The organism is Streptomyces sp. NPDC050509 (assembly GCF_044457965.1).
In the GTDB taxonomy this organism is placed as follows: domain Bacteria; phylum Actinomycetota; class Actinomycetes; order Streptomycetales; family Streptomycetaceae; genus Streptomyces.
Genome location: NZ_JBITHL010000006.1, coordinates 172,324 through 287,666 on the forward strand (window position 1 = coordinate 172,324; position 115,343 = coordinate 287,666).

A 115,343-nucleotide genomic window follows, 5' to 3' on the forward strand; every position below is an offset into this window, starting at 1 on the left:
GGACCACCGGGATCACCGGGATCACCGGGATCACCGCAACCATCCGGATCACCGCAACCATCCGGATCACCGCAACCATCCGGGCCGCCGCAGGCGTCGTACACACGTCCACATACATACTCCTGGAGGGCGCGTGTTCGGATTCGACGGCGGCGGGGCGCGCAGGGTCCTGCTGCACTGTCTGGCGACCCTGACCGCCACCGGTGCCCTCGTGGTGGGTGCCCCGGGGGCGCCGGGCGCCGAGGCGGCGTCCGTCTGCTCGGGGCGGCCGGAGAAGACCGTGCCCTTCGCCACCGGTGAACTGCGCGTCTACAAGGCGCGCGGCTACGCCTGCGCGATCACCGTCGCCAAGAACCCGGGCAAGAAGCGCGCCATGTCGGTCAGTCTCCAGCCGCGCGGCGGAAACCCGTTGGTGGACAAGGGGAGTTACACGCGCCAGGCGGGGCCGGTCACGGTGCACGCGCTGAACCGCTGCGTACGGGCCTCCGGCGTGGTCTCCGGGAAGAAGGGCTCCACGGGCTGGATCCTCTGCTGAACGGGGGTGCGGGTCCGGCGGGTCGGGTGCGGGTCTGGCGGGTGCGGGTCTGGCGGGTCGGGTGCGGATCCGGCTAAATTCACGGCGTCTGTCATGAACACAGGGAGCGTGAATGCGCAAGGCGCTGAGATGGGTGTTGTCGCTCGTACTGGTCATAGGCACCGTGACCACGGCAAGCGCGGCCACGGCGGGAGCGGCCACCGCCGCCACCCCCACAGGTACCGCTGATGCCACTGGTGCCACCGGTGTCGCCGATACCGCCGACATCAAGGACCGTATCCTCGCGATCCCGGGGATGAGTCTGATCCAGGAGAAGCCGTACGAGGGGTACCGCTACTTCGTTCTCAACTACACCCAGCCGGTCGACCACCGGAATCCGTCCAAGGGCACCTTCCAGCAGCGCCTCACGCTGCTGCACAAGGACACCAGCCGCCCCACGGTCTTCTACACCAGCGGCTACAACGTCTCCACCAACCCGAGCCGCAGCGAGCCGACCCGGATCGTCGACGGCAACCAGGTCTCGCTGGAGTACCGGTTCTTCACCCCGTCCCGGCCGCAGCCGGCCGACTGGTCGAAGCTGACGATCTGGCAGGCGGCCAGTGACCAGCACCGGATCTTCACCGCACTGAAGAAGATCTACGCCAAGAAGTGGCTCGCCACGGGCGGTTCCAAGGGCGGCATGACCGCCACGTACTACGAGCGCTTCTACCCGCGCGACATGGACGGCGTCGTCGCGTACGTCGCGCCCAACGACGTGGTGAACAAGGAGGACTCGGCGTACGACCGGTTCTTCGAGCGCGTCGGCACCAAGGAGTGCCGCGACCGGCTCAACGCCGTGCAGCGCGAGGCGCTCGTCCGGCGCGCGCCGCTGGAGAAGCGGTACCAGGAGTGGGCGCAGGCCGAGGGCGCGACCTTCACGACGGTCGGCTCGCTCGACAAGGCGTACGAAGCCGTGGTCCTCGACTTCGTCTGGGCGTTCTGGCAGTACAGCGCGGAGTCCGACTGCGCGTACATCCCGGAGGCCACCGCCTCCGACCAGGAGATCTACGACGTCATCGACTCGATCTCCGGGTTCTCCTTCTACACGGACCAGGGCCTTGAGCCGTACACGCCGTACTACTACCAGGCGGGCACCGAGCTGGGCTCGCCCTCCATCAAGCTGCCGCACCTGGGCAAGCTGAGCCGGTACGGCTACCAGGCGCCGCGGAACTTCGTACCGCGCTCCATCCCCATGAGGTTCAACCCGCTGGCGATGCCCGTCGTCGACGGTTGGGTCCGCCACCACGCACAGCAGATGCTGTTCGTGTACGGACAGAACGACCCGTGGGGCGCCGAGCCCTTCCGCCTCGGGAAGGGCGCGCGCGACAGCTACGTGTACGTCGCGCCGGGCGCCAACCACGGCGCCAATGTCGCCGGTCTCGTGCCCGACCAGCAGGCGAAGGCCACGGCCAGGATCCTGGAGTGGGCGGGCGTCGCCCCCGCCGCGGTCCAGGCGGACGCGGCGAAGGCGAAGCCGCTGGCGCCGTACAACAGCAAGCTCGACCAGCAGAAGATGCAGCGGGAGCACGCGCTGCGCCCGTAACTCCTGAAGGGTGGGGTGGGGAGTCGCCGGCCGGTGACTCCCCACCTCGCTTTTCCGGCTCAGTAGCTCAGTAGAGCCCGTAGCCCGTAGCTCAGTGACTTTCGTAACGTCAGCTCAGTGACTTCCGTAACGTCCTAGCTCCGTAGCTCCGTAGCTCCGTAGCTCAGGCCGTGGCCGACCGGGTACAGCACGCGGGCCGGATCGTCCGCGCGCTGTACGGGAACGGGGAGCAGCCCCCTGGGCCGGACCCGCCCCGCGATCACCCGTGCCGCGGCGCGCAGCTCGACATCCGTCCAGGAGTACGTGGCGAGGGAGGCTGCGACGCCGGACAGCCGTGCGATGTCGTACGGGTTGCGGATCGCGACGGTCACGACCGGCACCCCGGTCGCGGCCAGCGCGCTGACCAGCGTGCGCTGCGAGCTGGTGGCCGAGACGTTGTACGTGGCGACGACGACCGCGTCCTTGCCCCGCGCGGCCGTCACCGCCTCCTCGATCCTGGCGGCGGTCGGCGCCGTACCCGTGGACAGGGCGGTGGCGCTGAACCCCAGTTCGTTCAGGGCGGTGGCGAGGACGGTGGTCGGCGGCCCGGTCGTTCCGGAGGGCGAGGCCGGATCGGCGCCGACGACCAGCAGGTTCCGCTCCCGGCGGCGGCTCAGCGGGAGCAGCCCGCGCGCGTTGGCCAGCAGGGTGGTCGTCGAGTCGGCGATCCGGTCGGCGGCGGCGAGATGGGCGCGGGTGCCGACCGTACGGTCCACATCGCGGCCGGTGACGTACGGATCGCGGAACAGCCCGAGCCGCTCCTTGAGTTCGAGGATCCGCAGAACCGATTCCTCGATGCGCCGTACGGTCAGCTCGCCGTCCTTGACCGCCGTCAGGACCGCGTTCCAGGCGAGTTTGAGGTCCGGCGGGTTGAGCAACTGGTCCACGCCCGCCTTGAGCGCGAGGACCGGGACGCGGGCGTCGCCGTACTTCTGCCGGACGCCCTCCATTCCGAGCGCGTCCGTGACCACCACGCCCCGGTAGCCGAGTTGTTCGCGCAGGATGCCGGTGACGATGGGGTGCGAGAGGGTCGCCGGGTCCTCGCTCGGGTCCAGGGCCGGGACGACGATGTGCGCGGTCATGATCGAGGTGACACCGGCGGCGATCGCCGCGCGGAAGGGCGGAGCGTCCAGTTCTGCCCACTGCTCGCGCGTGTGGTGGATCGTGGGGAGGGAGGTGTGGCTGTCGTCGGTCGTGTCACCGTGCCCGGGGAAGTGCTTGGCCGCGGTGGCGATCCCGGCGCTCTGATATCCCGTCACCTGGGCGGCGACCATCCCCGCCACCGCCCCCGGATCGGCACCGAAGGACCGTACGCCGATGACCGGGTTGGCCGGATTGACGTTGACGTCCGCGTCCGGCGCGTAGTTCTGGTTGATGCCCATCGCGGCCAGCTCGGCCCCGGCGATCCGGGCGGCCTCGCGGGCACCCGAGTGCGAACGGGACGCGCCGAGCGCCATCGCCCCCGGCAGCAGCGTGGCGGGCTTGCCGACCCGGGCGACGATGCCGTGCTCCTGGTCGGTGGCGACCAGAAGGGGCAGGGGGGTGCGCTGGGCCAGCCCGGCCCGCTGGATGCCGTTGGAGAGCCCGGCGATCTGGTGCGGATCGCGGGTGTTGTGCGCCCAGGCGAAGTAGATGATCCCGCCGACGTGGTACGTGGAGATCAGCTCGGCGGCGTTGCGGACGCCGATCTCGGCCAGGTTGGCGTTGACGTCGGCCTGATCGGGGTCGGTGGCGGAGTGCCCGTACACCCGCATGACGAAGAGCTGGCCGACCTTCTCCTCCAGGCTCATCCGGGCGACGAGACGGCGGAGCCGGTCGCGGAGGGCGACGGGGGTCCGGTCGGAGGCGGGGGAAGCGGCGGCGGTCGAGGTGGTAACGGCAGCCGCCGCTACGGCGGTTGCGGTGAGGAGAGCGCGTCTGGAGATGGTCCGGTCGTGCACGGGTGCTCCTTCCGGCCGTGTGCTGCGAGGGAAGTGAAGGAAACTTCCAGGGGTTCACGGTTATCCGGAAAGTAACTGCCGGTCAAGAGATCTGCCACCCAAGGCGGTCGGCCGCGTCGGCCGGGGCTGTGGTCGTGGCCGCGGCTGTGGCGACCTTCGGCCAGTGGCGGCGCAGGGTGTCCACCGCCGCCGTGACGGCCGGGCGCCGGGCCGCACCGGTGCGCCACAGGGCGTAGAGCCGGCGTATCGGCACCGGTTCCAGGGCGACCGCCCGTACCTCCTCGGGCAGCGGTCCGCGCCCCAGCCGGGGGATCATGGCGATGCCGAGGCCCGCCGCCACCAGCGCGACCTGGGTGTGGTTCTCCTCCGCCTGGTGCGCGAGATCCGGCTCGCAGCCCGCCGCGCGCAACGTACGGACCAGCCAGTCGTGGCAGACGGTGCCCGGCGGCTGGCAGATCCAGCGCTCACCCGCCAGATCCTCCCTGCGGACGGAGGGGCGGTCGGCCAGTGGATGCGAGACGTGGACGAGTACGTCGCACAGGTCGTCCCCGATGACCGCCTGCTCCACGCCCTCGGGGGCGGGCAGCGGGGCGATGTCCCAGTCGTGGGCGACGGCGAGGTCGAGGGCGCCGCGGGCGACCAGATCGATGGACAGATGCGGGTCGATCTCGCGCAGCCGGACATCGAGGGTGGGGTGGAGTTCGGCCAGCTCCGCCAGCACGCCGGGGAGCAGCCCGCGCGCCGAGGACGCGAACGCGCCGACGACGAGCTGCCCGGTCGGCTGCCCCCTGCGCTCCTCCAGCGTGGTCTCGGCGCGCTCGACGAGGGCGAGCAACTCCTCGGCGGTGGAGGCGAGATGCCGGGCCTCGTCCGTGAGCGCGACCCCGCGCCCGCGCCGCTCCAGCAGGGTCGTACGGGTCTCCCGCTCCAACTTGGTGATCTGCTGCGACACCGCCGAGGGGGTGTAGCCGAGGGCGGAGGCGGCCGCCGCCACGGAGCCGTGCACGGAGACGGCGTGCAGCGCGCGCAGCCGGGCCAGATCGAGCATGGTCGCCCCCTGGGAAGCGGATTCGCGGAATCACGGAACTGATGGAAATGACGGAACTGACGGAACTGACGGAATTGATGGATCACAGAATCACGGAATCGTAAGCAACGCTCAATTCAACCATGAAGAAATGTTCGCTGGTGCTACATGGTCAGGGTCGGTGATCCTCTCCGTATGCGTACTGCACACAAAGCCCTCGCCGTCCTGGTGGCCGCCGTCTGGGGGGTCAACTTCGTCGTCATCGAGGTCGGCCTCGGCCACTTCCCGCCGCTGCTCTTCTCCGCCCTGCGCTTCCTGGTCGCCGCGCTCCCCGCCGTCTTCTTCGTGGGCCGGCCGAAGGTCGCGTGGAGGTGGGTGATCGGGGTCGGTCTGGTGCTGGGCGTGGCCAAGTTCGGGCTGCTCTTCGTGGGGATGAGCCGGGGTATGCCGGCCGGCCTCTCGTCCCTCGTCGTCCAGGTCCAGGCGGTCTTCACCCTGCTGTTCGCCGCGGTGGCCCTCGGCGAGCGGCCGGGGCGGGTGCGGCTGCTGGGGATGGGGATCGCGCTCGGCGGGATCGCGGTCGCGGCGGCCGATGAGGGAACCTCGGGGCCGGTGCTCGCCTTCGTGCTGGTCATCGCCGCCGCGGCCTGCTGGGGCGTCTCCAACGTGCTCACGCGCCAGGCGTCCCCGCCGGACGCCCTGAACTTCATGGTGTGGGTGTCCGTCGTCCCCGTCCTGCCGCTGCTCGGGCTCTCCCTGCTCTTCGAGGGCCCGGACGCGGACCTGGCCGCGCTGCGGGCGCTGGACTGGTCCGGCGCCGGCACCGTCCTCTACGTGGCCTGGGTCACGACCGTCTTCGGCTTCGGCGCCTGGGGCTATCTGCTGCGCCGCTACCCGGCCTCGTCCGTCGCTCCTTTCTCGCTGCTCGTGCCCGTCTTCGGGATGTCCTCGGCGGCCGTACTGCTCCACGAGTCCGTCAGCCTGCTGCGCTGGTGCGCGGCGGCCCTGCTGGTCGGGGGAGTGGCGCTGGCGTCGCTGTCGCGGGGCGGCTCCGGGAGCCGCACGGGGAAGGCCGACGACCAGGGCGTCCCGGACAGCCCTCCGGTCAGCCTTCCGGTCACCGTGCCGCGCCCGCCGACCCCGGTCCGGCGGATGGCCGCCGAGCCCGGGAGCGGCGCTCCGCCGGAGACGTTGACCAGGTGAACGGGGCGGGACCCCCGCTCCCTCAGCGGTGCTCGCGTATCAGCCCCTCCAGATACGCCCGCCCCGGCGCCAGCAGCTCGGGGAGGTCCGCCGCCTGCGGGTACCAGCGCTTCTCGTACTCCCAGCAGACCCAGGCGTCGTCATCCAACAGCGCCAGGCACTCGCCCAGCGGCAGCACCCCCGCTCCCAGCGGCAGCGGCGTGGTGTCCTCGGCCGAGGCGATGTCCTTCACCTGGACGTAGCCCAGGTGCGGGGCGAGGATGCCGTGGGTGGTGATCGGGGACTCACCGCCGAGCCAGGTGTGCATCACGTCCCAGAGCGCCCCCACCTGCTGATGTCCGACCGGTCCCAGCACGCGGGCCGCGTCCTTGCCCGTGCGGTGCGAGTCGTGGGTCTCCAGAAGGATGCGTACCCCGTAGTCCGTGGCCGTCTCCGCGGCGGCGGCCAGCCGCCGCGCCGCGAGCGTGTCCGCCTCGTCGGCGGGCTGGTCGCCGCCGCCGGGGAAGACGCGGACGAACGGAGCGCCGAGATCCCGCGCCAGGGAGAGCAGTTCCTCCAGCTCCTGGCGCAACTGGTCCTCGTCCACATCCGCCTTGGCCACCCGGGCGTACCCGGCCAGCCCCACTATCTCGACGCCGGCCCGTTCGAACTCCTCGACCACCAGGGCGCGGTCACGGCGGCCCATGCCCCGGTGCACCGGCTCCTCCGGGTGCGTGCGCAGCTCGACTCCCTGGTAGCCGGCCGCGGAGGCGAGGGAGACGACCTCGGGGATGGGCAGGCCGGGGACTCCGAGGGTGGAGAAAGCGAACTTCACTGTGGTGTTCCTTTCTGGCGTGCGGCGGCCCCTTCCTTGAGAAGAAGCCGCCAGTCCTGGCCTATCAGGTCCGCCCCGTACGAGTGGTGCGGTTGCTCGGCCACGAGGGTGAATCCGGCACGCTGATAGAGAACGCGGGCGGCGGAGAGTGTGTCATTGGTCCAGAGCGTCACCTCCTCATACCCCGCCTCGCGGGCGAAATCCACCACCGCGCCGACCAGGCGTTCACCCACACCGTGGCCCCGGGCCTCGGGTTCGACCAGGAGAAGGCGGAGTCTGGCGGTCACCGGTCCGCCGTCGTCGCCCCGTACGCCCGGCTCGTCGTCCCTCACGCACATGATCGAGCCCACCGGTGTGCCGTCCATCTCGGCGATCCACACCCGCTCCAGCCGGGGGTCGTGGTCCTGGGCGTAGTCCGCGACGATCCGGGCGACGAGCCCTTCGAACTCCGTGTTGAACCCGTACTCCGCCGCGTACACCGCGGCGTGGCGCTGCACGATCCAGCCCAGCTCGCCCGGTGCCGGTTCGCGCAGGACGGGTGTGCCCCGCCCGCCGCGTGCCACGGCTCCGTCCGTACCGAGGATGCTCCGCACCGTCCGCAACGCGTCCGCGAGTTCGGGACGGCGCTGCGGCTCGACCCGGTCGAGCAGCGAGACCACGGCCTCCCGCGACCGCTCGTCCAGCAGCGTCGCCGCCTCGCGCCCCTGCGAGGTGAGGGTGATCCGCTGCCGCCGCGCGTCCTCCTCGGAGGGCGCGCGGCCGACCAGGCCGTCCCGCTCGAACTTGGTCAGCAGACGGCTCAGATATCCGGCGTCGAGCGACAACTCGGCGCGCAGATCGGCCGCGTCGGTCCGCGGCGCGTGGGCCAGCTCGTACAGCACCCGCGACTCGGTGAGGGTGTACGGCGTGTAGAGATGCTTGCCGTAGTCCAGCGCGCCGATCAGATTCGTGTAAAAGCGGTTGAACGCACGCATTTCCTGCACAGCCATGGTCCACCTCCGGACGCTCGCCAGGACCTACCTTTGACTGAGTCAACGGTATGCCGGGTCGCTGATCCCCGGCAAGGCCTCTCGGCGCTTTGGCGTCCACTCGCCAACCAGCCCCGCCCGGGCGGTGTCATCGGCCCCGCCGCCCCGTGACTCGCCGCCCGCCCCGTCCCCGCGACTCCGCGCCCGCCCCGTCCCCGCGAGTCCGGCACCCGCCCGCCGGTGCCCCTCAGCCCGACCGGGGCGGCGCCGTGGATGCCCGCGCCATCAGCTCCGCCGCGATCGTCGCGATCCCGCCCGGCGGCGGCGTCTCCATCCCCATCGCCAGCCGGCCCGCCCGCGCCCCCGCCTCGTGCAGCGGCAGCCGTACGGTCGTCAGTGCCGGGGTCGCGTCCACCGAGAACGGCAGGTCGTCGAAGCCCGCCACCGAGATGTCCTCCGGGATCCGCAGCCCCCGCTCGCGCACCGCCGCGCACGCGCCCAGCGCCACCGTGTCGTTCGCCGCGACCACCGCCGTCAGATCCGGCGCGCGCCGCAGCAGCTCCAGCGTCGCCTCGTACCCCGACCTGCGGGTGTACGGACCGTGCACCGTCAGCGGATCCTGCCGTCCACCCCCGTTGTCGCCGGCCCCCGCGGCCTCCAGCGCTGCCCGGTGCCCCTCCAGCCGGTGCCTGGTCGTCGTCCGTTCCATCGGTCCCGCGACATAGCCGATCCTGCGGTGCCCGAGCGCCAGCAGATGTTCCGTCAGCCTCCGTCCGCCGCCCCGGTTGTCGAAGGCCAGCGAGGCGACGGCCGAGTCGCTGCCCGGCAGGGGTGGCCGTCCGCACAGCACCACCCGGGTCCCCGCGTCCGCGAGTTTCGCCAGCTTGGTGGCCATCGCCGCGATGTGTTCGGGGTCCTCAAGCGCCCCGCCGGTGAGGACGACCGCCGCGGCGCGCTGGCGCTGGAGCAGGGTCAGATACGTCAGTTCGCGCTCGGGGGATCCGCCGGTGTTGCAGACGACGGCCAGCTTCTCGCCGCCCGCGCGCCCGGTCCCCTCCTGCCCGCCGATCTCGGTCTGCGCCGCCCCGGCCATGATCCCGAAGAACGGGTCCGCGATGTCGTTGACGAGGATGCCCACCAGGTCGGAGGTGGCGGCGGCGAGCGAGCTGGCGGGGCCGTTCAGTACGTAGTCCAGGTCGTCCACCGCCCGCAGCACCCGCTCCCTGGTGGCGGCGGCGACCGGGTAGTTGCCGTTCAGCACGCGCGAGACGGTGGCGGGTGACACCCGGGCGCGGGCCGCCACATCCGCCAGGGTGACTGTCATCGCTTTCCTCCGAGGGGTACGGGTGAGTTCGGGCGGTGATCGGGGCCGGGCTCTTGTCCGGACCGCTGTCGCAGGCTAGCTTCTTACCTCATAGAAAGCGCTTGCTACGGCCATACGGCCATATCGCTCGCCACGGCTGCCACGGCCCTATGGAGGAACTTCGTGACACGCAGGACAGTGCGGATCGCCATGAACGGCGTCACCGGGCGGATGGGATACCGACAGCACCTGCTGCGCTCCATCCTCGCCATCCGCGAACAGGGCGGACTCGACCTCGGGGGCGGCGAGACGCTCTGGCCCGAGCCCGTCCTCATCGGCCGCAGGGAACACGCCCTCAAGGAGATCGCCGAACAGCACGGCCTCACGGAGTGGTCGACCGATCTCGACGCCGTCCTGGCGGACGAGACGATCGACATCTACTTCGACGCCCAGGTCACCTCCGCCCGCGTGGAGGCCATCAAGAAGGCGATCGACGCGGGCAAGCACATCTACACCGAGAAGCCGACCGCCACGGATCTCGAAGGCGCCCTGGAACTGGCCAGGCTGGCCCGCACCGCCGGGATCAAGCACGGCGTCGTCCAGGACAAGATCTTCCTGCCGGGGCTGCTCAAGCTCAAGCGCCTCATCGACGGCGGCTTCTTCGGCGAGATCCTCTCCATCAGGGGAGAGTTCGGCTACTGGGTCTTCGAAGGTGACTGGCAGGACGCCCAGCGGCCCTCCTGGAACTACCGTGCCGAGGACGGCGGCGGCATCACCGTCGACATGTTCCCCCACTGGGAGTACGTCCTGCACGAGCTCTTCGGGCGCGTCGCCAGCGTCCAGGCGCACATCACCACCCACATCCCGCAGCGCTGGGACGAGCACGGCAAGCCGTACGCCGCGACGGCCGACGACGCGGCGTACGGCATCTTCGAACTGGACAGCGGCGCCGTCGCCCAGATCAACTCCTCCTGGGCCGTCCGCGTCAACCGCGACGAACTCGTCGAGTTCCAGGTCGACGGTACCCACGGCTCGGCCGTCGCCGGGCTGCGCCGCTGCCGGGTCCAGCACCGCAGCGCCACGCCCAAGCCGGTCTGGAACCCGGACCTCCCCGCCACCGAGTCCTTCCGCGACCAGTGGCAGGAGGTCCCCGACAACGCGGAGTTCGACAACGGGTTCAAGGCGCAGTGGGAGCTGTTCCTGCGCCATGTCGTCCTCGACGAGCCCTACCAGTGGGACCTCCTCGCGGGCGCGCGCGGTGTGCAGCTCGCCGAGCTGGGGCTCCGCTCCTCGGCCGAGGGCCGCCGCTTCGACGTACCGGAGCTGACGCTGTGACCACTCTCCGGCTTCCTTCCCCGGGCGGTGGATCGCGTGCCTATACGCCACGCTCGGAACCGGCCGCCTTCGTAGTGGCCGGTAGCGAGGGCGGGGCCGCCCTCGCCTCCCGCAGGGTCTTCTCCGCCGCCCATGTCGTCGCCGACCCGTACGCCGACATCAGCCCCGACGAGCCCGCCGCCGTCGACTGGGACGCCACGCTCGCCTTCCGCCGCCACCTCTGGTCGCACGGACTCGGGGTCGCCGAGGCCATGGACACCGCGCAGCGCGGCATGGGCCTGGACTGGGCGGGCGCGGCCGAGCTGATCCGCCGCTCCGCCGCCGAGGCGAAGTCGGTCGGCGGCATGATCGCCTGCGGCGTGGGCACCGACCAGCTCGCGCCGGGGCCTCATTCCCTGGACGAGGTCCGTGCCGCGTACGAGGAGCAGTTGACGCTCGTCGAGGAGACCGGCTCGCAGGCCATCCTGATGGCGTCCCGCGCCCTCGCCGCCGCCGCGACCACCCCCGACGACTACCTGGACCTCTACGCCCACCTGCTGCGCCAGGCGTCGGAACCGGTCGTACTGCACTGGCTCGGGCCGATGTTCGACCCCGCGCTGGACGGGTACTGGGGCAGCGCCGATCTCGACGCGGCCACCGAGACCTTCCTCCAGGTCATCTCCGAACACCCCGACAAGGTCGACGGCATCAAGATCTCGCTGCTGGACGCCCAGCGGGAGATCGAGCTGCGCCGCCGGCTGCCGAAGGGCGTGCGCTGCTACACGGGCGACGACTTCAACTACCCCGAGCTGATCGCGGGCGACGAGCAGGGTTTCAGCCACGCGCTGCTCGGTATCTTCGACCCGCTGGGGCCGCTCGCGGCGACGGCCGTACGGGTCCTGGACACCGGTGACACGAAGGGCTTCCGGGAACTCCTCGACCCCACCGTCGAGCTGTCCCGCCACCTTTTCCGGACACCGACCCGCTTCTACAAGACCGGCGTGGTCTTCCTCGCCTGGCTGGCCGGCCACCAGGACCACTTCACGATGGTCGGCGGCCTCCAGTCGGCCCGTTCGCTGCCACATCTCGCGCGGGCGTACGAACTGGCCGACGGGATCGGGCTCTTCCCCGATCCCGCGGTGGCCGCGGCCAGAATGAAATCCCTGCTCGACGTGGGCGGAGTGGAACAGTGAGCGGACCGGTGGGCGGACAGACGGACGGATCGGCGACGGAGCCGCAGGGCGACCTGACGCGCTTCAGCATCAACCAGATGACGGTCAAGCAGCTCGCCCTGCCCGAGCTGACCGAGGCCTGCGTACGCCTCGGGGTGCCGGGCGTCGGACTGTGGCGCGAGCCCGTCCAGTCGTACGGGGTCGAGGCCGCGGCCAAGCTCGTACGGGACGCCGGGCTCGCGGTCACCACGCTCTGCCGGGGCGGCTTCCTCACCGCGGTCGACCCGGCACGGCGGGCCGAAGCGCTGGCCGACAACCGCGCCGCCATCGACGAGGCGGCGACGCTGGGCACGGACACCCTGGTGCTGGTCTCCGGCGGCCTCCCCGAGGGCGGCAAGGACCTCCACGCGGCGCGTGAACGCATCGCGGACGCCCTGGGCGAGCTGGCGCCGTACGGGGCGGAGCGCAGGGTCAGGCTGGCGATCGAGCCGCTGCACCCGATGTTCGCGTCCGACCGCTGTGTCGTCTCCACCCTCGACCAGGCGCTCGACCTGGCGGAACGGTTCCCCGCCGACCAGGTCGGGGTGGCCGTGGACACGTACCACATCTGGTGGGACGACCGGGCCCCCGCGGCGGTCGCCCGCGCGGCCGAGCGGATCTTCACCTTCCAGCTCGCCGACTGGACGACACCGCTCCCGGCCGGCGTGCTGAACGGGCGCGGCCAGCTCGGCGACGGCGCGATCGACCTGCGGGCCTGGCGCGAACGGGTCGACGCGGCGGGTTACTCCGGCCCGATCGAGGTGGAGCTGTTCAACGACGACCTCTGGCAGCGGGACGGCGTCGAACTCCTCACGGAGACCGCGGAACGGTACGTGCGGCACGCGCTGGAGAAAAAATAACTCTGCGGAACCGTGCAACCCTTCCGGGGTGACGTGAGTCGTATACGTCAACAGGGCTTTCGGGGGGTTGATCCGGGGGGATTGAAAGCCCTGTCGGAGGGGGAGCGCGTGGGGCCCGGTCCGTCGGACCGGGCCCCTTGTAGTGCTCGTGTAGTGCTCGGGAGCCGTGCACGGGGGTACGCGTCGGCGCGTTCACCGTGGCGTGCGGCGCGGCGCCAGTTGTCCACAGGGCGGCCGCGCTGTCGGAGGCTGGCGGTAGCGTCGGATCATGTCCCAACCCGCAGTGCTCGAAGCCGTGCTCGAACGGATCACGTACGCGAACGAGGAGAACGGCTATACGGTCGCCCGCGTCGACACCGGCCGCGGCGGCGATCTCCTCACCGTGGTCGGTTCGCTGCTCGGCGCCCAGCCCGGCGAGTCGCTGCGGATGGAGGGCCGCTGGGCCTCGCACCCCCAGTACGGCAAGCAGTTCATGTGCGAGAACTACACGACGATCCTGCCGGCCACGATCCAGGGCATCCGCCGCTATCTCGGCTCTGGCCTCATCAAGGGGATCGGCCCCGTGTTCGCCGACCGGATCGTCGAACACTTCGGGCTGGAGACGCTGGACATCATCGAGACGGAGCCCAAGCGGCTCGTCGAGGTCCCGGGCCTCGGCCCCAAGCGGACGAAGTCGATCGCGGCGGCCTGGGAGGAGCAGAAGGCCATCAAGGAGGTCATGGTCTTCCTCCAGGGGGTGGGCGTCTCGACCTCCATCGCCGTCCGCATCTACAAGAAGTACGCGGACGCGTCGATCTCGGTCGTCAGGAACGAGCCGTACCGCCTGGCGGCCGACGTGTGGGGGATCGGCTTCCTCACCGCCGACCGGATCGCCCAGGCCGTCGGTATCCCGCACGACAGCCCCGAGCGCGTCAAGGCGGGCATCCAGTACGCGCTGTCGCAATCCACCGACCAGGGGCACTGCTTCCTGCCCGAGGACCAGCTCATCTCCGACGCGGTGAAGCTGCTGACGGTCGACACGGGCCTGGTCATCGAATGCCTCGCCGAGCTGGCCGCCGAGGACGAGGGGGTCGTACGGGAGCGGGTGCCGGGGCCGGAGGGCGGGGAGGAGCAGATCAGCGCGGTCTATCTGGTGCCCTTCCACCGGGCGGAGCTGTCCCTGTCCGCCCAGTTGCTGCGGCTCCTGCGGACGGACAAGGACCGGATGCCGGCCTTCCGGGACGTGGCGTGGGACAAGGCGCTGACCTGGCTGGCCGGGCGTACGGGCGCGGAGCTGGCGCCCGAGCAGCAGCAGGCGGTGCGGCTCGCGCTCACGGAGAAGGTCGCGGTCCTGACCGGCGGTCCCGGCTGCGGGAAGTCGTTCACGGTCCGCTCGATCGTGGAGCTGGCGCGGGCGAAGAAGGCCAAGGTGGTGCTGGCCGCGCCCACCGGGCGGGCGGCCAAGCGGCTGGCCGAGCTGACCGGGGCCGAGGCGTCCACGGTCCACCGGCTGCTGGAGCTGCGGCCGGGCGGGGACGCGGCGTACGACAGGGACCGGCCGCTGGACGCCGATCTGGTGGTGGTCGACGAGGCGTCGATGCTGGACCTGCTGCTCGCCAACAAGCTGGTCAAGGCGGTGGCGCCGGGGGCGCATCTGCTGCTGGTCGGGGACGTGGACCAGTTGCCGTCGGTCGGCGCCGGCGAGGTCCTGCGCGATCTGCTCGCCGAGAGCGGCCCCGTACCGAGCGTCAGGCTCACCCGGATCTTCCGGCAGGCCCAGCAGTCGGGGGTGGTCACCAACGCCCACCGGATCAACTCGGGGGTGCATCCCCTCACGGAGGGGCTGTCCGACTTCTTCCTCTTCGTGGAGGAGGAGACGGAGGACGCGGGGCGGGTGACGGTCGACGTGGCGGCACGCCGGATTCCCGCGAAGTTCGGGCTCGATCCGCGGCGCGACATCCAGGTCCTGGCGCCGATGCACCGCGGTCCGGCCGGCGCGGGCGCGCTGAACGGACTGCTCCAGCAGGCCATCACCCCTGGCAGGCCCGATCTGCCGGAGAAGCGGCTGGGCGGCCGGGTCTTCCGCGTCGGCGACAAGGTCACCCAGATCCGCAACAACTACGAGAAGGGCGAGAACGGGGTCTTCAACGGCACGGTCGGCGTGGTCACCTCGCTCAACCAGGAGGAACAGCGGCTGACGGTGCTGACGGATGAGGACGAGGAGGTGCCGTACGACTTCGACGAGCTGGACGAGCTGGCGCACGCGTACGCGGTGACGATCCACCGCTCGCAGGGCAGCGAGTATCCGGCCGTGGTCATTCCGGTCACCACGGGTGCCTGGATGATGCTGCAGCGCAACCTCCTGTACACGGCGGTGACCCGGGCCAAGAAGCTGGTCGTCCTGGTCGGCTCGCGCAAGGCCATAGGTCAGGCGGTACGCACGGTCTCCGCGGGCAGGCGCTTCACCGCCCTCGGCCACCGGTTGTCGGTACGGGGCTGAGCGTGCGGCGGACGCGGGGGTCACGGGCTTTCGAAACCGGGGCCAAGGGGGCAGGATGAGTAGGTTGGCGGCACTGAGTGCCGCCAATAGGCCCAATGGTCGACCCCGAGTGCACTCTCCTGAGCCAAATGGGGGATGGTAGAGACAGTCAGGGCACCTCGAAGAAGAGGCACTACGTCGGTGAGGGATGACGTGAGCGAGAAACGCGACAACGCGGTAGTACTGCGGTACGGCGACGGCGAGTACACCTACCCGGTGATCGACAGCACCGTCGGTGATACGGGCTTCGACATCGGGAAGCTTCGGTCTCAGACCGGTCTGGTGACCCTGGACAGCGGCTACGGCAACACCGCCGCCTACAAGTCCGCGATCACCTATCTCGACGGTGAACAGGGCATTCTGCGGTATCGGGGTTACCCGATCGAGCAGTTGGCGGAGCGCTCCAGCTTTGTCGAGGTGGCGTATCTGCTGATCAACGGCGAGCTGCCGACGGTCGACGAGCTGGCCTCGTTCAAGAACGAGATCACCCAGCACACGCTGCTGCACGAGGACGTCAAGCGGTTCTACGACGGTTTCCCGCGTGACGCCCACCCGATGGCGATGCTGTCCTCCGTGGTCAGCGCGCTGTCGACGTTCTACCAGGACAGCCACAACCCGTTCGACGAGAAGCAGCGCCACCTCTCCACGATCCGCCTGCTCGCCAAGCTGCCGACCATCGCGGCGTACGCGTACAAGAAGTCGATCGGGCACCCGTTCGTCTACCCGCGCAACGACCTCGGGTACGTCGAGAACTTCCTGCGGATGACCTTCTCGGTCCCGGCGCAGGAGTACGAGCCCGACCCCGTCGTGGTCGCCGCGCTCGACAAGCTGCTCATCCTGCACGCGGACCACGAGCAGAACTGTTCGACCTCCACCGTGCGACTGGTCGGCTCCTCGCAGGCGAACATGTTCGCCTCGATCTCCGCCGGCATCAGCGCCCTCTGGGGCCCGCTGCACGGTGGCGCCAACCAGTCGGTGCTGGAGATGCTCGAAGGCATCCAGGCGTCCGGCGGCGACGTCGACACCTTCATCCGCAAGGTGAAGAACAAGGAAGACGGCGTGAAGCTCATGGGCTTCGGGCACCGCGTCTACAAGAACTTCGACCCCCGGGCGAAGATCATCAAGGCGGCGGCGCACGATGTCCTCTCGGCGCTCGGCAAGTCCGACGAGCTGCTGGACATCGCGCTCAAGCTGGAGGAGCACGCGCTGGCCGACGAGTACTTCGTCGAGCGCAAGCTCTACCCGAACGTGGACTTCTACACGGGTCTGATCTACCGGGCCATGGGCTTCCCGACCGAGATGTTCACCGTGCTCTTCGCGCTCGGCCGGCTTCCCGGCTGGATCGCCCAGTGGCACGAGATGATCAAGGAGCCCGGTTCGCGCATCGGCCGTCCGCGGCAGATCTACACCGGAGAGGTCCTGCGCGACTTCGTCCCGGTCGAAGGCCGCTGACACCGGAACTCCCGCACACGCCGCGCGCCTGCCGCGCGGCGTCGGCGCCGTACAGCGCCGGATGTGTACCACGCCGGATTCGTACAGCGCCGGACAGAGCGAAAAGCGCCCCGCCGCCGATCCCCCCACGGGTCGGCGAACGGGGCGCTTTCCATATCCCCGGTGCGGATTCCCCCCACGGGATCCGGGCCGGGCGTCTGACGTAACCATCAGTGGCTACTCGGGCGGTCGGACCGGGGTACGTACGGGAGGGCCGCTCAAAGCTCCCCGGTGCACGTGCCCCGGCCAATCGCTTGCACGAGACGTCCCCCAAGACATCCCATGCGATCCCATCGAACGTCCCCCAAGACGTTCTTCTGGCATCGTCCTCTTAGACTCGCGAGCAGGCCCGATGGTTACCCCATAATCTATGTGATCTAGATCTCTTTGTGAAGGTCCTGTGGTTCCTGTGAAGGACCTTGGGTGCAAAGAGCTCGCGACCACATAAATGGAGGGTACGCCCAGGTCGGGTTCGGTGTGTGGCCGGATCAGACCTGACTGGTCAGTTCATAACCTGCCTCGTCGACGGCGGCGCGTACGGCGGCCTCGTCCAGCGGGGCCAGTGACACCACGGTGACCTGTCCCGTGGCGGCCGTGGCCTGGGCCGAGACGACGCCCTCGATCCCGGAGATCTCGCCGGCGACGGCGCCCTCGCAGTGTCCGCAGGTCATGCCGGTGACCTGGTAGACGGTGGTGACCTGGCTCTTCGTCTCGGCGGTCATGACGTTCTCCTCTTCGAGGGCTCGGGTGTGGCGGTCCATGGCGGGCCGGGGCGCGTGGGCACCACGGCTCCCTGACCCGTCCCTGAACTGTACCCCTAGGGGGTATGAAAGCGAACCCTTGGCGGGGTCGGGGTGCTCAGTCGGCCGATGCCGGCTCGGTCACTCGGCAGGGAAGCCCGCTGTCCTCGATGAGCGGTTGCAGGTAGCGGAGGAGGACCCTCTTCAGCTCGGTCGTGTACGCGTCCCGTTCGCCGGGCTCGGCGGCCAGGATCAGGGCCAGGCCCGCCTTGAACACGGTGAAGAGCATCTCCGCGATCCGGGCGGTGTCGGCCTTCGGTGTACCGGGGAGATAGTCGCCGAGGATGTCCTCGACGCGGGCGAGCATCGAGGAGTGCAGCGCGTCGTGCTCCCGGGTGACCTGGCCGGGGACGTCGGAGCCGTGCATCAGGACCGCGAAGGCCGGGTTCTCGCGGTTGAACTGGATCAGCGGATCGATCACCGCGTCCATCAGCCGGTCGAGCGGCAGACCGAGGTGGTCCGGCATCAGGGCCTGGCCGTAGGTCTCGCGCCAGCGCGTCAGGAGCTGGTCGCCCAGCTCGACGGCGATGGCCTCCTTGTTCGGGAAGAACTGGTAGAGCGTGCCGGGCGACACGCCCGCCTCCCGGGCGATGGAGTTGGTGCTCGCCGCGGTGTAGCCGGTGGCGCAGAAGACGCGGGCCGCCGCGTCGAGAAGCTGGGCGACGCGGCGCTCCCCGCGGGCCTGGCGGCGGCGCGGTCTGTCCGGCCCGGGGTTCGGGCCCGGGGTCGGCTCCGGCATGGCAATCCACAGCCTTCCTGGATCGTTTGACAAACACGAGTGGTGACTCGCATTCTTGGTCAATGCGAGCGATGACTCGTGTTTGCCAATTCTATGGCAACGGCGGACCCGTGCCTCGGGTCACGGTGAAGGGGACACCGCACCATGTCCGAAGTCAACATTGGCCCGCGTCCGGGCGGCTGGACCCGGTTCGTCACCGCGCGACCACGGCTCTCGCTGCTGGTCGCGCTGGTGATCACGGCCCTGGCGGTGTTCGCCGGCAGCGGGGTCGCCGACCGGTTGGGCAACGGGGGCTGGGAGGACCCGAACGCGGAGTCCACCTACGCGACCAAGGCGTTGGAGCGGGAGTTCCCTGCCTCCCAGCCCAATCTCCTGCTCCTGGTCGACAGCGGGAGCCGCAGCGTGGACGACCCCGCCGTCGCCGCGGAGGCCAAGCGGCTCACCGACCGCCTCGAAGCCGAGAAGGGAATCGTCGGGGTCGGCTCCTACTGGCGGACCGGATCGCCCACGCTGCGCGCCGAGGACAGCCGGGAAGGGCTGATCGCGGCGAGGATCGAGGGCGACGAGACGGCCGCCTTCAAGACCCTGGACCGGATCGCACCGGAGTTCCGCGGTGAGCAGGGGGCGCTGAAGGTCTCCATCGGCGGGCCCGTCGCCGTGCGGAGCGAGATGCAGAGCACCATCCAGGAGGACCTGCTGCGGGCCGAGCTGATCGCCCTGCCGGTGACGCTCGTCCTGCTGGTCATGGTCTTCGGCAGCGCGGTCGCCGCCCTGCTGCCAATGGGCCTGGGCATCGTCGCCATCCTGGGGACGAACGCGGTGCTGCGCGGCCTCACCGAACTCACCGACGTCTCGGTCTTCGCCCAGAACCTCACCACCGCACTCGGGCTCGGACTGGCCATCGACTACGCCCTGTTCATCGTCCGCAGATTCCGCGAGGAGCTGGCGGACGGCGCCGCGGTACGGGACGCCGTGGGCACCACGCTGCGCACCGCCGGACGTACGGTGCTGTTCTCGGCGCTGACCGTGGCCGTGTCCCTGGCCGCCATGATGGTCTTCCCCCAGTACTTCCTGCGCTCCTTCGCCTACGCGGGCATCGCGGTCGTCCTGCTGGCCGCAGCCGCCGCCCTCATCCTGCTGCCCGCCGCCCTGATGCTGCTGGGCCACCGGGTCAACGCGCTCGACCTGCGGAAGGCGCTGCGCCGCGGACGCGCCGGGAAGCCGGAGGAGAAGAGCGAGGAGCCAGGGGCCGGCTGGGCGCGGACGGCCGCGCTGGTGATGCGGCGGGCCCCGTTCTTCGCCATCGCCACGGCCGCGGGGCTGATCCTGCTCGGCGCGCCCTTCCTGGGAGTCAAGCTCGGCACCGCCGACCACCGTCAGTTGCCGCCGGGCGCCGACTCCCGTGTGGTCCAGGAGGAGATACAGAACGGCTTCCCCGGCAGCCCCGGCGGTGGCCTGGAGGTACTGACGGAGGGCGCCGCCACCCCCGCCGAGTACGCGGACTACCGCACCCGGATCGCGGCCCTGCCGGGCGTGACGCGGGTCGACGGGCCGGTCCCGTCCCCCTCCGGCGAACACGCGTACTTCGCCGTGACGCCCAAGGGGGAAGCGGTGGGGGAGGGGGCCCAGCGCCTCGTGAAGGACATCCGTGCCGAGCCGGCCGCGTTCGACACCTCGGTGACCGGTACCGCCGCCGTCCTGGTCGACTCCAAGGCCGCCATAGCCGACCGGCTGCCCTGGGCCCTGGCCGTCATCGTGCTGGTGCCCCTGCTCCTGGTCTTCCTGCTCACCGGCAGTGTGCTGATACCGATCCAGGCGGTCGTGCTCAACGCCCTCAGCCTCACGGCGATGTTCGGGGCCACGGTCTGGATCTTCCAGGACGGTCATCTGTCAGGACCGCTCGGCTTCACCGCCACCGGGGACATCGAGACGAGCCTGCCCGTCCTGATGTTCTGTGTCGCCTTCGGGCTCTCCATGGACTACGGAGTCTTCCTGCTCTCCCGGATCAAGGAGGAGTACGACCGCAGCGGGGACCACGAGCACGCGGTGGCGTTCGGCCTGCGCCGTACCGGAGGACTGATCACCGCCGCCGCCGTGATCCTCGCGGTGGTCATGGTGGCGATAGGCACCTCGCGGGTCACCAACACCAAGATGCTGGGCCTCGGTCTCGCGCTCGCCGTACTGATGGACGCGATGGTGGTGCGCAGCCTGCTGGTGCCCGCGGTGATGAAGCTGACGGGGAAGGCCACCTGGTGGGCCCCGGGACCGCTGCGCCGTTTCCACGACCGGTTCGGCCTGAGCGAGGGGGAGTCGAGGCCGGCCACGGTCGAAGGGCCGGCGGAGCCGCCCGTCCGTGACCGGGACACGGCAGGCGTCTGAGGGGGCGGGGCGCCGCTCCCGGTTCCGGCCGGGAGCGGCACCCGGGCCCCACCCTCGGGCCGTCGAGCGATCGCGTCGAGCAGTCGCGTCGGACCGCCAGGCAGTCGCGCCGAGCAGTCGTGTCGGACCGTCGGACCTTCGGGCCGTGCGGGTGGGCCGGGTCAGGCGCCGCAGCTCCTGAGGAACCGGCGCGTGCGCGTGGCGATCGGCAGCGGTTTGTCGGGCGGGCACGGATACATGTCCTGCTCGACGATGGCGAAGAGCTCGACGTCCAGCCGCTGGGCCGCCGCCAGGACCGGCTCCAGCGCGGGCACCCCGGCCGGCGGTTCGCACATCACGCCGCGCCCGACGGCCGGTCCGAACGGCACCTCGTTCGCGACGACATCCGCGAGGATCTCCGGATCCACCTGCTTGAGATGGAGGTAGCCGATCCGCTCGCCGTACGTCTCGATCAGCTTGACGCTGTCGCCGCCGCAGTACGCGTAGTGCCCGGTGTCCAGACAGAGCGACACCAGCGCGGGGTCGGTCGCGTCGAGGAAACGGCTCACGTTCTCCTCGCTGTCGATGTGTGTGTCGGCGTGCGGGTGGACGACGATCTTCAGGCCGTAGCGGTCCTGGACCTCGCGGCCGAGCCGCTCGGTCTGGGCCGTCAGATCGCGCCACTGCTGCGGCGTGAGGGTCCGGTCCTCCAGTACCTCGCCGGTCTTGTCGTCCCGCCAGAACGACGGGATGACCACGAGATGGTCCGCGCCCATCGCCTGGGTGAGCGCGGCGATGTCGGCGACATGTGCCCAGGTCTTCTCCCAGACCGCCGGGCCGTGGTGCAGCCCGGTGAAGACGGTCCCGGCCGAGACCTTCAGGCCGCGCCGCGCGGTCTCCTCGCTCAGCCGGTCGGGATCGGACGGGAGGTATCCGTACGGGCCCAGCTCGATCCATTCGTAGCCGGCCTCGGCCACCTCATCGAGAAAACGCCGCCAGGGCACCTGCTGCGGGTCGTCGGGAAACCACACCCCCCAGGAGTCGGGGGCGGACCCGACTCGGATGCGGCTCAACGTGGGTACGGAGGAGGTCATACCGGTCAGCTTTCAGCCCGTAAGGAAAGAGTGTCAAGCCCTTGGTCCGAATGTAAAGACAAAACGTTGACAGGGTCCCGGAGGACCGTTAGACCTTGGTGTGACCGCCTCCGGCGCGGACGCCCGCCTCGCTTTGGCAGGAGCGAGGCGCGGGCGAAAGCTCCCCGCTCGTCACGGCCCCGTGCCGGAGGTTCCGGTCGCCTCGCCGTGCCGTGCCCTGTATGACTTCACTGTGACCGATGCCCGACCGCCGCTGCACGGAGCCTGGGAGGACGCCCGATGAGCAGCCGTACGACCGGCCGTACGAGCGGTCGCGCCCGCAGCCGTACGGGCACCGCCGCCCGTACCCGCAGACGCACCGTCGCCCAGGCGCTGATCGGCTTCCTGGCCCGGCAGTACACCGAGCGGGACGGCCAGCGGCGACGTCTGATCGGCGCCACATGGGGCATCTTCGGGCACGGCAACGTGGCGGGCATCGGACAGGCCCTCGTCGAGTCCTCCGAGGACATGCGGTACTTGCAGGGGCGCAACGAACAGGCCATGGTCCACGCGGCCGTGGGATACGCGCGCCAGAGCAACCGCCTCTCCGCCCAGGCCGTGACCACCTCCATCGGCCCCGGCGCCACCAACCTCGTCACCGGCGCGGCGCTCGCCACCGTCAACCGCCTCCCCGTGCTGCTGCTCCCCGGCGACACCTTCGCCACCCGCCCCGCCGACCCCGTACTCCAGCAGCTCGAAGTCCCCTCCGCCGGGGACGTCTCCGTCAACGACGCGCTGCGTCCCGTCTCCGTCTACTTCGACCGGATCACCCGCCCCGAAGCGCTCGTCCCGGCCGCGCTCGCCGCGATGCGGGTGCTCAGCGACCCGGCCGGGACCGGCGCCGTCACTCTCGCGCTGCCCCAGGACGTACAGGCGGAGGCGTACGACTGGCCGGAGGAGTTCTTCGCCGAGCGCGTCTGGCGGGTCCGCCGTCAGGGGCCCGACCCCGACGAACTCGCCGACGCGGTACGGCTCCTACGGGAATCCCGCCGCCCCCTGCTCGTCGCCGGCGGCGGCGTCCACCACAGCGCGGCCGAAGAGGCGCTGGAGGAGTTCGCCGACGCGACCGGCATCCCCGTCGCCTCCACCCAGGCCGGCAAGGGCTCCCTCCACCACGACCACCCCTGCGATGTCGGCGGAATCGGCCACACGGGCACCGCCACCGCCGACGAACTGGCGGCTGCGGCCGACCTGGTGATCGGTGTCGGCACCCGCTGGACCGACTTCTCCACCGCCTCCGCCACGCTCTTCCAGAACCCCGACGTCCGCTTCCTCAACCTCAACGTCACCGGCTTCGACGCCCACAAGCTCGCCGCCCACCCGCTGGTCGCGGACGCCCGTACCGCCGTGCGGCTGCTCACCGCGGAATTGGCCGGCCACCGGGTCGAACCCGCCTACGCCACCGAGTACAGCGGGGCCAAGAAGCGCTGGGAGCGGCGCGTCGAGGCCGCGTTCACCACCGCGGAGGACGGCGGGCGCCCCACTCAGGCCCAGGTCCTCGGGGTCCTCGACTCCCTCGTCACGGACGAGGACATCGTCATCAACGCGGCGGGATCGCTCCCCGGCGACCTCCACAAGCTGTGGCGGGCCCGCTCCCGCGACCAGTACCACGTCGAATACGGCTACTCCTGCATGGGATACGAGATCCCCGCGGCCATCGGCGTCCAACTCGCCGCGCCGGGACGGCCGGTCTGGGCGATGGTCGGCGACGGCACCTATCTGATGAGCCCCACCGAAATGGTCACGGCGGTCCAGGAAGGGCTGCCCATCAAGGTCGTGATCCTCCAGAACCACGGCTACGCCTCCATCGGCGGCCTCTCCGAGACGGTCGGTGCGGAGCGCTTCGGCACCGCCTACCGCTTCCGGGCCGCCGACGCCACGTACACCGGCGCCCCGCTGCCCCTGGACCTCGCGGCCAACGCGGCCTCCCTCGGCATGCGGCTGATCCGCGCCGGGACCGTGGGTGACCTGCGCGAGGCCCTGGCCGAGGCGCGCGCCGCCGACGGCCCCACCTGTGTCTACGTGGAGACCGAAACGGCGGACACCGCGGCGGGTGTGCCCCCGGCCCAGGCGTGGTGGGATGTTCCGGTGGCCGAGACCGCGACCCGTATCGCCGCGGTCGAGGCCCGTGAGGAGTACGACCGCCGCGCAGCGACCCGCCGCCGCCATCTGTGAAGGAGCGGAACACATGAAGACCGTCAGCCATTGGATCGGTGGCAAGAGCGTCGAGGGCGCGTCCGGCAACTGGGGCCCGGTCACGGACCCGGCGACCGGCGCCGTCACCACACAGGTCGCCCTCGCCTCCGTCGAGGAGGTCGACACCGCGGTCGCCGCCGCCAAGGCCGCGTACGCCACCTGGGGAACCTCCTCCCTCGCCCAGCGCACGTCGATCCTCTTCCGCTACCGCGCGCTCCTCGACGCTCGCCGCGACGACATCGCCGCGCTGATCACCGCCGAGCACGGCAAGGTCCACTCGGACGCGCTCGGCGAGGTGGCGCGCGGGCTGGAGATCGTCGAGCTGGCCTGCGGGATCACCACCCAGCTCAAGGGCGAACTCTCCACCCAGGTCTCCAGCCGGGTCGATGTCGCCGCCATCCGCCAGCCGCTAGGCGTCGTCGCGGGCATCACCCCCTTCAACTTCCCGGCGATGGTGCCGATGTGGATGTTCCCGCTCGCGATCGCCTGCGGGAACGCCTTCGTCCTCAAGCCCAGCGAGAAGGATCCGTCGGCCGCCGTCCTCCTGGCGGAGCTGGCGGCGGAGGCGGGGCTGCCCGACGGCGTGCTGAACGTCGTGCACGGCGACAAGGTCGCGGTGGACGCCCTGCTCGCGCACCCGGACGTCGCGGCGGTCTCCTTCGTCGGCTCCACCCCGATCGCCCGCTACATCCACACCACGGCCTCCGCCCACGGCAAGCGCGTCCAGGCGCTCGGCGGCGCCAAGAACCACATGCTGGTCCTGCCCGACGCCGACCTGGACGCCGCCGCGGACGCGGCCGTCTCCGCGGCGTACGGCTCGGCCGGTGAGCGCTGCATGGCGATCTCGGCGGTCGTCGCGGTCGGCGCGATCGGCGACGAACTGGTCGCCAAGATCCGCGAGCGCGCCGAGAAGATCGTCATCGGCCCCGGCACCGACCCGGCCTCCGAGATGGGCCCCCTCATCACCAAGGCCCACCGCGACAAGGTCGCCGGCTATGTGACGGGAGCCGCGGCCCAGGGCGCCGACGTCGTCCTGGACGGCACGGGACACACGGTGGAGGGGTACGAGGACGGGCACTGGATCGGCCTGTCCCTGCTGGACAAGGTCTCCACCGACGCGGACGCCTACCGCGACGAGATCTTCGGCCCGGTCCTCGTCGTGCTCCGTACGGAGACGTACGAGGAGGGCGTCGCCCTGATCAACAGCTCGCCGTTCGGCAACGGCACGGCCATCTTCACCCGCGACGGCGGCGCCGCCCGCCGCTTCCAGTTGGAGATCGAGGCCGGCATGGTCGGGGTGAACGTGCCGATCCCGGTGCCCGTCGGATACCACTCCTTCGGAGGGTGGAAGGACTCGCTCTTCGGCGACCACCACATCTACGGCAACGACGGCGTGCACTTCTACACACGCGGCAAGGTGGTCACGACACGCTGGCCCGACCCGGCCGACGCCCCGACCGGCGTGGACCTGGGCTTCCCTCGTAACCACTGATCCGTAACCACTGATCCGTGCCCACCGATCCGTAACCACCGATCCGTGCCCACCGATCCACGCCCACTTATCCGTGGCGGCGGGCCGTAACCCGCCGGCGCGCGGCTTCGTTGGATGACTGCGGCCCGTACGGCGTTCCTCGCCGTACGGGCCGCAGTCGCTTTTCACGGTTCGCGGAGCAGGAGGACACACCCATGTGTGGCATCACCGGCTGGGTCTCCTTCGACCGCGATCCGGTCGGCGCGTCCGACACCCTGGACGCGATGACGGAGACGATGTCCTGCCGGGGCCCCGACGACCGCGGCACCTGGATCGAAGGCCCCGCCGCCCTCGGCCACCGCCGGCTCGCCGTCATCGACCTGCCCGGCGGGCGGCAGCCGATGACGCTGACGACACCGCGGGGCACGATCGCCCTCGTCTACTCCGGCGAGACGTACAACTACACCGAGCTGCGCGCGGAACTGACCGGCCGCGGCCACCGGTTCACCACCGACTCCGACACCGAGGTCGTGCTGCACGGCTACCTGGAGTGGGGCGAGGCGATGGCCGAACGCCTCAACGGCATGTACGCCTTCGCCATCTGGGACGGCCGGCGGCGCAGGCTCGTGATGATCCGCGACCGTATGGGCATCAAGCCCTTCTACTACGCCCCCACCCCCGACGGCGTGCTCTTCGGCTCCGAGCCCAAGGCGATCCTCGCCCACCCGCTCGCCCGCCCCCGCGTCGGTCTCGACGGACTGCGCGAACTCTTCGCCTTCGTCAAGACACCTGGTCACGCGATGTGGGACGGGATGTACGAGGTGGCGCCCGGCACCGTGGTGACCGTGGACGCGAGCGGGCTGCGCCGCCACGCCTACTGGTCCCTGGAGACCCGTCCCCACACCGACGACCGCGACACGTCGGTGGCGCGCGTACGGACGCTCCTCGACGACATCGTGCGCCGCCAGCTCGTCGCCGACGTACCGCGCTGCACCCTCCTGTCCGGCGGGCTCGACTCCTCCGCCATGACGGCGATCGCCGCGCGTCAGCTCGGTGAGACCGGGGAGGCCGTACGCAGCTTCTCCGTCGACTTCACGGGCCGTACGGAGAACTTCGTGGCCGACGCGTTCCGCACCACGCCCGACACGCCGTTCGTCCACGACGTCGTACGCGAGGCGCGCACGGAGCACCAGGACATCGTCCTCGACTCGCTCGCCCTGGCCGACCCGGCGGTACGGGCCCGGATGATCAGGGCCAGGGACCTGCCCATGGGCTTCGGCGACATGGACTCCTCCCTCTACCTCCTCTTCAAGGCGATCCGGGAGCGCTCGACGGTCGCGCTCTCCGGAGAGTCGGCCGACGAGGTCTTCGGCGGCTACCCCCAGTTCTTCGACGAGGAGGCCAGGAAGGCCGACATGTTCCCGTGGCTGGTGCGCTTCGGCGAACACTTCGGGGAGGACACCGGCGTGCTGCGCCCGGAGGTCAACGCGGCGCTCGGGCTGCCGTCGTTCACCCGGGACAGTTACGCCACGGCCGTGGCCGGCATCGAACGCGCCGACGGGGAGAGCGACTTCGAGTACCGGATGCGGAAGATCTGCCATCTGCATCTGACGCGCTTCGTACAGATCCTGCTGGACCGCAAGGACCGCGCGAGCATGGCGGTCGGCCTGGAGGTCAGGGTGCCGTTCTGCGACCACCGGCTCGTCGAGTACGTGTACAACGCGCCGTGGTCGCTGAAGTCCTTCGACGGGCGGGAGAAGAGCCTGCTGCGGGAGGCGACCGCCGACGTACTGCCGAGGTCGGTGTACGACCGGGAGAAGAGCCCGTACCCCAGCACCCAGGACCCCCGGTACGGCGTGGCCCTCCAGGACCAGGCCAAGGATCTGCTGGCCGATCCGTCGCACCGGGTCTTCGACCTGGTGGACAGGGAGCGGGTACGGCGCACCGCGGAGCGGGAGACGCCGCAGGTCACCACGGCGAGTCGGCGGGGTCTGGAACGGACGCTGGATCTGGCGCTGTGGCTGGACCTCTACAACCCGGAGGTCACACTCTCCTGATATGGCTGAATGAAAAGGATAATAACGATAGAAAGGGTGATATACAGGCTAATCCAGAGAGCTCAGGACCTCACATGCCCCGATACTTCGCCGACTCCCCGGAGTCGCTCGTCCCCGACGCGCTCAAGGGGTTCGCCGCCGCCCACGCCGACCTGGTCGAGCACCACCCCGAGCACGGCTACTTCCGTACCCGCCGCACCGCCACCCCGACCCCCACGACGGCCATCCCGGCCGCCGCGGGCCGCCGCGTCGGCCTGGTCTCCGGCGGCGGCTCCGGCCACGAACCGCTGCACGCCGGGTTCCTCGGCGCCGGTCTGCTCGACGCCGTATGCCCGGGACAGATCTTCGCCTCCCCGCACAACCGGCAGATCTTCGAGGCCAGCCGCGCCGTCGCGGGCAGCGACGGCGTTCTGCACATCGTCAAGAACTACACGGGCGACCGGATCAACTTCGGGATCGCCGCCGAACGCCTCGCCCACGAGAACATCCGCTGCGCCCGCGTCCTCGTGGACGACGACCTCGCGACCGACTCCGCGGACATCGCCGTCGGACGCCGCGGCACCGGCGCCACCCTGATCGTCGAGAAGATCCTCGGCGCCGCCGCCGACGAGAGCCGCGGACTCGACGACCTGGCCGCCCTGGGCGCCGATCTGTCCCGACGTACGCGCAGCCTCGCCGTCGCCACCGCCGCGCACACCGCACCGGGAACCGGCGCCCCCGCGTTCGAACTGCCCCGGGACGTCCTGGAGTTCGGCGTCGGCATCCATGGCGAACGGGCCGGCGGAACCACCCCGCACCCGCCGCTCACCGAACTCGTCGCCACCATGACCGACCGGCTGCTGGCCGCGCTGCCCCACGGAACGCCGGGCCGCCGCCGCGTACTGGCCCTCGTCAACGGGCTCGGCGGGGTCACCTCGCTGGAGCTGTACGGCATCCGGCACGCGCTCGGCGTGGCGCTGAAGAACCGGGGGGTCACCCTGGACCGCTCACTGACCGGCACATTCGTCAGCGCGCTGGACATGCGCGGCTTCTCGCTCTCCCTGCTCGCGACCGACGACGAGACGCTACGGCTCTGGGACGCCCCGGCCAGAACCGCGTCCTGGCCGCGCTGACCGCCGCGTACCTCTTTCCCCCGCCGACCAGAAGCAGGAGCCTTCTCCGCGATGTCATCCCAGAACCTGACCCCCGCCGCAGTCCCCTCCGCCCCCACCCCGAAAAGCCTCACCTACGAGGACACCATCGGCTGGCTCCGCCGCTTCGGCGCCGCCGCCCGGGCCGTCGAGGGCGAGCTGACGGAACTGGACCAGCGGGCCGGGGACGGCGACTTCGGCGCCAACCTCGTCTCCGGCATGGACGGCGTACGCGACGCGCTCGCCGCGCCGACGAGCGGGCCCCGCACCCCGGCGGCGCCGCTCGCCACCGCCGCGCGGGTCTTCCTCGACCACGTCGGCGGCACGAGCGGCCCGTTGTTCGGCCTGCTCTTCCAGGAACTGGCCGCCGCGGTGGCCGCCGCCGACGGCGCCCCCGGCACCGCCGAACTCGCGGCGGGTACGGCGGCGGGAGCGGCGGCCGTCCAGCGCGTCGGCGAGGCGGAGGTGGGGGACAAGACGATGGTCGACGCGCTGGTCCCCGCGGCCGAGGCGCTCACCCGGGCGCTGCTGGCGGACCCCACGGGCGGCGATCCGGTACGCGCGCTCCACGCCGCGGCGGTGGCCGCGCACCACGGTGCCCGCGCGACCAGCGGCCTGCGCGCCCGCCGCGGACGCGCCAGCTACACGGGCGACCACTCCCGCGGCGTCCCGGACCCGGGAGCCCTGGCCGTGGCCCTGCTCTTCGCCTCGGCATCGAGCCAGCCGACCGCACTGGACCAGCTCCCCGACGCCTGAGCCGACGGGCCGTCGGAGGGCCGCCGACGGCCCTCCGACGGCCCCTCCCGTTCCGTTCCGCCCCCGTTCGCGGCGGTGTGCGGTACCGCGTCCGCTGTACGGCGCCGCCGCCGCGTACTACCCGAGGAGGTCTCCGGGTTCCGACCCGTGTCAGCGTGGACGGCCCCAGGGGCCGTTTAGGGTTCAAGGATGGAGACCCGAACCCCCCGCCGGTCCCGGCTGCGTGCCCGCTGGCTCGCGGGCCTGGCCGCCGCCGCCGTGCTCGTCGGAGCCGGTACCTGGACCGCCGTCGCCTCGGACGGCGCCCCGGCCGTGCACCGCGAGGACCAGGTGCTGGACATGCCGGGCGCCCGGATCGACACCTCGTACTTCACCGCCGGCAGCGGTCGCAGACCGGCGGTGCTCGTCGGGCACGGCTTCGGCGGCAGCAAGAACGACGTACGCGCCCAGGCCGAGAAGCTCGCCCGCGACGGCTACGCGGTGCTGACCTGGTCGGCCCGCGGCTTCGGGAAGTCCACCGGTGACATCGGGCTCAACGACCCCGACCACGAGGTCAAGGACGTCTCCCGGATGATCGACTGGCTCGCCGGGCGCCCCGAGGTCGAACTCGACGCGAAGGGCGACCCCCGGGTCGGCGTGACCGGGGCCTCGTACGGCGGGGCCATCTCGCTGCTCGCCGCCGGGTACGACAAGCGTGTCGACGCGATCGCCCCGCAGATCACCTACTGGAACCTCGCCGACGCCCTCTTCCCCGACGGCGTCTTCAAGAAGCTCTGGGCCGGGATCTTCATCTCCAACGGCGGCGGCTGCGCCGGCTTCCAGAAGGAGCTGTGCGAGATGTACGAGCGGGTCGCCGTCGCCGGGAAGCCGGACGACGCCGCCCGCGAACTGCTGGCGAAGCGCAGTCCCTCCGCCGTCGGGGACCGGATCGACGTACCCGCGCTGATCGTGCAGGGCCAGACCGACTCCCTCTTCCCGCTCGGCCACGCCGACGCCATGGCGAAGCGGATCAGCGCGAACGGCGCGCCCGTCGACGTCGACTGGATGGCCGGCGGACACGACGGCGGCAACCCGGAGGCCGAGCGGGTCCAGGGCCGCGTCTCCGCCTGGTTCGACCGCTACCTCAAGGACGACAAGGGAGCGGACACCGGGCCCGCCTTCCGCGTCAGCCGGACCGGCGGCGTGGACTCCGCCAACGGTCAGGTCAGCCTGCGCGGCGCGACCGGCGACCGCTACCCGGGCCTGGCCAACGACACCACGTCCGTCCCGCTGACCGGTGGCGCGCAGACCTTCGCCAACCCGGCCGGCGGCAGCCCGCCCGCCATCTCCGCCGTGCCGGGACTGGGCGCCGGTCTCTCCCAGCTCTCCTCGTTCGGCGTCGGACTCGCCCTCGACTTCCCCGGCCAGCACGCCCGCTTCGACTCGGCGCCGCTCGACCGCTCGCTGCGGATCACCGGCGCGCCGACCGTCAAGGCCACCGTCACCTCCTCCAGCGGCGACGCGGTCCTCTTCGCCAAGGTGTACGACGTGGGCCCCGACGGCACCAGTCAGGTGCTGCCCTCGCAACTCGTCGCGCCCGTACGGGTCGAGGACGCCGCCAAGGGCCGGACGGTGGAGCTGAAGCTGCCCGCCGTGGACCATCAGATCGTCCCCGGACACCGGCTGCGGGTCGTGGTCGCCGCCACCGACCTCGGCTACGCCTCACCCGTCGCCCCGGCCACGTACAAGGTCGCCGTGGACGGCCCGCTGACCGTGCCGACCGTGCCCGGTCTCACCGCGGGGTCCACCGCCCTGCCGTGGTGGACGTGGGGGCTCCCGGCCATCGGCGTACTGATCGCGGGCGCGCTGCTGCTCACGGCACGCCGCCGCACCAGCGCGCCGGAGCCTGACCCCGCGCTCGCCGAGGTGCCGCTCCAGATCACCGACCTGTCGAAGCGGTACTCCAAGTCCAGTGACCGTTACGCGGTCCGTGATCTCTCCTTCGGGGTCGAGAAGGGCCAGGTCCTCGGTCTGCTCGGGCCGAACGGCGCCGGCAAGACCACCACGCTGCGCATGCTGATGGGGCTGATCTCGCCGGACGCCGGGGAGATCCGGGTCTTCGGGCACGCGATCCGGCCGGGCGCCCCGGTGCTCTCCCGGGTCGGCGCGTTCGTCGAGGGCGCGGGCTTCCTGCCGCACCTGTCGGGGCGCGAGAACCTGGAGCTGTACTGGCGGGCCACCGGCCGCCCCACCGAGGACTCCCGGATGGAGGAGGCCCTGGAGATCGCCGGGCTCGGGGACGCGCTCGCCCGTGCCGTACGCACCTACTCGCAGGGCATGCGGCAGCGCCTCGCCATCGCCCAGGCCATGCTCGGTATGCCGGATCTGCTGATCCTGGACGAGCCGACCAACGGGCTCGACCCGCCCCAGATCCGCGAGATGCGCGACGTGATGATCCGGTACGCGGCCGGTGGCAGGACCGTCATCGTCTCCAGCCATCTCCTCTCCGAGGTCGAACAGTCCTGCACCCATCTCGTGGTCATGCACCGGGGGCAGCTCGTCCAGGCCGGGGCCGTCGCCGAGATCACCGGTGCGGGGGACGACCTGCTCGTCACCACCGCCGAGCCGGTCCCGGAACCGGTCGTCGACAAGATCGCCGCGCTGGCGGGCGTCGGCTCCGCCGTCCGCACGGACGACGGGCTGCTCGTACGGCTCGACGGCGCGTCCACGCAGGCGCTGATCACCGAGCTGGTCCGGCTGGACGTCCCGCTGACGGGCGTCGGGCCGCACCGCCGCCTGGAGGACGCGTTCCTCACCCTGATCTCAGGAGGCTCCGCATGAGCGCGCTGATCGAAACGGCCCCCGGCTACCGGGCCGGGCGCACCCTGCCCCTGCGGGTCGAGGCGCTGCGGCAGCTCAAGCGCCGGCGCACGCTGGCCATGGGTCTCATCCTGGGGCTCCTTCCCTTTGTGCTGATCGTGGCCTTCGCGGTCGGGGGGACTCCGGACGGCGGGCGGGACGGCCGGGTGACCCTGATGGACACCGCGACCGCCTCCGGCGCCAACTTCGCGGCGACCTGTCTCTTTGTCTCGGCGGGTTTTCTGCTGGTCGTACCGGTCGCGCTGTTCCACGGGGACACCGTGGCGTCCGAGGCGAGCTGGTCGTCGCTGCGCTATCTGCTCGCGGCGCCCGTGCCACGGTCGCGCCTGCTGTGGAGCAAGCTGACCGTGGCGCTCGGGATGAGCGCCGCGGCGATGCTGCTGCTGCCGCTGGTCGCCCTGGCGGCGGGTACGGCGGCGTACGGCTGGGGCCCGCTCCAACTGCCGACGGGCGGCTCCCTGTCCACGACCGAGATGCTGCCGAGGCTGGCCGTGGTCATCGGGTTCATCTTCGTCTCCCAACTGGTCACGGCGGGGCTCGCCTTCTGGCTGTCGACCAAGACCGACGCCCCGCTGGGCGCGGTCGGGGGCGCGGTCGGTCTGACGATCGTCGGCAATGTGCTGGATGCCGTGACGGCGCTCGGGTCCTGGCGGGAGTTCCTGCCGGCGCACTGGCAGTTCGCGTGGGCGGACGCGATCCAGCCGCAGTTGGAGTGGGGCGGTATGGCGAAGGGTGCGGCGGTCTCGTTCACCTATGCCGTGGTGCTGTTCGCGCTGGCCTTCCGGACCTTCTCCCGTAAGGACATCGTGTCGTAGAGGTCGTAGCAACCGCCGTTCAGATCCACCCCCTTCGAGCCGCTTCCGCGCCTGCCCGGAAGCGGCTCGTCGTGCCGAGGGCGGCGAGCAGGTCGCCCACCCGGCGGCTGTACGTCCGGCTCGACATGCCGAGGCGCGTCGCCGCCGTCTCGTCCGTCATCCCGGCGACCAGGGCCTCCAGCACCGGGCGTAACGACCCCGGCAGGCCCCCGGGGGTGGGGAGCGCCTCCGCGGGCAGCTCCTCGCCCGTCTCCCACCAGATCTCGTGCGTACGCACCAGGGCCTGGACGACCACCGGATCCCGGATCAGCAGCAGCCCGTGGTAGTGGAGTTGGAGATCGAGGGGGACCGCCGCGACCCTGCGGTCCACCAGGATCATCGTGAACGGGATGGAGTCCGTCTGTCTCGCCTCGCCGGGAAGCTGGTGGAGCAGGGGGTACGGCAGCCCCACCAGCCCGTGCCGGGGAACGATCCGGCGGACCCCGACCGGCGGGCGGCGGCCCCGGCCTCTGCGGCCGGGGGTGCCCTCCGGCCAGCTCCGGTCACCCGCCGCGTGGAGGCAGGCGCCCGCGAATTCGAGGAAATCCTCCGGAACGCACTGGCCCAGACAGCTCCCGGGGTCGTCGAAGATGAGCAGCTCACGACGGGCCGAGCGGACCAGGGCGGTGAGGGCGGCCGTCACCTCCCGCACGCCACGGATCGGCCGGCCGGGCGGGTGCGGTGCGTCGTCCGATTCCTCCCGCATCGCACCCACCGACAGCGTCGACCTGTTGAGCACGGAACCAGAAACATCCGACACGGCTGACCACCCCCGCCATCCCCTCGGAGCCGTACGCCACTCCATGTACGCACATCATTGCGCACCGTGACAAGTGCAGTTCAGAGAGTGGCGAATCCATGCCAGAGGTTCAAAAGGCATCGACTTTTTCCGCAGTCGGTGATCGGGGCCGTGCCGGTCAGCCGAACTTCGCCACGTAACGGCGCTGCCAGGGAGTCTCGACCGCGTGCCGGGAGTAGTGCTGCCGTACGTACGCGACCGCCTCGCCCGGCGGTACCCCGTCGAGCACGGCGAGACAGGCGAGCGCCGTGCCCGTCCGTCCCCTGCCGCCGCCGCAGGCGATCTCCACGCGCTCGGCGCCGGACCGGTCCAGCGCCTCCCCGAGCGCTTCCGCGGCGGCCTCCCGGTCGGTGGGCAGCCGGAAGTCGGGCCAGCGCAGCCAGCGGTTCTCCCAGGCCACGCTGGGCGGTCTGCGCCCCAGCAGATAGAGCGCGAACGTCGGGGGCGGGCCCTCCGGCATCGGACGGCGCAGCCCCCGGCCGCGGACGAGCCGTCCCGAGGGAAGACACAGGATTCCGGAGGCTGTTGACTCCCAGGGTTTGTACGGTGTCGTGGTCACGCGGGTCAGGGTAGCCCCGTACCACCGCACGGTGAGAGCCCCGGACGGGGGTGCCGTCCGGGGCCTCGGCGCGTCCGTCGGCCGCGGTTACTTCGGCATCAGCACGGTGTCGATGAGGTACACCGTGGCGTTCGCCGTCCTGATGTTCCCGCAGACGATCTTCGCCGTGCCGTTGACCTTGAAGTTCCTGCCGGAGCCCGAGGTCGTGAGCGGGGCGCCCTCCAGCGTCCGGAACGTTCCGTGCGGGAGCTGACGGGGGGTGATCCTGCGGTTCACCACGTGGTACTTGAGGACCTTTTCGAGCTGGGCCCGGTCGTTGAGCAGCCGGTCGCGCTGCGGCTTGGGGATCTTGGCGAACGCCTCGTTCGTCGGCGCGAACAGGGTGAGACGCTGGCCGTTGTTCAGTGTTCGGATCAGACCGGCCTTCCGTGCCGCGTTGACCAGCACGGACAGGTCCGGGTTGTGCGACGCGGCGATGGCCAGCCGCTCCCTCGCCATGGCGCGGAGGCTGCCCTCGCCCCGCCTCGGCAGCGAGGAGCACGCCGGCCCGAAGGGCAGGAGCACCCCGGGTGCCGTCCTCGGCCTGCTCGGCGACGGCGAGGTGGAGGTGGAGGTGGAGGTGGAGGTGGAGGGGGATGTGCTCGGCGAGGTGGAGGGGGATGTACTCGGGGAGGCCGAAGGCGAGGCCGACATCGACGGCGAGGAGGACGTGGGCGCGGACGGTGACGTGGACTCGGCCGCCGATGTCGAGGTGTCCGGCGACGGGGTGACGGCGAGGGCCTGGGGCGCCTGTAGTCCCAGGGTGACGGGGAGGGCCGCCGCGAGGGCGGCGGCCACAACCGTGGCGCGTCTGCGGGTGCGCTTCATGTTCGATTTCTCTTCCTGTGGGAGGAGTCCTCGGCTCATGGGTGACCGGTCATGGGTGACCGGGCTAAAGCGTAGCCATGACCTGCCGCGTTCGGCATCTTGAGCCGTTCAGACCGGTTCCGTCCCGGATTCTTAGCTCCTGGTTCGCTCCGTCCGGTTGGCGTGGTCGGCGGCGGCCAGCAGCGCCGCGTACTGGATCCCGGCGAGGGCCGCGATCGGGATCGGGTCGCCGATGGCCGGCGCGGCCTCGTCCTCCCAGCCGCTGTAGGCGCGCTCCAGCTCCTGGTGGCAGCGGCGGACCGTGGGGGTGGCGGTGCCCGCCGTCACCTCGGCGCCGAGCGCGCGCAGCAGCATCCCGCCGAAGCGGATGCGGAAGCTGTGCACGGAGTGCCGGCAGGCGTACCGCTCGGCCACGGTCGCTGACCGCTCCTCCAGCCCGTCGGCGCGGGTGCTCTCCATGTCGGCCAGCGTCGTCAACGACGGTACGAAGTTCTTCACCGCCCGCAGGAAGGGCGTCGCGATGGTCAGTTCCGGGCCGGCGGTCCCCAGGACGCGGCCCAGCAGCTCGCCGGTGGAGCGGAGCCCGTCCGCCCGCACCCGTACGACATCGGCGTAGCTCTCGGGTATGGGGGTGTCGTCGTCCGCGTCCGGGTGGGCCCAGTGCGGGACCTCGGGGGCGAAGTAGAAGGTGCCGTACGGCTCGGTGTAGGCGGCGCTGGAGGCGCCCGCGATCTCGGCGGCGGCGTCGACGCCGAGACCGTCGAGGTAGTCGTAGGCGTCGCGCATGTCGATGACGCCGTAGACGGAGGGGGCGTACCGGGGGGAGTGCGCGGACTCGGGCTCACCGGTGGCGAGCGGGATGCCGAGGGCCGGGGGGACGGCCTCCAGCAGGCCGTACAGCTCGGGCGCGGGACGGTTGACGTAGTAGTAGGCGCCGCCCGACTCGCAGTTGTGCAGGGTGGTGAGGAAGCGGGGCCGGGCGGCGTCCAGCAGTCGCATCAGGGCGAGGGTTTCGGGCAGGACGCGGTCGAAGTAGGCGTCACGGTAGGCGAACGGGAAGGTCCACTCGACCTGTTCGTCGCCTGCGGGCCGGTAGAAGTGGCGCCCGTACAGCCGCTTGTCGGTAGGGGCGGCGAACCAGCCCTCGTTGAGCCGGGCACCGTCCGGGTCGACGCACGGCACGATGTGCCACGCGCCGCCGAAGTGCGCGCGCAGCGCGTCGTCCTCGCAGAGGGTGGTCGCGAGGTGGAGCGCGGTGACGGCGCCGACGGGTTCGTTGGGGTGCACCCCGCCGACGACGACGAACCGCGGTATGGAGGTGTCGGGACCGTCAGGGCCGTCAGGGCCGTCGGGGGCGTCGACCGTGTCGTCACCGGTGTGCTCGGGGGCGTCGGTCCTGACCGTGAAGCAGCGCAGCGGCTCGCCCAGCCTGGAGGTCCCGATCCGGCGCTCCGTGATCCGGTCCGGGTGCAGCGCGACCAGCGCCCGGAAGGACGCGAGGAGTTCGTCCACGCCGGGGTAGGTGTCCGTCGCGGGTACGGTCGTGGCGCGCCGGATCCACTCCTCGGCGGAGCCGAGCGCGGGCGTGGGCGGGGTGGACGGCGTGGGCGGGGTGGACTGCTGCGAAGTCGCGGTGGCCATGGGGGTGTGGTTCTCCAGGTGGGGGAGTGCGGTGCGGGTGCACGGGACGGGGGTGTACCGGGGATCTCGCCGCGAGCGGACGGCGTATCAACGCAAAGGTAAGCTCGCCGACCCCCTGAAGGTCAGCGCAAGCTCCCTCTCCCCGGCGACGCGCCGGCTGGCCGAGGCGGGCTCCGTCACACGGAACGCCGAAGGTTTCACCGGGTTTCCCCAAGGTTTCTCCGAAGGAGAAACGGCTGAACGCCGGGACCGCTCCGTACGTATCCATGGGGAAGGTGTGATCTGACGTTCGACGGTTGTTGCGCGACGGCACGAAGGAAAGGTGGGGTCACGCATGCAGGTGCTGCTCGTCGAGGACGATGTCTCGATCGCCGAACCGCTGGTGGACGGGTTGGCGCGGTACGGATTTACGGTGCAGTGGGTCTGCACCGGCGACGCGGCTCTGGACGCCCCGCGCGGTGACATGGTCCTGCTCGATCTGGGGCTGCCCGACATGGACGGCATCGACGTGTGCCGCGAGTTGAGGCAGGACTCCGACGTGCCGATCATCATGCTCACGGCACGCGGAACGGAGGCGGACCGGGTGGTCGGGCTCGAACTCGGCGCCGACGACTATCTGGCGAAGCCCTTCAGCCTGCGGGAGCTGGTGGCCCGGATCAGGGCGGTGACCCGGCGCTCGCGGATGACGGCGCCCGCGCGCCACGTCGTCCCCGCCGGGCACGGCGCCGGGCATGGCACCGCGCACAGCGCCTCGTACGGCGCCTCGTACGGCGCGGCGTACAGCACCGCACGCCACGCCGCCGTCCCCGTCGGAACCGCCGCACGGCCCGCGCTCGTCACCGCGATGCCGGAGGCGCCCGGGGCCCGCAGGGCGGCCGACGCCTCGCCGCAGATCATCGGCGACATCCGGATCGACCGGCGGACCCGCCAGGTCCATGTGGCGGGCCGGCCCGTCACGCTCGCGCCCAAGGAGTTCGACGTGCTCGCGCTCCTCGCCGAGGACCCGGGCGCCGTGTGCTCACGGCAGCAGATCCTCGGCACCGTGTGGGACCCGAACTTCTTCGGCCCGACCAAGACGCTGGACGTGCACATCGCGGCGCTGCGCCGCAAACTCGGGGACCCCCGCCGCATCGAGACGCTGCGCTGTGTGGGGTTCCGGCTCACGGTCTCGCCCGGGTACGAGGCGCGGGCGGACAAGGTGTCCTGAGCGCCCGCCGGTTCACCGCCCGCGTCCTCAGCGGCTCGCGGTACGGCACTCCTCCAGCATGTGCAGCAGACCCCGAACCTCCGCCAGCTCCACCGGATCGAGATCGGCCAGGACGGTCTCCTCGCCCGCCGTCGCGGCGCGGGCCACCGTCCGGCCGCCGGGCCCGTGAACGGCCGTACCGCCGCCGCACGGGCGGTGCGGCGGGCCGCCCACCGGGTTGCTGAACACCGCGTACACGGTGTTCTCCAGCGCGCGGGCGGCGAGGTAGACGGCCGCCCGGTGCTCGTTGCCCGCCGCGAACGCGCTGGGGCAGAGATAGACATGGGCTCCCGCGAGCGCCGCCGCGCGCCCGTGCTCGGGGAAGGACATGTCGTAACAGACCGCGAGCCCCAGCCGCCAGCCGTCGACGGTGAGGTCCGCGCCCCGGTTCCCGGGCGCCCCGGCGGAGAAGAGCGCGCGCTCGTCGGCGTGCCAGAGGTGCTGTTTGTCGTACGCCACGGTCGGCGGGCCCGAAGGGCCGCACGCCACCACCGAGTTGGTCAGGGTGCCGTCGGCGCCGAGCACGGCCGCACCGGTCAGTACGGTCACGGCGTGGGCGGCGGCGGCCTCGGCGAGCGGGTCGAGCCGGGGGTCGGTGACGGTACGGCCGGAGTCCGCGCGCACCGCGTAGCGGCCGGGCGCGGCGGTGAGCGCGGGAAGGTCGTACGCGCAGAGGTGCAGCTCGGGCAGGACCACCACCCCGGCCCCCTCGCCGGCGGCGCGCACCGTCAGGGCGGCGGCGTGGCGCGCGTTGGCGGCCACGTCCCCGGAGACCGCCCCGGTCTGTACGGCGGCCAGCCGGAGCGGCGCGGAGGGCAGGGGCAGGGCGAGGGGCGGCAGGGGCTCGCTCATACGGGGGCTCCCGGGGGTCTGGGGGCGCCGGGCGCGGCCGGCACTCCGGTGATGTCGGTGTGTCCGGCCTTGGCGCCGTCCCGTTCGACCCGCACACGGCAGCCGTGCAGCCGCTCGGCCGGCAGCCGGTGCGACACCGGCACCGGCAGATCGACGAGGAAGTCGCCGTACGCGGCCGGGGGATGCTCGCCGAGCGGTACGGTCCCGCCGTCGGCGGTCAGCAGGGTCACCCGCCACCGGGCGTCGTCGGCGGCGCCCCGGCCCGTGGCGGCCGGTCCGGTGGCGGCGATGCGCAGGAGCCCGTCGGGCAGCAACTGCGCGGCGGCGACGATCGCCGTCCGCCGTACGGGCTCACCGAGCGCGTGCATCGGCCCGTGCTTGACCAGCGGCCGGGGCGCGCTGAGCGGCGCGGACGCCCCGGCCGGCGCGTTCCCGGGCAGGTGCGCGGCCACGACCTCGCCCGCGTACATCGTGTGCACGGGGAAGCGGACCGTTTGACGGAGCACGCACTCGACCGCGACCACGCCACCGGTGACCCACGGCGTACCGGTCGCCGTCGGCTCGCCGAACGTGATCAGCTCGCTGCCGGTCTTGTCGATGTCGGCGACGGAGAAACTTCCGGCGAAGTCCGCCAGCTCCGCCTGGTCCTCGGCGCAGAGCGTCAGCGAGAACTCACCGGCGGCGGCGATCAGCGCCCCGGAGGCCGAGCGGGGTCCGAGGACGACGGCCGCGTACAGGGGCGCCTTGTTGACGAAGTAGGACCACTCCGCCGACATCACGTTGGCGGCGGAGCCGTGCCGTACGGAGACCAGGCCCACGGTGCTCGTCAGTGTCTTCCACAACTGGTCGGGAATGGCAGGCGTCATGGGGTTACGGGAGTCCTCACGTCGATACGTCGATACGTCGTCGAAACGGTGCTGGGTAGGGCGGCGGGTACGGCCGGGCAGGGGACGCGTGATCACGGGCGGGTGCCGGTGGCGAGCCGGAAACCGACGGGGTAGAGCGGGCTGGGGAACGCGCCGTGGCGGCGCCGGGTGCGCGCGAGATCGCCGAACCGGGAGAAACTGCCGCCCCGGGCGACCCGGTACGGAACGCGAGCCGCGTCCGTACGGGACGAATCGTCCGCACCGGCGGCATCGTCCCTACCGGCGAGACCATCCGCACCGGCGGAGTCGCCCGTACCGGCGCAGAGGTCGTCCGTGACGAACGCGCCGCCCCAGTAGGGCCGGTAGTCGTCCGCGACGAACTCCTCGACGTTCCCGCCCATGTCGCACACGCCGAACGGCGACCGGCCGGCCGGGAACGCGCCCACCGGAGTCGTGGTGTGCACCCCGGTCTCCCGCGTGTTGGCGGCGTCCGCGTCGAACCGGTCGCCCCACGGGAACGCGAACCCCTGCGGCCCCTTCGCCGCGTACTCCCACTCGGCCTCCCCGGGCAGCCGCCACGGATGCCCCGTGCGCTTCGACAGCCAGGCCGCGTACGCGTCGGCGTCCTCGGGGCGCACCCCGGCGACGGGGTGGTTGGCGCGGTCGTACGGATAGGCGCCCAGGTACCAGGTGGTCGGCCGTCCAGGGTGGCGAGTGTCCGCCAGGAAGTGCCGGTATTCCGCGTTGGTGACGGGGTAGGTACTGATCCAGTAGTCGGCCAGCGCGACCTGTTCCACCGGTGTCTCCTTCTCGATCCACGCCCTCTCGACGCCCACATGCGCCCACGCTTCGACCACCGCCGCGACGGCCCGTGGCGGCAGACCGATGTGTACGGCGCCGCCCGCCACGGCACGGGTGGCGGGCGGCGCGCCGGTACGGATACGGGGGTCGCCGAGGAGCGCGAGCAGCCCGCCGGCGGCGAGGCGTACGGCGAGGGGCTCGGCCGGGTCCTCGACGGCGGCGGCCAGTTCGGCGGGGGCGAGCGCGCGCAGCCGCTCGGCGGCGTCCCGGTCGGGGTGGAGCAGGGCCGGGTCGGCCAGTTCGGCGTGGGCGGCGAAGTGCGGGGCGGGAGGTGCGACGGAAGGAGAGGGAGATGCTGCGGGAGGAGTCGGAGGTGTGGTCGTTTCCGGTGGAGTCACGCCCGTGTCCCGTTCCGTACGTCGCTGGTCTCTGCCTCGTTCGCGCGGGTGCCGAGCGCCAGCGTGTGCCCGGTGGTGTGCGCCTTGGCCGTGAGATAGGCGGCGTTGTCGTCGGTGAGATGGAGCCGGGTCGGCACCGCGGCCGTGACGTCGATGCCGTGGTCGCGCAACTGCCTTACCTTGTCCGGGTTGTTGGTGAGCAGCCGGATCCGGTGCAGGCCGAGGGCGCGCAGCATGGCGGCGGCCACCCCGTAGTCGCGCTCGTCCGCGCCACGGCCGAGGAGCCGGTTGGCCTCGAAGGTGTCCGTGCGCGCGTTCTGGAGCAGATAGGCGTCCAGCTTGTTGTAGAGACCGATCCCGCGCCCTTCCTGGCGCAGGTAGAGCACGGCCCCGCCGTGTTCGGCGAGCGCCCCCAGCGCCTCGTCGAGTTGGGGGCCGCAGTCGCAGCGCGTGGAGCCGAGGAGATCACCGGTGAGGCACTCGCTGTGCAGCCGCACCAGCGGGACGGTCCCGTCCCGGGGCGGTACGAAGCAGGCGACATGCTCCCCGGCGTCCGGCAGGCCGTGGAAGGTGACGAGTTCGGCGCGCAGCCCACGGGCCCGGCCGAGGGTGATCGCGACGCGCGCCCGTACCGTCGCCCCGTCCGATCCGGCGTCGGCCCGGGGTGCGGCGCTCGCGGTACTCAACTCGCCACCCGCCCGTAGCCGAGGGCGTCGGCGTTCTCGCGGTTTCCGGCGTTCCCGGCGTTCTCGGGGTTCTCGGTGTTCCCGACACCGTCGGCCCGCTCGATCAGTTCGTCGACCTGCCACGACCGCAACTCGCCCACCGGAACGTCCGGTTGCTCCCGCCCCACGAGTGACAGCCGCCCGTCCCAGCCCGCGACCACCATCCGCCGCTCGTCCCACGCGGTCATGCAGGAGAGCCCCTGACGGAACGCGCTGACGAGGCGGCCCGAGGCGAGCGTGCCCACGCTGTCCTGCCAGTCGACCTCCCAGGCGTAGAGGCCGAAGTCGTACGAACCGGCGAGGACGACCGGCGCGTCCGGATCGCCGAGCAGGCCGACGCACTTGACGGACTCGTCGGGCCCGAGCAGGGTCTGCACGTTCGCCGCCCGCCGGCCGCCCATGGCCAGGACCGGATCCCGGGCCGCGTCCGGGGCCGTGTCGCGCGGCGCCAGCAGGCCGACCTTCACCGTGTGGTCCCGCGACGCCGAAGCGACCACCCGGTCGCCCAGCCCGGCCACCGCGTTGACCAGGTTCCCGTGCTGCCAGAGGGTGACGCGGTCGTGCAGCGGCCCGGCCGCGACCGTACGGTCCGTGGCGGCCGACAGGAAACCGCCGTCGAACGCGGACAGCGACTTCACCGACCCCGCGTGCGGGGCGCCCCGGTCCACCTCGTCGAGGGTCACCGGGTCGAGGGCGATCAGCTCGCCGTTGTACGTACCGGCGACGAGCAGGCCCCCGGCCAGGCAGAGCGAGGGCACGGGCGCGCCGAGCGGGGCGCTGACGGTCATGTCCTCGCCGTCATGGCGTACGACATGGCCCGCGTACGTACCGGCGTAGAAGGTTCCGTCGGGGCCGGTGGCGAGCGACAGCACCGGGCTCGCGGACACCGGCAGGACCCGCACCTCGGAGGGGTACTCGTCCTCCACGTCCAGGACGAGAACGCTCCCCGAGTCGCATCCCACGAGAAGCCGGTCACCGAGAAGCCGGTCACCGAGAAGCCGGTCGCTGAGGACCGCGAGCGCGTTCGCGCCGTGGCCGGGCCGCCGTGGGGCGGAGAGTTCCGCCCCGGTCGCGAAGTCCATCAGGTGCGGCGCGTTCCAGAAGCTGCCCGCCGCGACCAGCCCCCGCGCCGCCGCCACCGACCGTGGCCACAGCCGCGCGTCGTGCACCTGGCGGACCGGCTCGCCGCTGATGTCGATCCAGTGCAGGGAGCCGTCGTACGCGCCCACGACGATCGAGCAGTCGTCGTCCGCCCACGCGACCGAGCGCGCCGCGGCGGTGGAGACGGTGATCGTCCGCAGACACTCCAGCTCCGGCGTCAGCAGATTGACGACCCCGTCGTCGCGCGCGACGGCCAGCAGCTTCCCGGAGTGCGACCAGGCGCACCCCTCGACGGACGACGCGTAGTGCCGCACCTCCGCGGTGGCCGGGCGGCCGGGGTCGCCGACCGCGACCATGCCGTCCTCGCCGACGGTGGCCACCAGCCCCTCGCAGCTCACCGAGACCATCATGCAGTGGGCCGCGTGGGAGCCGATCTCCGCGAGGAGCGCGCCGGTCGGCGTGTCCCACATGGTGGCGCGGCCGTCCTCGGAGACACAGATGAGGCGCCGGCCGTCCGGCATCCAGGCCACGGAGTTGATGTCGTCGGTGTGCCGGGCGAGGACCGTGACGAGCCGGTGCTGCCCGTGCTCGGGGATCCGCCACACCCCGACGGTCTTGTCCGCCGACGCCGTGGCCAGCAGGGTGGGCGCGGTCGGGCTCCACGCGGCGGCGTTGACGAGACGGCGGTGCCGCAGCCGCGTCAGCGGTACGGGACGGGCCGGCTCGCTGGTGTCCCACACCAGCACGGTTCCGTCGTACGAGCAGCTCGCGAGGCGTTTGCCGTCCGGCCGGAAGGCGACATGGGTGATCGGGGCGGCGTGGCCCAGCGGGTCGGGCTTCAGATCTATCGTGCGCATGGTGCTTCCCTCTCCGGGCGGTCGGTCGCTGGGGGCATCGGGCGTACGGTCACCCGCGCGCACGTCACTCGCGCGGTCGGTCGGCGGTGTGTCACCGGTCGTGGATCCGCAGGTCGAGGACGGCGGGGCGGCGGGGCAGCCAGTGGTCGCGCACCTTGACGAGCCGGAGCTTCTTCGGGCGCCGGTCGATCCGGTAGAGCGACAGCAGCCCCGTACGGCAGCCGACGAGGAGGTACGGGGTGCCGTCGGCGCCGTGCAGCAGCGACAGCGCCTTGGGGTAGTCGGGCAGGTCCTCGAAGAGGCCGAGGAACGCCCCGGTGGTGTAGTCGTAGGCGGCGAGCTGCATCCCGTACGAACTGGCGATCACCAGGCCGTCGCCGACGACGGCGTTCTCGACGGTGTTGGAGAGCAGCTTGAGCCAGCGGGCCACGACGCCCTCGCCGACGACGAGTTCCTTCACCCCGCCGTCGCCGGTGAGATAGGCCCGGCCGCTCTGGATCCAGAGGCGCTTGGGGTACTCGCCCTGGTCGAACCGCCACCGTACGGACGCGTCCGCCCGGTCGAGTACGACGATCACCCCGTTCCTGGTGACCAGGAGGCGGTCGCCGTCCGGCAGATGGACCGCGGCCCAGACCGGCAGTCCGTCCACGGTGAAGGTGTCGAGCACGCGCCCGTCGGCGGTGTCCAGCTCGACGGCGCCCGCGTTGGTGGCGACCAGGGCCCGCGCGCCGTCCGGGCTGACCGCGACCGTGTGGGGAAGGGCGGGCAGCTCCACGCTCCACCGCAGCGCGGGCCCCGCCCCGTCGATGTCGGTACGGAAGGCACGGTGGTCGCGGGTGATACCGAGCCACCCGGACCTCCCCGCGGACCGTACGGGGGCCACCCGGCGGGTGAACCCGAAACCGGTGGTGTGCTCCGCCTCCACCCGTGTCATCGGCCCGCCCGCCGAGTCCCGTACGCGGACGACGGTGACGCCGGTGTCCGTGGCGCAGTACAGGGTGCCGGGGTCCTCGGGCGACGGCTGGATGTCCCACACGGCCTGCCGGGGGAAGCCCATGGCCCGTACGAAGGTGCCGTCGGCGTCGAGCTGGACGATCTCGCCGTCCTGGCACAGCACGTACACCTGGCCGTCGTCCGCGGAGACCGTCAGATCGGAGAGCTGGTGCGAGAACCCGGTCACGGTGCGGGTGACGCGCAGGGCGCGCTCCGTGTTGTCGAAGATGTGGAGCTCACCGTCGAAGCCGCCCGCGTACGCCCGGAGATGGTCGGGGGAGAAGGTGACGAACTCGACGTCGTCGCGGGCGAAGAGGCATTCGTCCTCCTTCTCGCCCGACGCGCTGACCACCACGACCCCGTTGGCGATGTCGGCGTTCTCGCCCGCGCCGAAGTCCTGGGTGGCCCAGAACCGGTCGTGACGGGCGTCGTACCGCACCCGGTGGATGTTGCCGTCGTCCAGCTTCACCCGGTCGGGGAAGTCGGCGTCGCCGTCGAACGACCCGAACCGGAGGTTCCCGTTCTTGTCGGAGACGGCGTGCCGGGTGGGATGTTCGGTGCAGGCCCACTCCATCGGGCTCGTACCGCAGATGTTGGGGCGGATCTCCAGCACCTGGAACGTGTGCAGATCCACCACGAGCATCTGCCGGTGGTAGCCGCTGGAGACGAAGACCTTGCCCTTCCAGATGCCGATGCCCCGTGAACTGACGGGAGAAGGACGCTCGTTGGGGATGAGCAGGGACGGGTCGCAGACGGTCGCGGGGTCGAGCCGGTCCACCAGCTCCAGTGTGTCGAGCGACCAGCGGAACAGCGCGCCCATCCGGTCCTTGCCGATCACCCAGCCGTCGGCGACGGCCAGCCCGTAGAGCGGCCTGCCCTGCGGGACGAAGGGGGACGACCTGACGACCCGCAACTGCGCGTCGAGCAGATGGACCCGCCCGTGGGTGTCGGAGGCGAGAAGGCCCTCGCCGTCCACGTGCACGATTCTGACGATGCGGTCTGCCGGCTTCACGATGACGGTTCCCTGGAGTCGGGGCTGACGGTCGGTGTGTGAGGGGGTGAGGGTGAGGGGGAGGGCGAGGGCTGGAGCGGACCCGGCCGGCGGACGGTGGGGGAGTGCTGCCGACCGGGGGTGGTGCGCCGCTTTCCTGGCCTTCGGCCTACGTGTCAGGCCTATGTGTCGGCCCTGTGTGCCGGGCCTACTTGTTGGGCTCTACGCCCTCACGGCCGCCGCCGTCGTCATCCTCGTCATCGTCGTCGGCGTCACCGGTGTCGTCGTCCGTGCACGTGTCATCGTCGAAGGTGCTGCCACCGGCGATGGCGGGATCGGCGGCGGTCTCCTGGACCACCCGGGTCAGGGCGTCCACCGAAGCCCCCCGCGTACTGCTCCCGTTGACGAAGACGACCTTCCAGACGGCGCGCCCGGCCTCCTCCTCCAGTCCGACCCCGGTCACACGCCCGCCCCCCACCTCCCGCAGCACCAGGTCCGCGGCCTGGGCGGCGTTCTTCACCTGCGGGGACGAGACCTGCCCGGTGTCCTGGGACCCGCTCGACAGCGTCCGGCTCCCACCGCTCTGTGCGGCACTTCCGGAACCACCGGATCCGGCCACCTCCTCTCCCGCGACGGCCAGACCCGTACCACCGATCGCCAGACCACCGAGGGCCACCACAGCAACCAAGGATTTCCGCATTGCCTGTACCTCCTGCATATCGGGTGCTCCTGACCGGTATAGAAGCCGCGAGAACCCCGTGACCAGGGCGTTGTCCGAGTCTTGTCCGCCTCCTGTCGGATTCCTGCCCGAGCCTTCACCTAGCGCCGACAGGCCCTGGCGCCGACAGGCCCTAGGGTCGTCTTCCGTCACTCGTCCCTGAAGGAGGCCCATGGGAGCCAGGAAGCCGTTCCTGTACGTCGTCGTCTGCGCGGCCGGGATCGCGTCGGAGGCGGGTACGCTCATCGGCGCCGCGCAGGAGGAGGGGTACGACGTCGGGGTGGTGGCGACCCCGCAGGCGCTCGGGTTCCTGGACCGGGGCGCCGTCGAGGCCGCGACCGGGTTTCCGATCCGGTCGGCCTGGCGCCTTCCCGGGGAGCCCCGGCCGCTTCCGCCGCCGGACGCGATCGCCGTGGCGCCGGCGACCTTCAACACCGTCAACAAGTGGGCCGCGGGCATCTCCGACACACTGGCCCTGGGCATCCTCTGCGAGGCGTACGGCTTCGGCATTCCGACGGCCGTCCTGCCCTATCTGAACACGGCGCAGGCCGCGCATCCCGCGTACCGGCGCAGCCTCGACCGGTTGCGGGAGATGGGGGTGCTGATCAGCGGCTACCGGCCGCATCCGCCGGAACAGGCCGGGCAGGCCGGGCAGGCCGGGCAGGCCGGGCAGGCCGGGCAGGCCGAAGAAGCAGGGCAGGCGGACCGGGGCGCGGACACGTTCCGCTGGGAGGAGGCGCTGGAACTGCTCGCCCCCGTGGTCAAGGGGCGCTGACGGGGCGGGCCGCCCTCAGGTGGTCCCCGAGCGTACGGACCACCGCGGCGGCCATGACGGCCTGGCCGCGGCCGTTCTGGACGAGGCCGTCCTCGCTCCACACCTCTTCGCGCGCGGCCGGATGCCGGGCGCCCAGGTCCACGTACAGCGCTCCGTGGCGCAGGGCCAGGGTCGCGCACGTGTCCGACTGCGCGCGCTGACGGGTCCGCAGCACCTTCTCGCCGAGCAGCCGCGCACCGGGCGACCGCGTCAGGTCGAAGGGGGTCACCAGCACCACGTCGTAGCCGTGTTCGCGCAACGGAGCGACGACGCGGACCACCTCCGTCCGGAGCGCGTTCGCGTCGAACGCCGGGTGCAGCACATCGTGTCCGGCCAACTGGACCACCGCCAGATCGCCGCCGAACGCGAGCGCCCGGGGGAGCTGCCGGGAGCGGACCGCGGCGGCGCTCTGCTCCCGGCCGCCGAGCAGGCTGAGACAGGCGAGCCGGGGCTCCACCACGCGCAGGGCGTCCGCGACCCGGTCGTACCAGGGCGCGCGGTCGTAGCCGTCGACCCGTTCCACACGCCGGGGCGCCCTGCCGTCGCCGAGCACCACGAGCCGGCGCCAGGGCAACCCGTCCAGCAGCCGGGCGGCCTCGCCGTCCCGCAGGCAGCCGGGGTCGTCCGCCTCGCCGGCGGCGGGTAAGGACAGGTTCACCACGGGGTCTCTTCTCATGGGGCTCTCCTCTTCATGTGCACGGGGACGCACCCCTCCCGGGACGCGTCGCCATCTCAGGGCCGTCTCAGTGAAATATCAGGCCGGTCCAGCAGAATCATCAGCACGGCGGGACGGACACAGAGCCCCTCCCACCGTGAGGAGAGGTACCCGAAGCGGCCCAACGGGGTTCCGAGGCAACTCGGATCGGGTGAAAGCCTTCGCAGGTTCGAATCCTGCCCTCTCCGCACCACACGCCCCCCGGCGGCTCCTGTGAGGTGGAGCCGCCGGGGGCGCGGTCGTGCCGGTGAGAAGTACCGGCGACAAACCGCGTGACCGACGACCCGCGTGACCGACAACGCGCGTGACCGACAACGCGCCTGGCGTCAGGCCTTCTTGCGCAGGACCAGGGCCGCCGCCACCACCAGCAGCGCGAACGCCGCGATGTCGATACGCGCCACGCGCATGTTCGCGTCGTTGAGCTCCGACGTCGTGTACGCGAGCAGCAGGAACGTCCCCATGCTGACCCCGCCGGCGGTGAGCGCGGGCACCCGGAGCGACCGGATGAACGCCGCGCAGAGCAGCCCGATTCCGACGAGTCCCAGCAGCACCGCGCGGTGCCGCAGCAGCACCGTCAGGTCGGCGGAGTCGGCGCCGGCGATCGACACCCCGTACGCCGTCGTGATCTGCGACGGCGCCACCGCGACGAAGCCGGGCACGAGGTTGATCGCGCCGACGACGACGAAGAGTGCGGTGGTGAGTCGGTCGGTCCACATGATGTCTTGTCCGTTCATGGATATATGGATGGGGCAGGGATGGGGGACCGCTTCACGGGGTACGCCGGGCCGCCCGGTCCAGGCTGTTGAGATAGGCGCGCAGGAGCCCCCTGGCCGGGCGGGCCGTGAGCGGGACGCGGGGCGCCTGGTCGCGGTGCCACGGGTAGGTGGCCGGGCCGTGGGCCGCCGAAGGGTCCTCGACGAGGGAGTGCGCGACATGCGCCCCGTGGGCCACCGACATGGCCAGGCCGTGGCCGCAGCAGCCGCCGATGTACCAGATGTCCGGGTGGCCCCCCGCATGCCCGACCACCGGAAGGTCGTCCAGGGTCATGCCGATCTGCCCCGACCAGCGGTGACTGACCGGGACGTCGGCGAGGCTGGGGTGCAGCAGGCGCAGCCGCTCCTCCAGCCAGCTCCAGGTGGCGGTGCGCAGCGCCGCGGCCCGGTCGGGGCTCAGCCCCGGCAGGTGGACGGCCCTGCCGCCGCCCACCACCAGGCGCCCGTCGTGGCTGAGGCGGAAGTACGGGGCCAGGGACATGGCGTTCACGACGGCGGTGCCGGTGGCGCCGCCCAGCGCCGCGCGGGCCTCGGCGCCGAGCGGGTCGGTGGCGACGGCGTGCACCTGAAGGGGCAGGACGGTGCCGACGGGCAGGCCGAGCGACCCGGCCGCCGCGTTGACGGCCAGGACCGTCTTGCGGGCTCGCAACGTACCGCTCGGGAAGAGCAGTTCGGTGGGTGCGGCGCCGCTGCCGGGGCGCAGGCCGCGCAGCGGGCTGTCGTCGTGGAACCGGACGCCCTTCGCGGCACAGGCCGCCGCCAGCGCGCCGCTCAGGGCGGCGGGGTTCAGGGTGGCGGCGGAGCGGTAGAGCAGCCCGGCGTGGTACGGAACGTCGACGCGTTCGCGGATGGCGGCGGCCGACAGTACGGGGACGTCCAGGCCCAGCGCCCGGTACGTCTCGGCCTGCCGCGCGAGGGAGGCCAGCCCGTCCGCGCCGCGGGTCGCCACGATCTGCTCCCCGGCGCGCAGCCCGCACGGTGCGCCCAACTCCTCGGTGAGCGCGACGACCCGCTCCACCGCGGCGACGGAGGCCAGATACATGCGCCGTGCCGTGGAGGGGCCGAAGCTGCGGGCGGCCCGGTCGATGGCCGGACCGACCCGGGGGCCGAGGAGGCCGGTGCCCCGGCCGCTGGCGCCGGCCGCCGGATGGCGGGCGTCCACGACGACGATGTCCAGTGAGGGATCGCGTTCGATCAGGTGGTAGGCGGTGGACAGGCCGGCCAGACCGGCCCCGACCACCGCGACGTCGGCGGTGAGCCCGCCGGAGATCCGCGGGGCGGGGGCGGCCGTGGTGGCTCTGCCGGGGGCGTCTCCCGGGGCGTCACCGGGCGCCCAGCACGGCTCCCCCCTGACCGGGTCCCGATCCGGGGCCGCCCCCGAGGCCGCCACCGAGCCCGCCCCCTGGGCCTCACGGGCCGTCATCGCGCCGTCCCGTCCGTCAGGGTGTGGAATCCGCGGTCGTGCCAGATCAGGGGCCGCCCCTCGGCCATGTGCAGGGCGGCGACCCGTCCGACGACCAGGCAGTGGTCGCCGTACGCGCGTACCTCCTCCGTCACACAGATCGACCAGGCGAAGGTGTCCGCGAGCACGGGGACGCCCAGCACCTCCTCGTACGACTCGGTGGCGAAGCGCTCGGCGGGGGTGGCGGTGGAGAACAGCCGCGCCCGGCTTTCCTGTTCCTCGTCGAGCAGGTGCACCGCGAAGGAGGAACCCGGCGTCATCGCGGCGAGCGTACGCGAGGAGTGGGACAGACAGACGAGCAGCAGCGGCGGGTCGGCCGAGAGCGAGGTGACCGTCGAGACGGTCGTCCCCACAGGACCGTCGTCCGAGGGGGCCGTGACCACGGCTATGCCGGAGGCGAGGCTGGCGTAGAAGTCCAGGCAGAGTTCGGCGCCGGGGACGGACGTCCGGTCCACCTCCGGCATCTGGTCCACCTTCGGCATCCGGTCGACTTCCGGCCCGCCGGTACGCGCACCGGTGATGACGTGGGGCATGGTGGGGCTCCTTCCTGTCCGGGTGTCTGGTTTCTCTCGTGAGGGACGGGATCTACCGCCCGGACTCCAGGGCGTCGCGCAGCGCGACGAGAGTCGTGCGCATGGTCGCCCGGTTGCGGGCCCTGCGGCGTACGACGCCGGTCACCAGCGGGGTGACGGCGGTGAGCGCCATGCCGAACGGGCCGGCCCGGCGGTCCCGCCACTCCTCCCGGACCTCGCATCCCTCGGGCAGTGGCGAGAAGCGGTACGACCAGCCGGCCACCTGGATCCCGAGGAAGCTCACATGGAACGTGAAGGCGCGGCCCGGATCGGCCTCGACCACCCGGCACAGCGTGGGCCAGGGCAGCCAGCGGGCGCGGTTGCGCCCGATGAACCGCATGCCCGTTCTGGCCGGGCCGCCCCGTCCGATGATCCACGCCCCGCGGCACTCGGGGCTCCACTCGCCCATCCGTGCCACATCGCTGACCGCCGCGTAGGCGGTCTCCGGGGAGACCCGGATGACGATGGTCTCGGATATCCGTGAGGGGGTGTCGGGGTCCCCAGGAACTGCGGTGGTCCGGTCGGTGTGGTCGGTCACTTGGGGGCCGTCCTTTTCATGCTGTCCGTACGGTCGGGGTGTACGGGTCCGGTTGAGTCGGCCAGGGTGCCGGGTCCGGCCGGTACCCGCCTGCGGCCCGGCATCCACCAGTTCACCCGGCTCATCAGACGCATGGAGGCCGGGACGATCAGGAGCCGGATGACGGTCGCGTCGAGTGCGATGGCGAGGGCCATGCCGAGGCCCAGTTGCTGGATGGGCAGGATGCCGGCGAACGCGAAGGCCGCGAACACCGCGACCATGAGGACGGCGGCGCCGGAGATCAGCGGCATCGTGGCGGACATGCCGCGCGCCACGCTGCCGATGTCGTCCCCGGTGGCGACGTAGTCCTCGCGGACCCGGCTGAGCAGGAAGACCTCGTAGTCCGTGCTGAGGCTGAAGAGCAGGGTGACCAGCAGGACGGGGACGAAGTTGGTGAGGTGGCCGTCCACGTCGAAGCCGAACAGCGCGCTGCCCAGGCCGTCCTGGAAGATCAGCACCAGCACACCGTAGGTGGCGCCCACGGAGAGCAGGTTCATCGCGATGGCCTTGAGCGGCAGGAACACCGAGCGGAAGGTGAAGAGCAGCAGCAGGTAGATGACGGCGAGCATGGTCGCGATGACCGGTACGAGTCCGTCCTCGATCACCTTGTTCGCGTCGACGCCCTCCGCGGTCTCCCCGCCGACGTCGACCGTCCACCCCGCGCCGCCGGCCGCGAAGCCCGCGGCCTCGGCGCGTACGGCGACGAGCAGGTCCTGCGCCGCGTCGGAGGAGGCGGTGTCGTTCCCGACGACCTCGATGAGCGCGGTCCTGCCGTCGCCGGAGACGAAGTAGTCGACGGTGGCGCGCGCGTCCCCGGGCAGCCGGTCCTTGGCGGCCAGGGCCGCGAACGGCCGCTCCCGGCCGGCCTGGCGGAGCGTGCCGACCGCCGAGTCGGTCCGTACCACCCCGGGCAGGGCGGTGATCGTGTCGTGGAAGCGCAGCAGACGGTCGGCGTCCGCGTCGGACCGCTTCTGGAGCGGTACGCGCGACGCGACGACCACCTGGAGGGGCGCGGCGCCGCCCACCCCGAACTCGTCCCTGATCGTGTCGTACCCCTGGCGTACGGCCGCGTCCGTGGGCACGACCCGGGCGTCCGGGGTGAAGGTCTCCAGGCGCAGGGCGGGCAGGGCGAGGGCGGCCAGCGCGGCGACGCCGACCACCAGGAACAGCGCGGGGCGGCGCATGACCGCGTGGGTCACGGCGACCCAACGGCCCCCGGCCTCCTCGGAGTCTCTGGTACGGCGGCCGAGGCGCCCCCACTCGATCCGGCCGCCCAGCAGATGCAGCAGTACGGGCAGGAGCAGCACGCTGGTCAGGACGGAGAAGGCGACCACGACCACCGCGCCCAGGGCCATCGACTGGATGACGCCCAGATCCACCAGGAAGAGCGTGGACATGGCGGCCACGATGGTGAATCCGGAGGCCACCACGGTCTCGCCGGAGGTGCGCAGCGTACGGGCGAGCGCCCGCTCGGTGTCCTTCCGGGAGACCGGTCCTTCCCCGGCGCGCAGTTCGCTCTTGAACCGCATGATCATGAAGAGCGAGTAGTCGACGCCCACGCCGAGACCGAGCATGGTGGCCGCGTTCTGCACGAACACCGACAGCTCGGTCCGCCGGGCGACCAGGGCGAGCACCGCCAGGGCGAAGACCACCGAGGTGACGCCGACCAGCAGGGCGGCGAGCGCAGCTGCCACACTGCGGAAGAGCAGCAGGAGGACCAGCAGGATCAGCGGCAGGGTGATCAGTTCGGCGATGAGCAGCCCGCGTTCGCTGAGGTGGTTCACCTCGCCCCACAGCGCGGCCTGACTCACCAGGGAGACCTGGAGGCCCCGCGGCTCGTAACTCCGGCTGAGCCCGTCCTGGATGTCGGGCAGCAGCCGGCGCGCGGTGCCGTCGTCCAGCTCGGAACCGACCCGGACCAGGGCGGTACGGCCGTCCTCGCCGAGGAAGGCGGAGCGCGCCCGCTCGCCGGTGAGGGTGGTGTAGCCGTACGCGCCCGTGGTCCTGAGGCCGTCGTCACGGAGCACGGCCTCGGCCGCTTCCCGTACCCGGGTGTCGAAGGCGGGATCCCCGGCCCGGTGCCGGTTGTCCTTGACCACCAGGGTCAGTGAGGTCGCGCCGCGCCCCTCGAAACCGTCCGTGAGCCGCTCGGCGGCGACGGCGGAGCCGGAGCCCGGTACGTACCACCCGCCGCCGCTGAGCAGACCCGGCAGCGGGGCGGCCTGCCAGCCGGCGACGCCGAGCAGCAGCAGCCACAGGACGGCGAGCGGCCACCGGTGACGGCCGGTCAGACGGGACAGGCCGGTCGGTAACCGGGACTCGCCGCGGCCCGCGGGCCGCGACGAACGCACCGGCCCGCTCGAAGGGGCGCGACGTCCGCTCATGCGCGGATCGCGATTCCGTGTTCGCGGTCGTCGGTCAGGATCTCCATCAGCGCGCGGTTGCTCGTGGTGAGCCGCTGGATCTTGCGCGTCGCCTTGTTGAGGATCTCCAGCTCACACCGGCCGATCTTGGTGTTCAGGCAGTGCTTGATGCCGCCCGGCGGGTTGTAGTAGTTGAGGCCGACGAAGTCCTCGGGGGCGGCGGTGAAGCGGCCCCTCACGGCGACGGTCTCGTCGGAGCTGGCGAAGTCCCAGTAGAAGTACCCGAAGTCGGCCTTGGCCTTGAGTGCCGGGCGGGGGGCGGACAGGTTGTACTCGCGGTCGTCGTGGCGGAGCACCAGGAAGGTGATCTTCGGCGTCTTGACGGGGCCGACCAGCCGCGTCGTACCGGTGACGATCTCCAGGAAGCTGTCCGGGTGGTCGTCGAACCCGGCCACCTGTCCGAAGGCGTAGTGATCGGTGTGCCGGCTGCCCCAGTTGTGGTTCTGGCTGCCGGTCCAGCCGTCGACGTCGACGGTCTCGCCGTCGACCGTGAGCTTGCCGCTGTAGCTCGCCAGCGGGATCCCGACCAGGCTCTTGGCCTTGGGGAATCCCGTGGTGTACATGGACGGCGGCAGCAGGAGCAGCGGCGGCTCCGAGCCCTCGTACGTCAGGTCCCAGCCGATCCGGCCGTTGGTGCCGACGGCCTCGCCCTTCAGGCTGCCCGGCTCCAGGACGCGGTCGCTCACGCGCGCGCCGAAGGAGTCGGTGCTGAAGTGGCAGTCGGAGATCGGGTACTCCTCCTTGGCCACGACATGACGGCCGGTCGTGCCGTCGAAGTAGATGGCCCACAGTTCGCCGATGGCGGCGTCGGGCATGCCGGCCGGACTGAAGATCGTGTACCGAATCCAGAAGGCCTTGGGCTCGGTCGGGTGGTTGCCCCGCTGGTAGAAGCTCTCGTAGTGGCCGGCTTCCTGGCCCGGACGGTACTGAGTCCAGTTCAGGCGCTCCGCGTCCGCTGTGCTGGGGTCGTAGTTCATCGGGTCCGTCTTCCCATCCGATACCGGTACTGGTTCTGCTGTTACGTCCTACGGGGCGCCGGGTGCTCCCGCCGCTCCCGTGCGCGCGTGCGCGGTCATGTCCATTCCGTAGCGGGGCCGCAGCGTGATCGACGCCTGGTTGACGACCCGGTGCGCCGGCACGTGCCGGAACTCGTACCGCCGCACCAGGGCGGCGAGCAGGAGATGCGCCTCCATCAGCGCGAAGTGCTTGCCGATGCAGAGGTGGGGACCGGCGCCGAACGGCATGTGCGCGAAGCGGTGCCGCCCCTTCTTGCCCTCGGCGGAGAAGCGGTCGGGATCGAAGCGCTCCGGATCGTCCCAGTGCCGCTCGTGGCGGTGGATGTTGTAGAGGTTCACCAGCAGCCTCGACCCGGCCGGCACGGTGTGGCCCCCGAGCACGGTGTCCTTGAGCACCAGCCGGGGCACGATCGGCGCCGACGGGTAGAGCCGCAGCGCCTCCTCGAACACCTGGAGGGCGTACGGCATGGCCGCCAGGTCCTCCATGGTGGGCATCCGGTCGCCGAGGACCTCGTCCACCTCCTCCTGCACCCGGCGCAGCGCCGCACGGTTGCCGGAGAGCAGGTAGAAGGCCCAGGTGAGGGTGATCGCGGTGGTCTCGTGCCCGGCGCCGAAGGTGGTGATGACCTCGTCCCGCACCTGACGGTCGCTCATGCCCTCGCCGGTGTCGGCGTCCCGTACGTCGAGCATCATGTCGAGCAGGTCGGGCGGACCGTCCCCGCGGGAGACACCGTCGGCGGCGGCCTTGCGGCGCTCCGCGATGATCCCGTACGTCATGTCGTCGATCCCCTTCATGACCGCCTGGAAACGGCGGTTGCGGGGGGTCGGCCAGTCGGTCGGCGGGCTGAACGGGTTCTGGAGGCGGTCGAAGGCGTAGTTGATGGCGACGTCGACGGCCTCCGGGCTGATGCCGTCCCTCGTCTGCTCGACATCGGTGGAGAACATGCACCGGCTGACGATGTCGAGGGTGACCCGCATCATCTCCGCGTGGACGTCCACCACATCGCCGCTCCGGTACGAAGCGGCCATGTGGGCGACCTGGTTCTCCGTCGACTCCGACATCGACTCGAACATGCGGGCGATGGCCTGCTTGGTGTAGATCGGCTGCATCATGCGCCGGTTGCGCATCCAGCTCTCGTGGTCGTCGCTGGTGAGCAGGCCCTCGCCGAGGATCAGCCGGAGCGGGTTGTCCGGGCCGAGCTTGCCGTACGTCGCGCTGTCGGTCAGCACCTCGCCGGCCAGCTCCGGGCTGGATACGCCGTGCACGACGACGGGACCGAGCCGGTAGCGGACCAGATCGCCGTGGTCGCGCCAGCCCTGGTGCATGGCGTCCAGGATGTCCTTGCGGAAGTCCAGGACGCTGCCCAGCACGGGCAGGCTGCGCGCCTCCGGCGCGGAGGGGGCCGCTCCGGTGCGGACAGGAGCGGCGGTGTCGTGGGTTGCCGTCATGGTGGGCTCCCTCCCCTTCACTTCCGGGCCAGGGCGCAGACCCAGCCGAACGAGCGGAGCGGCTCCGCGACGAACCGGGCGTCCTGGAAACCGGCCTTGCCCAGCATCTCCACCAGATCGGCCCCCGAGAGGATGCGCAGACCCTCCCGCTCGGAGCGCTCGGTGAACCGCTTCCCGAGAAGACGCTGCTTCGTCGTGGGGGTGTCGGACGCCTCCCGGCTCATCTCCAGGGTGATCGCCACCTGCCCACCGGGCTTGAGCACCCGGTACGCCTCGCTGAGCCCGCGCATCGGGTCGGGCCAGAAGTAGAACGTCTCGATGGCGCTCACCTGGTCGAAGGACTCGTCCTCGTAAGGGAGTTCGCCCGCGTCGCCCTGCTTGAACTCCACCCGCCCCGCGGCGACACCGTCGACATTGCGCCGTACGGACTGACGGACCATCTCGTCGGAGTAGTCCACTCCGGCGACGAAGCCCGACGTCGCCTTCTCCGACAGCAGCTTGACGGCCATACCGCCGCCGCAGCCGATGTCCAGGACACGCTGCGAGCGCCGTACCTCCATGTGCTCGATCGCCCACACGGTGAGCGTACGGTGCTGCTTCGCCATCACGTGACCGATCAGCCGACCGGCGCGCCCGTTCGGCTGCTTGAAGTTGTTCTCCACCAACTCCAGCGGGCCCTTGAGCAGTTTGTCGATCATCCGGACTTCCCTTCGCGGTTCGCAAGGTCTCGGGTGGTGCCACAGAACGGGCCCACTACCCCGGAGGGCGGGCCCGGCAACTTCCGGGAATGGGTGTACGGGCCAACGCGCGCGCACGGTCCGCGGCGCCGTTGCCCCGGCTGTCTGGCCGGCGAGCTCCCCGCACGGGCGGGGGCGGCGTCGCTCCACGGCGTCGGACGGTCGGCGGAGAGGGCAGGATTCGAACCTGCGGGGGCTTGCGCCCGATCCGGGTTGCCCCGGAACCCCGTTGGACCACTTCGGGTACCTCTCCCTGCCTCGGGGGCGGACCGATCACCGCTCCCGCTGCACCGCCGATGCTGCCGCAGCGTTCTGAGATCACGCTGAGATCTTCCTGAGACCGGCCGCCGGGTGGAATGGACCTGATCCAGGCCGGGCAGCAAGGAAGGGTCCGGAGGGAGGACAACGACATCGCGAACAGCACCAGGTACGACACCGGGACCAGCATCGGGACCAGCACCAGGACCAGCACCGGGAACGACATCGACGACCCGACCGCACAGCGATCGTCCCCCGTCGGCGAGGCGGCCGACCCGCACTGCCTGCGGCCCGGCGAGGCACGGAGCCTCCTCGCCGGAGCGCCGTGGCGCCGCCTGGTGGTGCTGGGCGACCTCGCGGTCGAACGGGCCGCGGAGCCGGTCGAGGGATACGGTCCCGGGCCCTGGTACGACCGGGTCGCGACCGCCCTGGACGAGGCCGCCGAGGACGTCGCGTACCTGAACCTCCTCGGCCGGCGGGAGCCACGCGTCGCGCAGGTGCGCTCCGGGCAGCTCCCGGCCGCCCTCGCCTTCCGGGGCGATCTCGCGCTGGTGTGCTGCGGCACCGCGTACACACCGGACGAGACCTTCGGCAGATACGGGCTGACGGCGGAGCTGGTACGGATCGTCACGCCGCTGCGCGACGCAGGACACGATGTCGTCCTGCTCGGCTCCCATCCGCTGGCCGCCTGGCCCGGACTGCCGGACGGCCGCCGCGAACGGGTGGCCGAACAGCAGAACCGGGTCTCCGAGCAGGCCAGGGCCGTCGCCCTGCGGCACGGCACGCTGTACGTCGAACCCGCGCCCCGCCGCCCCGGCACCGAGGCGGCGGCCGTGTGGAGCCGCGACCGGCCACGGCCCAACAGCCGCGGCCACGCGGCCCTGGCCGCCGCCGTGGTGCGCGCCCTCGGCACGCGGCCGGGGGCCGCGGCCGGGCGCGGCCCGGTCAGGCCGCCGTGAAGAGCAGTACGGCATTCTGACCGCCGAATCCGAACGAGTTGCTGACGGCCACCTCGGCGCGCAGATCACGCCCGGCCTTGAACACCATGTCGATTTCCAGCTCGGGATCCAGGCTCTCCAGATTGGCGGTCGGCGGGATGTGGCCCTCCTCCAGCGTGAGCGCCGTCGCCACCGCCTCGATGGCCCCCGCGGCGGCCAGGGAGTGCCCCGTCACCCCCTTGACGGAGGTGACGGCGGGCCGCTCCCCGAGCACCCGGCGGATCGTCCGGGCCTCGGTGGCGTCGTTCAGCAGCGTCGCGGTGCCGTGCGCGTTGACGTGGTCCACCTCGTCGGGGCCGACACCGGCGTCGCGCAGCGCGGCGCGCAGGGCGAGTTCGGCGCCCCTGCCGTTCGGGTCGGGGGCGGTCGCGTGGTACGCGTCGGCGGAGGCGCCGTAACCGCTCACCATGGCCCGGATCCTGGCGCCCCGCGCCCGCGCGTCCTCGGCCCGTTCCAGGACGAGTACGGCGGCGCCCTCGGCGGCCACGAAGCCGCTCCGGTCGGCGTCGAAGGGCCGGGAGGTGGTGGACAGGTCGTCGCGGCGGTCGGCCAGGGCGCGCATCTGGCTGAACCCCGAGATCAGCGAGGGGACCAGTGGTGCCTCGGTGCCCCCGGTGATCACCACGTCGCAGACGCCGCTGCGCAGCAGTTCACGCGCCATGCCCACCGCCGTGGTGCCCGAGGCGCAGGCCGTCGCCGTCACCAGGCTGGGGCCCAGGGCGCCGAACATCATGGACACGTATCCGGCGCACATGTTGGGCGACAGCATGGGGACGAGCAGCGGGGAGACCTTGCGCGGCCCCTTCTCCAGCAGCACGCTGTGCTGCTTCTCCCAGGTCGCGGCGCCGCCGATGCCGTTGCCGAGGATCACCCCGACCCGGGTGGCGTCCCAGGAGTCCCGGTCCAGGCCGGAGTTGGCGACGGCCTCGTGCGCGGCGACCATCGCGAGCTGGCTGCTGCGGTCCAGCCGCCACACCTGCTTGCGCTCGATCAGCTCGCTGGGGTCGAAGTCGGTCACGGCGCAGCCGAAGTCGGCGGGCAGTCCGGCCGGCATGGGCAGGTCGGAGGCCGCCGTACCGGCGCCGGCGCGGATCCGCTCCCAGCTCCGCTCCACCCCGACCCCGGCGGCGGTGACCATGCCGACGCCGGTGATCGCCGCGTCGAACGGGGCAGGGTCGGTCGTCGGTCGGCGGCTCATCAGACGGTGGCCAGTTTGCCGGAGATGATCTCGGCGGCCTGTCCGACGGTCGAGTCGGGGCCCAGCTCGCTGTCGTCGATCGGTACGTCGAACTCCTCCTGCGCGGCGACGGAGAGCTCCACGAGGGCGAGGGAGTCGAGTTCGAGGCCGCTGAGGGTGCTGGTCGGCGCGATGGAGTCGGCGTCCAGGCCGAAGGTGCTGGTGAGCAGTTCCACCAGGCGCTTGTAGACGTCTTCCATGAGAGGTTCCTTCCGTCAGGCGGTCGTCGGTGTGTGCCGGTGTGCCGGTGTGCCGGCGCGGTGCCGGTGGGTCCGTCAGCTTCCCTGCGGCTGCCCGGCGGCGGTGGTCACTCCGCCGGCCGGTTCGGGGTGGGTGGCGGGCGTGGCGGGCGTGGCGGCGAACTGGTCGGTGAAACGGGAGTACGCGGGATGGGCCACCGGTTCGAAGTCCAGCGCGAACGGCTTCAGGAAGTTGCCGAACAGCGCACGGTCCCCGAACAGATGGATGGGGATGACCAGCAGCGCCCACTCGGGGCCCCACAGCCAGATCCACGCGAGCACCACGAGCGTCTGGGTGGCCAGGCTGTGCATCACGTTGTAGGCGACGTAGTAGCCCCGGTGGATCCGCTTGGTCGTGGAGCGGTGGTAGGCGATGGCCCCGGGGATGTAGCCGATGAGGTCGATGTAGACGAACAGCGCGATCGCCGGGATCCACCTGACCTCGCCGATGTTCGCGAAGAAGAAGGCCGCGGCGATGACCAGACCGAGCCCGTACTCCAGCCGGATCAGCCGGTACGTGGTCTGCGTCTCGAAGAGGTTCTTCCCGTCCATCAGCGCGCCCCGGACACGGCGGTGGCCGGCGCCCCCGTCACCTCGGCGACGGCGCGGGCGACCGCCTCGTCGCCGACCACGGAGGCGTTGCCGCCGAAGATGCTGATGACGACCCGGGCGATGGTCTCCTTGAAGACCCGCTCGGCGACCGGGTCCAGGATGCCCGCGAGGCTGGGGATGCCGAAGTCGAACTCGGCGCTGAAGTCGACCAGGCAGTCCTGGCCGTCCGCGGTGAGCCGCCACACGCCGGCGAACTCGGCGAAGTCACCGTCGATCTGCTCGAAGGTGATGGTCAGGTTGTCCCGGTCGAACAGGTCGGTCTCGCTCCAGCTCAGGATGCCGTTGCGGAAGTAGACGTCCCAGTCGCTGACCTCTTCCGTCCCGTTCACCTGGCGGGACGTCACGGAGCGGATGACGTCGGACAGTTCGGCGTACCGGTTGAAGGCTCCGACCCGCTCGAACGCCGCCGCCGCGTCGACGTCATGGACACGGATGATCACTTGAACGCTACGCATGGATGTTGCCGCCTTCTGCTGTGGGTGCGTACCTGGCGCCCTGCGCGCGGCACGCGCGGTCGACCGCCTCGTAGAAGAAGTCCAGGTCGGCCCTGGTCAGCACCGCGGGAGGGGTGAAGCGCAGGACGAGGTGCGAGTTGAGCGAGTGGTTGGCGATGACGCCGTTCATGATCAGCTCGATGAGCAGATCGCCCGCCGGGCCCGGATCGGCAAACTCGATCCCGAGCAGCAGCCCCTGGCCCCGCACCTCACGCACGGCGGCGCCGTAGTGCGACCTGACGATACGGTCCAGCTCCGGCAGGATCTCGGCGCCCAGATCGCGGGAGCGGGCCACGAGGTCGTCCTCGTGCATCGCCGCGAGCGATCCGCGTACGGCGGCCATCGCCAGCGGGGCGCCGGAGAACGTGGACGTGTGCAGATACGGGTCCCGGTCGAAGGCGCCGAACGCCTCCCGGGTGGCGACGACGGCCGACACCGGGACGACGCCCCCGCTGAGCCCCTTGCCGACGAGCAGGATGTCGGGGGAGATGCCCTCACGGTCGGCGCCCCACCAGGTGCCCAGCCGGCCCAGACCGGTCTGGATCTCGTCCAGGACGAGGTAGGCCCCGTACCGGTCGCACAGGTCGCGCACCGCGCGCAGGTAGCCCTGCGGCGGGATCACCACACCGGCCTCGCCCTGCACCGGCTCGATGAAGACGCACGCCTCGCCGGGGGCCGCCGCCAGCAGCGGTTCGAGGGCGGCGGCGTCGCCGAACGGGACATGGCTGGTCTCGGGCAGCAGCGGCCGGAACGGGTCCTGGAAGACGCTCTTGCCGGTGAGGCTGAGCGCGCCCATGGTCTTGCCGTGGTAGCCGTTCTCCGTGGCGATCAGCCGCTTGCGGCCCCGGGTGCGGGCCAGCTTGATCGCCGTCTCGACGGCCTCCGCGCCCGAGCCGGCGAAGTGGACCCGCTCCAGTCCGGCCGGCGCGACCGCCACCAGGGCGTCGGCGGCCAGGGCGACCTGGGGTTCGAGGAAGAGGCGGGTGGCCACGGGGTGGGTGGCCAACTGCTCGGCGACATGCCGGATGACGGTGGGGTGCCGGGCGCCGGACAGGAAGACGCCGTAACCACCGCAGTTCAGGAAGTTCCTGCCCTCCGAGGTGGTGACCCAGGCGCCCTGCGAGGCCACCTCGATGTGTCCGCCGAACAGTTCGCCGAGCGTCGCCCGGCCCTTGCTCAGACGGGCCCGGTAGAGCTTCCCCAGCTCCTCACGCCCGAGGACGGACGGGGTGGCGGGGGAGGCAGGGGGCAGGGTCGACGGAAGCGTGGGTGTCGTTGTCATGGATCTCCCTCATCAGGTCAGACGCAGCGGGTCGCCCGCGACGTGGTCCAGGTACGGACCGGTGAAGCTCGACCGCGACGGCGGGTGGAAGGACAGACCGTGGGCGGCGCCGGCCAGGTAGGCCACGTCGGAGGAGGAGATGAAGGCGGAGCCGCCGAGCAGTTCGACCGCCTGGTTCAGCGCGTCGCCCAGCGCGTCCTGGGCGGCGTAGCGGGCGACGAGCGTGCTGGCCAGCCCCGTGTTGCCGGTCTCGCCGTCCCTGATCATGCGGGCGGTGCCCTCCAGCAGCAGGGCGGCCGTCTCCAGCCGGGTGAGCACCCGGGCACGGTCGGAGTCGCTGCCCCGCTTGCCGTCGACGACCCGCTCGACCAGTCCGCTGACCATGCCGAGGTAGCAGGCGGAGATGAGCAGTTCGAACCAGATCAGCCCGACGGTCTGGAGGTCGTCCAGGTTCCCGGCGTCGCCCGGCTCGGTGTGCATCATGAGCTGCTCGTCGACGAAGACGTCCGTGAGACGCACCTCGTCGCTCTCGGCGCCCGCGAGGGTACGGCTTCCCCAGAACGGGTGGACGCTGATGCCCTCGGTCTGCCGGGGGATCAGCAGCACCGACATCCGCGGCTCGCCGCTGTCGGTGGGCAGCGCCACGCTCGCGGTGAGCAGGTCCATCGAGTGCGACAGGCTGCACGGCTTCTTGGCGCCGTTGATCACATAGCCGCCGTCGGCCTTCGTCGCCGTCATCATCGGCGAGAGGATGCCCCGGCCCGGCCTGCCCTCGGCGAAGCCCGAGGCGACCAGCAGCCGCTGTTCGGCGATGCCTTCGAGCAGCGCCCACTCCATGCCGCTGCTCTGGATGGACTCGGCCAGGGTGAACAGGGTCGCCACCGAGAAGTGGTGCATCGTGGTGGCGATCGCCAGGGACGGCGCCTTGGAGGCCAGGGCCCGGGTGACGCCGAGGGCCTGGAGCGGGTCGGCGCCCGCACCGCCGTACGTCTTGGGGATCAGGAGGCCGGGGCCGCCGGCCTTGCGGAAGTGGTCGAGGGCGGGGTTCTTCGGCGCTTCGAGCTCTTCCAGCGACGTGCCGGAGAGCTGATCGAGCAGGCCGGGCAGGAACGATTCGCACGTCTCGCGTGCGGCTTCCAACGAGCGCATGGATCCTCCTCAGTTCTGTTCGGGATGGCTGGTGGGCGCGCGGACGGCCGCGTACGGGGGCTCCTGTACGGCGGCGGCCCGCCACGGGGTGCGGTCGGTGTTACGGCGGTCAGGTGTTCCGGCGGTCAGTGTTCGGCGGCTGCGGCTTCAGCTTCGGCGGCGGCTGCGGCCTGAAGGGCCTTCCAGGCGCCGAACACGGCTTCGGAGGGGCGCGTGCCGGTGGAGACGCTCACGCCCTGGATGTGGGAGGTCCGCAGGATCGGGTAGTTGGCCTCGCCGAACACGCCCCCGGTGAGTCCGGTCCCGCCGTGGGTCGGCAGGTAGGGCAGGAACCCGATGTGGGAGTCGTTGACCTTGAGCAGCCCGCCCTGGGTGATCCGGGTGACGATCCGGTCGACCACCTCGGGGTCCCGGGCCCACGCCGAGTTCCGCAGCCCGTAGGCGTTGCTGTTGACGAAGTCGATGAACCGCTCCAGCAGCACCTCGTCGGGTGCGGGCTCGGCCACGATCACCGGGAGCAGCGGGAAGAACGTCTCCTCGCGGACGGCCTGGACCTCCCGGGCCCCCGCCAGTCCCCGGACCTTCACGACCGTGGGTTCGAGGAAGATGCCGGCCGTGTCGCGGCTGCCGTCCTCCTGCATCGCGTGCCCGCCGCACACCAGCTCGGCGCCGTGGTCGAGGGCGTCGCGCAGACACGAGAAGAACTTCTCGTTGCGCAGCACCGGGGTGAGCAGGACGCCCTCCTGCGACGACCGGCCCGGCCTGATCCGTCCGGCCTTCTCGGCCAGCAGGGCGATCAGGTGGTCGGCGATCTCCGGGTGTGCCACCACCTGGTTGGGGATCATGCAGAGCTGGCCGGAGCCGTAGAAGCTCTCGGTGATGGCCTCGGCCGCCAGGTCCAGATCGGCGTCCTTCCACACCAGCACGATGTCGTTGCCGGCCAGTTCGAGGATCGGCTTCTTGCCCGCCGCGATGCACCGCTCCTGGAAGCGCATGCCGTTCTCGCTGCTGCCGAAGTACATGATGTCGTCGACGAGCGGGCTCTCCAGCCAGGCGTCCAGCATCGGGGCCGGGTCGCCGCACACCACACCGAGGGTGCCGGGAGGGGCGCCCAGTTCCGCCAGGACCGGGGCCACGACCTCCTGCAGCACGTACATCGCCCCCAGCGGGGCGCTGCGGGGCGCCCGTACGACGAGGGCGTTGCCGGCCATGATCGCGGTCACGCCGAGCAGCGCGCTGGACAGCGGTGCGTTCTGCGGCGGGTTGAGGCAGACCACCCCGTCGGGGCGGCGGCGTACGGAGATCGTCCGCTCCCCGCGCCGGTACTCCTGGAGCATCTGGCTCCGGTAGAAGCCCAGCGATTCGGGTCCGAAGACCTCCAGGGCCCCGGACACCTGCCAGCGGGCCAGGGCGAGCGGGTGCCCTTCGCGTACGAGCACCTCGGTGATCTGATCGGCCTGCTCGACGAGCCTGCGGTACAGCAGGGCGCCGAACCGCTCGATCCGGACCTCCGGGGGGAACGCGGACCAGGGCCCGGCCGCCGCTGCCGCCGCCTCGACCGCCAGGTCCGTGGTCTGGCGGTCGGCCCGCGCCACCCGGCCGACGATGGTGGCCGGCAGGTTCTCCGCGGACATGCGCCCGCTCTCCAGCTTCCGCTTCAGGGTGAGCGTGGAAAACGCGTCGTCGAGCAGGGCGTCCGAGTCGACCACGTATACCCAGGACCCGCTCGGAACGTTCTTTCCGTCAATGAGGGAAAGGTAGGTGGGGACTTCCGGGCGAGGTGCTCCGGAATCTTCTTTTCCTGACACCGAAGGCGTCGCGATTTCGCTGCTCACGCAGCCCCTCCGCTCTCCATTTCCCATCCGGTGACGGGAAAGTTCGCAGTTCCAAGTGGTGGTTACGACCATCACAGACCCCCCTGAAAATCCCCGGAGACGGCGCTGAGACGCCGCTGAGACCGCGCTGAGACGGGCGTTTCAGGGAAATGGAAGAGGGATGCCGGACAGTCTGCGGGGCACGGCACCGGGCACTCGGCCCCGCAACTCGACGCATCAGGCAACGGGAGTGAGATGACGACGCGCAGCGGAGAGGTATCCGACCAAGAAGTGCTCGACGTTCTGGAAAGGCTCCGCAAGGACGGCGATAACCCCAGCGCCTTCCTCGCGCTCAACTCCGGTAACGCGTACTTCACCGACCCGTCGCTGGACGGCGTCGTCGCCTATCGCGAGGCGGGCTCGTACCTGATCCAGTTCGGTGGTGTCCACGCCCCGCCGGAGCAGCGGGAGGCGCTGCTGAAGGCGTTCCTCGACCATGCGCGCCGGCGGCGCCGCAAGGCCGTGGCCGTACAGCTCCTCACCTCGGACGTCGACCTTTACGTCCGCTGTGGTTTCACGGTCAATCAGGTCGGTTCGTCGTATTCGGTGCACCTGCCGGAATTCGCCCTGCGCGGCACCCGTTTCATGAAACTCCGTAACAAGATCTCGCGGGCCCGGCGCAGCGGTCTTGAGGTGACGGAGGTCTCCCACGAGGAGTGCGCGGCGGAGATAGCCGGCATCGACGGGGCCTGGCTGCGGAGCAAGGGCCGTCACGTCAAGGAGATCGAGTTCCTGGTGGGCGAGTTGGGCGGGCCCGTGCAGCACGCGCGCCGGCTGATGCTGGGCCGGCTCGACGGGGTGCCCATCGCGTACATCTCGTACTCGCCCGCGTACGGCTCACGTCCCGGGTGGCTGCACGACCTCAGCCGCCGGCTCCCGGACGCGCCGCCCGGTGTGATGGAGGCCATCAACCTCACCGCGCTGGAGCTGTTCCGCCAGGAGGAGGCGGAGTGGCTGCACTTCGGCTTCACCCCGTTCACCGGACTCTCCGAGGAGCACGATCCGGCGGGGGCCAGCAAGGGCACCCGCAAGATCATGCGGCTGCTGGCCGACCACGGTGACAAGGTCTATCCCGCGGCCAGCCAGCTCGCCTACAAGGAGAAGTGGGGCCCCCAGCTCGTGTCCCCCGAATACCTGGCCTTCCACGGGCGGGCGCGGCTGGGGGCCATCTGGCAGATCCTGCGGGTCACGAAATCGGTGTGACCCTTTCCCCGGACGTCGACCTCGTCAGGTGGGGCGCCTGACGGAGGATGTCCTGGAACGTGTCGCGCAGCCCGTGTCCGGGCTGCAGCCCCAAATGCTGCGACAGGTACTCGCGGGTGCGGTGGTACGTGTTGAGCGCGTCGGCCTGCCGGCCCGAGAGGTAGAGCGCGGTGATGAGCTGCTCGCAGAACCGTTCGTGCAGCGGGTACCTGGCGTGCAGCTGTTCCAGCCCGGGGATGACCGCCCTGGGGTGGTCCAGCCGGAGACGGATGTCGAAGAGCCTTTCGTACGCTCCCAGTCTGACCTCCTCCAGTTGGGTGTACGCCACTTGACAGATCATTCCGTGCCCGGCGTCTATCAGGGCCGGGCCGCGCCACAGGGACACCGCCTCGTTCAGCAGGTCGACGGCTTCCCTGGGGTTGTCCGCGCTTGCCGCGTCGGCGCGGGCCACCAGGTGGAGCAGCCGCGATGCGTCGACGTCCTCTTCGGCCAGCTCCAGGACGTACCCGGTCGGCGAGGTCTGGATGACATTGCGCAGTGCGGCCTTCCCTCCGTGTGCGACCAACACCCTTCTGAGCCGGGCAATATGGCCGTGCAGTGAATTTTCGGCGCTGTTCGGGGGCTCTTCACCCCATAGTTCGTCGATGAGTTCACTCCGCGAAACGGAGCGGCCCACCGACAAGGAGAGGGCCGCCATGATCGAGCGTAACTTCTCTCCGGGTATCCGGACCTGTACCCCGTCATCGATTACTTCCATCGGTCCGAGAAGATTGATCTGCAATTGCCGTCCGTTGCCTTCCTGATGCGACCGAAGAGTGGGCACACGGAACGCCTCCCCTCCAGGTCAGCCCCCCATGCGGTGGTACCACCGCCCCAGCGGACGGCGGCACGCACGAACACCACTGCCGGCCCGGATTCACGATGAGATCACTCCGGTACTCAGCGATAATGCAGCCCTACTCGTAGGTAAGGCGTCCCAGCGCGAAAGCTTCGATCCCTCGGCTGCGAACTTGGCTCGTTCTCGACGTTCTATGCGGGATATCGCGCCACCGCAGGGTGAGAGTCCGCCACGTTGCGCAAATGTTCTGCCGCAACGCCCGAATAGGCGCTGAAGGTCCGCCCGGACAGCGCAGATGACCGAATCCCTTGCCCCGTGACGTGGCCGACTCCGAACGGGCGCCGCCCCGGCGGCCGACGGCCCGCGTGAAAGGGCAGCTCTCGGAGGGTGTGTCCGGCACCGGGTGATACGGGGTGCGGTGGGACCGGTCGGCCCGTCCCGGTGCGAAGACGGTCCGGGGCTGACCGAAATGGCCCGTCTTCGTTGATCTGGGTTTATGCGAATCTCGATGGATGCACATGGCGAGCGTGTCGGCCTGGACAGGCCGTCGTTTTCCAGTCGCGGCACTCGGACCGCCGGGGAGGCGGTAGCGGAGCATATGGGTGAACAATCCAGGAAGTTCGGTGGATCCGATCCGGTGGCGTGGGTGACGGGCGGGAACAACGCCTCTCGCGCCCGCTTCCCGTTCGTTCGCTGCCCGTTCCTCCTGGCAACCGGCGTTTCCGAAGACAAATTCTTTGGGGGTGGGGCGGGGTGGGACGGGTGGCGCGGGGCCGGTCCGTGCGGGGTCGGTCCGTGCCGGGCCGGTTGGCCTGGTCGCCCTGTGCGGGGGTGGGGTCGGGGCGGAGGCGGCGGGGGCGACGAGTGCCGGGCGGACGCGGGCGCGCATGTGAGGGAACCTTCCCCGTGGTTCGGCTCCGCGGCATCGGATTCCCGCGGATCACTGGTCATGGGGTAGGACCACCGGGGAGAGGGAAAAGTTCCCTCGGTTTCCGCATGATTCTCCGGATGGTTCGGGGCATCTCGAAAAGTCCATGAGTTTCCTTCGGAAAAGGAAAATGGCGGCAAGGCGGGGGCGCGCCCCGGGTCACGGCCCGGCTCGTCATGCGGCGGGGCGGCGGGGGCGGCGGGCGGTGAGCGCGCCGGGGAGCGGGGGAGCCGGTGCGTCGTCGGCGGTGACCGTGTCCGGCGGGTACCGCCCCCTGGGTGCGGTCCCGCGCGTACCGTCCGGCCGTCCGCGTAAGCCCCGGGCGAGGCCGTCGACCTTACGCCGTCACTACAGCGCCCTCGGTAGGCTGCGGCGACCTGCGCAAAGGCCCTCCCGGTCGGGAGGGCCGTGCACCGCGCGTAGAAGAGCGCCCCCGGCAGGACTCGAACCTGCGGCCAAGTGCTTAGAAGGCACCTGCTCTATCCACTGAGCTACGGGGGCCGAACGTGGCCTCGGTGACCTGGAGCCCCTTGTGGGGGGTTCCGTGACCTTGCCGGGACAAGGATAGGGCTCCGATCACCCTGACCCGGTTGCTTCACGTGCGTGGCACGTTGTGGAGGTTCAGTGAAGCGAACCGATAATCGCAGGCAGGTGCGATTCGTGCATCGCTTTTGGGCTCCGGCGCCCCGGGTGTTGTGCACTCGTTATGCCTGCGCCCCACTCGTCCCGTCTGTCCCGAAGTGTAATCGGCGCGCAGAGATGTCCATACGCTTCAAAAAGGCTCCAAAATTGGGCATTCTTCGCATGTGGTGACCTTGGACGTACGGCCCCAGTTGATCGACGCACTTTCCGCACTGCGCGACCGTGTCGCCGCCGTGCGTCTTCCACTGCCCCTCACCGGGGCACCACGCGCCCGGCAGACCCGGGCCGAACTGCTGGCGCAGCTCGACGACTATCTGCTGCCGCGACTCCGGGACCCCGAGGCGCCCCTCCTCGTGGTCGTCGGCGGATCCACCGGGGCCGGAAAGTCCACGCTGGTCAACTCCCTTGTGGGGCGGCGGGTCAGCGAAGCGGGGGTGCTGCGCCCCACCACACGTACCCCGGTACTCGTCTGTCATCCCGAGGACCACCACTGGTTCGCCGGTATGCGGGTGCTCCCGCACCTCACCCGCGTCTGGCTGCCCCAGCAGGAGGAGGACCCCGCAACCGGCACGGGCGCCGACGGCGCGCCCGGCGCGGGGCAGAACGCGCTGCGCATCGACACCGCCGTCGCGCTGCCCCGGGGGCTCGCCCTGCTCGACGCGCCCGACATCGACTCGCTCGTGGTGGAGAACCGGCTGCTCGCGGCGGAGTTGATCTGCGCCGCCGACGTGTGGGTGATGGTGACCACCGCCTCGCGGTACGCGGACGCCGTGCCGTGGCACCTGCTGCGTACCGCGAAGGAGTACGACGCGTCCCTGGTCACCGTCCTGGACCGGGTGCCCCACCAGGTGCTCGACGAGGTGTCCCGGCAGTACGGGGCCCTCCTCAAGCGCGCCGGGCTCGGCGACGTACCGCGGTTCACCATCCCCGAACTGCCCGAGTCGGCCGGCGCAGGCCGCGGGCTGCTGCCCACCACCGCCGTCGCGCCGCTGCTCGCCTGGCTGGCCCACCGGGTGCAGGACCCGGCCGCCCGCCAGCAGGCCCTCGTCCGTACGGCGGCCGGGGTCATCGACTCGCTCAACGCGCGCATGCCGGAGCTGGCGGGGGCGGTCGCCGCGCAGTACGCCGCCTCCGTACGGCTGACGAGCGCCGTGGAGGAGGCGTACGCGGCCGAGGGGGAGCGGGTACGGCGCCAGCTCCAGCGCGGCGCCGTCCTCGCCGGGGACGCGCGGACCCGGTGGCGCGGCCATCCGAGGGACAGCTCCTCGCGGGAACTGCTCGACTCGCTCGTGGAGAGCCTCGGCGCGCTCCTCCAGTGCGCCGTCGCCGCCGCCGACGAGCGCGTGGAGACGGCCTGGCGCCGTGAACCGGCGGCCGGGGCGCTGCCGGTGCCGGGACCGGACGGGGAGGCCGTGGAGCGTGTCGGGATGGCCGTACGCCGCTGGCGCCGCGTCCTGGAGGAACTGGCCGAGGAGGAGGTGCGGCAGCACGAGCGCAGCGCCGCGCCCGACGCCGAGACCGTGGCCGCCCTCCTCGCGGCGGCCCTGCTCGGCGGCCGGCGGGCCCGGCTCGCCGGGGAACGGCTCGCCGAACGCATCGGGGCGCAGGGGGCGCTGCGGCTGCGCGACCGGGGCGGCGAACTGGTGACGACGTACATCGACCGCGTACTGCACGGGGAACGCGACCGGCGGCTGGCCCCCCTCGACGCACTTGAGGTGAGCCCGGAGCCGCAGGCCGAGTTGATCGCCGCACTGTCCGTACTCCAGAGGGAAAGGTGATCCACGTGACCGACGCGAAGGACGTCAAGGACGCGAAGACCGAGGGCGCCCCGGAGGCCCCCGCGGCTGGGAAGAAGCCCGCCGGAGCCACCGGAGCCACCGGGGCCCCTGCCGACTCCGCCGGGGCCTGGGACGACGGCCTGATCGCCCGCCGCGCCGCCGGGAAGGGCGCCACGGAGGGCCTGGACGGACTGGACGGCCTGGAGGGGCTGGAGGAGCTTCCCGGGGCCTCCCAGGGCGACAGTGAGGCGCACACACCCATCGGCGGGGCCTACGGCGGCCCGCTGCGGGTCCGCCTCGACGCGCTGGGCGAGCTGGTCGGGCTGTCCAGGACCCGCGTCGAGGGCGCCGTCCTCGCCGAGGCCGGCCGCGTCCTGGACGAGGCGGCGGCACGGCAGCGGCTCTCCTCGCGCCACACCGTCGTCGCCATCGCGGGCGCCACGGGCAGCGGCAAGTCGACACTGTTCAACGCGCTCGCCGAAGTGCCGATCTCCGAGACCGGACTGCGCAGGCCCACCACCTCCGCCCCCATCGCCTGCACCTGGTCCGACGGCGCGGCCGGGCTGCTCGACCGGCTCGCCATCCCCGGACGGCTGCGCCGCAGGCCCCTCGCGGGCGGCGACGGCGACGAGGAACTGCACGGTCTCGTCCTCGTCGACCTCCCCGACCACGACTCGGCCGTCGTACGCCACCGCGACCAGGTGGACCGGGTGCTCGCCCTCGTCGACGCCGTCATCTGGGTCGTGGACCCCGAGAAGTACGCGGACGCCGCGCTCCACGAGCGCTATCTGCGACCGCTCGCCGGGCACGCCGAGATCACCTTCGTCGTCCTCAACCAGATCGACCGGCTCCCCGGCGACGCCGCCGACCAGGTACTCGACGATCTGCGCCGTCTCCTGGACGACGACGGCATGGCCCTCGGCGAACACGGCGAGCCCGGCGCCACCGTCCTCGCGGTCTCCGCGCTGACGGGACAGGGCGTGGGCGAACTGCGCGACCTGCTCGGACGGTTCGTACAGGAGCGCGGCGCCGCGGCGCTGCGGCTGACCGCCGACGTGGACGCCGCGGCCGTGAAGCTGCGCTCCGCGTACGTCGCCGAGGGGCGCGCCGGGCTCGGTGAGCGCTCCCGCGAGCAGTTCACCGACCGGCTCGCCTGGGCCGTCGGCGCCGTGGCCGCGGGCCAGACGGCGGAGCGCGAGTGGCACAGGAACGCCGGGCGCGCGTGCGGCACACCATGGCTGCGCCTGTGGCGGTGGTACGAGAAGACCCGCACCCCGGGCGGTGGCGGGACCCCGGACGCCCCGGCCGTCGTGGAGGACGAGCTGACGGCGCGCCAGCGCGTCGAACAGGCCGTACGCACGGTCGTGGAGGAGGCGTCCGCCGGGCTGCCCGAGCCGTGGGCGCACTCCGTGCGCGAGGCGGCCGTACGGGGCGCGGAAGGGCTGCCCGAGGAACTGGACGAACTGGCCGTGACGGCCGGCCCGCCCCCGGGCCGGCCGCCGCGCCCGGCCTGGTGGCCCGTGGCCGTACTGGCCCAGGCGTCCATGACGCTGCTCCAGATCTTCGGCGCGCTCTGGCTGGTGGGCCAGATCATCGGCGTACTGGAACCGGGGCTGCTGCCGCCCGTCCTGGTGATGCTCGCGGGGATCGTGGGCGGCCCGTTCGTCGAGTGGGCGTGCGGCGCGGCGGCGCGGGGGCCCGCGCGGCGGTACGGGCAGGACGCCGAGCGGCGGCTGCGCGAGGCGGCGGCCGGGTGCGGACGGGCGAAGGTGCTCGACCCGATCTCGGCGGAGCTGATGCGCTATCGGGAGGTGCGGGAGCAGTACGTCACGGTCTCCCGGGCGGGCGGCTGAGAGGGCTCACGCGTGGGCGAGCGGGCGCCTGCGCGGTGGCCGGGCGGTCACCGGATCGGTTGTCGGCCCTCACCGGATCGGGTGACGGAGTTTTCCACAACTGACAGGTAATACACAGGCGTCAGCACATTCTTGCCGTCCGGGCCAGCATGGGATCAGTCGAATGCGGCCGGACGGGAGGCAGATTATGAACGACACGGTGGTAACGCTGGTGGGGAATGTCGCCACGCGGGTGGAATTCAGGGAGTCGGACACGGGCGGGGCGGCCCGGTTCCGATTCGCGGCGACCACGCGCCGCTGGGACCGGGCGCGCGGCGCCTGGACGGACGGGCCCACGAGTTTCTACACGGTGTGGGCGCGCCGGGCTCTGGGCGCCAATCTGGCGGCCTCGGTCTCGGTGGGTGAACCGCTCGTGGTGCACGGCAGGCTGCGGGTGCGGGAGGACGAGCGGGAGGGGCAGTGGCGCACGTCCGTGGAGATCGACGCGGTGGCGGTGGGGCACGACCTGACGCGGGGGACCTCCGCGTTCAGGCGTGTGACCAGGACGGCCCCGTCCCTGACCGTGGGTCACGGCGGCGCTGCGGAGCGGAAGGAGACGGCGCCGGAGACGCCGGGGAAGGGGGATGACCTGTGGCACGGACCGCCGTCCCCGGCCCCGGCCGGTACGGCCGCCGTTCCGACTCCCGCTTCCTGAGAGGTGGTTGTGGAGATCTGTCGATACTCTCGGTCACCTTCCATGTGTGTATCGGCCACTGGATAACGATTCCGATGCGGAACGGTTGTCCCGGTGGCCGGGCGGCCTTCCGCGGTTCTTGTCGTCCATAGGATTCGCGAGTACTCACTGGGCACTTGAGTCTGCAGGCGAGGCAACCCCCCACGCGTTCCACGCGAAAGAACCTCGCCCGAAGGGGAATTCTGTGTTTTCTGCGATATCTGAGTCATCCGCGCGGCGGCGGGGCGCGGCCCGTCTCGCCGCCGCGGTTCTCGCTTCGGGTCTGGTCGCGCTGACCTCGCTGACCGGTGCCGGTACCGCCGTGGCCGACGACGGCTCCCAGCACCAGGGGGGCGCCGCCGCGACCCTCGACGGCCTGAAGACCTACGGCGAGGCCGTGCTCCACGCGGACGGCAGGGACCAGCAGTTGCCCGCCGGGCTCTTCGAGATGACCGTCGACGGCGGCGGCAAGCTCAAGACGTACTGCATCGACATACACAACCCCACGCAGGACCAGGCGAAGTACCGCGAGACCCCCTGGGACGAGACCTCGCTCGGTGCCAACAAGGACGCGGGCCGGATCCGCTGGATCCTGGAGCACTCGTACCCCCAGATCGACGACCTCGCGGCGCTCGCCGAGACCGCGGGCACCGGACCGCTGACCGAGAAGACCGCCGCCGCCGGCACCCAGGTCGCGATCTGGCGGTATTCGGACGGCGCCGACGTCGACGCGAGCGACCCCGCCGCCGAGAAGCTCGCCGACTGGCTGGAGAAGAGCGCCCAGGACAGCGCCGAGCCCAAGGCGTCGCTCACCCTGGAGCCCGGCGTGGTCTCCGGCAGGGCCGGGGAGCGGCTCGGCCCCGTGACCGTACGCACGGACGCCGCCGGGGTCACGGTGACGCCGCCCGCCGACGCCGCCGCCAGCGGCATCCGGATCACCGACCGGGCCGGGGCGCCCGTCACCACCGCGGCCGACGGCACCGAGCTGTACTTCGACGTCCCCGAGGACGCCGCCGACGGCACCGCCTCCCTGGGCGTGCAGGCCACCACCTCCGTGCCCGTCGGCCGCGCCTTCGCCGGGGTGACCAGGAGCCAGACCCAGATCCTCGCCGGGTCCAGCGACTCCACCGTCTCCGCGACGGCGACCGCCAACTGGGCCAAGGGGGGCCCGATACCCGCGGTCACCGCGCGCAAGAACTGCGCCGAGAGCGGCGTCGACATCACCGCCGCCAACGCGGGCGACGAGCCGTTCGTCTTCGAGATCGCCGGCGAGGAGCACTCCGTCACGCCCGGCGGGACCACCACGGTCGTCGTCCCGGTCGGCGAGGACGAGACGTACGGCATCACCGTCACCGGATCCGGCGGGTTCTCGAAGACCTTCGACGGCGTCCTGGACTGCGTGACCACCGGCGACTCCGAGATCGTCACCCAGCGGGCCTCCGGGCAGCCCCTCCCGGCCTCGGCCGGCGGCTCCTCGGCGGACACCATGGGAACGGCGGGCGTCACCGGCGCCACCACCGCCACGGGCGACCTCGCCGCGACCGGCTCCTCGGCCGCCACCCCGGTCATCGCGGGCGTCGCCATCGCCCTCGTCGTCGTCGGCGGCGGAGCCGTCTACTTCCTCCGCAGGAAGAACGGCCCCTCCGCCGGAGAGTGAACACCGGCGGGCACGGAGTGACCCGTCGCAGGTGGTGGCCCCCAGGACGCGCGGACGTCCCGGGGGCCACGTCCGTACGGCGCGCGCAGGCCCCCGGAAACCGGCCGGGGAGGCTGTCCGCGTAGCGGTACTGGTTTCCTTCGGGGGATGGACGTCAGGCAAGATGGGGTGTATCTGCCCTCACGCGGCGGAGCCGCACATTGGCCCTTCTCGATTGCCGGACGGTTTCTCTTGGCTGAGTACATCTACACGATGCGCAAGACGCGTAAGGCGCACGGCGACAAGGTCATCCTCGATGATGTGACGCAGAGCTTCTTGCCGGGCGCGAAGATCGGTGTGGTGGGACCCAACGGCGCCGGCAAGTCCACCATCCTGAAGATCATGGCCGGTCTGGAGCAGCCGTCCAACGGCGACGCGTTCCTGTCCCCGGGGTACACCGTCGGCATGCTCCTCCAGGAGCCGGAACTCGACGAGTCGAAGACCGTGCTGCAGAACGTCCAGGACGGCGCCGCCGAGATCATGGGCAAGCTCCGCCGCTTCAACGAAGTGGCCGAGCTGATGGCGACCGACTACTCGGACGCGCTGATGGAGGAGATGGGCAAGCTCCAGGAGGACCTCGACCACGCCAACGCGTGGGACCTGGACACCCAGCTCGAACAGGCCATGGACGCGCTCGGCTGCCCGCCCGGCGACTGGCCCGTCACCAACCTCTCCGGTGGTGAGCGCCGTCGCGTCGCGCTCTGCAAGCTGCTGCTCGAAGCCCCCGACCTGCTTCTCCTCGACGAGCCCACCAACCACCTGGACGCCGAGTCCGTGCAGTGGCTGGAGCAGCACCTCGCCAAGTACCCCGGCACCATCGTCGCCGTCACCCACGACCGGTACTTCCTCGACAACGTCGCCGGGTGGATCTGCGAGGTCGACCGCGGCCGTCTCCACGGCTACGAGGGCAACTACTCCAAGTACCTGGAGACCAAGCAGACCCGTCTCAAGGTCGAGGGCCAGAAGGACGTCAAGCGGGCGAAGCGGCTCAAGGAAGAGCTTGAGTGGGTCCGCTCCAACGCGAAGGGGCGGCAGGCCAAGTCCAAGTCCAGGCTGGCCCGTTACGAGGAGATGGCCGCCGAGGCGGACAAGATGCGGAAGCTGGACTTCGAGGAGATCCAGATCCCGCCGGGCCCGCGGCTCGGCAGTGTCGTGGTCGAGGTCGAGAACCTCTCCAAGGCGTTCGGCGACAAGGTCCTCATCGACGACCTGTCCTTCACGCTCCCGCGCAACGGCATCGTCGGGGTCATCGGCCCGAACGGCGCCGGCAAGACCACGCTGTTCAAGATGATCCAGGGCTTCGAGGAGCCGGACTCCGGCACCATCAAGGTCGGCGACACCGTCAAGATCAGCTACGTCGACCAGGGCCGCGGCAACATCGACCCGAAGAAGACGCTGTGGGCGGTCGTCTCGGACGAGCTGGACTACATCAACGTCGGCCATGTCGAGATGCCCTCGCGCGCCTACGTCTCCGCCTTCGGCTTCAAGGGCCCGGACCAGCAGAAGCCCGCCGGGGTGCTCTCCGGCGGTGAGCGCAACCGCCTCAACCTGGCGCTCACCCTCAAGCAGGGCGGCAACCTGCTCCTCCTCGACGAGCCGACGAACGACCTCGACGTCGAGACCCTGTCCTCGCTGGAGAACGCGCTGCTGGAGTTCCCGGGCGCGGCCGTGGTCGTCTCCCACGACCGGTGGTTCCTGGACCGCGTCGCCACGCACATCCTGGCGTACGAGGGCGACTCCAAGTGGTTCTGGTTCGAGGGCAACTTCGAGTCGTACGAGAAGAACAAGGTCGAGCGGCTCGGCGCCGACGCCGCCCGCCCGCACCGCGCCACCTACAAGAAGCTCACGCGGGGCTGAGATGGCCCGTCATACCTACAGTTGCCCCCTGCGCTGGTCGGACATGGATGCCTTCGGGCACGTCAACAACGCGGTCTTCATCAGCTACCTCGAAGAGGCCCGCGTCGACTTCATGTTCCGGCTGGCGCCGGGGAACGGCTCACCGTCCTTCTCCGGCGGATCCGTGGTCGCCCGGCACGAGATCGACTACAAGCTCCCGCTGGTCCACCGGCACCAGCCGGTGACCATCGAGTCCTGGGTGACGAAGATCAACGCGGCGTCGCTGACGATCGCGTACGAGATCAAGGACGGTGACCAGGTGTACGTACGGGCCGCGACGGTCGTCGTGCCCTACGACCTGGAAGCGGGCAGACCTCGGCGGATCACCGCCGAGGAGAAGTCGTACCTCCTGCAGTACCTGGACGACGAGGACGCGCTCGCGGCATGACCCTGTCCGTCAGAACCCTGGAATTCGCCGACGCGCGGGAGGCCGCCGACCTCGGCGCCTTCCTCGCGCGGCTGATCCACTACGACCGCGCCGCCGCCGTCCGGCTCCAGGCCGGCGGGGGCGCGGGCGGCGGCGCGCTCGCGGTCTTCGGCCGCCCCGCGTCCTTCGAGGTGCTCGCCATCCGTACGGCCCGGCTCGGCGCCCCGTACACGCCACGGGCGGCGGCCCCGCTGGACGTCACCGTCTCCGCCGGGGAACTCCTCGACTCCATCGACGCGCCGTCCGTTCCGGCCGGCCCCGCCGACCTCGCCTCCGCCGACCCCGTCTCCTCGGCCGAGGACAGCGCGCGTACGGCGGTCGTGCCGACGGCCGTCACCGGCCCGCCGTGGGCCGGGGTGCTGCCGCCGCGCGGCGGCTGGCGCCAGGTACCCGGGCTCCCCGGCGCGGAGGCCATACGGCGCGCGCTGGCCGGGGCGGTCGCGGAGTTCCGCGCCAGGGACGAGCAGCTGGCGCCCGGCGACCGGACGCGCGCCGCGCGCGACCGGATCGGCCGGGAGATCTGGTCCCGCACCCTCGGCGACACCCATCTGCCGCTGCGGGCCGTGCACGCCGCGCAGTCGCTGGGCTTCCTGCGCCCGGTGCGCGCGCTGGTGCCCGCGGGCGCCGCCCCCGAGGAGCCGCCGGCGCTGCTGGAGTCCGGGAGCTGGCTCCGGCTCCGTACGGCGTACGGCTCGATCGCGGTACGGCGGGCCGGGCTCGGCGGCCTGACGGTCACCCCGGCCTGAGGTCTCTGCCCCGGCCCGAGCGCCGCCGTCCCGTACGGGATCCTCAGCCGGCGGTGTTCACCATCGACGCGGCGGCGTACGTCAGGTACTCCCAGAGCTGCCGTTCGTGCGCCTCCGACAGCCCCAGCTCGTCGAGCGCCACCCGCATGTGCCGCAGCCAGGCATCGTGCGCGGCGCTGTCCACCGCGAACGGGGCGTGCCGCATCCGCAGCCGGGGGTGACCGCGCTGGTCGCTGTAGGTGCGCGGGCCGCCCCAGTACTGCATGAGGAAGAGCGTGAAGCGCTCCTCGGCCGGGCCCAGATCCTCCTCCGGGTACATCGGCCGCAGCAGCGGGTCCTCGGCGACCCCCTGGTAGAAGCGGTGGACCAGGCGTCGGAAGGTCTCCTCGCCGCCGACCTGCTCGTAGAAGGTCTGCTCCTGAAGCGTGCCGTGCGGAATATCGTTCACCCGTCCATCGTCTCAGACGCGGCGACCGAGGACCCGAGGCCTAGGTCCTGTCCGGCACACGGTCCGACCACACTGTCCGAGACACCCCACCCGGCCCGCGGGTCCGCTCGCTTCCCGGGCGCCCAGCCAGGACAGTGGAGAGATGGGCGCACACCCGGTCGACCCGTACCGTCCCGACGACGCGACCGCCGCCGAGGCGCGCGCCGGGCTGGTCCGGGAGATCGCGGCGACCGGGGCGCTGGACGATCCCGCCTGGCGGGCGGCGTTCGAGGAGGTGCCGCGCCATCTCTTCGTCCCGTACTACTTCACCAGCAGGCCCGGCGGCTGGGACCGGCTCTGGTGCGGCGATCCCGACCCCGTACGGCGCCGGCGCTGGCTGAGGGGCGCGTACGCGGACGCCCCGCTCGCCACCCGCGTGCGCGACGGCGAGCTGATCTCGTCCAGCAGCCAGCCCTCCCTGATGGCCCGCATGCTGGTGGAGCTGGACGTACGGGACGGGCACCGGGTCCTGGAGATCGGCGCGGGCAGCGGCTACAACGCGGCGCTGCTCGCCCACCGGCTCGGCGACGCGCACGTGACCACCGTCGATCTGGAACCGGAGATCACCGAATCGGCCCGTACCCATCTCGCCGAGGCCGGTTACCGGCCCGCCGTCGTCACCGGCGACGGGGCGCGCGGCTGCCCCGAGCGCGCGCCGTTCGACCGGATCATCGCGACCTGCACCCTGCCGTCGGTGCCCCGGGCCTGGACGGCCCAGTCGCGCCCCGGGGCGCGGATCCTGGCCCCGCTCGCCACCGGGCTGATCGCGCTGCGGGTCACCGACGCGCCGCGCGGGCGGTACGCGGAGGGGCGCTTCCTGCACACCGCCGCGTACTTCGTACCGCTGCGGGGCGTCCCGGCCGGCCGGGCGGGACCGTACCGCCCCCTCGGCGGGCTGCCGCGGCGCGCGAGCGAGAACGAGCTGTTCCGCTTCCTGCTGACCCTGACCTCGGGACGGCTCGATCCGCGCGAGGCGCTCTCGCTCTGGGAGCGCGAGGGGCGCCCGGCGCGGGAGCGGTACGGCGTCACCCTCACCGGGGACGGCCAGTGGGCCTGGCTGGACGACCCGGCGGGACCGTACGTCTGGCCGCTCGGCCAGGACGACGGTCCCGGGTCAGGGTGGTCCGGCCGGGTCAGTCGCGGCGGATCGTGATCGTCGTCCAGGCACCGACGTGCACCCGGTCGCCGTCCTTGAGCGGGACGGGGACGAAGGGCTGTATCGGGTCCTCGGCGCCGTTCAGCGTCGTGCCGTTGGTCGAGTTCTGGTCGACGACCGCCCAGCTTCCGTCCGGCTGGTGGACCAGGACCGCGTGCTGGTGCGAGACCCCCGGGTCCTCCGGCGGCACGGACAGATCGATGTCGGGGGACTCGCCGGTGGAGTGCCGGCGGCGGCCGATCGCGATCTGGTTGCCGGTCAGCGACAGACGCTGCTCGGGGGAGTACGCCGGCAGATTCAGCCCGGTGGCCTCGGGGCCGCTGCGCTGCATCATCGCCATGAAGTAGTCACGGTCGGGACCGACGACCGCCGTCCAGCTCGCCGCGGGCTGGTACTGCTGCGGCGGTTCGTGCCGCTGGGACTCCTGCGGGCCCTGCGGCGCGTGCGACTGGGGAGCCGAGGACGAGGGCGGCGGCAGCATCCAGTCGTCCTCGCCGCTCTGCTGCGGCTGCGACGGGGCAGGGGCCGGGGGAGCGGAGGAGTGCTGGAAGACCGGCGAGACCGGCAGATGCGGCGCCGACGGCGACCCGTCCTGCTGATACGGCGACGGCTGTGGCGGCCCCTGCTGGTACGGCGGCGGGGGCGGCGGGCCCTGCTGCTGGTAGTCCGGACGCGCGTAGTCCGGCGCGGGCCGCGGCGGCGCGGGCGCACCGGCCTGCTGCGCCGACTGGTCGGGCGACAGGGGCTCGGCGGGCCGGTTGAGCTGCGAGGGGCGCGAACTCTGGTACTCGAACGGCTCGTGCTGCCGGGTGGGCTGCTGCGCCTGGAAACCGGGCGGCAGATTCAGCCCGGGCACCGGACCGCCAGGACCGCCGGGGCTGTTCGGGCCCGGGTACGGGGCCAGCGGGGTGTACGACGTCGCCGTGTTCGTCAGGAAGTTCCAGCGGCACTCCTCGCAGAACGGGGCCATCGGCTCCCGAGGCGTGCGGCACTGCGGGCACAGCTCCGCCTGCGCGGTGGCGTCGGGGCCCGGCGGGTAGCCGTAGCCGGGCGCGGGCGGCGGAGGGGGAGGCGGCGGCGGTACTGCGCCCGCCGGGGCGCCGGGGCCGGCCATGCGATGGCCGCAGACCTCGCACCAGTCCTCGGAACCCGACTGGTGTCCGTTCGGGCAGGTCGGCATGTCGGCGCTTCCTCCTCTCGTCCGGCCCGCAGGCCGCTTTCTCGTCGGGCCCGCAGGCCACTCTCGGATCCGGCCACCGGGCCGTTGCAAGGCTGTAGGACGGTGTACTTGTTGGCTACTTCTTGACGCGAACGGTCTTGGTGGAGCGCGTTTCGAGGGTCATCTCGTCCGCATCCGCGACTTTCGCCTTCAGTCGCACAGTACCTGTCGCCGCATCGACCACGTCCACCACCTTCGAAAGCAATTTCGCCGTATCGGCGTTTCCGGAGGACGCGGCGAGCTGAACGGCCCGCCCCAGCTTGGCGGTGGCGCCGTCGAAATCGCCCGACTTGCGGGCATCCAGCCCCTGTTGGATGACCTGGGCCAGCTCGGCCTGACCGGTGTAGTGGGCGACCTGGGGGTTGATGGAGGTGGAGGCCGCCATGTCGTCCGTCCACACCGCCCGCACCAGCCCTTGGGACAGCACTTCCGGGGCGCCGCCCCCCGGCGCGGGGAGTATCAGCGAGACCCGCGCGGCCAGCATCTCCTGGCCGATGCCCGCCTCCGGGACCCGTACGCACACGTGGTAGTCGCGGGACTCGTCGCCCCAGGACCCGGTCGGATAGTCCCCGGCCCGCGGCCCCGACTCCGTACGCCGGCCGGTCAGTTCCTCGACCGTCGGCGCCACCTGCTTGACGAAGACGATCTCCACGCCGACGGGGGTCCACAGCCGCAGGGCGACATCCGCGACCTCCTTGCCCATCGCGTTCTCCATCATCCGCGTGAAGTCCGCGGCCAGCCCCGCCGGATCCGCGACGATGTCGGCCGTCCCGAGCAGCGCGGAGGCGATCGCGGTGACCTCCTTCACCTCCCAGTCCGTACCGACACCCCGTGCGTCACAGGTGAAGCGGCCCGCGCAGCTTTCGAGCGCGGCCCGCAGATCCTCCGGCGCCTCGTGCTCGTTACGGCCGTCGGTGAGCAGGATGCCGTGCCGGATCGGGACGTCGGCCGAGGCCAGCAGCCGGTCGGCGAGGCGCAGCCAGGTGCCGATCGCCGTGCCGCCGCCCGCGCCGAGTCTGCGCAGCGACTCCTTGGCCGCCGCCCGGGTGCGCGCGTCGGCGACCGCCAGCCGCCCGTCGCCGGGGTAGACCTCCTTCGCCACATGCGTACCGGCGACGATCGCGAAGGCGACACCGTCGCGCAGCGTCTCGATCGCGGCGGCCGTGGCGTCGCGCGCGTTGCGCATCTTCGTGGGCGGGTAGTCCATCGAGCCCGAGCAGTCGACCATGATCACCACGGCCGCGTTCGGGCTGTGCCCGGGGAGGGTGGAGGGCGTCGGCGAGGCTCCGGCGAGCGGCACGCCACCGGTGGTCCCGCCGCCCGTCGACGTGACCGTCACGATCGCGTTGACCTCGCGCCCGCCCTCCGGCAGGTAGGCGTTCTGGTACACGTCGACGGAGAACTGCGGCACGTTCGACTTGGAGAAGTTCGCCATCTGTATCGGCTCCTAGACGCTCCGCACGACGGAGACCCGTGGGAGAAGTCGGTGAGATAGATCGGTGGAACAGGTCGGTGGTAAAAGTCGGTGGGAGACGTCGGGGAAGGGCGCGGCGACGGCGCGGGGCAGCGCGGGGCCCGCGCCGCACTCAGGCGGATCCTGCCCCTTGCGCCGGTACGGCGAACGGCAGCACGGCCACTGTTACGTTGTCGTGGCCCCCGCCGTCGAGCGCGTGCCCGACCAGGACCTGGGCCGCGTGCAGCGGGCGCCGCGCCGCGTCGGCGGGCAGCGCCCTGGCCATCTCGTCGGCGCCCTCCGCGTAGTTCCACAGTCCGTCCGTGCAGACCACCACCACACCGGGGCGGTCCGGCTTGAACGACGCGGTGTGCGGCTCCAGTTCGTACGCGTCCGCGCCGAGCCAGCCGGTGATCGCGTGGGCGCGCTCGTCCGCGTACGCCTCCGCCTCGCTCATCAGGCCCGCCGCGACCATCTGCGCGGCCCACGAGTCGTCCTCGGTGAGCCGGGCGGGCGGACCGCCGCGGTCGTCGGGGACCCAGTACGCCCTGCTGTCGCCGATCCAGCCGATGACCAGCAGTCCGTTCGCGACGACCGCGCCGACGATCGTGCAGGCCGGCGCGTTCTGGTGGTGGTGCTCGTGCGCCGGGGCGACCGGCGTGGCCAGCGCGTTGACGGCCTCGGCGGCGGCCACGATCGCGTCGTGCATCGCCTGCTGCGGATGCGTACCGCGCTCCAGGGCGCCCAGCAGCGACTCGTTGGCGGACGCCGAGGCCGCGGCCGACGCCTCGTCCGGGCGGGTCGCCGACGACACCCCGTCGCAGACGACCGCCACCACGGCGGGCGAACCGTCCGGCAGGGCGGCGGACGACACGGCGAACGCGTCCTCGTTACGGTGATGGCGCAGCCCGCGGTCGCTGACCGCGGCCACCGAGCCCAGCTCCTGCTCCATGTGGTCGCGCTCGCGCGGCTGGGCGTGGCCGCAGTTCTCGCAGTAGCCGTCCGTGTCGACGCGGCCCGCGCGGCAGGCCACACAGATCTTCGCCCCGGCCGGTGGCGCCGGCACACCGGCGGCGGACGTCCGCGGATCGGCCGACGGGACCGGTGGCGCCGACGAGGACGGGCCGGGGGGTACGGCGGACGCCCGGGCGGGCGCGGGGAGTTCGAAGTCGCCCGGGTGCTCGGGCAGCCGCGACCCCGTGGAGTCAAGACCCGGCACCTCCTCCGGCAGATGGGCCGGTACGGGGGTGCCCGAACTGTCCACGCCGGTGGCCGGGGGCCACTCCACCCCGGCCGCCGGAGCGACCGGAGTGCCCGGGGCGGCGGGAGGCGCGGGAGCGGCCGGAGTGCGCGGCTCCGTCTGTCCCGCCCCGTGCATGACCAGCGTGGGGTGATCGTCCGGGCGCTGCTTCACGGCCGACAGGTCGTGGCCGCACCCGCCGCAGAACAGGTCGCCGGGCTCCAGCGGCTCCTCGCAGCTCGGGCAGGTCGGCTGGTCGGCCGACCGGTGCATCTGGGACATCAATCACACCCACGTCCGGGGGCGGAAACGGTTGGCCCGCTCCACCAGTTCGATCCTCTCCTCGCCGCGCTGAGCGAGCCGGGCGAGTACCCGGTACGAGCGTTCCAGTCCAAGACGCAGACCACGCTCGTCCAGTTCGCTGCCGAGCAGCACGCTCTGGACGGGACGGGACCCCGGACTACCGGAGAGTACCCAGTCCAGAGCGGTGCCCAGTACCTCCGTCGACAACTGCTCCCGCCGTACGGCGTCCAGATCGAACTGCTGGAGCGCGGAGACCTGCTGCGCCGCGGCCGTCAGATCGTCGATCAGCGCCGGCTCCGCGCCGAAGCCCTGCCCCTGGCCCTGGCCCTGCATCCGGCCCGGGCCGGGGGCGGCGGCCGGGGAGGGCGCCGGGACACCGCGCTGCCGCAGCCGCGCCCGTACGGCCGCGACCCGCGCCGCCGTGTAGTGGATCGACGCCTCGGGCACCGACTCCAGGGTCCGTACGGCGCCGGTCCTGTCCCCGGCGGCGAGCTGCACCCGGGCCAGCCCGAACGCGGAGCTGACATAACTCGGGTCCGTCGTCCACACCAGGCGGTAGTACTCGGCCGCGTTGTCCAGTTGACCGAGCACCTCGGCGCAGACGCCGAGCGCCAGCTTCGGGGCGGGCTCGCCGGGGAACGCGTCGTAGATGGCGTCGAAGGAGAGCGCCGCGATCTCGTGGTCACCGGTGGCCAGCGAGGCGATCCCCCGGTACCAGACGACCCGCCAGTCGTCGGGGCGGCGCTCCTCCAGTACGTTCAGCGCTTCGAGCGCGGTGGCCGGTTCGCCCATCTCCAGCCGGGCGCGCAGCTCGCGCAGCCCGCGCTCCACGGAGTCGGTGGGCGCCGAGGCCAGCGCCATGATCAGCTCGGTGGGGGCGGAGGCCATCAGACCGGCGAGGAACCCCGCGTTCGGATCGTTCGGGTCGACGCGCGGTACGGGCAGGGCCAGCGCGGTCGCCGCCGCGTCGAGCGGCGCGAGCCGGGGAGCCCCCGGCGTCCCGTTCACGGGCGCGCCGAAGGCGGTCCCCGCGCCCGGCGGGGCTTCGGAACGCGGCGACGGCAGAGCGCCCGCCGGGTGGTGCGCCGGTGGTGCGGGCAGGACCGCCGGATCGAGGCCGGCGTACCCGGCGACGCCGGGTCTGGCACCCGGCGCGGGCAGCGCGGGGGTGGCGGGCGCCCCGACCGCGGGCCTGGCGCGCGTCCCGGCCGCCGCTGCGGCACGCCGGCCGAACAGCCCGCCCTGCGGCTGCGCCCGTACCCCCAGCCGCGAGACGTCCTCCGTCAGCTCCGCGAACAGATCCGTGTCCGTGACCCGCAGTTCGGGGCCGAACAGCGTGGACAGCGCGGGGCGCGGACGCCCCGTCTGGAGCGCGACGACCTCCCGCAGCACGCCCGTGAGCTGCTCCGCCATCTCCTGGGCCGAGGAGAACCGCCGGGCCGGATCGGGGTCCGTCGCCCGTACCAGCAGCCGGTAGAACGACTCGTACGTACGGAAGACGTCGATGTTGTCCGGGTCCGGAAGCGAGTCCACGAACACGTTGGTGTAGCCCTGGAAGTCGAACGTCAGCACCGCCAGGGTGCGGGCCACCGTGTACAGGTCGGAGGCGACCGACGGGCCGACATCGGCCACCTCGGGGGCCTGGTAGCCCACCGTGCCGTAGATCGCCGACTCGTCGTCGTCCATCCTGCGGACCGCGCCCATGTCGATCAGCTTGAGCTGGTCCTCGGTCTGGATCGCGTTGTCGACCTTGAAGTCGCAGTACAGCAGGTTCCTGCTGTGGAGATGGCCCAGCGCCTCCAGCGCCTCGATGCCGTACGCGCACGCCTGCTCGACCGGCAGCGGATCCCGCTTGCCGGCGCCCGTACGCCGCTCGTTGGCGATCTCCTTGAGCGACTTGCCGCCCACGTACTCCATGACTATGTAGCCGTCCATGGAGCCCGTGCGCTGGTCCAGGTGTTCCACGAAGTTGTAGATGCGGACGATGTTGGAGTGCTCGATCTCGGCGAGGAAGCGGCGCTCGGAGATCGCCGCCGCCATGGCGTCCTGGTCGCCCGTGTCCAGCAGGCCCTTGAGGACCACCCAGCGGTCCGACACGGCGCGGTCGACGGCCAGATAGACCCAGCCGAGACCGCCGTGCGCCAGACACCCCACGACCTCGTACTGCCCGTGCACCACATTGCCCTCGTGGAGCTTGGGCACGAACGAGTACGGGTGCCCGCACTTCGTGCAGAACCCCTCCGTACGGCCGGGGCGGTCGCCCCGCGCCCGGCCCACCGGCGCCCCGCAGTCCGAGCGCGAGCAGTACCGCTTGCGCTCCGGCACCTCAGGGCGCTCCATGACGGCGGAGCGCGGATCGGGGCGCGGCACGTCCGGTACGGAGACCAGGCCCGCGCCCAGCCGGTTGCGCCCCGAGGAACCGGCGGACGAACCGGAGCTGCGCACCGAGACCGACCGGGACGACACCCGGCCCGACAGGGAGCGCGAGAGCCGCCCGGAGACGGACCGCCTGGAGGTCGAGGAGCGCGAGGACGCCCGGGAGGACTGGCGCCCCGACGAGCGCGAGGAGTCCCCGCTGCCCGAGTCCTTCCCCGAGTCCTTCCCGCTGCCGCCCCCGGAACCGCCGCCCCGGCCGCCGCCCGTGATGCCGGTCGGCGGCGAGGAGAGCGACCCGTTGGGGGAGACGACGGGGGCCAGACCGCAGGTGTCGCAGTACATCTCACCGCCGCCCATGTCCTCGTACGCGCCCTCGCAGCCGGGGCGCTGGCACGCCGTGTTCCCGCTCATCCGTCCCCCGCTCTCCTGCTACCGCTGTCTTTCCGCTCTCCTGCTGTCTTTCCGCCGTCCGCGGTGGAGCCGTTCGCCCTCATGCCCCACCCCCGCGGTCGGCCGGGCCCGGCGGGCCCGGGACCAGGACGTCCGCCGCGGCCCGCTGGTAGCGCAGCACGGCCTGTTCGGCGACGCGCAGATCGCAGGGCGCGCTCCACAGCATCCGGCGCGCCGCGTCGTACCGCTCGATCAGGAGCGGGTCCTCCGCCATGCCGTGCCGGGCGACCTTCGCCTTGTACGCGTCGAGCCGGCCGCGCAGCTCGGCGCGGACCGCGAGCGGCGCCGTGACCGCGGTCAGCGACTCGCGGGCCCGCAGCAGTTCGTCCTCCGCGTCGCGCTCCAGCGACTCCAGCAGCGGCGAGAGCCGGTGCCACTGGGCGTGCCTGCGGTACTCCGCGGCGGCCGACAGCCGTTCGTGGAGCGCGGTCGGCGGGCCGCTGACCGCGGGCACCTCGGACGCGGCGATCTTCGCCAGCACCTCGCCACGGGCCGCGCGCGCCTCGGTGAGCGTACGGTCGGCCCGCGACAGCACGTCACGCAGCCGCATCAGCCGCTCCTCCGAGTCCTGGCGCACCCGCAGGACCGCCTCGATCTCACTCCGTACGTCCTCCAGCGCGCGGGCCGCCCGGTCGTAGCGCTCGGTGTCGGGCCTGCCGCCGCCCGGGGCCGAACTGCCGGACGCGGGCCGCCAGAAGGCCAGCGGATCGGAGATCACCTGGGCGCGCAGCGTGGACAGCTCATGGGTGATCGACTCCAGGTCGTCGCCCGCCGGGTGCTCCCCGGGCCGTACGCCGACGGAGTACGCCAGCGAGCGGGTGCGCCGCAACTCCGCGGAGAGCAGGTCGATCCGGGCGGGCAGCGCCGACCACACGGAGTCCGCGGCCACGACCATGTCCAGCGAACTCGCGTACAACTCGTTCATCCGCGTGACCAGTTCGGCGAGCGTGAAGTGCTCGGAGAGCCTGGCGGGGCCGGTGAGCGTGGGCAGCGGGCGGGCGGGGCCCGCGACGGTGACACCACGGCCGCGCAGCGTCTCCGTCAGCTCCACCAGGTCGTCACGGTTCGGCCAGCGCCGCCGCGCGCGCGCCTCACGGGCGCCGGTGAGCGCGCCGGAGTAGCTGTCGAAGTACGACCAGAGCAACGTGATCGCGCTGTCGGTGGTGGCCCAGCGGTCCTTCGTGACCCCGGTCAGCTCGGCCCCTTCGAGGAGGCGGCGTCCCGCGTGGTCCTGGAGGGCGAGGAGCGAGGACTCGATCGCCTCGTGCTCCGCTTCGAGGCGCGCCAGGGCACGGTCCACCTCGTCCCGGTCCATCACCGGTCCCGGTGGCCTTCCCGTCGCGTCGGGAAAGGAGCCCGTGCCGCCCATCGATCACCTCTCCGCTCCGCTGTGCGATGCCGTCCGGTGGTGCCCGCCACCGTCAGCCGTTCCTGACCGTCAGCCGTTCTTGTACTTGGCCTCCGGCGGCGCCGTGATGCCCGGCAGCGCCGCCTTCAGCCACTTGTCGTACGCGGTCATCCAGAGGCTGTTCGCCCCACCGGCGCGATACCCGTCCAGCACCTTGTTCACCCGGGCCACCAGATCTTCGTTGCCCAGCTTGGCCGCCACGCCGTAGTACTCCGGGGCGAGCGGCTTCCCGACCAGCTCGACCGCCGGGTCCTGGGCGGCCTGACCGGCCGCCAGGGCGTTGTCCGTCACCACCGCGTCGACCTCGCCGAGCTGAAGCCTGACCAGGCAGTCGAGCTGGTTGGGCACCGTCAACCGGTCCTCGTCCAGGGCCGTTCCGTCGTGGGCGTCCTCGAATATCGCGCCGTAGGACTTCCGCTCCAGCGCCTTGTACGCCGTGGACCCGTCGGCCGTGCAGACCCGCTTGCCGGCCAGGGACCCGTTGAACCCGGTGATCGTCGAGCCCTTGGGGGCGAGCACCTGCTGCCCCGTCTGGAAGTAGGCCGTGGAGAACGCGACCTGCTTGATCCGGTCACAGGTGATCGTCATCGTCCTGACGACCAGGTCGACCGTGCCGTTGTCCAGCGCGGCGACCCGCTGGTTGGTGGGGATGGCGCGGAAGATGACGTCCTTCTCGCTGCCGACGATGTCCTTGGCTATGGCACGGGCGAGATCGATGTCGAAGCCCTGCGGCTCCTTGGTGTCCGGGTTGAGATAACCCCACTGGTAGCTGTTCTGGTCCACCCCGATGATCAGCTTCTTGTTCTCGCGCTCCTTGATCTTCCGGATGGACGGGCCGTCGTCGCCCGAGGCCGGAACACTGCGCTCCGGCTCCTGGCACTCCGCGGCCGTCGTCGCGGGAACGGCCGTGGCCGTCCGCTGCGGGGCGTCCTCCGGGCGCTCCGCCACGGAGTGGGACAGCGGAAGCAGGGTCAGCGACGCCGTCAGCACACAGGCGCCCGCCATCGCCGAGACGCCGCCCCAGCCGCGCAGCCCGCCGAACGGCCGGGGACCACGCGTCCCCCGGAACCGGCGGAGCCCGTCCCTGGAAGTCATCCGTCCCCCTCTCACCGGTACTCCGAAAGCCTGCGGCCCACGCCCAGGATCGCGCCCACCGCCGCCACCAGGGCCAGCACCCCCGCGCCGACCGCCAGCCCGCTGAGCGCGCCCCGGCCGTCCGACGCGGACTGCTTGAACTCCTTCTGCTCCTGCTCGACGGCCGCACCCAGCGCCTTGTCGACCCGGTCGAACGACTGGCCCGTCGAACCGCCGGTGCCGATGACCTTGCTCACCGCCGTGCCGTAATCACCCGATCGGTCGGTCTCGCTGACCGACCGGTGACGTTCGCGCCACTGGGCGACCGCCGAGATCGCCTCGTCCACGGGTCTGCCGCCCGCGCTGTTGTCGGCGAGCTTCTTGGCCTCGCCGAGAGCGGTACTGAGCTTGTCCATGCCCGTCGCGAAATCCGTCTCGTACTGGTCGTGCTTGCCGTCGGCCGTGAGGACCGCGCCCCGGGCGACCAGGGTCAGGTTCTCGTTCGCGCGCGCCTTGAGGGAGTTGATCCTCGCGTCGTTGAGGACCTTCAGGGACTCCTGGCCCTGCTTCTGGGCGCTGTCCAGCTCGGTACGCGCGACGGTCTGGCCGACAGCCAGCCACAGCAGCAGGACCGTGGCCCCGGCGGTCGCCGCGAGCAGTCCGTGGTTGAAGACCCGGTTCGTCCGCCGGTAGTTGCGCCGCTGCGCCCAGACGAGCACACCGAGCGCCACGACCCCGATCGCCAGCGAGACGAACGGCCAGAGCCGCGCCGCGTCGTTGTCCCGCGCGAGCCGGTCCGTCTCCGCCGCGTACAGCTTCTCGGCGGCGGGCAGCAGCTCCTTGGTCATCTGCTCGTTCGCGTACCGCAGATAGGCGCCGCCCAGGGGCAGCCCCTGCCGGTTGTTGGCGCGGGCCCGCTCCACCAGCCCGGTGTAGCGGGGCAGTCCCTCGTTGAGCGTGCTTATCTGCCGGCCCGACTCGCTGTCGCTGTCCGTGTGCGTCGCCGCCCTGATCAGCAGCCCGGACGCCGTCGCGATGTCCTCCCGGTACCGCTTCTGCACCGCGGCGGGCTCCTGGGCGCCCGCCAGGAAACCGCTCGCCGCCGCCGTGTCGGCGTCGGCCAGCGAGCGGTAGATGTTCGCCGCGTCCGCGCTCAGCGGCTGACTGCGGCTCACCACGTCACCGGCGGCGGAGTGCCGGTCGGCGACCTCCCACGCCGTCACCGCCCCGAACGCCACCACCAGCAGCGCCAGAGCCGCGCCGATGATCCTCAGCCGCCCGGGCTCCGTCGTCGCCGCGGCGCGCAGCCGGTCCGTCGTCTCCCACCACGCCGCCCGCCGCGCGGGTGGCTCCGGCTCGCCCGGCGGCGCGGGCGGCTGCGCCGGCGCATGCTGCGGAACCGACGGTGGCGCTGTGCGCACATTCGGCGGGTATGTCACGTGACCTCCCCCTCGGTCATGGACGACGGCGGCCCGCCCCCTGCGGGCCGGGGGACAGCTCTCGGCCAGCAGTATGGCCGCAGGTACCGACAACTGCGCAAGAGCTGACTGGATCTTGATGCACGACGCACCCGCCGCAGCCGTCCGCTCTCCCCACCATGAATACGCAGGAGCCCGGAGATCGGTTCCCCTTCACGGCAGTTCGTACGCGTTCGGATGACTCCCGGCCGAGCTACCCCACTTCTCCCACCGGTACCCCTCGTCCCCCGTACCCACGCGGCGTACCCCCTCGGCGGCGGCCCTCAGCAGCGGCCGGAGCGGCTCACTTGGCCAGGTTCGCCGGCGGTACGAGCGGCGACGCCGCCAGGGACTGCGGGGACGTCGGGCTCGCCAGGGCCGAAGGGGCCGCGACACCCGCCGCCGGGTCCGGCGCGGACTCCTGCTCCAGCGCGGCCGGGACCCCGCCGACGATCCGGATGCCCGCCTCGTCGAAGGCCAGCTTGATCCGCCAGCGCAGCTCGCGCTCCACCCCGATCGCCTGGCCCGGCATGGTCTTCGCGGAGACCCGTACCGTCACCGAGTCCAGCAGCACCGAGTCCAGGCCCAGCACCTCCACCGGACCCCACAGCCGCTCGTTCCACGGATCGTCCTTGGCGAGCTTCTCGGCCACCTGGTGGATCACCGTACGGACCCGCTCCAGGTCCTCCGAAGGCCTGACCATCACATCGACGGCGGCCGTCGCCCAGCCCTGGCTGAGGTTGCCGATCCGCTTGACCTCGCCGTTGCGCACGTACCAGATCTCACCGTTGTCGCCGCGCAGCTTGGTGACGCGCAGCCCCACCTCGATCACCTCGCCGGAGGCCACCCCGGCGTCGATCGTGTCCCCGACGCCGTACTGGTCCTCCAGGATCATGAAGACGCCGGACAGGAAGTCGGTCACCAGGTTGCGCGCGCCGAAGCCGAGCGCCACCCCGGCGACCCCGGCGGACGCCAGCAACGGAGCCAGATTGATGCTCAGCGCGCCGAGCATCATCAGCGCCGCCGTGCCCAGGATCAGGAACGAGGTCACCGACCGCAGCACCGACCCGATGGCCTCCGAGCGCTGCCTGCGCCGCTCGGCGTTGACCAGCAACCCGCCCAGGGCGGTGCCCTCGACGGTCTGGACACTGCGGTTCATCCGGTCTATCAGCTTGGTCAGCGCCCGGCGGATCACATGGCGCAGCACGAGCGCGATCACCAGGATCAGCGTCATACGCAGGCCGATGCTCAGCCACGTGGCCCAGTTCTCCTCGACCCAGCTCGCCGCGTCGGTCGCCCGGTCCGCCGCCTCGTCGAGAGTGACGGGGTCGGACGAGGAACCGGCTGCCAGCGGGGCGGACCAGGACACGACAGGAAACCTCCAGATACGGCCGGACGGACGCGCGGCGGTCGCGGCGGATGTACGGCGGGACCAACCACACTAACGGGGCAACGCGGCCCGTCCGGCGCTCCGCGCCACGGAGAGACACTCCTCACGTGGGCCCTGCAGTGCGGCTGTACGGCCCTTGTGGGGCCCGGGACGACCGGTGCCGACTCTTGGTGGCGGAAAACACTCCGAGCCCGTTACCTGGACGTGGTGGCGTTTCGACCAGGCATGAGGGGAGACTGAGAGCAGATCGTCCCGGCGCGAGCCACGTGCCGCCGGCGTACAAGGAGGCATCCGTGCCGCATGTCCTGGTCCTCAACGCGTCGTACGAGCCGCTCGGCGTCGTACCGCTCCGCCGCGCGCTCGTCCTCGTTCTGGAGAACAAGGCCCTCTGCCTAGAGGAATCCGGCGCCTATATGCACAGCGAGACCCGAGTCATCCCCGCGCCCAGCGTCGTACGGCTCAAGCGCTTCGTGCGGGTCCCCTACCGGGGGCCCGTCCCACTGACCCGCCGCGCCCTCTTCGCCCGCGACGGCGGACGCTGCATGTACTGCGGTGGCGTCGCAACCAGCGTCGACCACGTCATCCCGCGCAGCCGCGGCGGACAACACGTGTGGGACAACGTGGTGGCCGCGTGCCGCCGCTGCAACCACGTCAAGGCAGACCGCCACCTGCGAGAACTCGGCTGGCGCCTCAACCACCAGCCCGCCCCGCCGTCGGGCCTCGCCTGGCGCATCATCGGCACCGGCCACCGCGACCCGCGCTGGATGCCGTACCTGCAACCGTACGGAGCGGAGGACGCGGTAGCCCGCATTGATGCTGTGCTCTGATTTTTGAGGCTCGGTTCGCCTCCGGGGCGCTGCAGGTCGGCGCCGACGGTCGACCGTGCTCGGTTCGCTCGTTCCTCACGAACCTGCGCCCACGCGGCGGAGCCGCATATCGAGCACAGCCTCTCTTTCGACAGCGACGCGCCCCTTCGGCTCACTCGCCGGCCGGGCGCGCGGTCGGGCCGAAGATTCCGGCACCGGGAAACCTCCTCAATGGCCCGCTAGGAAGAGACCGCGTAGGCCTCGACGGTGAACAGGGAGTAGCCGAATCGAGTGCCGCGGGCCTCGCCCTGGATGCGGAGGTAGCGGGTGTCCTTGGCGTCCAGGCCGATCGCTTCCCGGCCGCCTCTGCCGTCCTTCACGGTTGCGGCTGTGCGCCACGTATGTCCGTCCTGGGAGACCTGGACGCGGTACCGGCTCGCGTACGCGTCCTGCCAGTGCAGGACCAGGCGGCCGATCCGGGCCGGGCGGGCCAGGCGTAGTTGGAGCCAGGCGCCGTCCTGTGCCGGGGAGGACCAGCGGGTCGTCGGGTCGCCGTCCACCGCCTCCGGTGCGGGGAAGTCGGGTGTCTCGTCGCCGGAGGACGACGCGGTGGCCGTACGGGCGAGGTCCGGGCCGCCGGTGGCGGGGGAGGCGCGTACGGTCAGCGTGCGTTCCTCGCCCGCGAAGGAGAGCGGCACCTCGTAGCTGCCCGCGGGGGTGTCCGCTGGGACGCTGACCTCGACGGGGACGTTCGTATGGGAGCCGCGTGGCACCGTCGTCCTCTCCTTCGGCACCTTCACCCGGATGCCGGACGGCGCCTTCGCCTTCAGCGCGCTCTTCACGGCGCCGGGCCGCAGCGCCGTCAGCCGGGCCTCCACCCGTTCGGGGCGTCCGCCGATCTGTGCGTCCGTCTCGTTCCGTGCCAGGACCAGGCCGGCCTGCGGTTCGTCCGTGAACCAGGGCGCGAACGCGACCGCCGACGGCGCCCTCCCCGCGGCGGGGCCGCCCGGCCAGACGAGCCGTACCGCGTCCACCCGGAGCCCCTTCAGCGCCTTGCCGCCGTTCTCGGTCCAGCCGCTCGGCGAGAGCGGTCCCAGCGCCCGCCAGCCCTGGCCCGGCACATGCGCCTCGACGGTCGCGCCCGCGCCGGTGCCCGGGGCCGTCATCGTGTTCAGCGTCTCGACGGGCCGGGGCCGCCCCACGCTGACGGTGTACGTGCGTCGGCCGTCCCCGGCGGTGTCCTCGGTGACCGACTGGCCCTTCGCGCGGTCCGCGCCCGTCCAGGCGGACGACTCGTTCACCGCGCGGTCCAGGAAGGCGCCCAGCACGCCCGGGCCGACGGTCGCCTTGCTCGCGTTCGCCGCCGTGCGCAGCGGCGCCAGCTTCGCCGAGGTCCGCCAGGCGCCCGCCCCGTCGCCACGGTCCTGGGCGGTCAGCAGGTCCACGGCCAGTTCGCCCGCCTCGCCGTACCGCGCGAGCTGGTCGAGCCAGGGCCGTACCTCGTCCGCGAGCAGGCCCCCGGCCGTGTCCGAGAGCCGCTCGGGGGCCTCGCGCATCGCGGTGAACGCGGCCCGCAGCGCGCTCGCCGCCTTCTTGCGGGCCGTGGCGTCCGTGGTCGTACGGGAGTGCCGGAACGCGGTCAGCAGCGGTTGCAGGTACGCGGACTCCGTCGGGCTGAGGAGGGACGAGGCGCCGTTGCCCGCCAGCACGCCCAGCGCCTCGCGGGCCCGGCCGTCGCCGTCAGCGAGGTCGTCCACGGCGGCCCGCCAGGACTCCAGGGGCCGGTAGCCGCGCGGGTTCCACGCGTAGTCGGCGGCCGTGAACAGCGGGATGCGGGAGGCGGACGCCTGTTCCATCGCGTTGGCGAGCAGCGCCGCCGAGCCGGTGGCGACCGCCGGTTCCCGGCCGGTGTAGGGGCCGAGGAAGAGCCGGCCCTGGGCGTAGTCGTTGACCGGATAGTTGTCCAGGGTGACCATCGGGTGCTTGAAGGCGGCCCGTGCGGCCTTCAGTTCGCGGCCGGTGATCGTGCGCGGCACGACCCCGACGCCCGTCCACGCCACCTGTACGCGCGGGTCGAGCGCTCCGGCGAGCGCCGTGCGGTACTCCGTCGTGCCGTCCTGGTAGTACTCGGTCGGCATCACCGTGAGCCGTTCGGCGTCCGGGTGCCGCCGCGTCAGCCGGGTGGCCACCGCGTCGGCCACCCGCGCCTGCGCCGTGGCCGCCGCCTCGGGGCCCGAACCGAACGCCTGAGCGTCCGCGCGGCAGTTCCACTCGGTGTAGCTGACGTCCTGGAACTGGAGCTGGAAGGCGCGCACCCCCAGCGCCCACATCGCGTCGATCTTGCGGTTCAGCGCCTTGAGGTCCCGCTCGGAGGTCATGCACAGGGACTGGCCGGGGGAGACCGCCCAGGCGAGCGTCACATGGTTGCGCCGGGCGCGCTCGGCCAGTTCGCGGAAGTGGGCACGCTGCGCGGTGGGGTACGGATCGCGCCAGCGCGCCTGGCGGAACGGGTCGTCGCCGGGCGCGTACAGATAGCGGTTCTGCTTGGTGCGCCCCATGAAGTCGAGCTGTGCGAGCCGCTGGGCGTGGCTCCAGGGGCGCCCGTAGAACCCCTCGGCCGTACCGCGTACCGCCGTGCCCGGCCAGTCGCGTACGACCACCCCGGGGACGGCGGGCCGCTTGTCGCCGCTCCCCGTGGACCGGGGGGTGACGAGCCGGCGCAGGGTCTGGGCGGCGTGGAAGAGACCGTCCTCGCCGATGCCGTCCAGGGCGACGGTGCCACGGCCCGCGACGGTGCCCGCCGCGAGCCGGTAGCCGCCGGACGGGATGTCGGCCTGCTCGGGGGCGCGCAGGGCGTCGAGCGCGGCGCGTGCGCCGGCGCCGCCCGCCAGGACGACCGGGCCGTTCTTCGTGGTGTCACGGGCCGTACCGGACTCCGGCACGCTGTGTACGGTGCGGACCCCGGCGGAGCGCAGCAGCGCCACCAGCTCCCTTACCGCGTACGGGTCGGCTCCCGCGCCCGCGACGACGGTGGCCTCGTCCCCGAGGGTGACGGCCTGCCCGGCGGCCCGGATCGTCTGCGGCCGGGGCCAGACGGCGGGAAGCGCGTCCCGGTTCGCCCGCTCGGGTGCGTCCCGGCTCGCCCGCGAGGGTGCGGAGGCCGCGGGGGACGCCGGGTCCCGTGGGGCGGCCGGTGCGCTCGGAGCGGTGCCGAGGAGACCGCCGATCACGGCGACGGCCATGGCGGTCGCGGTCCTCCTGCGCCCGACGTGCATGCCTGGTTCCCCTCCTGCCGCGCCCCGGTACCGCCGGTACCGCTGCCCGGCCGGGTCGAGGTTCTGCCGTAAGTCCGCCAACGCCGTTCCGTCACCGTCCTGTAGGAGTCCGCCGGGCAACCGCGTCATACCCCGGCCCCAGGCGGCAACGAGCCCACCACCCCCGTGGTGAGGGTGTCAACGCGCGCGGCCGTTGTGTCGCATTTGCCCGTTGTGGTAATCATGTCCACGCAGCACGCGGTCATGATCGACCTCGGCAGGGAATACGGCCGTCCCGGTCACCGGGTTCGGGGAACAGAACGTGACTCACCACACGTTTACGGGGGGTGGACGTCTGCGGCCTCGTCCGCTGGGTAGGGCTGCAATGTCCTGTTCCCCATCATCGGGAGGCGCCGTCATGGCCGCATCCGCACAGCTCCTGCTCTCCGCCCTCTCCAAACAGACCGAGCCCGCGCCTCTGACCAGCGAGCCTCCGCTCGCCGCCGTCGTCGCGGGCCCCCTCACCAGCGAGCCCCCGCTCGCCGACGCCGCCCCCCTCACCAGCGAACCTCCCCTCGCCGACACCGCCCCCCTGACCAGCGAACCGACCGCGCCCGGCACCGCCGGCGGTACGGAGTCCCCAGGGGTATGACCTTCTGAACAAGGAGTCCGTATGGGCTTGGCCAGGCTCGCCGAGCTGCACGGTGTCGCCACCGGGTACGCACCCTCACCGGGCACCGATGTCCCGGTACCCGACGGCACGGTCGTCTCCGTGCTCGCCGCGCTGGGCGTCGACGCGTCCACGCCCGCGGCGGTGAGCGCCGCCCTGAGCAGCGCCGAGTCCGCCGCCGTGAGCCGTCTGCTGCCGCCGACGCTGGTGCTCTGGAGCCCGACCGACGGAGCCGGACCCGTCGCAGCGGAGGGCCCCGGCGCCGGAGAGGGCGCGGACCGGCCGCTGCCGGCCGCCCTGACGGCGCTCCCGGCGGGCTCGACGCTCCGCGTGGAGGTCGAGTACTGGCAGAGCGCGCGGGGCGAGACGGTCGAGCTGCCCTGCGTGGCTCCCGTACTCGCCACGACCCGCGTGTCCGCCACGCCCTCCGCGTGGGCCCGGCTGCCGCTCGGCGTCCACCGGCTCTCCGCCGAGGCCCCCGACGGCCGTACGGAACAGGCCGTGCTCGTCGTCGCACCCGACCGGGTGCCGGGGCCCCCTGCCCGTACGCACGGCTTCCTGGTGCAGCTCTACTCGCTCCTGTCCACCCGCTCCTGGGGCATGGGCGACCTCGGTGACCTCGCCGAACTGGCCACCTGGTCGGGCCGGTCCCTCGGCGCCGGCTTCGTCCAGATCAACCCGCTGCACGCCGCCGTACCCGGCGCCCCGACCGACCCCTCCCCGTACCGTCCCTCCTCGCGCCGCTTCCCCGACCCGGTCCATCTGCGGATCGAGGCCGTGCCGGAGTACGCGTACGTACACGGCCCGGACCGCGAGCGGCTGGACGCGCTGGTGGAGAAGGCGGCGGCGCTGCGCGAGGCCGTCCTCGGCAAGGGCGACAAGGGCGAGGGTGCCGGTACGGAGAGCGGCGGATACGGCGAGCTGATCGACCGCGACGCCGTGTGGGAGCTGAAGCGCGCCGCCCTGGAGATCCTGGACCGCGTCCCGCTCGGCCCCGGCCGCCACGCCGACTACTGCGACTTCCTGGCCGCCCAGGGCCCCGCCCTGGAGGACCACGCCACCTGGTGCGCCCTCGCCGAGGTGCACGGCTCCCGCTGGCGGGAATGGCCCGAGGGGCTGCGCGACCCGCGCTCCGCCGAGACCTCCGCCGCCCGGGCCCGGCTGCTCGACCGCATCGACTTCCACAGCCGCCTCGCCTGGCTCACGGACGGACAGCTCGCCGACGCCTCACGGGCCGCCCGCGAGGCCGGGATGGCCGTCGGGATCGTCCACGACCTCGCCGTCGGGGTGCACCCGGACGGCGCCGACGCCTGGGCGCAGCGGGACGCCTTCGCGGACGGCATCTCCGTCGGCGCCCCGCCGGACGCCTTCAACGCGCTCGGCCAGGACTGGGGGCTGCCCCCGTGGCGCCCTGACGTGCTGGCCGCGTCCGGCTACGCCCCGTACCGCGGACTGCTCCAGAGCCTGCTGAGGCACGCAGGGGCGCTGCGGATCGACCATGTCATGGGGCTGTTCCGGCTCTGGTGGGTGCCTCAGGGGCAGCCGCCCACGCACGGCACGTACGTACGCTACGACGCGGAGGCGATGCTCGCCGTCCTCGCCCTGGAGGCGCACCGGACAGGCGCCGTGGTCATAGGGGAGGACCTGGGCACGGTCGAGCCCGGCGTACGCGAGGCGCTGGAGCGGCGCGGTGTGCTGGGCACATCGGTGCTCTGGTTCGAGCGCGACTGGGACGGTACGGGGCGCCCGCTGCCGCCCGAGAGCTGGCGCGAGGGGTGCGTGGCCACCGCCACCACCCACGACCTGCCGTCCACGGCCGCCCGGCTCACCGGCGAGCACGTGGAGCTGCGCCACCGCCTCGGCCTGCTCACCCGCCCGCTGGAACAGGAGCAGTCCGAGGAGCACGCGGAGGTCGCGGAGTGGCTCGGCTGTCTCGCCAGGCTCGGGCTGCTGCCCGGCGGCGACGGCGACGAGGAGGAGAGCATCCGCGCCGTCTACCGCTTCCTGCTGCGCACCCCGGCGCGGATGGTCGGGGTCTGGCTGCCGGACGCGGTGGGCGACCGCCGCCCGCAGAACCTGCCGGGCACCTGGGACCAGTACCCCAACTGGCGGCTGCCCGTGGCGGACGCGCGGGGCCGCCCGATGACGCTGGAGGAGCTCACCGCGTCGCCGCGCCTGCACCGGCTGGCGGAAGTGCTGCGGGACGGCTGACCCTTGAGCACGGCTCGCGTACGGCGCCTCGCGACTCCCGTACGGCACCCCGCGCGCGCGGGGCCCGGGGGCGTTCGCTACGTTTGCACCGTGGACAAGAAGAACACACTGCGCGCCGGCGCCCTGGCGGCCGGTACGACGCTGATGATGCTGCTCATGACGTCCCCGGCCCTCGCGCTGACCCGGGATGACGGCGACGACCCCGGCCCGGGCCTGAGCGTGGTCGAGACCCTCGGCCTGTTCGTGGTCGCACCACTGGTGATCTTCGGTGTCATCGCCGGACTGGTGATGGTCCTCGACAAGTCCCGCAAGCAGCACGCCTGACGGTTCCGCCTCCGAAGGCGCCGCCCGCACCGTGACCCGGTGCCGGGCGGCGCCTTCGCGCGTTCCTGAACCTACGCGGGGAGCCGCCAGACCTGGTTCTCGCTCGCGAGGCAGTCGAAGAGGATGAGCGGCGTGCCGTTCTCCGTCTTCCCGGCGGTGAGGTCCAGGCACCTGCCCGACCCCACGTTCTTGAGCGTCCCGTCGGCCTGGCTCTCCCACTGCTGCGCCGTGCTCCCGTTGCAGTCCCACAGCCGTATGGGCGTGTTGTTCGCCGTACCGCTCCACTCCACGTCCATGCACTTGCCCAGCGCCTGGAGCCGGCCCCCGCCTAGCACCTTCCAGTGCTGGGCGTCGGTGTTGTTGCAGGTCCACAGTTGCAGGACGGCGCCGTTCTCCGTGTCGGAGTTGGCGACATGGAGACACTTGGCCGCCATCCCGGTCACCGCGCCCTCCGGCTCCGCGGGTTTCTCGGGCTCCTCCGGCGCCAGTTCCACGGGGGACTGGGCCGCCCCGGACGTGGGACCGGCCAGGTCGCCGGAGTCGGTCTCGCCCCAGCCGGGCTGGACCACGAGCAGGACCGCCCCGACGAGCGCGACGAGCGCGGCGGCACTCGCCGACACCAGGGCGGCCCGCCGCCCGGCGCTCCCCGCGACGGGCGGCGCCGGGACGGGCCGCGCCGGTGCCAGCAGCGTCCGGGGAGCGACGGCGATCGTCGGGGCTTCGTGCGAGGGGCGCGGCGGCGTGTCCGGGGAGCGCGGCGCCGCCGCCTGGCCCGGCGCGCCGTCCAGGACCGTCGCGGTGGCGCTCTGCGCGTCGGCGACGAGCCGCCGGTAGACCGGGTCGTCGGTCAGCGCGGACCGTACGTCGCACCACCGGATGATCTCCGCCGGGTCCGGCCGCCGCTCGGGCTTCACATCGACGCACGCGGTGATCAGCTCGGCGACCACCGGATCGACGCCGTCGACGTCGACCTCCCCGTGGAGGGTGCGGTACACCACCCCGGCGGCGTTCGCCCCGAAGGGGGCGCGCCCGGTCGCCACGTACGCCAGGGTGGCCCCGAGCGCGAACACGTCCGCCGCCGGGCCGGCCTGGTTCTCGGCCATCACCTCGGGCGCGGTGTAGCCGAGGCTGCCCACCGTCTGCCCGACCTGGGTCAGCGCGGTCTGGTCCGACGTACGGGCGATGCCGAAGTCGATCAGCCGGGGCCCGTCGGCCGACAGGATGATGTTCTGCGGCTTCAGATCACGGTGGCTCACCCCGCGCGCGTGCACATCGGCCAGCGCTTCGGCGAGAGCGGCGAACAACAGGAGACAGAACCGCCCCGGCAGCCCGCCCGGCTGCTGCGACCGCACGGCCGCGCCGACCGTGGGCCCCGGCACGTACTCCGTCGCCAGCCAGTAGGGGCGCGCGTCGATCTCGCAGTCGACCAGCGCCGCCGTGTACGCGCTGCGCACCCGCCCCACGGTCTCCACCTCCCGGCGGAACCGGGCCAGTACGTCGGCGGACTCGGCGAAGTCGTCCCTGACCACCTTCAGCGCGAGCAGTCGGCCCCCTGGCGAACGTCCGAGGTAGACCTGCCCCATGCCCCCGGCGCCGATACGCCCGACAATCGTGTGGGGGCCGAGCTGGGTGGGGTCAGTGGTACGCAGCTTTTTCACGGCGGGATCATCTCGCATACCCGGCGCGGGTGTTGAACTGGGTAGGTGGGAAATCGCCGGTCCGTCCCTTGGAACAGCGGTCCGCCCCTCAGGTCCACGCCGCCGACCGCGCTGCGGGCGTCGGTGGTGTCGTGGGGTGAGAGGCGGTGGGTCGCTCGGCGTGGGTTGGTGGGTCAGACGATCTGCGGGACGGCCCCGGAGATCTCGTCGTCCCAGTTGGTGACGATGGGCTTCTCGACCGTGGCGGGCTCGGGGAGCTTGAGCTCGGCGGGGTTCTCGTCCTCCTCGGAGGTGGCGATGATGACGTTCTCGAACTCCACACCGGAGTCGCTGTTGGTCGTCTTGGGGCTGATGCCGGTGTAGGCGACGGCGGAGCCGGTGAGCTTGATCGGGTCTTCACCGCCCTGTCCGACCGGGGAGGCGACCCCTTCGGCCTTCGAACCGAAGGACACGCTGGGGGTGTTGGGGTCGAGGTAGCAGGTGATGCCGGACTTGGCCGAGACGGTGACGAGGTAGTAGCCGCCGGCCTGGGTCTCCGAGGTGACCTTGAAGTTCAGGTCGTTGGTGCCGCAGGACTGCCCGTAGCCGCTCTTCCCGCCGTCGTCGGTGCCGGACTCCTTGCCGGAGGAGCCGGAGTCCTTGGAGCCGGTGCCGGAGCCCGAGTCCGAGTCCGAGCCGGAGTCGCTGGAACCGCCCGTGGCGGAACTGCCGTCGCTGTCGCCGGAGGTGGCGGACTCGGTGGAGGCGGAGGTCGCGGTGGCCGCGGCGCCGTCCTCCTCGGGCCCGCACGCGGTGGTCGTGGCGGCGAGGGCCGTTACGGCGGCGGCGGCGAGGACGAGGCGGGTGGAACGGGCGGCGAGACGCGAACGCATCTTGATCTCCAGCGACTGTCGGTTGCGGTGTTTCCTGCTGACACCGATGACACTAGGGCCGGGTCGATCCTGAAATGATCTCGCGTATGTCTGGGTTCTGTCTCAGCGAATCGGTTCCATCAAAACGCGTCGGATCGCACCAACCCCAGCTCAGGGGGCACCCGGCACCGCCCGACCCACCGGGCCGCGGCATGAAGCACCACGGGCACTGTGGTCCTGATCTGCGTTCCCGGACCGCACAGGGGCGGGACAACGGGCACACAGCCCCCGCCTGACACCACATCCACCGGACACGCCTGCCAGTCCCAACCGTAGATCGGGGCGCTCTTGCGGGCGGCCATGTCGGCTACATGTCCACGGGCTTGATCCGCTCCAAGGGCACGTCCCACTCGACGCCGCCTCCCTCGGGGCGCATGAACGCCTGTCGGCTGACGACCTTGTTGCCCTCCTTGGTGCGCTCCTCCAGGACGCCGACCAGGTGGCCGGTGCGCTCTGAGATGGTGTCTCGCACCAACGTGCCGGTTGGGTAGGGCAGGCTGCCGTGGCCGAGTGTCGTGGTCGGCTTCTCAAGGCGGTCACTCGCGGCCTCCGCCTGCCTCACCTCGTAGAGCAGAACGGGAAATCCCGCCATGCTGTGGGAGCAACACCCCTGGAAGGGAGAGCGTCCATGGCTCGGCAATCGCGGTTTACGGGCACAGACGGCAAGGCCGACGGTCGGGGACCGAAGGAGATGGAGCGGGTGCCGGAACGCGTGGACCGGGACACCTTTCGGCGTCTCTTCGAGACCTTCGAGTACACCGCCTGGCGGCTGGAGACGCGGCGCGGTTACGCGTCGGACCGACAGGACCCCGACTTTCAGCAGTTCCTGGCCACGGGCTCGTCGCCCTGCGACCCTGACGAGCCTTGGTTCGTCAACATCCGTGCCCAGACAGACACGGGCAAGACGGTCGGCCGCGTCCGCATCGCCGACGACCCGCCCACCACGGAACAGCGGTTCCTGCTCGACTACGCCCGGCACAACGCGGCCGTGGGCGAGGACATCCGCTACCTCTGGCGTGAGGACGCCGACGGGGCCACTCTGCCCGCCGAGGACTTCTGGATCTTCGACTCGCGGGTGGTGGCTCTGCTGCACTTCGACGACGAAGACAACCTGCTCGACATCGAGCTGATCACCGAACCGGCCGAGGTCGTGCGGTACGCCATCGTTCGCGACGCGGCCATGCACCACGCCGTCCCGTACGACCAGTTCGCGGCGCGGGTGGCCGGGACCGAACAACGCGCGTGACCAGTGGGCACTGACTGTCAGCAGGCACGGGCGGCGTTGGGGCGCGGCTGCGCGAACTGCGTTTCTCGTGCCCTGATGGTCGGCTTACCGGTCAGCAGCTCGCCCAGCGGCTGGGCTGGCAAGGCTCCAAGGTCAGCAAGCTGGAGAACGGCAGGCAGACGGCCACCCCCGAAGACCTGAGGGCGTGGGCCGACGCGACCGAGCAGCCCGGCGTGTATCCCGAGCTTGCTGCCCGGCTGGCCGGGTTCGAGTCGCACATCAGGTCATGGCGCAGGGCTCTGGCGAACGGCTTCAAGCCGCTGCACGAGGGGCTGAGCGCGGAGATCGAGCGCACCTCGGAAATGTGGGTCTGGGAAGAGTCGGTGATCGCTGGACCGCTACAGACCCCCGAGTACGCCCGCCACGTGATCCAGCGCTACTCGGAGTTGTTCGACGGGGTCGGCGATGTCGAAGACGCCGTACGGTCTCGGGTGCAGCGGCAGGAGTGGCTGTACCGGCCCGGTCGAAAGCTGCACGTGCTGATGTGGGAGGCCGCGCTGCGCTCGCTGATCTGCCCTCCCGCTGTGCTGGCCGCCCAACTGGACCGTCTCACCGGAATGATCGGTATGGACACGGTCGAGCTGGGCGTCATCCCCTTCACGGCGTCCGTGAAGATCGTTCCTGCCAACGGCTTCTGGATCCTTGACGACCGCCTCGTCGTCGCCGAGGACTGGCACGCCGAGATGTGGTTGGACGACTCCGACAACGTCACGCTGTACAGGAAGGTCTGGAAGACCCTCTGCGAGTCGGCGGTGTACGGGGTCGACGCCCACAACGTCATCAACGCGGCCAGGCGTGGGCTGAATCCGCGTTGATGCCGCCTCCCGCTTACGCCTCACGCGTTGTGTTGCTCAGGGCTGCTGCTTCGTATCCTGGTCCGGGCGGGGGCGCGGTGAACGGGCGGGTCAGAGCAGGTGCCCGAACTCCCCAGCCTTGATGGTCAGAATGAGCACGCCGAGCCCTTCGGGGCCTGTGGCCACGATGGTTTCCGGGCTGTCGCTCTCGCGTATCAGGATCTTTTCAGCACCGCCGGAAATCTCTATGCACTCGCCGGCTCCCTGGGAGAACGATGATTTCTGCCAAGTGGCCTCGTCGGTCACGATGATTGCCCCTCATCCTTCCTTGAGGATGCGGTCAATCATGGTCTTCGACTCATCGGTTTCGAGTGAGAGATCCTTGAACGCATCAAACAGGGATCGATACTTTTCGAGCTGATCTTCCTCGTCCATGAACACCAGGCCGAGAACGCTTTCAATGATGACGGTGTCCAGTTGAGGCACAGTCCCGCCTGCATAGAACATCTGCGGCACGAATCCGATGAAGGATTCAGCGGCGAACGGGATGACGCGGATGGACACGCCCGGCCGGTCGGCCGATTCGAGCAGGAAGGCCAACTGCCTGCGGGTGATGGCGCGGCTGCCGTAGTTGATCCGGAGCGCGGCCTCATGAATGAGCGCTTCGTAGGGCATCGGGTGCTCGCGGTCGAAGACTTCGCGCCGGGCCAGGCGGTGCTGCACCCGTGCGCTCAGCTCGTCATCCGAAGCGTTGGGATTGGCTGTGGAGAAGACCGCGTGCGCGTACTCCTCGGTCTGGAAAATCCCCGGGACGATGAGCGCTTGGGCGGTGCGCAGAGAAGTGGCGTGATGTTCGATCTCCGCCAGCTCCAACAGTGCCGGAGGAAGCACGCCGTTGAATGTGTCCCACCACCCGTCGCCGCGTTCTCGCGCCATGGCGACGAGCGCGTCGACGAGGTTCTTGTCGGTCGCGCCATAGTGCGTAGCGAGGAACTGAACCCGTTCGGGCTTGATTCCCCAGCGGCCGGCCTCGACATGGCTGATCAGGGAACGTTCACCGCCGAGGTGCGAGGCCGCTTTCGCGCCGGACATGGGCACGGCTTCCCGTAGCTTGCGCAGCTCGGCGCCCAGTCGTGCTTGACGTGAGGTCGGCCGTCGTGCGGACGCCATCACGCTCCTCTCCCTTGCCCTGATGCTCGGCAACCACTGTGCCATAGCGGGACCACTCGATCGAGTCTGATGCGGTTTCTCACTGTTGAGAATCCGACGTGGTGTGTCCTAGGGTCCACTCAACGCCATGAGGTGGAGTCGGCAGTCGGTCAAACAGGGCTGCCCTCACGCCTGTTGCGTATCACCGGGAGTGTGCGAACAGGGGAGTAAGTCATGGTCCACAAGGTGCCGCCCGAGGTGGGTTCGTCGGTCCTCGACATGGCAACGGGCAGGCTGGCCGAGTTCCGTGGCGGGACGGCAGATCGCTGGCGTCTGCGTCCGGTGCTCGGCGGAGCCGAATGGGAGGTGAAGCCCGAGGATGTATGGCCGACGGAGTCGGCCCGGCTTCCAATGGACAGGTCCGCCCCTCTTCCGGCCCCCGAGCCGGTCACCGGTTGCGACGAATGTGCCGACTGGTGGTGGGCGGAGCGACTGGCCACGGATGCGGATGAGTTGAGCGAGGCCGTTGACTGCCGGGTCTTCTTCCGGCGGCACCTGGCCGTACGGCACGGCGGCCGGCGGAGCGTGCGGGGTGTGACGGGCGGGAAAGGGGGACACGCAGGGGGCATGTTCGGGACATAAAGCGTGATTTGTGGCGCATGGCAAGCGGCCACGCTCCAACAGGCCCGCACGCGCCGTAAATCATGCAGTCCCGGACGTGCCCCCGGAGGGGCACCCGGTGACTACCCGCAGGTGGCCACCGGGCTCAGCTCAAGACCACAAGCCCCGGCCGCAACGCGGCCCCCGCGCCCGGTGACTGCCCGCAGGTGGCCACCGGAGTCAGCCCAAGGCCACCCGGAAGCCGCCCCCGGCCGCAACGCGGCCCCCGCACCCGGTGACCACCCGCAGGTGGCCACCGGGCTCAGCTCACGACCACAAGCCCCGGCCGCTACGCGGCCCCCGCGCCCTCGTCCGCCGCCTGGGCCCGCAGCGCGCGTTCCACGCCCGAGCGGGACTCCGAGATCAGCCGGCGCAGCGCCGCGTTCGGGCCCGCCGAGGCGAGCCAGGTGTCCGTCGCGTCCAGGGTCTCCCGCGAGACCTGGATCGCCGGGTAGAGGCCGATCGCGACCTGCTGCGCCATCTCGTGCGAGCGCGACTCCCAGACGCCGGTGACCGCCGCGAAGTACTTGTCCGCGTACGGCGCCAGCAGTTCGCGCTGGTCGGTCTGGACGAAGCCGCCGATCACCGCCTCCTGGAGGGAGTTCGGCAGCTTGTCGCTCTCCACCACCGAGGCCCACGCCTCCGCCTTGGCCTCGGCCAGCGGGCGGGCCGAGCGGGCGGCGGCGGCGTGGCGTTCGCCCGCCGCGGTGCGGTCGCGCTCGTACTCCGCCGCGATCTCCTCCTCGTCGTGCAGTCCGACCGCCGCCAGCCGCTGGACGAACGCCCAGCGCAGCTCGGTGTCGACGGCCAGGCCCTCGACCGACTCCGTACCGTCCAGCAGGCCCTGCAACAGGTCGAGCTGCTGCGGCGTACGGGCGGTCGCCGCGAACGCGCGCGCCCACGCGAGCTGGTGGTCGCTGCCCGGCTCCGCCGCCCGCAGGTGCGCCAGCGTCGCCTCCGTCCACTGCGCCAGCCCCGCCTCGCGCCACGCGGGCGCCGCGTACAGGTCGAGCGCCAGCTTCACCTGGCGGTGCAGCGACTGGACGACGCCGATGTCCGACTCCTTCGCGATGCCGGAGAGCACCAGCGCCAGGTAGTCGCGGGTCGCCAGTTCGCCGTCGCGCGTCATGTCCCACGCCGACGCCCAGCACAGCGCGCGCGGCAGCGACTGCGTGAAGTCCCCGAGGTGCTCGGTGACCACGCGCAGCGACTCCTCGTCGAGCCGGACCTTCGCGTACGACAGGTCGTCGTCGTTGAGCAGGATCACGGCCGGGCGCGGGGTGTCCGCCGGGAACGGCACCTCCGTACGCTCCCCGTCGACGTCCAGCTCGATCCGGCTCGTACGGACGAGCTTGCCGTCCCCGTCCAGGTCGTAGCAGCCGACGGCGATCCGGTGCGGACGGAGCGTGGGCTCCCCCTTGGCGCCGGCCGGGAGCGCCGGGGCCTCCTGCCGTACCGCCAGCGAGGCGACGTTGCCCGCCTCGTCCAGCTCGATCTCCGGGCGCAGGATGTTGATGCCCGCCGTCTCCAGCCACGCCTTCGACCAGGTCTTCAGATCACGCCCGGAGGTCTCCTCCAGCGCGCCCAGCAGGTCGGAGAGGCGCGTGTTGCCGAAGGCGTGCGCCTTGAAGTACGCCTGCACGCCCTTGAAGAACTCGTCCTGGCCGACGTACGCGACGAGCTGCTTCAGTACGGAGGCGCCCTTGGCGTACGTGATCCCGTCGAAGTTGACGAGCACGTCGTCCAGGTCGCGGATCTCCGCCATGATCGGGTGCGTGGAGGGAAGCTGGTCCTGCCGGTACGCCCAGGTCTTCATGGAGTTGGCGAACGTCGTCCACGACTGCGGCCACCGCGAGTCCGGCGCGTACGCCAGGCAGGCGATCGACGTGTACGTGGCGAACGACTCGTTCAGCCACAGGTCGTTCCACCACTCCATGGTGACCAGGTCGCCGAACCACATGTGCGCCAGCTCGTGCAGGATCGTCTCGGCCCGCGTCTCGTACGCCGCGTCCGTCACCTTCGAGCGGAAGACGTACTGGTCGCGGATGGTCACCGCGCCCGCGTTCTCCATCGCGCCCGCGTTGAACTCCGGCACGAAGAGCTGGTCGTACTTGGCGAAGGGGTACGCGTAGTCGAACTTCTCCTGGAACCAGGTGAAGCCCTGCCGCGTGACCTCGAAGATCGCGTCCGAGTCCAGGTACTCGGCGAGCGAGGGCCGGCAGTAGATGCCCAGCGGCACGGACTGCCCGTCCTTCTCGTACGAGCTGTGCACCGAGTGGTACGGACCGGCGATCAGCGCGGTGATGTACGTCGAGATGCGCGGCGTCGGCTCGAAGACCCAGAGGTGGTCCTCGGGCTCCGGCGTCGGCGAGTTGGAGACGACGGTCCAGCCCTCGGGCGCCTTCACGGTGAACTGGAAGGTCGCCTTCAGGTCCGGCTGCTCGAAGGAGGCGAAGACGCGGCGCGCGTCCGGCACCTCGAACTGCGTGTAGAGGTACGCCTGCTCGTCGACCGGGTCGACGAAGCGGTGCAGCCCCTCGCCCGTGTTGGTGTACGCGCACTCCGCGACGACCGTCAGCTCGTTCGGCCCCTCGTGGAGCTCCTTGAGCGCGATCCGCGAGTCCGCGAAGACGGCGGCCGTGTCCAGCGCGGTGCCGTTCAGCACGATCTCGTGCACGGCGGGCGCCACCAGATCGATGAAGGTCTCCGCCCCGGCCTGCGCGCTGCGGAACCGCACGGTGGTCACGGACCGGAAGGTGCCGCCCTCCTGCGCGCCGCTGAGATCGAGGTCGATCCCGTACGAGTCAACGCTGAGGAGGCGCGCGCGCTGCTGTGCCTCTTCGCGGGTCAGATTTGTGCCAGGCACCCGGTTCATCTCCTCGGTATGTGACGTGTGGAGTCATCCTTCCACGGCCGGTACGGGAGATGCGGTGGCACAAGGGCAGCCCCGCCCTCCGGGAGGCCGGAGGCGCCCGGGTGTTGATCCGGAGCCACCTCAGGCGAACGCTTGTCCTATGCATCGGATGGAACGGGCCGCGGGACAGCCTCCGGAGAATCGCGCGTTACCCCTGTCCGTCCTCGCCGTCGCCGCCGCCACCTGCTGTGTCGTCACCACGGAGATGCTGCCCGTCGGGCTGCTCACCCCCCTCGGACAGGGACTGGGGGCGTCCGACGGCACGGCCGGGCTCGCCGTCACCCTGCCCGGGCTCGTCGCGGCGCTCGCCGCGCCCCTGCTGCCGGTCGCCGCGCGCCGCGCCGACCGGCGGACCGTGCTCCGGGCGCTGCTGCTCCTGCTCGCCGCCGCCAATGTGCTCTCCGCGCTCGCGCCCGCCTTCGGGGTGCTGCTGGCCGCGCGCGCCCTGGTCGGGGTCTGTGTCGGGGGCGTCTGGGCGATCGCGGCCGGGCTCGCCGGGCGCCTGGTCGGCGGCGCCGCGGTGGGGCGGGCCACCGCCGTGATCTTCAGCGGGACCGCGGTGGCGTCCGTGCTCGGGGTACCGGCCGGGACGCTGATGGGGGGTCTCGTCGGATGGCGCTGGGCGTTCGGCGCGATGGCGGTGCTCGCCGTCGGGGCCGCCGCGCTGCTCGCCGTGCTCCCGCCGCTGCCCGCGCGGGAGGCGGTACGGCTCCGCGAGGTCGCCGGGCTGTTCCGGGTCCCGGGGGTACGGGCCGTCCTGGTGGCGGCCGGACTGCTGGTCACCGGGCATTTCGCCGCGTACACCTATGTGCGCCCGGCCCTGGAACGGGTGGCGGGGATCGGCCCTGGACCGGTCAGCGGGCTGCTGCTGGGGTACGGGGCCGCCGCGCTCGCGGGCACCTTCCTGGCGGGCGGGCCCGCCGCCCACGCCCCGCGCCGGGCGCTGCTGGGCCTCGCGGCGCTGCTGGCCGCGACGGTCCTGCTGACCGTCCCCGCCGGTGGCTCGCCGGTCGCCGCCGTGGCGCTGCTGCTGGTGTGGGGCGTGGCGTACGGCGGGGTGCCGGTCAGCGCCCAGGGCTGGCTGATGACGGTGGTCCCGGACCGCCGGGAGGCCGGCTCCGCGCTCTTCACCGGGGTCTTCAACGCGGCCATCGCGCTCGGCGCGCTCCTCGGCGGCCGGGCCGTGGACCGCCACGAGGTCGCCGGGGCGTTCGGCCTCGGCGGCGCGCTGGCCGCGCTCGCCCTCGCGCTGGGGGCGGGGATGACGGCGGGGCGGGTGCCCCGTACCACCGGCCACTGAGACCGGGGGTACGGGGCGCCCGCCCCGCCGCCGTACGCTGCCCTACGCCGTCAGCTCGGCCGCCACCAGCTCAGCGATCTGGACCGCGTTCAGCGCGGCGCCCTTGCGCAGGTTGTCGCCGGAGAGGAACAGCGCCAGACCGTTCTCCGCCGTCTCGTCCTGACGGATGCGGCCGACGTACGACACGTCCTTGCCGGCCGCCTGGAGCGGCGTCGGGATCTCGGACAGCTCCACGCCCGGCGCGTCCTTCAGCAGCTCGTAGGCGCGCTCCACGCTCAGCGGACGGGTGAAGCGGGCGTTGACCTGGAGCGAGTGGCCGGAGAAGACCGGTACGCGGACGCAGGTCCCGGAGACCTTCAGCTCCGGGATCTCCAGGATCTTGCGGGACTCGTTGCGGAGCTTCTGCTCCTCGTCGGTCTCGAAGGAGCCGTCGTCCACGATGCCGCCAGCGAGCGGCACCACGTTGAAGGCGATGGGGCGCTGGTAGACGGCGGGCTCGGGGAAGTCCACGGCCCCGCCGTCGTGCGTCAGCTTGTCGGCCTCGGCGACGACCTTCTGCGCCTGGCCGTGCAGCTCGGCCACGCCGGCCAGCCCCGAGCCGGACACGGCCTGGTACGTCGTGGCGATCAGCGCGGTCAGCCCGGCCTCGTCGTGCAGTGGGCGCAGCACGGGCATGGCGGCCATCGTGGTGCAGTTCGGGTTGGCGATGATGCCCTTGGGGCGGTTCGCGATCGCGTGCGGGTTGACCTCGGAGACGACCAGCGGGACCTCGGGGTCGCGGCGCCAGGCGGAGGAGTTGTCGATCACGACGGCGCCCTGTGCGGCGACCTTCTCGGCGAGCGCCTTCGAGGTGGCGCCGCCCGCGGAGAAGAGCACGATGTCGAGCCCCGCGTAGTCGGCCGTGGCCGCGTCCTCGACCGTGATCGGTGTGGACCCGAACGCGATGGTGGAGCCCGCGGAGCGGGCGGACGCGAACAGCCGCAGCTCCGTGACCGGGAAGTTCCGTTCGGCCAGGATGCTGCGCATGACCGTGCCGACCTGACCGGTGGCTCCGACGATTCCGACCTTCACTGGGGCTCCTTCACTCGCGACTGTCCCGGGAACGCGTTCTCTCATGATGCGTATGTCCACGGGCGGTTTGTCCAATCCATTGTCCGAGGAGCGGGACGCGGACCGGGGTGCGGTGCGGGACCACGCGAAGGGCGGGCGCCCGTTCGGACGCCCGCCCCTCACCGAGAGTTACGTGGGGTTACGGAGTGACGCCCTCGATGATCACGCTGCCGGTGCCCGCGGCCGTACCGCGCGCGTTCAGCAGCTTGACCTCGCCGAAGAACTGCCGGCCCGCGGGGGCCGCGCTGTTCACCAGGACGTTCGCCGAGACCTCCGCCGACGCGCCGGTGGCGAGCTTCACCGGCTTCGAGGAGTCGGCCGTGACCGAGCCCAGGGACGCCGAGTAGTACACGTCACGGTAGTCGTACGCCGTGGACCCGGCCGGGACCGAGTAGGCGTCCACCACGATCGTGTACGTACCGGCGGCCGGGTCGGCCAGGCTGACGGACTCCTCCGAGCCCGCCGACGTGGACGCGCCGACCTGCGTGCCGTCCTTGTAGACCAGGAGGTCCAGGTCGGCGCCGTTGTCCGAGGTGCCGCCGATGGCCACGTCGAGCCGCTCGACACCCGCGCCGAGGGTGACGGTCGTCGTCTGCTGGTCACCGTCCGAGATCGTCGGGCGGGTGACCTTCGCCGAGCCCAGCGAGCCGCCGCCGAGCGTGCCGTCGATCGCGGCGAAACCGTTGGTGACCTTCCAGGTGACCGGCGTCGCGGTGCCGATCTTCGCGGCGGGGATCGAGGTGACCGCCGGGTCGAAGGAGGCGCCCAACAGCGTCACGTCCAGGGTGTACGGGTTGTCCAGCAGCGGCGACGTACGGCGCGACTCGATCTCGATCTCCCAGACGCCCGGCGCCGGGTCCGCGTAGGAACGCACGTCGGGGCGGCAGGTGTTGGCCGGGTTCGGGTAGTTCGGGTAGCAGTAGACCGTCGAGCTGTTCTCCATCGCCACGCCGTACGGGTGCAGCGAGATGAAGCGGGTCTGGCTGTCCTTGGCGAGCCCGCCGAGCGCCACCTCCAGCGTCTTGGCGCCCTCCGGCACGGTGACGAAGTACGAGGTGGAGCTGTTGCGCTGCACCGAGTCCTTCGCCGTGACGGTGTACGCGGGCTTCGAGGCACCCGTCAGCTCCTTGGCGACGACCACGGTGGCGAGGATCTGCTTGTCCACGCCCTCCGTGCGGCGGTCGTCGACCTCCAGGATCGCGCTGTGCACCCCGGCGGAACGGGGCTTGGCCTGCACGGTGACGGTCACCGGCTGGTTCAGCGGCAGCTTGATCCGGTCACTGCCGAGCAGCCGGAACGTACCGTCGTCGTACTTCCACTTCAGCCGGTGCTCCAGCGCGCCCTTGCCGCCCGTGGTCCGGGTGATGGTGACGTCGTACGTCCGGCTCTTGCCGGCCTTCAGCCCGCCCTCGCGGTCGTACACGCCGGTGCCGAAGCCCGGGGTCTTCAGGAACTGGTCGAGCGCGGTGTCGACCGGCGCCTTCACGCCGTACTCGTGAGCGGCGACCGCGTGCTTGCCGGAGGCGCGCTCGATCGACTTCCACGCGTCCACGACATCGATCAGACCGGCGCCCTGCTCGTGCGCCTGGAGACCGGAGATCTTCGACGCCGTGCTGGTGAGCGCGGTGCGCAGCTTCGCCGGGGACAGCTCGATCCTCTTCTGCTTCGCGGCGGAGATCAGCAGCGCGCTCGCGCCCGCGGCCTGCGGGGAGGCCATCGAGGTGCCCTGGAGCATCGAGTAGCCGGGCGGCAGCGCGTACCCGGCCTCGGCGACCGGGCCGCCGGGCGCCCAGGTCTGGGTGGAGTTGATGGCGGCGCCGGGCGCGGTGAGCGTCGGCGTGAAGCCGCCGTCCTCGCGCGGGCCCCGGGCGGAGAAGGGCAGCAGCGCGTACTTCTTCGACACGCCGGAGCCGTAGTTGGCGGCCCAGGTCTCCTTGGAGATCGACGCGGCGACCGAGATGACCTTGTCGGCCAGGGCCGGGTCGCTGATGGTGTTGGTGCCGGGGCCGTCGTTGCCCGCCGAGATGACGAGCTGGACGCCGTAGGTGTCGATGAGCCGGTTGTACAGCTCCGCGCGGGCGTTGTTGCCGTCGTTGAGCGGCGGCAGACCGCCGATCGACATGTTGACGATGTCCACGCCACGGTTGACGACGAGGTCGATCATGCCCTCGGTCAGCGCGACGCTGGTGCAGCCGCCGCTCCAGGTGCAGGCGCGCGAGGAGACCAGCTTGGCGCCGGGCGCCGCGCCGTTCATCGTGCCGCCGAAGAGGCCGTTGGCCGCGGTGATGCCCGCGACATGGCTGCCGTGCGAGCCCTCGATGACACCGATGCTGACGTAGTCGGACGTCGCGCCCGCCGCGTTGTAGACAACGTCCTTGCGGACCTCGACGGTGAACGGGATGCGCTCGGCCACCGGGGTGGCCGGGTCGTCCTTGCCGAAGTAGCCGATCTGGAAACCGTCCTTGTACGGCTTCATCGCGGCGTCGTCGGTGAAGTCGCCGTCGTTGTCCAGGTCGACGCGTACGGTGCCGGTCGCCGGGTCGTACAGCACGCCCCACACGTCGGTGGTGTCGCCGTCGCGGTTGAGGTCACCGGCCATGTCGCCGCCGAGGGTGGCCCGTTCGGCGAAGGTGGTGAACTTGTACGCGCCCGCCGGCGCCTTCCACGTACGGCCGGCCGCCGTGAACGACGGGCCGCTGACCGCCCCGTTCATCCGCAGCCAGGTGCCGTCGCCGTCGGAGACCGGGTCCGTGGCGGTCACCCAGTCGACGACCTTGCGCTCACCGGTGGTGGTCTTCTGGAGCGCCGGGTGGCCCAGGTCGATACCGGTGTCCAGGATGCCGATGGTGACACCGCGGCCGTCGGCCTTGGGGTGCTTCTTGACGAAGTCGACCGCGCCGGTCTCGAAGGACGGGTTGTACGGGTTCTTCGCGGGCGTCTTCCGGTCCGGCGCCGGGTACTTCTTCACGGCCTGACGCTTCGACGCGTCCTTCGTGGATGTGGTGTCCGCCGCGGGCCTCGGGTCGTCCAGCTCGATCTCCTGCTGGAGGTCGATGCCGTGGACCGACGAGAGCTTCTGGGCCGCTTTGATCGCCGCGTCCGCCCTGGCGGTGGGCAGCGTCGCGCGCACGTAGCCGAGCTGGTCGTACGTCTTGCCGACCACGGCGCCCTCGACGGCGTCCAGTTGGCCGGCGACCTGCCGGGTCGCGCCGGGAGCCGTGGCGACCATCACGGTGACGCTCTTCTCGCCCTCGGCCTTCGCCTTGGCGAGCAGATCGGCGTCGGCCGCCCCCAACTTGTCGGACCCCGGCTTGTCGGAGCCGGCGGACGACTTCACGGGCGCGGGGACGGCCGGGTCGTCGGCGCCCGTCGCGGCGAACGAGGGCGCGGCGCCGGCGGCCATCAGCGCGGCCACCAGGCCGGCCGCCGCCGTGACCCGGGCCATGCGTCTCGGACCGGATATGGAGCTGTCGGATTCGGAGGTCATCAGCATCCTTGTTCGATGAAAGAGTCGGTCCGGATTGCGGTACCGGATGACCGCTCAGCTTTTCGTACAAGTGGGGGTTTTGTGGAGGGCTGCCAGGGGCGCGTTCCAGTCATGGCGGAGATCCGCCACCGCGTCACATGCGCCACCGGGAGGGCGTGCAGGGGGACGGCGCGAGCGGAACGGGCGGTACGTTCTAGGCTCACGGGATGAACCAGGAGCTACGAGTGGCCGCTTACGCCGTGTGCGTCCACGACGGACAGATCCTCCTCGCGCGCTGGGTGGCGAAGGACGGCACCAAACGGTGGACGCTCCCCGGCGGCGGCATGGACCACGGGGAGGACCCCGTCGACACCGCCGTCCGCGAGGTCGAGGAGGAGACCGGCCACACCAGCGAGATGACCGCGCTCCTCGGGGTGGACTCGATCCGCCGCCGCTACCCCCGCACACTCGGCGCGTTCGCCGACTTCCAGGGGCTGCGCATCATCTACGAGGGCCGGATCACCGGGGGCGAACTGCGCCCCGAGCAAGGCGGTTCCACCGATCTGGCCGCCTGGCACGCCCTGGACGCGCTCGCGGAACTCGACCGTGTCGAACTCGTCGACGTGGGCGTACGGCTGTGGCACGAGCGCCCGGCCCTGGGCCGGGTCATCGGTCCTGAGCACGGCCCCGGGGACGGCGTTACGCCGGAAAACGGCTGAAACAGGTCAATCCCCGGTGATCGGTCAACGTGCCCGCGGCGGCCGGAGTCCTTCCCGTCGACCCGCACGCCGATCACGAGGAGTTCCCATGGGGACACGTACGGTCCGTACCGCCTGCGCGACGACT

At 71.7% G+C, this 115,343-nt stretch carries 90 protein-coding genes, 3 tRNA genes and 1 pseudogene (1 of these 94 running past the window's edge); 38 read left to right on the top strand and 56 right to left on the bottom strand.

Features of this window, described 5'->3' with window-relative positions:
• The first annotated feature begins 133 nt into the window (after positions 1-133).
• Together ACIBJC_RS18965 and ACIBJC_RS18970 are read left to right on the top strand one after the other, a co-directional pair.
• Positions 134-535 carry a hypothetical protein gene (locus ACIBJC_RS18965; RefSeq protein ID WP_399293558.1) on the top strand — a complete coding sequence of 134 codons (402 nt, stop codon included), beginning with the start codon at positions 134-136 and terminating at the stop codon, positions 533-535.
• A gap of 112 nt (positions 536-647) precedes the next feature.
• Positions 648-2,117, top strand: coding sequence for a S28 family serine protease (locus ACIBJC_RS18970; RefSeq protein WP_399293561.1), 1,470 nt, complete (start codon positions 648-650; stop codon positions 2,115-2,117).
• Positions 2,118-2,251: 134 nt separating this feature from the next.
• Here ACIBJC_RS18970 and ACIBJC_RS18975 read toward each other — a convergent pair whose 3' ends face one another.
• Both ACIBJC_RS18975 and ACIBJC_RS18980 read right to left on the bottom strand, forming a co-directional pair.
• Entirely contained in the window at positions 2,252-4,096 is a 1,845-nt protein-coding gene (locus ACIBJC_RS18975; RefSeq protein WP_399293564.1) for a glycoside hydrolase family 3 protein, read from the bottom strand.
• Positions 4,097-4,178: 82 nt separating this feature from the next.
• Positions 4,179-5,144, bottom strand: coding sequence for a LysR family transcriptional regulator (locus ACIBJC_RS18980; protein ID WP_399293567.1), 966 nt, complete (start codon positions 5,142-5,144; stop codon positions 4,179-4,181).
• Between the two features lie 174 nt (positions 5,145-5,318).
• On the opposite strand from ACIBJC_RS18980, the gene ACIBJC_RS18985 reads away from it, so the two are divergent.
• Entirely contained in the window at positions 5,319-6,326 is a 1,008-nt protein-coding gene (locus ACIBJC_RS18985; protein ID WP_399293569.1) for an EamA family transporter, read from the top strand.
• Between the two features lie 22 nt (positions 6,327-6,348).
• Here the strand turns inward: ACIBJC_RS18985 and ACIBJC_RS18990 are convergent, their stop codons facing one another.
• The 3 genes from ACIBJC_RS18990 to ACIBJC_RS19000 form a co-directional block, all read right to left on the bottom strand.
• On the bottom strand, positions 6,349-7,140 hold the full coding sequence (locus ACIBJC_RS18990) for a sugar phosphate isomerase/epimerase family protein (RefSeq protein ID WP_399293571.1): 792 nt from the start codon (positions 7,138-7,140) through the stop codon (positions 6,349-6,351).
• Complete coding sequence (locus tag ACIBJC_RS18995) at positions 7,137-8,129, bottom strand: GNAT family N-acetyltransferase (RefSeq protein ID WP_399293574.1); 993 nt, start codon at positions 8,127-8,129, stop codon at positions 7,137-7,139. The genes ACIBJC_RS18990 and ACIBJC_RS18995 overlap by 4 nt, the downstream gene beginning before the upstream one ends.
• Positions 8,130-8,355: 226 nt before the next feature.
• A complete protein-coding gene (locus ACIBJC_RS19000) occupies positions 8,356-9,432 on the bottom strand; it encodes a LacI family DNA-binding transcriptional regulator (protein ID WP_399293577.1) in 1,077 nt (358 codons plus the stop codon).
• Between the two features lie 162 nt (positions 9,433-9,594).
• Between ACIBJC_RS19000 and ACIBJC_RS19005 the strand changes: the two genes are divergently transcribed.
• From ACIBJC_RS19005 to ACIBJC_RS19025, 5 genes are all read left to right on the top strand, one after another.
• The gene (locus tag ACIBJC_RS19005) at positions 9,595-10,746 is read left to right on the top strand and encodes a Gfo/Idh/MocA family oxidoreductase (RefSeq protein WP_329826990.1); all 1,152 of its coding nucleotides are present in this window, start codon (positions 9,595-9,597) and stop codon (positions 10,744-10,746) included.
• Positions 10,743-11,918 (top strand): dihydrodipicolinate synthase family protein, encoded by a 1,176-nt coding sequence (locus ACIBJC_RS19010; RefSeq protein WP_399293580.1) that lies wholly within the window; start codon positions 10,743-10,745, stop codon positions 11,916-11,918. The genes ACIBJC_RS19005 and ACIBJC_RS19010 overlap by 4 nt, the downstream gene beginning before the upstream one ends.
• A 77-nt stretch (positions 11,919-11,995) precedes the next feature.
• On the top strand, positions 11,996-12,796 hold the full coding sequence (locus ACIBJC_RS19015) for a sugar phosphate isomerase/epimerase family protein (RefSeq protein ID WP_399294254.1): 801 nt from the start codon (positions 11,996-11,998) through the stop codon (positions 12,794-12,796).
• Positions 12,797-13,064: 268 nt separating this feature from the next.
• A complete protein-coding gene (locus ACIBJC_RS19020; protein WP_399293583.1) occupies positions 13,065-15,275 on the top strand; it encodes an ATP-dependent RecD-like DNA helicase in 2,211 nt (736 codons plus the stop codon).
• Positions 15,276-15,467: 192 nt separating this feature from the next.
• Entirely contained in the window at positions 15,468-16,766 is a 1,299-nt protein-coding gene (locus ACIBJC_RS19025) for a citrate synthase (RefSeq protein ID WP_329826993.1), read from the top strand.
• Between the two features lie 527 nt (positions 16,767-17,293).
• Here the strand turns inward: ACIBJC_RS19025 and ACIBJC_RS19030 are convergent.
• Entirely contained in the window at positions 17,294-17,566 is a 273-nt protein-coding gene (locus tag ACIBJC_RS19030; RefSeq protein WP_399293586.1) for a heavy-metal-associated domain-containing protein, read from the bottom strand.
• Positions 17,567-17,663: 97 nt separating this feature from the next.
• A complete protein-coding gene (locus ACIBJC_RS19035; protein ID WP_399293591.1) occupies positions 17,664-18,344 on the bottom strand; it encodes a TetR/AcrR family transcriptional regulator in 681 nt (226 codons plus the stop codon).
• Positions 18,345-18,488: 144 nt separating this feature from the next.
• On the opposite strand from ACIBJC_RS19035, the gene ACIBJC_RS19040 reads away from it, so the two are divergent.
• Positions 18,489-20,723 carry an MMPL family transporter gene (locus ACIBJC_RS19040; RefSeq protein ID WP_399293594.1) on the top strand — a complete coding sequence of 745 codons (2,235 nt, stop codon included), beginning with the start codon at positions 18,489-18,491 and terminating at the stop codon, positions 20,721-20,723.
• A gap of 161 nt (positions 20,724-20,884) precedes the next feature.
• On the opposite strand, the gene ACIBJC_RS19045 is transcribed toward ACIBJC_RS19040, so the two are convergent.
• Positions 20,885-21,796: a sugar phosphate isomerase/epimerase family protein gene (locus ACIBJC_RS19045; protein WP_399293597.1), complete on the bottom strand. Its 912-nt coding sequence runs from the start codon at positions 21,794-21,796 to the stop codon at positions 20,885-20,887.
• 279 nt (positions 21,797-22,075) lie between these two features.
• Between ACIBJC_RS19045 and iolD the strand changes: the two genes are divergently transcribed.
• The 7 genes from iolD (at position 22,076) to ACIBJC_RS19080 (ending at position 33,119) form a co-directional block, all read left to right on the top strand.
• On the top strand, positions 22,076-24,010 hold the full coding sequence (iolD, locus tag ACIBJC_RS19050) for a 3D-(3,5/4)-trihydroxycyclohexane-1,2-dione acylhydrolase (decyclizing) (protein WP_399293600.1): 1,935 nt from the start codon (positions 22,076-22,078) through the stop codon (positions 24,008-24,010).
• A gap of 13 nt (positions 24,011-24,023) precedes the next feature.
• The gene (gene mmsA / locus ACIBJC_RS19055; protein WP_399293603.1) at positions 24,024-25,523 is read left to right on the top strand and encodes a CoA-acylating methylmalonate-semialdehyde dehydrogenase; all 1,500 of its coding nucleotides are present in this window, start codon (positions 24,024-24,026) and stop codon (positions 25,521-25,523) included.
• A gap of 194 nt (positions 25,524-25,717) precedes the next feature.
• On the top strand, positions 25,718-27,559 hold the full coding sequence (asnB, locus tag ACIBJC_RS19060) for an asparagine synthase (glutamine-hydrolyzing) (RefSeq protein ID WP_399293606.1): 1,842 nt from the start codon (positions 25,718-25,720) through the stop codon (positions 27,557-27,559).
• 74 nt (positions 27,560-27,633) lie between these two features.
• Positions 27,634-28,671 carry a dihydroxyacetone kinase subunit DhaK gene (locus ACIBJC_RS19065; protein WP_399293609.1) on the top strand — a complete coding sequence of 346 codons (1,038 nt, stop codon included), beginning with the start codon at positions 27,634-27,636 and terminating at the stop codon, positions 28,669-28,671.
• A gap of 51 nt (positions 28,672-28,722) precedes the next feature.
• Positions 28,723-29,445 (top strand): dihydroxyacetone kinase subunit DhaL, encoded by a 723-nt coding sequence (dhaL, locus tag ACIBJC_RS19070; protein WP_399293612.1) that lies wholly within the window; start codon positions 28,723-28,725, stop codon positions 29,443-29,445.
• Positions 29,446-29,634: 189 nt separating this feature from the next.
• Positions 29,635-32,265 carry an alpha/beta fold hydrolase gene (locus tag ACIBJC_RS19075; RefSeq protein ID WP_399293616.1) on the top strand — a complete coding sequence of 877 codons (2,631 nt, stop codon included), beginning with the start codon at positions 29,635-29,637 and terminating at the stop codon, positions 32,263-32,265.
• The gene (locus ACIBJC_RS19080; RefSeq protein WP_329827004.1) at positions 32,262-33,119 is read left to right on the top strand and encodes an ABC transporter permease; all 858 of its coding nucleotides are present in this window, start codon (positions 32,262-32,264) and stop codon (positions 33,117-33,119) included. The genes ACIBJC_RS19075 and ACIBJC_RS19080 overlap by 4 nt, the downstream gene beginning before the upstream one ends.
• Positions 33,120-33,138: 19 nt before the next feature.
• Here ACIBJC_RS19080 and ACIBJC_RS19085 read toward each other — a convergent pair whose 3' ends face one another.
• From ACIBJC_RS19085 to ACIBJC_RS19100, 4 genes are all read right to left on the bottom strand, one after another.
• A complete protein-coding gene (locus ACIBJC_RS19085) occupies positions 33,139-33,918 on the bottom strand; it encodes a helix-turn-helix transcriptional regulator (RefSeq protein ID WP_399293619.1) in 780 nt (259 codons plus the stop codon).
• 157 nt (positions 33,919-34,075) lie between these two features.
• A complete protein-coding gene (locus ACIBJC_RS19090; protein ID WP_399293622.1) occupies positions 34,076-34,516 on the bottom strand; it encodes a protein phosphatase in 441 nt (146 codons plus the stop codon).
• A gap of 87 nt (positions 34,517-34,603) precedes the next feature.
• Positions 34,604-35,383: a fasciclin domain-containing protein gene (locus tag ACIBJC_RS19095; protein ID WP_399293625.1), complete on the bottom strand. Its 780-nt coding sequence runs from the start codon at positions 35,381-35,383 to the stop codon at positions 34,604-34,606.
• A gap of 132 nt (positions 35,384-35,515) precedes the next feature.
• Positions 35,516-37,024, bottom strand: a complete 1,509-nt coding sequence (locus ACIBJC_RS19100) for a M14 family zinc carboxypeptidase (RefSeq protein ID WP_399293628.1) — start codon at positions 37,022-37,024, stop codon at positions 35,516-35,518.
• A 334-nt stretch (positions 37,025-37,358) separates the two neighbouring features.
• Here ACIBJC_RS19100 and ACIBJC_RS19105 point away from each other — a divergent pair, with 334 nt between their 5' ends.
• The gene (locus ACIBJC_RS19105) at positions 37,359-38,231 is read left to right on the top strand and encodes a response regulator transcription factor (protein ID WP_399293631.1); all 873 of its coding nucleotides are present in this window, start codon (positions 37,359-37,361) and stop codon (positions 38,229-38,231) included.
• A gap of 27 nt (positions 38,232-38,258) precedes the next feature.
• Here the strand turns inward: ACIBJC_RS19105 and ACIBJC_RS19110 are convergent, their stop codons facing one another.
• The 7 genes from ACIBJC_RS19110 to ACIBJC_RS19140 form a co-directional block, all read right to left on the bottom strand.
• Positions 38,259-39,122 carry a carbon-nitrogen hydrolase family protein gene (locus tag ACIBJC_RS19110; RefSeq protein WP_399293634.1) on the bottom strand — a complete coding sequence of 288 codons (864 nt, stop codon included), beginning with the start codon at positions 39,120-39,122 and terminating at the stop codon, positions 38,259-38,261.
• On the bottom strand, positions 39,119-39,988 hold the full coding sequence (locus ACIBJC_RS19115; protein WP_399293637.1) for a flavin reductase family protein: 870 nt from the start codon (positions 39,986-39,988) through the stop codon (positions 39,119-39,121). Before ACIBJC_RS19115 ends, ACIBJC_RS19110 begins: the two co-directional genes overlap by 4 nt.
• A 92-nt stretch (positions 39,989-40,080) precedes the next feature.
• Positions 40,081-41,187 (bottom strand): formylglycine-generating enzyme family protein, encoded by a 1,107-nt coding sequence (locus ACIBJC_RS19120; protein ID WP_399293640.1) that lies wholly within the window; start codon positions 41,185-41,187, stop codon positions 40,081-40,083.
• Positions 41,184-41,873: a GTP cyclohydrolase II RibA gene (gene ribA / locus ACIBJC_RS19125; RefSeq protein ID WP_399293643.1), complete on the bottom strand. Its 690-nt coding sequence runs from the start codon at positions 41,871-41,873 to the stop codon at positions 41,184-41,186. The genes ACIBJC_RS19120 and ribA overlap by 4 nt, the downstream gene beginning before the upstream one ends.
• Positions 41,870-43,870: a WD40 repeat domain-containing protein gene (locus ACIBJC_RS19130; RefSeq protein ID WP_399293646.1), complete on the bottom strand. Its 2,001-nt coding sequence runs from the start codon at positions 43,868-43,870 to the stop codon at positions 41,870-41,872. The genes ribA and ACIBJC_RS19130 overlap by 4 nt, the downstream gene beginning before the upstream one ends.
• Positions 43,871-43,961: 91 nt before the next feature.
• Positions 43,962-45,875 carry a PQQ-binding-like beta-propeller repeat protein gene (locus ACIBJC_RS19135; RefSeq protein WP_399293649.1) on the bottom strand — a complete coding sequence of 638 codons (1,914 nt, stop codon included), beginning with the start codon at positions 45,873-45,875 and terminating at the stop codon, positions 43,962-43,964.
• A 187-nt stretch (positions 45,876-46,062) separates the two neighbouring features.
• Positions 46,063-46,554, bottom strand: coding sequence for a hypothetical protein (locus tag ACIBJC_RS19140; protein WP_399293653.1), 492 nt, complete (start codon positions 46,552-46,554; stop codon positions 46,063-46,065).
• A gap of 190 nt (positions 46,555-46,744) precedes the next feature.
• Between ACIBJC_RS19140 and ACIBJC_RS19145 the strand changes: the two genes are divergently transcribed.
• On the top strand, positions 46,745-47,347 hold the full coding sequence (locus ACIBJC_RS19145) for a flavoprotein (protein WP_399293656.1): 603 nt from the start codon (positions 46,745-46,747) through the stop codon (positions 47,345-47,347).
• On the opposite strand, the gene ACIBJC_RS19150 is transcribed toward ACIBJC_RS19145, so the two are convergent.
• Positions 47,334-48,062, bottom strand: a complete 729-nt coding sequence (locus ACIBJC_RS19150) for a GDSL-type esterase/lipase family protein (protein WP_399293659.1) — start codon at positions 48,060-48,062, stop codon at positions 47,334-47,336. The genes ACIBJC_RS19145 and ACIBJC_RS19150 overlap by 14 nt on opposite strands.
• 140 nt (positions 48,063-48,202) lie before the next feature.
• Between ACIBJC_RS19150 and ACIBJC_RS19155 the strand changes: the two genes are divergently transcribed.
• Positions 48,203-48,289, top strand: a tRNA-OTHER gene (locus tag ACIBJC_RS19155).
• 138 nt (positions 48,290-48,427) lie between these two features.
• Here ACIBJC_RS19155 and ACIBJC_RS19160 read toward each other — a convergent pair.
• The 9 genes from ACIBJC_RS19160 to ACIBJC_RS19200 form a co-directional block, all read right to left on the bottom strand.
• Positions 48,428-48,835 (bottom strand): hypothetical protein, encoded by a 408-nt coding sequence (locus ACIBJC_RS19160; RefSeq protein ID WP_399293662.1) that lies wholly within the window; start codon positions 48,833-48,835, stop codon positions 48,428-48,430.
• Between the two features lie 34 nt (positions 48,836-48,869).
• Complete coding sequence (locus ACIBJC_RS19165) at positions 48,870-50,297, bottom strand: NAD(P)/FAD-dependent oxidoreductase (protein ID WP_399293666.1); 1,428 nt, start codon at positions 50,295-50,297, stop codon at positions 48,870-48,872.
• Positions 50,294-50,869, bottom strand: coding sequence for a flavin reductase family protein (locus ACIBJC_RS19170; RefSeq protein WP_399293669.1), 576 nt, complete (start codon positions 50,867-50,869; stop codon positions 50,294-50,296). Before ACIBJC_RS19170 ends, ACIBJC_RS19165 begins: the two co-directional genes overlap by 4 nt.
• Before the next feature lie 52 nt (positions 50,870-50,921).
• Positions 50,922-51,446, bottom strand: a complete 525-nt coding sequence (locus ACIBJC_RS19175; protein WP_399293672.1) for an SRPBCC family protein — start codon at positions 51,444-51,446, stop codon at positions 50,922-50,924.
• Complete coding sequence (locus ACIBJC_RS19180) at positions 51,443-53,869, bottom strand: MMPL family transporter (RefSeq protein ID WP_399293675.1); 2,427 nt, start codon at positions 53,867-53,869, stop codon at positions 51,443-51,445. The genes ACIBJC_RS19175 and ACIBJC_RS19180 overlap by 4 nt, the downstream gene beginning before the upstream one ends.
• Positions 53,866-54,885 (bottom strand): hypothetical protein, encoded by a 1,020-nt coding sequence (locus ACIBJC_RS19185; RefSeq protein WP_399293679.1) that lies wholly within the window; start codon positions 54,883-54,885, stop codon positions 53,866-53,868. The genes ACIBJC_RS19180 and ACIBJC_RS19185 overlap by 4 nt, the downstream gene beginning before the upstream one ends.
• A gap of 48 nt (positions 54,886-54,933) precedes the next feature.
• Positions 54,934-56,373, bottom strand: coding sequence for a cytochrome P450 (locus ACIBJC_RS19190; RefSeq protein WP_399293682.1), 1,440 nt, complete (start codon positions 56,371-56,373; stop codon positions 54,934-54,936).
• Between the two features lie 17 nt (positions 56,374-56,390).
• The gene (locus ACIBJC_RS19195) at positions 56,391-57,071 is read right to left on the bottom strand and encodes a class I SAM-dependent methyltransferase (RefSeq protein WP_399293685.1); all 681 of its coding nucleotides are present in this window, start codon (positions 57,069-57,071) and stop codon (positions 56,391-56,393) included.
• 205 nt (positions 57,072-57,276) lie between these two features.
• A tRNA-OTHER gene (locus ACIBJC_RS19200) sits at positions 57,277-57,363 on the bottom strand.
• A gap of 103 nt (positions 57,364-57,466) precedes the next feature.
• Here ACIBJC_RS19200 and ACIBJC_RS19205 point away from each other — a divergent pair.
• A complete protein-coding gene (locus ACIBJC_RS19205) occupies positions 57,467-58,327 on the top strand; it encodes a GDSL-type esterase/lipase family protein (RefSeq protein ID WP_399293688.1) in 861 nt (286 codons plus the stop codon).
• Here the strand turns inward: ACIBJC_RS19205 and ACIBJC_RS19210 are convergent.
• The 7 genes from ACIBJC_RS19210 to ACIBJC_RS19240 all read right to left on the bottom strand — a co-directional run bounded on the left by ACIBJC_RS19210 (position 58,314) and on the right by ACIBJC_RS19240 (position 65,241).
• Positions 58,314-59,564: a beta-ketoacyl-[acyl-carrier-protein] synthase family protein gene (locus ACIBJC_RS19210; protein WP_399293691.1), complete on the bottom strand. Its 1,251-nt coding sequence runs from the start codon at positions 59,562-59,564 to the stop codon at positions 58,314-58,316. The two genes, ACIBJC_RS19205 and ACIBJC_RS19210, sit on opposite strands and share 14 nt — an antisense overlap.
• Positions 59,564-59,803 carry a phosphopantetheine-binding protein gene (locus tag ACIBJC_RS19215; protein WP_329827039.1) on the bottom strand — a complete coding sequence of 80 codons (240 nt, stop codon included), beginning with the start codon at positions 59,801-59,803 and terminating at the stop codon, positions 59,564-59,566. The genes ACIBJC_RS19210 and ACIBJC_RS19215 overlap by 1 nt, the downstream gene beginning before the upstream one ends.
• Positions 59,804-59,878: 75 nt before the next feature.
• A complete protein-coding gene (locus tag ACIBJC_RS19220) occupies positions 59,879-60,394 on the bottom strand; it encodes a hypothetical protein (RefSeq protein WP_399293694.1) in 516 nt (171 codons plus the stop codon).
• A complete protein-coding gene (locus ACIBJC_RS19225) occupies positions 60,394-60,909 on the bottom strand; it encodes a type II toxin-antitoxin system RatA family toxin (protein ID WP_399293696.1) in 516 nt (171 codons plus the stop codon). The genes ACIBJC_RS19220 and ACIBJC_RS19225 overlap by 1 nt, the downstream gene beginning before the upstream one ends.
• The gene (locus ACIBJC_RS19230) at positions 60,902-62,230 is read right to left on the bottom strand and encodes an aspartate aminotransferase family protein (protein WP_399293698.1); all 1,329 of its coding nucleotides are present in this window, start codon (positions 62,228-62,230) and stop codon (positions 60,902-60,904) included. Before ACIBJC_RS19230 ends, ACIBJC_RS19225 begins: the two co-directional genes overlap by 8 nt.
• 12 nt (positions 62,231-62,242) lie before the next feature.
• On the bottom strand, positions 62,243-63,379 hold the full coding sequence (locus ACIBJC_RS19235) for an acyl-CoA dehydrogenase family protein (protein WP_399293700.1): 1,137 nt from the start codon (positions 63,377-63,379) through the stop codon (positions 62,243-62,245).
• Positions 63,380-63,504: 125 nt separating this feature from the next.
• Complete coding sequence (locus tag ACIBJC_RS19240) at positions 63,505-65,241, bottom strand: aldehyde dehydrogenase family protein (protein WP_399293702.1); 1,737 nt, start codon at positions 65,239-65,241, stop codon at positions 63,505-63,507.
• A 207-nt stretch (positions 65,242-65,448) separates the two neighbouring features.
• Here ACIBJC_RS19240 and ACIBJC_RS19245 point away from each other — a divergent pair, with 207 nt between their 5' ends.
• Positions 65,449-66,456 (top strand): bifunctional lysylphosphatidylglycerol flippase/synthetase MprF, encoded by a 1,008-nt coding sequence (locus ACIBJC_RS19245; protein ID WP_399293703.1) that lies wholly within the window; start codon positions 65,449-65,451, stop codon positions 66,454-66,456.
• Here ACIBJC_RS19245 and ACIBJC_RS19250 read toward each other — a convergent pair.
• Positions 66,440-67,279, bottom strand: a complete 840-nt coding sequence (locus ACIBJC_RS19250; protein WP_399293706.1) for a BTAD domain-containing putative transcriptional regulator — start codon at positions 67,277-67,279, stop codon at positions 66,440-66,442. The two genes, ACIBJC_RS19245 and ACIBJC_RS19250, sit on opposite strands and share 17 nt — an antisense overlap.
• 1,371 nt (positions 67,280-68,650) lie before the next feature.
• Positions 68,651-68,723, bottom strand: a tRNA-Arg gene (locus ACIBJC_RS19255).
• A 314-nt stretch (positions 68,724-69,037) separates the two neighbouring features.
• On the opposite strand from ACIBJC_RS19255, the gene ACIBJC_RS19260 reads away from it, so the two are divergent.
• The 7 genes from ACIBJC_RS19260 (at position 69,038) to ACIBJC_RS19290 (ending at position 77,972) form a co-directional block, all read left to right on the top strand.
• Positions 69,038-70,642 carry a dynamin family protein gene (locus ACIBJC_RS19260; protein ID WP_399294257.1) on the top strand — a complete coding sequence of 535 codons (1,605 nt, stop codon included), beginning with the start codon at positions 69,038-69,040 and terminating at the stop codon, positions 70,640-70,642.
• Positions 70,639-72,495, top strand: a complete 1,857-nt coding sequence (locus ACIBJC_RS19265; RefSeq protein WP_399293709.1) for a GTPase — start codon at positions 70,639-70,641, stop codon at positions 72,493-72,495. Before ACIBJC_RS19260 ends, ACIBJC_RS19265 begins: the two co-directional genes overlap by 4 nt.
• Positions 72,496-72,682: 187 nt before the next feature.
• Positions 72,683-73,189: a single-stranded DNA-binding protein gene (locus ACIBJC_RS19270; protein WP_399293712.1), complete on the top strand. Its 507-nt coding sequence runs from the start codon at positions 72,683-72,685 to the stop codon at positions 73,187-73,189.
• A gap of 223 nt (positions 73,190-73,412) precedes the next feature.
• Positions 73,413-74,864, top strand: a complete 1,452-nt coding sequence (locus ACIBJC_RS19275) for a Cys-Gln thioester bond-forming surface protein (RefSeq protein WP_399293715.1) — start codon at positions 73,413-73,415, stop codon at positions 74,862-74,864.
• 231 nt (positions 74,865-75,095) lie between these two features.
• A complete protein-coding gene (gene ettA, locus ACIBJC_RS19280; RefSeq protein WP_399293718.1) occupies positions 75,096-76,760 on the top strand; it encodes an energy-dependent translational throttle protein EttA in 1,665 nt (554 codons plus the stop codon).
• A 1-nt stretch (position 76,761) separates the two neighbouring features.
• Positions 76,762-77,187 (top strand): thioesterase family protein, encoded by a 426-nt coding sequence (locus ACIBJC_RS19285; RefSeq protein WP_329827051.1) that lies wholly within the window; start codon positions 76,762-76,764, stop codon positions 77,185-77,187.
• A complete protein-coding gene (locus ACIBJC_RS19290; RefSeq protein WP_399293720.1) occupies positions 77,184-77,972 on the top strand; it encodes a hypothetical protein in 789 nt (262 codons plus the stop codon). Before ACIBJC_RS19285 ends, ACIBJC_RS19290 begins: the two co-directional genes overlap by 4 nt.
• 43 nt (positions 77,973-78,015) lie before the next feature.
• Here the strand turns inward: ACIBJC_RS19290 and ACIBJC_RS19295 are convergent, their stop codons facing one another.
• Positions 78,016-78,420 (bottom strand): globin, encoded by a 405-nt coding sequence (locus ACIBJC_RS19295; protein ID WP_399293722.1) that lies wholly within the window; start codon positions 78,418-78,420, stop codon positions 78,016-78,018.
• A 142-nt stretch (positions 78,421-78,562) separates the two neighbouring features.
• On the opposite strand from ACIBJC_RS19295, the gene ACIBJC_RS19300 reads away from it, so the two are divergent.
• On the top strand, positions 78,563-79,612 hold the full coding sequence (locus ACIBJC_RS19300) for a methyltransferase domain-containing protein (RefSeq protein WP_399293725.1): 1,050 nt from the start codon (positions 78,563-78,565) through the stop codon (positions 79,610-79,612).
• Here the strand turns inward: ACIBJC_RS19300 and ACIBJC_RS19305 are convergent.
• The 8 genes from ACIBJC_RS19305 to ACIBJC_RS19340 all read right to left on the bottom strand — a co-directional run bounded on the left by ACIBJC_RS19305 (position 79,593) and on the right by ACIBJC_RS19340 (position 91,964).
• Positions 79,593-80,795 (bottom strand): FHA domain-containing protein, encoded by a 1,203-nt coding sequence (locus tag ACIBJC_RS19305; RefSeq protein ID WP_399293728.1) that lies wholly within the window; start codon positions 80,793-80,795, stop codon positions 79,593-79,595. The two genes, ACIBJC_RS19300 and ACIBJC_RS19305, sit on opposite strands and share 20 nt — an antisense overlap.
• A gap of 115 nt (positions 80,796-80,910) precedes the next feature.
• On the bottom strand, positions 80,911-82,269 hold the full coding sequence (locus tag ACIBJC_RS19310) for a VWA domain-containing protein (RefSeq protein WP_399293731.1): 1,359 nt from the start codon (positions 82,267-82,269) through the stop codon (positions 80,911-80,913).
• Positions 82,270-82,420: 151 nt separating this feature from the next.
• Positions 82,421-83,809: a protein phosphatase 2C domain-containing protein gene (locus tag ACIBJC_RS19315; RefSeq protein WP_399293734.1), complete on the bottom strand. Its 1,389-nt coding sequence runs from the start codon at positions 83,807-83,809 to the stop codon at positions 82,421-82,423.
• Positions 83,810-83,812: 3 nt separating this feature from the next.
• Entirely contained in the window at positions 83,813-86,617 is a 2,805-nt protein-coding gene (locus ACIBJC_RS19320; protein ID WP_399293737.1) for a tetratricopeptide repeat protein, read from the bottom strand.
• A gap of 79 nt (positions 86,618-86,696) precedes the next feature.
• On the bottom strand, positions 86,697-88,025 hold the full coding sequence (locus ACIBJC_RS19325) for a hypothetical protein (protein WP_399293740.1): 1,329 nt from the start codon (positions 88,023-88,025) through the stop codon (positions 86,697-86,699).
• Between the two features lie 69 nt (positions 88,026-88,094).
• The gene (locus tag ACIBJC_RS19330; protein ID WP_399293743.1) at positions 88,095-89,159 is read right to left on the bottom strand and encodes a glutamate ABC transporter substrate-binding protein; all 1,065 of its coding nucleotides are present in this window, start codon (positions 89,157-89,159) and stop codon (positions 88,095-88,097) included.
• An 11-nt stretch (positions 89,160-89,170) separates the two neighbouring features.
• Positions 89,171-90,577, bottom strand: a complete 1,407-nt coding sequence (locus ACIBJC_RS19335; RefSeq protein WP_399293746.1) for a hypothetical protein — start codon at positions 90,575-90,577, stop codon at positions 89,171-89,173.
• A gap of 322 nt (positions 90,578-90,899) precedes the next feature.
• Positions 90,900-91,964 carry a mechanosensitive ion channel family protein gene (locus ACIBJC_RS19340; RefSeq protein ID WP_329827060.1) on the bottom strand — a complete coding sequence of 355 codons (1,065 nt, stop codon included), beginning with the start codon at positions 91,962-91,964 and terminating at the stop codon, positions 90,900-90,902.
• Positions 91,965-92,278: 314 nt separating this feature from the next.
• Here ACIBJC_RS19340 and ACIBJC_RS19345 point away from each other — a divergent pair, with 314 nt between their 5' ends.
• Entirely contained in the window at positions 92,279-92,812 is a 534-nt protein-coding gene (locus ACIBJC_RS19345; protein WP_329827061.1) for an HNH endonuclease, read from the top strand.
• Positions 92,813-93,030: 218 nt separating this feature from the next.
• On the opposite strand, the gene ACIBJC_RS19350 is transcribed toward ACIBJC_RS19345, so the two are convergent.
• Positions 93,031-96,066 (bottom strand): beta-N-acetylglucosaminidase domain-containing protein, encoded by a 3,036-nt coding sequence (locus ACIBJC_RS19350; RefSeq protein ID WP_399293749.1) that lies wholly within the window; start codon positions 96,064-96,066, stop codon positions 93,031-93,033.
• Positions 96,067-96,463: 397 nt separating this feature from the next.
• On the opposite strand from ACIBJC_RS19350, the gene ACIBJC_RS19355 reads away from it, so the two are divergent.
• From ACIBJC_RS19355 to ACIBJC_RS19365, 3 genes are all read left to right on the top strand, one after another.
• Positions 96,464-96,697, top strand: a complete 234-nt coding sequence (locus tag ACIBJC_RS19355) for a hypothetical protein (RefSeq protein ID WP_329827063.1) — start codon at positions 96,464-96,466, stop codon at positions 96,695-96,697.
• Positions 96,698-96,718: 21 nt separating this feature from the next.
• On the top strand, positions 96,719-98,926 hold the full coding sequence (malQ, locus tag ACIBJC_RS19360; RefSeq protein ID WP_399293752.1) for a 4-alpha-glucanotransferase: 2,208 nt from the start codon (positions 96,719-96,721) through the stop codon (positions 98,924-98,926).
• 90 nt (positions 98,927-99,016) lie between these two features.
• Positions 99,017-99,250 carry a hypothetical protein gene (locus tag ACIBJC_RS19365; RefSeq protein ID WP_384909868.1) on the top strand — a complete coding sequence of 78 codons (234 nt, stop codon included), beginning with the start codon at positions 99,017-99,019 and terminating at the stop codon, positions 99,248-99,250.
• Positions 99,251-99,321: 71 nt separating this feature from the next.
• Here the strand turns inward: ACIBJC_RS19365 and ACIBJC_RS19370 are convergent, their stop codons facing one another.
• From ACIBJC_RS19370 to ACIBJC_RS19380, 3 genes are all read right to left on the bottom strand, one after another.
• Positions 99,322-100,908, bottom strand: a complete 1,587-nt coding sequence (locus ACIBJC_RS19370) for a ricin-type beta-trefoil lectin domain protein (RefSeq protein WP_399293755.1) — start codon at positions 100,906-100,908, stop codon at positions 99,322-99,324.
• A 173-nt stretch (positions 100,909-101,081) separates the two neighbouring features.
• A complete protein-coding gene (locus tag ACIBJC_RS19375; RefSeq protein ID WP_399293757.1) occupies positions 101,082-101,780 on the bottom strand; it encodes a hypothetical protein in 699 nt (232 codons plus the stop codon).
• 346 nt (positions 101,781-102,126) lie between these two features.
• Positions 102,127-102,411 carry a hypothetical protein gene (locus ACIBJC_RS19380; protein ID WP_399293760.1) on the bottom strand — a complete coding sequence of 95 codons (285 nt, stop codon included), beginning with the start codon at positions 102,409-102,411 and terminating at the stop codon, positions 102,127-102,129.
• A gap of 36 nt (positions 102,412-102,447) precedes the next feature.
• On the opposite strand from ACIBJC_RS19380, the gene ACIBJC_RS19385 reads away from it, so the two are divergent.
• Entirely contained in the window at positions 102,448-103,065 is a 618-nt protein-coding gene (locus tag ACIBJC_RS19385) for a DUF6879 family protein (RefSeq protein WP_399293763.1), read from the top strand.
• Positions 103,066-103,068: 3 nt separating this feature from the next.
• Positions 103,069-103,919: pseudogene (locus ACIBJC_RS19390) on the top strand (helix-turn-helix domain-containing protein).
• 90 nt (positions 103,920-104,009) lie between these two features.
• On the opposite strand, the gene ACIBJC_RS19395 reads toward ACIBJC_RS19390, so the two are convergent.
• The 3 genes from ACIBJC_RS19395 to pepN form a co-directional block, all read right to left on the bottom strand.
• Entirely contained in the window at positions 104,010-104,204 is a 195-nt protein-coding gene (locus ACIBJC_RS19395) for a DUF397 domain-containing protein (RefSeq protein ID WP_399293766.1), read from the bottom strand.
• A gap of 12 nt (positions 104,205-104,216) precedes the next feature.
• Positions 104,217-105,068, bottom strand: coding sequence for a helix-turn-helix domain-containing protein (locus ACIBJC_RS19400; RefSeq protein WP_399293768.1), 852 nt, complete (start codon positions 105,066-105,068; stop codon positions 104,217-104,219).
• 928 nt (positions 105,069-105,996) lie between these two features.
• Entirely contained in the window at positions 105,997-108,573 is a 2,577-nt protein-coding gene (pepN, locus tag ACIBJC_RS19405) for an aminopeptidase N (RefSeq protein WP_399293771.1), read from the bottom strand.
• A gap of 148 nt (positions 108,574-108,721) precedes the next feature.
• Between pepN and ACIBJC_RS19410 the strand changes: the two genes are divergently transcribed.
• Positions 108,722-109,921 carry an MFS transporter gene (locus tag ACIBJC_RS19410; RefSeq protein ID WP_399293774.1) on the top strand — a complete coding sequence of 400 codons (1,200 nt, stop codon included), beginning with the start codon at positions 108,722-108,724 and terminating at the stop codon, positions 109,919-109,921.
• Positions 109,922-109,963: 42 nt separating this feature from the next.
• Here ACIBJC_RS19410 and ACIBJC_RS19415 read toward each other — a convergent pair whose 3' ends face one another.
• Positions 109,964-110,992 carry an aspartate-semialdehyde dehydrogenase gene (locus tag ACIBJC_RS19415; protein WP_399293777.1) on the bottom strand — a complete coding sequence of 343 codons (1,029 nt, stop codon included), beginning with the start codon at positions 110,990-110,992 and terminating at the stop codon, positions 109,964-109,966.
• A gap of 178 nt (positions 110,993-111,170) precedes the next feature.
• Positions 111,171-114,524, bottom strand: coding sequence for a S8 family serine peptidase (locus ACIBJC_RS19420; protein ID WP_399293780.1), 3,354 nt, complete (start codon positions 114,522-114,524; stop codon positions 111,171-111,173).
• Between the two features lie 200 nt (positions 114,525-114,724).
• Here ACIBJC_RS19420 and ACIBJC_RS19425 point away from each other — a divergent pair, with 200 nt between their 5' ends.
• Both ACIBJC_RS19425 and ACIBJC_RS19430 read left to right on the top strand, forming a co-directional pair.
• The gene (locus tag ACIBJC_RS19425; protein WP_399293783.1) at positions 114,725-115,216 is read left to right on the top strand and encodes an NUDIX hydrolase; all 492 of its coding nucleotides are present in this window, start codon (positions 114,725-114,727) and stop codon (positions 115,214-115,216) included.
• An 88-nt stretch (positions 115,217-115,304) separates the two neighbouring features.
• Positions 115,305-115,343, top strand: partial view of a serine hydrolase domain-containing protein gene (locus ACIBJC_RS19430; protein ID WP_399293786.1) — the 5' end (the start) only. Its footprint extends 1,131 nt past the window's final position; only the first 39 of its 1,170 coding nucleotides appear in the window; its start codon is at positions 115,305-115,307; its stop codon lies off the right edge, out of view.

Coding starts and splice junctions, on each gene's coding strand:
- ACIBJC_RS18970 (WP_399293561.1), top strand. CDS start 648: ATGCGCAAGGCGCTGAGATGGGTGTTGTCGCTCGTACTGGTCATAGGC.
- ACIBJC_RS18980 (WP_399293567.1), bottom strand. CDS start 5,144: ATGCTCGATCTGGCCCGGCTGCGCGCGCTGCACGCCGTCTCCGTGCAC.
- ACIBJC_RS18985 (WP_399293569.1), top strand. CDS start 5,319: ATGCGTACTGCACACAAAGCCCTCGCCGTCCTGGTGGCCGCCGTCTGG.
- ACIBJC_RS18995 (WP_399293574.1), bottom strand. CDS start 8,129: ATGGCTGTGCAGGAAATGCGTGCGTTCAACCGCTTTTACACGAATCTG.
- ACIBJC_RS19000 (WP_399293577.1), bottom strand. CDS start 9,432: ATGACAGTCACCCTGGCGGATGTGGCGGCCCGCGCCCGGGTGTCACCC.
- ACIBJC_RS19015 (WP_399294254.1), top strand. CDS start 11,996: ATGACGGTCAAGCAGCTCGCCCTGCCCGAGCTGACCGAGGCCTGCGTA.
- ACIBJC_RS19020 (WP_399293583.1), top strand. CDS start 13,065: ATGTCCCAACCCGCAGTGCTCGAAGCCGTGCTCGAACGGATCACGTAC.
- ACIBJC_RS19030 (WP_399293586.1), bottom strand. CDS start 17,566: ATGGACCGCCACACCCGAGCCCTCGAAGAGGAGAACGTCATGACCGCC.
- ACIBJC_RS19035 (WP_399293591.1), bottom strand. CDS start 18,344: ATGCCGGAGCCGACCCCGGGCCCGAACCCCGGGCCGGACAGACCGCGC.
- ACIBJC_RS19040 (WP_399293594.1), top strand. CDS start 18,489: ATGTCCGAAGTCAACATTGGCCCGCGTCCGGGCGGCTGGACCCGGTTC.
- ACIBJC_RS19045 (WP_399293597.1), bottom strand. CDS start 21,796: ATGACCTCCTCCGTACCCACGTTGAGCCGCATCCGAGTCGGGTCCGCC.
- iolD (WP_399293600.1), top strand. CDS start 22,076: ATGAGCAGCCGTACGACCGGCCGTACGAGCGGTCGCGCCCGCAGCCGT.
- mmsA (WP_399293603.1), top strand. CDS start 24,024: ATGAAGACCGTCAGCCATTGGATCGGTGGCAAGAGCGTCGAGGGCGCG.
- asnB (WP_399293606.1), top strand. CDS start 25,718: ATGTGTGGCATCACCGGCTGGGTCTCCTTCGACCGCGATCCGGTCGGC.
- ACIBJC_RS19065 (WP_399293609.1), top strand. CDS start 27,634: ATGCCCCGATACTTCGCCGACTCCCCGGAGTCGCTCGTCCCCGACGCG.
- dhaL (WP_399293612.1), top strand. CDS start 28,723: ATGTCATCCCAGAACCTGACCCCCGCCGCAGTCCCCTCCGCCCCCACC.
- ACIBJC_RS19075 (WP_399293616.1), top strand. CDS start 29,635: ATGGAGACCCGAACCCCCCGCCGGTCCCGGCTGCGTGCCCGCTGGCTC.
- ACIBJC_RS19080 (WP_329827004.1), top strand. CDS start 32,262: ATGAGCGCGCTGATCGAAACGGCCCCCGGCTACCGGGCCGGGCGCACC.
- ACIBJC_RS19095 (WP_399293625.1), bottom strand. CDS start 35,383: ATGAAGCGCACCCGCAGACGCGCCACGGTTGTGGCCGCCGCCCTCGCG.
- ACIBJC_RS19100 (WP_399293628.1), bottom strand. CDS start 37,024: ATGGCCACCGCGACTTCGCAGCAGTCCACCCCGCCCACGCCGTCCACC.
- ACIBJC_RS19105 (WP_399293631.1), top strand. CDS start 37,359: ATGCAGGTGCTGCTCGTCGAGGACGATGTCTCGATCGCCGAACCGCTG.
- ACIBJC_RS19110 (WP_399293634.1), bottom strand. CDS start 39,122: ATGAGCGAGCCCCTGCCGCCCCTCGCCCTGCCCCTGCCCTCCGCGCCG.
- ACIBJC_RS19115 (WP_399293637.1), bottom strand. CDS start 39,988: ATGACGCCTGCCATTCCCGACCAGTTGTGGAAGACACTGACGAGCACC.
- ACIBJC_RS19130 (WP_399293646.1), bottom strand. CDS start 43,870: ATGCGCACGATAGATCTGAAGCCCGACCCGCTGGGCCACGCCGCCCCG.
- ACIBJC_RS19140 (WP_399293653.1), bottom strand. CDS start 46,554: ATGCGGAAATCCTTGGTTGCTGTGGTGGCCCTCGGTGGTCTGGCGATC.
- ACIBJC_RS19145 (WP_399293656.1), top strand. CDS start 46,745: ATGGGAGCCAGGAAGCCGTTCCTGTACGTCGTCGTCTGCGCGGCCGGG.
- ACIBJC_RS19150 (WP_399293659.1), bottom strand. CDS start 48,062: ATGAGAAGAGACCCCGTGGTGAACCTGTCCTTACCCGCCGCCGGCGAG.
- ACIBJC_RS19160 (WP_399293662.1), bottom strand. CDS start 48,835: ATGAACGGACAAGACATCATGTGGACCGACCGACTCACCACCGCACTC.
- ACIBJC_RS19165 (WP_399293666.1), bottom strand. CDS start 50,297: ATGACGGCCCGTGAGGCCCAGGGGGCGGGCTCGGTGGCGGCCTCGGGG.
- ACIBJC_RS19170 (WP_399293669.1), bottom strand. CDS start 50,869: ATGCCCCACGTCATCACCGGTGCGCGTACCGGCGGGCCGGAAGTCGAC.
- ACIBJC_RS19180 (WP_399293675.1), bottom strand. CDS start 53,869: ATGAGCGGACGTCGCGCCCCTTCGAGCGGGCCGGTGCGTTCGTCGCGG.
- ACIBJC_RS19185 (WP_399293679.1), bottom strand. CDS start 54,885: ATGAACTACGACCCCAGCACAGCGGACGCGGAGCGCCTGAACTGGACT.
- ACIBJC_RS19190 (WP_399293682.1), bottom strand. CDS start 56,373: ATGACGGCAACCCACGACACCGCCGCTCCTGTCCGCACCGGAGCGGCC.
- ACIBJC_RS19195 (WP_399293685.1), bottom strand. CDS start 57,071: ATGATCGACAAACTGCTCAAGGGCCCGCTGGAGTTGGTGGAGAACAAC.
- ACIBJC_RS19205 (WP_399293688.1), top strand. CDS start 57,467: ATGGACCTGATCCAGGCCGGGCAGCAAGGAAGGGTCCGGAGGGAGGAC.
- ACIBJC_RS19210 (WP_399293691.1), bottom strand. CDS start 59,564: ATGAGCCGCCGACCGACGACCGACCCTGCCCCGTTCGACGCGGCGATC.
- ACIBJC_RS19215 (WP_329827039.1), bottom strand. CDS start 59,803: ATGGAAGACGTCTACAAGCGCCTGGTGGAACTGCTCACCAGCACCTTC.
- ACIBJC_RS19220 (WP_399293694.1), bottom strand. CDS start 60,394: ATGGACGGGAAGAACCTCTTCGAGACGCAGACCACGTACCGGCTGATC.
- ACIBJC_RS19225 (WP_399293696.1), bottom strand. CDS start 60,909: ATGCGTAGCGTTCAAGTGATCATCCGTGTCCATGACGTCGACGCGGCG.
- ACIBJC_RS19230 (WP_399293698.1), bottom strand. CDS start 62,230: ATGACAACGACACCCACGCTTCCGTCGACCCTGCCCCCTGCCTCCCCC.
- ACIBJC_RS19235 (WP_399293700.1), bottom strand. CDS start 63,379: ATGCGCTCGTTGGAAGCCGCACGCGAGACGTGCGAATCGTTCCTGCCC.
- ACIBJC_RS19240 (WP_399293702.1), bottom strand. CDS start 65,241: ATGGGAAATGGAGAGCGGAGGGGCTGCGTGAGCAGCGAAATCGCGACG.
- ACIBJC_RS19245 (WP_399293703.1), top strand. CDS start 65,449: ATGACGACGCGCAGCGGAGAGGTATCCGACCAAGAAGTGCTCGACGTT.
- ACIBJC_RS19270 (WP_399293712.1), top strand. CDS start 72,683: ATGAACGACACGGTGGTAACGCTGGTGGGGAATGTCGCCACGCGGGTG.
- ACIBJC_RS19285 (WP_329827051.1), top strand. CDS start 76,762: ATGGCCCGTCATACCTACAGTTGCCCCCTGCGCTGGTCGGACATGGAT.
- ACIBJC_RS19290 (WP_399293720.1), top strand. CDS start 77,184: ATGACCCTGTCCGTCAGAACCCTGGAATTCGCCGACGCGCGGGAGGCC.
- ACIBJC_RS19300 (WP_399293725.1), top strand. CDS start 78,563: ATGGGCGCACACCCGGTCGACCCGTACCGTCCCGACGACGCGACCGCC.
- ACIBJC_RS19305 (WP_399293728.1), bottom strand. CDS start 80,795: ATGCCGACCTGCCCGAACGGACACCAGTCGGGTTCCGAGGACTGGTGC.
- ACIBJC_RS19310 (WP_399293731.1), bottom strand. CDS start 82,269: ATGGCGAACTTCTCCAAGTCGAACGTGCCGCAGTTCTCCGTCGACGTG.
- ACIBJC_RS19315 (WP_399293734.1), bottom strand. CDS start 83,809: ATGTCCCAGATGCACCGGTCGGCCGACCAGCCGACCTGCCCGAGCTGC.
- ACIBJC_RS19320 (WP_399293737.1), bottom strand. CDS start 86,617: ATGAGCGGGAACACGGCGTGCCAGCGCCCCGGCTGCGAGGGCGCGTAC.
- ACIBJC_RS19325 (WP_399293740.1), bottom strand. CDS start 88,025: ATGGGCGGCACGGGCTCCTTTCCCGACGCGACGGGAAGGCCACCGGGA.
- ACIBJC_RS19330 (WP_399293743.1), bottom strand. CDS start 89,159: ATGACTTCCAGGGACGGGCTCCGCCGGTTCCGGGGGACGCGTGGTCCC.
- ACIBJC_RS19350 (WP_399293749.1), bottom strand. CDS start 96,066: ATGCACGTCGGGCGCAGGAGGACCGCGACCGCCATGGCCGTCGCCGTG.
- ACIBJC_RS19355 (WP_329827063.1), top strand. CDS start 96,464: ATGGCCGCATCCGCACAGCTCCTGCTCTCCGCCCTCTCCAAACAGACC.
- malQ (WP_399293752.1), top strand. CDS start 96,719: ATGGGCTTGGCCAGGCTCGCCGAGCTGCACGGTGTCGCCACCGGGTAC.
- ACIBJC_RS19375 (WP_399293757.1), bottom strand. CDS start 101,780: ATGCGTTCGCGTCTCGCCGCCCGTTCCACCCGCCTCGTCCTCGCCGCC.
- ACIBJC_RS19380 (WP_399293760.1), bottom strand. CDS start 102,411: ATGGCGGGATTTCCCGTTCTGCTCTACGAGGTGAGGCAGGCGGAGGCC.
- ACIBJC_RS19385 (WP_399293763.1), top strand. CDS start 102,448: ATGGCTCGGCAATCGCGGTTTACGGGCACAGACGGCAAGGCCGACGGT.
- ACIBJC_RS19400 (WP_399293768.1), bottom strand. CDS start 105,068: ATGGCGTCCGCACGACGGCCGACCTCACGTCAAGCACGACTGGGCGCC.
- ACIBJC_RS19410 (WP_399293774.1), top strand. CDS start 108,722: ATGCATCGGATGGAACGGGCCGCGGGACAGCCTCCGGAGAATCGCGCG.
- ACIBJC_RS19420 (WP_399293780.1), bottom strand. CDS start 114,524: ATGCTGATGACCTCCGAATCCGACAGCTCCATATCCGGTCCGAGACGC.
- ACIBJC_RS19425 (WP_399293783.1), top strand. CDS start 114,725: ATGAACCAGGAGCTACGAGTGGCCGCTTACGCCGTGTGCGTCCACGAC.